71 protein-coding genes, 2 tRNA genes, 1 rRNA gene and 1 pseudogene are annotated in these 89,940 nt (G+C 74.5%); 44 read left to right on the forward strand and 31 right to left on the reverse strand.

What is annotated here, in order from left to right; translation table 11 throughout:
* The first annotated feature begins 287 nt into the window (after positions 1 to 287).
* The 8 genes from ACZ6Y7_RS20525 to ACZ6Y7_RS20560 all read left to right on the forward strand — a co-directional run bounded on the left by ACZ6Y7_RS20525 (position 288) and on the right by ACZ6Y7_RS20560 (position 10,213).
* Positions 288 to 1,478: an ROK family transcriptional regulator gene (locus ACZ6Y7_RS20525; protein WP_465759317.1), complete on the forward strand. Its 1,191-nt coding sequence runs from the start codon at positions 288 to 290 to the stop codon at positions 1,476 to 1,478.
* A 184-nt stretch (positions 1,479 to 1,662) separates the two neighbouring features.
* Positions 1,663 to 3,018, forward strand: coding sequence for an ABC transporter substrate-binding protein (locus ACZ6Y7_RS20530; protein ID WP_465759318.1), 1,356 nt, complete (start codon positions 1,663 to 1,665; stop codon positions 3,016 to 3,018).
* A gap of 27 nt (positions 3,019 to 3,045) precedes the next feature.
* Positions 3,046 to 4,077 (forward strand): carbohydrate ABC transporter permease, encoded by a 1,032-nt coding sequence (locus tag ACZ6Y7_RS20535; protein ID WP_465759319.1) that lies wholly within the window; start codon positions 3,046 to 3,048, stop codon positions 4,075 to 4,077.
* Between the two features lie 21 nt (positions 4,078 to 4,098).
* The gene (locus ACZ6Y7_RS20540; RefSeq protein WP_465759320.1) at positions 4,099 to 5,016 is read left to right on the forward strand and encodes a carbohydrate ABC transporter permease; all 918 of its coding nucleotides are present in this window, start codon (positions 4,099 to 4,101) and stop codon (positions 5,014 to 5,016) included.
* On the forward strand, positions 5,016 to 6,365 hold the full coding sequence (locus ACZ6Y7_RS20545) for a 6-phospho-beta-glucosidase (RefSeq protein WP_465759321.1): 1,350 nt from the start codon (positions 5,016 to 5,018) through the stop codon (positions 6,363 to 6,365). The genes ACZ6Y7_RS20540 and ACZ6Y7_RS20545 overlap by 1 nt, the downstream gene beginning before the upstream one ends.
* Positions 6,366 to 6,516: 151 nt before the next feature.
* A complete protein-coding gene (locus ACZ6Y7_RS20550) occupies positions 6,517 to 7,536 on the forward strand; it encodes an N-acetylglucosamine kinase (RefSeq protein WP_465759322.1) in 1,020 nt (339 codons plus the stop codon).
* Between the two features lie 153 nt (positions 7,537 to 7,689).
* Positions 7,690 to 8,334 carry a hypothetical protein gene (locus ACZ6Y7_RS20555; RefSeq protein WP_465759323.1) on the forward strand — a complete coding sequence of 215 codons (645 nt, stop codon included), beginning with the start codon at positions 7,690 to 7,692 and terminating at the stop codon, positions 8,332 to 8,334.
* A 754-nt stretch (positions 8,335 to 9,088) separates the two neighbouring features.
* The gene (locus ACZ6Y7_RS20560; protein ID WP_465759324.1) at positions 9,089 to 10,213 is read left to right on the forward strand and encodes a hypothetical protein; all 1,125 of its coding nucleotides are present in this window, start codon (positions 9,089 to 9,091) and stop codon (positions 10,211 to 10,213) included.
* A gap of 178 nt (positions 10,214 to 10,391) precedes the next feature.
* On the opposite strand, the gene ACZ6Y7_RS20565 is transcribed toward ACZ6Y7_RS20560, so the two are convergent.
* Both ACZ6Y7_RS20565 and ACZ6Y7_RS20570 read right to left on the reverse strand, forming a co-directional pair.
* A complete protein-coding gene (locus tag ACZ6Y7_RS20565) occupies positions 10,392 to 11,054 on the reverse strand; it encodes a response regulator (protein WP_465759325.1) in 663 nt (220 codons plus the stop codon).
* Complete coding sequence (locus ACZ6Y7_RS20570) at positions 11,051 to 12,229, reverse strand: sensor histidine kinase (protein WP_465759326.1); 1,179 nt, start codon at positions 12,227 to 12,229, stop codon at positions 11,051 to 11,053. The genes ACZ6Y7_RS20565 and ACZ6Y7_RS20570 overlap by 4 nt, the downstream gene beginning before the upstream one ends.
* A gap of 134 nt (positions 12,230 to 12,363) precedes the next feature.
* On the opposite strand from ACZ6Y7_RS20570, the gene ACZ6Y7_RS20575 reads away from it, so the two are divergent.
* Together ACZ6Y7_RS20575 and ACZ6Y7_RS20580 are read left to right on the forward strand one after the other, a co-directional pair.
* Positions 12,364 to 13,275 carry an ABC transporter ATP-binding protein gene (locus tag ACZ6Y7_RS20575; protein ID WP_465759327.1) on the forward strand — a complete coding sequence of 304 codons (912 nt, stop codon included), beginning with the start codon at positions 12,364 to 12,366 and terminating at the stop codon, positions 13,273 to 13,275.
* Complete coding sequence (locus ACZ6Y7_RS20580) at positions 13,272 to 14,117, forward strand: ABC transporter permease (protein WP_465759328.1); 846 nt, start codon at positions 13,272 to 13,274, stop codon at positions 14,115 to 14,117. Before ACZ6Y7_RS20575 ends, ACZ6Y7_RS20580 begins: the two co-directional genes overlap by 4 nt.
* A gap of 27 nt (positions 14,118 to 14,144) precedes the next feature.
* Here ACZ6Y7_RS20580 and ACZ6Y7_RS20585 read toward each other — a convergent pair whose 3' ends face one another.
* On the reverse strand, positions 14,145 to 14,906 hold the full coding sequence (locus tag ACZ6Y7_RS20585; protein ID WP_465759329.1) for a tyrosine-protein phosphatase: 762 nt from the start codon (positions 14,904 to 14,906) through the stop codon (positions 14,145 to 14,147).
* A gap of 181 nt (positions 14,907 to 15,087) precedes the next feature.
* Between ACZ6Y7_RS20585 and ACZ6Y7_RS20590 the strand changes: the two genes are divergently transcribed.
* The 6 genes and pseudogenes from ACZ6Y7_RS20590 to ACZ6Y7_RS20615 all read left to right on the forward strand — a co-directional run bounded on the left by ACZ6Y7_RS20590 (position 15,088) and on the right by ACZ6Y7_RS20615 (position 26,306).
* Complete coding sequence (locus ACZ6Y7_RS20590) at positions 15,088 to 16,035, forward strand: GntR family transcriptional regulator (RefSeq protein ID WP_465759330.1); 948 nt, start codon at positions 15,088 to 15,090, stop codon at positions 16,033 to 16,035.
* A gap of 114 nt (positions 16,036 to 16,149) precedes the next feature.
* Positions 16,150 to 17,295 (forward strand): annotated as a pseudogene (locus ACZ6Y7_RS20595) (PucR family transcriptional regulator); the annotation flags it as partial.
* Positions 17,296 to 17,502: 207 nt separating this feature from the next.
* Positions 17,503 to 18,336 (forward strand): hypothetical protein, encoded by an 834-nt coding sequence (locus ACZ6Y7_RS20600; protein ID WP_465759331.1) that lies wholly within the window; start codon positions 17,503 to 17,505, stop codon positions 18,334 to 18,336.
* A gap of 85 nt (positions 18,337 to 18,421) precedes the next feature.
* Positions 18,422 to 20,440, forward strand: a complete 2,019-nt coding sequence (locus ACZ6Y7_RS20605) for a flotillin family protein (RefSeq protein ID WP_465759332.1) — start codon at positions 18,422 to 18,424, stop codon at positions 20,438 to 20,440.
* 68 nt (positions 20,441 to 20,508) lie between these two features.
* Positions 20,509 to 25,323: a DNA repair ATPase gene (locus tag ACZ6Y7_RS20610; protein WP_465759333.1), complete on the forward strand. Its 4,815-nt coding sequence runs from the start codon at positions 20,509 to 20,511 to the stop codon at positions 25,321 to 25,323.
* Positions 25,324 to 25,511: 188 nt separating this feature from the next.
* Entirely contained in the window at positions 25,512 to 26,306 is a 795-nt protein-coding gene (locus ACZ6Y7_RS20615; protein ID WP_465759334.1) for a class I SAM-dependent methyltransferase, read from the forward strand.
* 630 nt (positions 26,307 to 26,936) lie between these two features.
* On the opposite strand, the gene ACZ6Y7_RS20620 is transcribed toward ACZ6Y7_RS20615, so the two are convergent.
* The 9 genes from ACZ6Y7_RS20620 to ACZ6Y7_RS20660 all read right to left on the reverse strand — a co-directional run bounded on the left by ACZ6Y7_RS20620 (position 26,937) and on the right by ACZ6Y7_RS20660 (position 36,762).
* On the reverse strand, positions 26,937 to 28,646 hold the full coding sequence (locus tag ACZ6Y7_RS20620) for an FAD-dependent oxidoreductase (RefSeq protein WP_465759335.1): 1,710 nt from the start codon (positions 28,644 to 28,646) through the stop codon (positions 26,937 to 26,939).
* 243 nt (positions 28,647 to 28,889) lie between these two features.
* Positions 28,890 to 29,801 carry an AurF N-oxygenase family protein gene (locus tag ACZ6Y7_RS20625; RefSeq protein ID WP_465759336.1) on the reverse strand — a complete coding sequence of 304 codons (912 nt, stop codon included), beginning with the start codon at positions 29,799 to 29,801 and terminating at the stop codon, positions 28,890 to 28,892.
* 289 nt (positions 29,802 to 30,090) lie between these two features.
* Positions 30,091 to 31,143 (reverse strand): alpha/beta hydrolase, encoded by a 1,053-nt coding sequence (locus tag ACZ6Y7_RS20630; RefSeq protein ID WP_465759337.1) that lies wholly within the window; start codon positions 31,141 to 31,143, stop codon positions 30,091 to 30,093.
* Positions 31,144 to 31,299: 156 nt separating this feature from the next.
* Positions 31,300 to 32,562 carry an RNA polymerase sigma factor gene (locus ACZ6Y7_RS20635; RefSeq protein ID WP_465759338.1) on the reverse strand — a complete coding sequence of 421 codons (1,263 nt, stop codon included), beginning with the start codon at positions 32,560 to 32,562 and terminating at the stop codon, positions 31,300 to 31,302.
* Positions 32,559 to 32,936 (reverse strand): YciI family protein, encoded by a 378-nt coding sequence (locus tag ACZ6Y7_RS20640; RefSeq protein WP_465759339.1) that lies wholly within the window; start codon positions 32,934 to 32,936, stop codon positions 32,559 to 32,561. The genes ACZ6Y7_RS20635 and ACZ6Y7_RS20640 overlap by 4 nt, the downstream gene beginning before the upstream one ends.
* A 154-nt stretch (positions 32,937 to 33,090) precedes the next feature.
* Positions 33,091 to 34,119, reverse strand: coding sequence for an RNA ligase family protein (locus ACZ6Y7_RS20645; protein WP_465759340.1), 1,029 nt, complete (start codon positions 34,117 to 34,119; stop codon positions 33,091 to 33,093).
* Between the two features lie 481 nt (positions 34,120 to 34,600).
* The gene (locus ACZ6Y7_RS20650; RefSeq protein ID WP_465759341.1) at positions 34,601 to 35,272 is read right to left on the reverse strand and encodes a response regulator transcription factor; all 672 of its coding nucleotides are present in this window, start codon (positions 35,270 to 35,272) and stop codon (positions 34,601 to 34,603) included.
* On the reverse strand, positions 35,269 to 36,492 hold the full coding sequence (locus ACZ6Y7_RS20655) for a sensor histidine kinase (RefSeq protein ID WP_465759342.1): 1,224 nt from the start codon (positions 36,490 to 36,492) through the stop codon (positions 35,269 to 35,271). Before ACZ6Y7_RS20655 ends, ACZ6Y7_RS20650 begins: the two co-directional genes overlap by 4 nt.
* A gap of 186 nt (positions 36,493 to 36,678) precedes the next feature.
* Positions 36,679 to 36,762 (reverse strand) — tRNA-Leu (locus ACZ6Y7_RS20660).
* A gap of 312 nt (positions 36,763 to 37,074) precedes the next feature.
* Between ACZ6Y7_RS20660 and ACZ6Y7_RS20665 the strand changes: the two genes are divergently transcribed.
* Together ACZ6Y7_RS20665 and ACZ6Y7_RS20670 are read left to right on the forward strand one after the other, a co-directional pair.
* Positions 37,075 to 37,578, forward strand: a complete 504-nt coding sequence (locus ACZ6Y7_RS20665) for an allene oxide cyclase barrel-like domain-containing protein (RefSeq protein ID WP_465759343.1) — start codon at positions 37,075 to 37,077, stop codon at positions 37,576 to 37,578.
* 192 nt (positions 37,579 to 37,770) lie between these two features.
* A complete protein-coding gene (locus ACZ6Y7_RS20670; RefSeq protein WP_465759344.1) occupies positions 37,771 to 39,342 on the forward strand; it encodes an AMP-binding protein in 1,572 nt (523 codons plus the stop codon).
* A 187-nt stretch (positions 39,343 to 39,529) separates the two neighbouring features.
* Here ACZ6Y7_RS20670 and ACZ6Y7_RS20675 read toward each other — a convergent pair whose 3' ends face one another.
* Positions 39,530 to 40,489 carry a GlxA family transcriptional regulator gene (locus tag ACZ6Y7_RS20675; protein ID WP_465759345.1) on the reverse strand — a complete coding sequence of 320 codons (960 nt, stop codon included), beginning with the start codon at positions 40,487 to 40,489 and terminating at the stop codon, positions 39,530 to 39,532.
* Positions 40,490 to 40,573: 84 nt separating this feature from the next.
* Between ACZ6Y7_RS20675 and ACZ6Y7_RS20680 the strand changes: the two genes are divergently transcribed.
* Complete coding sequence (locus tag ACZ6Y7_RS20680) at positions 40,574 to 41,170, forward strand: cysteine hydrolase family protein (RefSeq protein ID WP_465759346.1); 597 nt, start codon at positions 40,574 to 40,576, stop codon at positions 41,168 to 41,170.
* 112 nt (positions 41,171 to 41,282) lie between these two features.
* Here the strand turns inward: ACZ6Y7_RS20680 and ACZ6Y7_RS20685 are convergent, their stop codons facing one another.
* Both ACZ6Y7_RS20685 and ACZ6Y7_RS20690 read right to left on the reverse strand, forming a co-directional pair.
* The gene (locus tag ACZ6Y7_RS20685) at positions 41,283 to 41,807 is read right to left on the reverse strand and encodes a hypothetical protein (protein ID WP_465759347.1); all 525 of its coding nucleotides are present in this window, start codon (positions 41,805 to 41,807) and stop codon (positions 41,283 to 41,285) included.
* A 190-nt stretch (positions 41,808 to 41,997) separates the two neighbouring features.
* Positions 41,998 to 42,765 carry an SDR family oxidoreductase gene (locus tag ACZ6Y7_RS20690; protein WP_465759400.1) on the reverse strand — a complete coding sequence of 256 codons (768 nt, stop codon included), beginning with the start codon at positions 42,763 to 42,765 and terminating at the stop codon, positions 41,998 to 42,000.
* A gap of 118 nt (positions 42,766 to 42,883) precedes the next feature.
* Here ACZ6Y7_RS20690 and ACZ6Y7_RS20695 point away from each other — a divergent pair, with 118 nt between their 5' ends.
* Positions 42,884 to 43,816, forward strand: coding sequence for a sigma-70 family RNA polymerase sigma factor (locus ACZ6Y7_RS20695; protein ID WP_465759348.1), 933 nt, complete (start codon positions 42,884 to 42,886; stop codon positions 43,814 to 43,816).
* Positions 43,817 to 43,918: 102 nt separating this feature from the next.
* On the opposite strand, the gene ACZ6Y7_RS20700 is transcribed toward ACZ6Y7_RS20695, so the two are convergent.
* Both ACZ6Y7_RS20700 and ACZ6Y7_RS20705 read right to left on the reverse strand, forming a co-directional pair.
* The gene (locus ACZ6Y7_RS20700; RefSeq protein ID WP_465759349.1) at positions 43,919 to 44,440 is read right to left on the reverse strand and encodes a DinB family protein; all 522 of its coding nucleotides are present in this window, start codon (positions 44,438 to 44,440) and stop codon (positions 43,919 to 43,921) included.
* A 52-nt stretch (positions 44,441 to 44,492) separates the two neighbouring features.
* Positions 44,493 to 45,068: a nucleosidase gene (locus tag ACZ6Y7_RS20705; RefSeq protein ID WP_465759350.1), complete on the reverse strand. Its 576-nt coding sequence runs from the start codon at positions 45,066 to 45,068 to the stop codon at positions 44,493 to 44,495.
* 317 nt (positions 45,069 to 45,385) lie between these two features.
* Between ACZ6Y7_RS20705 and ACZ6Y7_RS20710 the strand changes: the two genes are divergently transcribed.
* The 10 genes from ACZ6Y7_RS20710 (at position 45,386) to ACZ6Y7_RS20755 (ending at position 59,070) form a co-directional block, all read left to right on the forward strand.
* The gene (locus ACZ6Y7_RS20710) at positions 45,386 to 46,909 is read left to right on the forward strand and encodes a hypothetical protein (protein WP_465759351.1); all 1,524 of its coding nucleotides are present in this window, start codon (positions 45,386 to 45,388) and stop codon (positions 46,907 to 46,909) included.
* A gap of 21 nt (positions 46,910 to 46,930) precedes the next feature.
* Positions 46,931 to 47,884 (forward strand): glutamate ABC transporter substrate-binding protein, encoded by a 954-nt coding sequence (locus ACZ6Y7_RS20715; protein ID WP_465759352.1) that lies wholly within the window; start codon positions 46,931 to 46,933, stop codon positions 47,882 to 47,884.
* Between the two features lie 230 nt (positions 47,885 to 48,114).
* The gene (locus ACZ6Y7_RS20720) at positions 48,115 to 49,482 is read left to right on the forward strand and encodes a hypothetical protein (protein ID WP_465759353.1); all 1,368 of its coding nucleotides are present in this window, start codon (positions 48,115 to 48,117) and stop codon (positions 49,480 to 49,482) included.
* A 5-nt stretch (positions 49,483 to 49,487) separates the two neighbouring features.
* Positions 49,488 to 52,187 carry a serine/threonine-protein kinase gene (locus tag ACZ6Y7_RS20725; protein ID WP_465759354.1) on the forward strand — a complete coding sequence of 900 codons (2,700 nt, stop codon included), beginning with the start codon at positions 49,488 to 49,490 and terminating at the stop codon, positions 52,185 to 52,187.
* 3 nt (positions 52,188 to 52,190) lie between these two features.
* Positions 52,191 to 53,555 (forward strand): PP2C family protein-serine/threonine phosphatase, encoded by a 1,365-nt coding sequence (locus ACZ6Y7_RS20730; protein ID WP_465759355.1) that lies wholly within the window; start codon positions 52,191 to 52,193, stop codon positions 53,553 to 53,555.
* A gap of 105 nt (positions 53,556 to 53,660) precedes the next feature.
* A complete protein-coding gene (locus ACZ6Y7_RS20735) occupies positions 53,661 to 55,016 on the forward strand; it encodes a vWA domain-containing protein (protein WP_465759356.1) in 1,356 nt (451 codons plus the stop codon).
* A 73-nt stretch (positions 55,017 to 55,089) separates the two neighbouring features.
* Positions 55,090 to 56,319: an FHA domain-containing protein gene (locus ACZ6Y7_RS20740; protein ID WP_465759357.1), complete on the forward strand. Its 1,230-nt coding sequence runs from the start codon at positions 55,090 to 55,092 to the stop codon at positions 56,317 to 56,319.
* Between the two features lie 157 nt (positions 56,320 to 56,476).
* Entirely contained in the window at positions 56,477 to 57,394 is a 918-nt protein-coding gene (locus tag ACZ6Y7_RS20745; RefSeq protein WP_402218350.1) for an ABC transporter ATP-binding protein, read from the forward strand.
* Positions 57,391 to 58,536, forward strand: a complete 1,146-nt coding sequence (locus tag ACZ6Y7_RS20750) for an ABC transporter permease (protein WP_465759358.1) — start codon at positions 57,391 to 57,393, stop codon at positions 58,534 to 58,536. Before ACZ6Y7_RS20745 ends, ACZ6Y7_RS20750 begins: the two co-directional genes overlap by 4 nt.
* A 129-nt stretch (positions 58,537 to 58,665) precedes the next feature.
* Positions 58,666 to 59,070 (forward strand): globin, encoded by a 405-nt coding sequence (locus ACZ6Y7_RS20755; RefSeq protein WP_465759359.1) that lies wholly within the window; start codon positions 58,666 to 58,668, stop codon positions 59,068 to 59,070.
* A gap of 18 nt (positions 59,071 to 59,088) precedes the next feature.
* On the opposite strand, the gene ACZ6Y7_RS20760 is transcribed toward ACZ6Y7_RS20755, so the two are convergent.
* The 5 genes from ACZ6Y7_RS20760 to ACZ6Y7_RS20780 form a co-directional block, all read right to left on the reverse strand.
* Entirely contained in the window at positions 59,089 to 59,781 is a 693-nt protein-coding gene (locus tag ACZ6Y7_RS20760; protein WP_465759360.1) for a DUF8185 domain-containing protein, read from the reverse strand.
* 29 nt (positions 59,782 to 59,810) lie between these two features.
* Positions 59,811 to 60,335 (reverse strand): acyl-CoA thioesterase, encoded by a 525-nt coding sequence (locus tag ACZ6Y7_RS20765; RefSeq protein WP_465759361.1) that lies wholly within the window; start codon positions 60,333 to 60,335, stop codon positions 59,811 to 59,813.
* Between the two features lie 136 nt (positions 60,336 to 60,471).
* On the reverse strand, positions 60,472 to 62,136 hold the full coding sequence (gene ettA / locus ACZ6Y7_RS20770) for an energy-dependent translational throttle protein EttA (protein WP_465759362.1): 1,665 nt from the start codon (positions 62,134 to 62,136) through the stop codon (positions 60,472 to 60,474).
* Between the two features lie 250 nt (positions 62,137 to 62,386).
* Entirely contained in the window at positions 62,387 to 63,826 is a 1,440-nt protein-coding gene (locus tag ACZ6Y7_RS20775) for a Cys-Gln thioester bond-forming surface protein (protein WP_465759363.1), read from the reverse strand.
* 355 nt (positions 63,827 to 64,181) lie between these two features.
* Positions 64,182 to 64,766, reverse strand: coding sequence for a single-stranded DNA-binding protein (locus tag ACZ6Y7_RS20780; RefSeq protein ID WP_465759364.1), 585 nt, complete (start codon positions 64,764 to 64,766; stop codon positions 64,182 to 64,184).
* Between the two features lie 634 nt (positions 64,767 to 65,400).
* Here ACZ6Y7_RS20780 and ACZ6Y7_RS20785 point away from each other — a divergent pair.
* Positions 65,401 to 65,476, forward strand: a tRNA-Arg gene (locus ACZ6Y7_RS20785).
* Positions 65,477 to 65,867: 391 nt separating this feature from the next.
* On the opposite strand, the gene ACZ6Y7_RS20790 is transcribed toward ACZ6Y7_RS20785, so the two are convergent.
* On the reverse strand, positions 65,868 to 66,479 hold the full coding sequence (locus tag ACZ6Y7_RS20790; protein ID WP_465759365.1) for a TetR/AcrR family transcriptional regulator: 612 nt from the start codon (positions 66,477 to 66,479) through the stop codon (positions 65,868 to 65,870).
* 76 nt (positions 66,480 to 66,555) lie between these two features.
* Between ACZ6Y7_RS20790 and ACZ6Y7_RS20795 the strand changes: the two genes are divergently transcribed.
* From ACZ6Y7_RS20795 to ACZ6Y7_RS20810, 4 genes are all read left to right on the forward strand, one after another.
* Positions 66,556 to 67,104 (forward strand): GNAT family N-acetyltransferase, encoded by a 549-nt coding sequence (locus ACZ6Y7_RS20795; protein ID WP_465759366.1) that lies wholly within the window; start codon positions 66,556 to 66,558, stop codon positions 67,102 to 67,104.
* 60 nt (positions 67,105 to 67,164) lie between these two features.
* A complete protein-coding gene (locus ACZ6Y7_RS20800) occupies positions 67,165 to 67,458 on the forward strand; it encodes a hypothetical protein (RefSeq protein ID WP_465759367.1) in 294 nt (97 codons plus the stop codon).
* Between the two features lie 35 nt (positions 67,459 to 67,493).
* Entirely contained in the window at positions 67,494 to 68,303 is an 810-nt protein-coding gene (locus ACZ6Y7_RS20805) for an enoyl-CoA hydratase/isomerase family protein (RefSeq protein ID WP_465759368.1), read from the forward strand.
* A gap of 86 nt (positions 68,304 to 68,389) precedes the next feature.
* Positions 68,390 to 68,992 (forward strand): hypothetical protein, encoded by a 603-nt coding sequence (locus tag ACZ6Y7_RS20810; RefSeq protein ID WP_465759369.1) that lies wholly within the window; start codon positions 68,390 to 68,392, stop codon positions 68,990 to 68,992.
* 82 nt (positions 68,993 to 69,074) lie between these two features.
* Here the strand turns inward: ACZ6Y7_RS20810 and ACZ6Y7_RS20815 are convergent, their stop codons facing one another.
* The gene (locus ACZ6Y7_RS20815) at positions 69,075 to 70,301 is read right to left on the reverse strand and encodes an acyl-CoA dehydrogenase family protein (RefSeq protein WP_465759370.1); all 1,227 of its coding nucleotides are present in this window, start codon (positions 70,299 to 70,301) and stop codon (positions 69,075 to 69,077) included.
* Positions 70,302 to 70,484: 183 nt separating this feature from the next.
* On the opposite strand from ACZ6Y7_RS20815, the gene ACZ6Y7_RS20820 reads away from it, so the two are divergent.
* Both ACZ6Y7_RS20820 and ACZ6Y7_RS20825 read left to right on the forward strand, forming a co-directional pair.
* Positions 70,485 to 71,126 (forward strand): TetR family transcriptional regulator, encoded by a 642-nt coding sequence (locus tag ACZ6Y7_RS20820; RefSeq protein ID WP_465759371.1) that lies wholly within the window; start codon positions 70,485 to 70,487, stop codon positions 71,124 to 71,126.
* Between the two features lie 122 nt (positions 71,127 to 71,248).
* On the forward strand, positions 71,249 to 72,754 hold the full coding sequence (locus ACZ6Y7_RS20825; protein WP_465759372.1) for a glycoside hydrolase family 5 protein: 1,506 nt from the start codon (positions 71,249 to 71,251) through the stop codon (positions 72,752 to 72,754).
* Positions 72,755 to 72,786: 32 nt separating this feature from the next.
* Here ACZ6Y7_RS20825 and ACZ6Y7_RS20830 read toward each other — a convergent pair whose 3' ends face one another.
* A complete protein-coding gene (locus ACZ6Y7_RS20830) occupies positions 72,787 to 74,811 on the reverse strand; it encodes a M3 family metallopeptidase (RefSeq protein WP_465759373.1) in 2,025 nt (674 codons plus the stop codon).
* Between the two features lie 168 nt (positions 74,812 to 74,979).
* Here ACZ6Y7_RS20830 and ACZ6Y7_RS20835 point away from each other — a divergent pair, with 168 nt between their 5' ends.
* Positions 74,980 to 76,692 carry a bifunctional 3'-5' exonuclease/DNA polymerase gene (locus tag ACZ6Y7_RS20835; protein ID WP_465759374.1) on the forward strand — a complete coding sequence of 571 codons (1,713 nt, stop codon included), beginning with the start codon at positions 74,980 to 74,982 and terminating at the stop codon, positions 76,690 to 76,692.
* 2 nt (positions 76,693 to 76,694) lie between these two features.
* Here ACZ6Y7_RS20835 and dhaM read toward each other — a convergent pair whose 3' ends face one another.
* Positions 76,695 to 77,087, reverse strand: coding sequence for a dihydroxyacetone kinase phosphoryl donor subunit DhaM (gene dhaM / locus ACZ6Y7_RS20840; protein ID WP_465759375.1), 393 nt, complete (start codon positions 77,085 to 77,087; stop codon positions 76,695 to 76,697).
* Positions 77,088 to 77,222: 135 nt separating this feature from the next.
* Here dhaM and dhaK point away from each other — a divergent pair, with 135 nt between their 5' ends.
* Both dhaK and dhaL read left to right on the forward strand, forming a co-directional pair.
* Positions 77,223 to 78,218 (forward strand): dihydroxyacetone kinase subunit DhaK, encoded by a 996-nt coding sequence (gene dhaK, locus ACZ6Y7_RS20845; RefSeq protein ID WP_465759376.1) that lies wholly within the window; start codon positions 77,223 to 77,225, stop codon positions 78,216 to 78,218.
* Positions 78,219 to 78,222: 4 nt separating this feature from the next.
* Positions 78,223 to 78,849: a dihydroxyacetone kinase subunit DhaL gene (gene dhaL, locus ACZ6Y7_RS20850; protein WP_465759377.1), complete on the forward strand. Its 627-nt coding sequence runs from the start codon at positions 78,223 to 78,225 to the stop codon at positions 78,847 to 78,849.
* A gap of 341 nt (positions 78,850 to 79,190) precedes the next feature.
* On the opposite strand, the gene ACZ6Y7_RS20855 is transcribed toward dhaL, so the two are convergent.
* Entirely contained in the window at positions 79,191 to 80,399 is a 1,209-nt protein-coding gene (locus ACZ6Y7_RS20855) for a PP2C family protein-serine/threonine phosphatase (RefSeq protein WP_465759378.1), read from the reverse strand.
* 115 nt (positions 80,400 to 80,514) lie between these two features.
* On the opposite strand from ACZ6Y7_RS20855, the gene ACZ6Y7_RS20860 reads away from it, so the two are divergent.
* Positions 80,515 to 80,733: a heavy-metal-associated domain-containing protein gene (locus tag ACZ6Y7_RS20860; RefSeq protein ID WP_360503569.1), complete on the forward strand. Its 219-nt coding sequence runs from the start codon at positions 80,515 to 80,517 to the stop codon at positions 80,731 to 80,733.
* A 67-nt stretch (positions 80,734 to 80,800) separates the two neighbouring features.
* Positions 80,801 to 83,128 carry a heavy metal translocating P-type ATPase gene (locus tag ACZ6Y7_RS20865; RefSeq protein ID WP_465759379.1) on the forward strand — a complete coding sequence of 776 codons (2,328 nt, stop codon included), beginning with the start codon at positions 80,801 to 80,803 and terminating at the stop codon, positions 83,126 to 83,128.
* Positions 83,129 to 83,198: 70 nt separating this feature from the next.
* Here ACZ6Y7_RS20865 and ACZ6Y7_RS20870 read toward each other — a convergent pair whose 3' ends face one another.
* From ACZ6Y7_RS20870 to recD2, 3 genes are all read right to left on the reverse strand, one after another.
* On the reverse strand, positions 83,199 to 83,918 hold the full coding sequence (locus tag ACZ6Y7_RS20870) for an SDR family NAD(P)-dependent oxidoreductase (RefSeq protein WP_465759380.1): 720 nt from the start codon (positions 83,916 to 83,918) through the stop codon (positions 83,199 to 83,201).
* A 540-nt stretch (positions 83,919 to 84,458) separates the two neighbouring features.
* Positions 84,459 to 85,748: a citrate synthase gene (locus ACZ6Y7_RS20875; protein WP_465759381.1), complete on the reverse strand. Its 1,290-nt coding sequence runs from the start codon at positions 85,746 to 85,748 to the stop codon at positions 84,459 to 84,461.
* A gap of 225 nt (positions 85,749 to 85,973) precedes the next feature.
* On the reverse strand, positions 85,974 to 88,205 hold the full coding sequence (recD2, locus tag ACZ6Y7_RS20880; RefSeq protein WP_465759382.1) for an SF1B family DNA helicase RecD2: 2,232 nt from the start codon (positions 88,203 to 88,205) through the stop codon (positions 85,974 to 85,976).
* A gap of 231 nt (positions 88,206 to 88,436) precedes the next feature.
* Between recD2 and ACZ6Y7_RS20885 the strand changes: the two genes are divergently transcribed.
* Positions 88,437 to 89,228, forward strand: a complete 792-nt coding sequence (locus ACZ6Y7_RS20885; RefSeq protein WP_465759383.1) for a VOC family protein — start codon at positions 88,437 to 88,439, stop codon at positions 89,226 to 89,228.
* 116 nt (positions 89,229 to 89,344) lie between these two features.
* Positions 89,345 to 89,806 carry a GNAT family N-acetyltransferase gene (locus ACZ6Y7_RS20890; protein WP_465759384.1) on the forward strand — a complete coding sequence of 154 codons (462 nt, stop codon included), beginning with the start codon at positions 89,345 to 89,347 and terminating at the stop codon, positions 89,804 to 89,806.
* Between the two features lie 65 nt (positions 89,807 to 89,871).
* Here ACZ6Y7_RS20890 and rrf read toward each other — a convergent pair.
* Positions 89,872 to 89,940: ribosomal RNA gene (rrf, locus tag ACZ6Y7_RS20895) — 5S ribosomal RNA — on the reverse strand; the annotation flags it as partial.

The raw sequence follows: 89,940 nt of genomic DNA on the forward strand, positions 1-89,940 counted from the left end.
TGGTCCAAGGCCACTGAGCCGATACCGCTCCCGAGGCGGAAGCCGGCCCCGGGGCGGCGGCCTCCCCTAAAGGACGATGTGCGGCCCGGAGGGTGGAAACCGTCCGGGCCGCACGTCGTCCTGCACGCTTCGGCTCACGAACGGGCCGTGGGGGCCGGTAACGCTTCGGCATCCTCCGGGGTGCCGGGCATTGACACTCCGGTGGGGCGGCCCTACGGTCCTTGGCAAGCGACTGGAAAGTTTCCTAACAGTTCGCGGGGAGCAGCCGAGGAGGGAGGATTCCGGGCATGACCAAGAGCACCGCCAAGGCCCACCTCGCCGGCACCCCGAGCCTCCTGCGGGCCATCAACGACCGCGCCGCCCTCGAACTGCTGCTGGCGAACGGGCCGCTGTCCCGCACCCAGATCGGCAGCCTGACCGGGCTGTCCAAGCCCACCGCCTCCCAGCTGCTGGCCCGGCTGGAGGCGGCCGGGCTGGTCCTGCCGGTCGGCACCACGGCGGGCGGGCCGGGGCCCAACGCGCAGCTGTACCAGGTGAATCCGGCGGCCGGGTACGTCGCCGGGCTGGACGTCACCAACAGCGGGATCCGGGTCGCGGTCGCCGACATCACCGGGACCACGCTGGCGGAGCACACCGTCGCCACCAAGGGCGTGCCGGCCGCCGAGACCGTTCCGAAGGTCGCCGCCGCGGTCGCCGGGGCGGTCCGGGCCGCCGGCCTCGCCGAGGGCAGCCTGCGCACCGTCGCGATCGGCGTGGGCGGTGCCCCCGACCCGGTCACCGGCAAGCTGCGGTACGCCTCCCACCTGCCCGGATGGCACTCGCCGCGGCTGGTCGAGGAGCTGTCCGAGGCGATCGGCGCCCCGGTGTCGATCGAGAACGACGTCAACCTGGCCGCCGTCGCCGAGCAGGCCTCCGGTGCGGCGGCGGGCTTCGAGGACTTCGTGCTGCTCTGGGCGGAGGCGGGGGTCGGCGCCGCGATCGTGATCGCCGGGCGGCTGCACCGCGGCTTCACCGGCGGCGCCGGGGAGGTCGGCTACATGCCGGTGCCCGACTCCCCGGTCGAGTGGGACTCCCGCCGCCGCACGTTCGGCGGGTTCCAGGCCCTGGTCGGCGCGCCCGCCGTCCGGGCGCTGGCCCGCGAGCACGGGCTCGGCGCGCCCACCGCGGAGGAGTCGATCGCCCGGGCCCTGGCGACCCCGGGCAGCGGCGACGCCTTCCTCACCGAGCTGGCCGGCCGGCTCGCCGTCGGCCTGACCGTGATCGTCGCCGTCGTCGACCCCCAGCTCGTGGTCCTCTCCGGCGGCGTGGCGAGCGCGGGCGGCGAACGGCTGCGCGCGCTCGTCGAGGAGGAACTGGCCAAGCTCTCCATCGCCCGGCCGGAGGTGAGAAGCAGTGCCCTGCCCGGCTCCCCGGTCCTGCTCGGCGCCCTGCAGCGGGCGCTGGCGGACGCGCGCGAGGCGGTGTTCTCCACCCACTGAACCGCCGGTCCGCTGAACCGCACGTCCGCTGATCCGCCGGTCCGCTGAAGGTCCCGCCCCCGAAGGCCCGTCCACCGACACCCGACCTCCCTGACGCTCCCCCTGCACCCACCTCTCCCCCAACCCCCGAACGCGGGCCCCGAGGCAATGACGCCTGCCCGCGCACCCCCAGGAGGACCCCGAAGTGCACGCCACCACCTCCCGCAGAGGCCGCCGCACGATCGCCGCCGTCGCCGGCAGCGCCGTCCTGGCCTTGCTCGCCACCGCCTGCACCGGTTCCAGCGACGCGGGCGGCGCCGACGACTCGGCCAGCGGCAAGGACGTCACCATCACCTTCTGGCACGGCTGGAGCCAGGACAGCGAGACCAAGGCGATCAACGACAACATCGCCGCGTTCGAGAAGGCCCACCCGAACATCCACGTCAAGGCCGTGGGCAACATCCCGGACGACAAGGTCAACCAGGCCCTGCGGGCCGGCGGCGACGACGCACCGGACGTGGTGTCCTCCTTCACCACCAACAACGTCGGCATGTTCTGTTCGACCAAGGCCTTCGTCGACCTCACGCCGCTGCTCCGCAAGAGCGGCATCGACCCGGTGAAGACCTTCCCGGCGGCGATGCTCAACTACACGCAGTTCCAGGGCAACCAGTGCTCGCTGCCGCTGCTCGGCGACGCGTACGGGCTGTACTACAACAAGAAGGCCTTCGCCGCCGCCGGCATCACCGCCCCGCCGAAGACCTTCAGCGAGTTCGCCGAGGACGCCGCCAAGCTGACCGTCGCCGACGGCGATTCGTACAAGCAGCTCGGGTTCATGCCGCTGTACCACGGCTACGAGTCCACCACCGAGCACTTCCTGGGCCAGTACGGCGCCACCTACTTCGGCGCCGACGGCAAGTCGAACATCGCCACCGACCCGAAGGTCGCCGCGATGCTCACCTGGCAGAAGGGCCTGGTGGACCAGCTCGGCGGCTACGCCAAGCTGGACAAGTTCCGCGCCACCTTCGGCGAGGAGTTCAGCGCCAAGAACCCCTTCCACACCGGCCAGGTCGCGATGGCCATCGACGGGGAGTGGCGCACCGCCTCGCTCGCCGAGAACAAGCCCGACTTCGAGTGGGCCACCGCCGCCTTCCCCGTCCCGGACGACCAGGCCGACACCTACGGCCGCGGCTACCAGACCGGCACCATCGTCGGCATCGCCGGCACCAGCAAGAAGCAGGCCGCCGCCTGGGAGCTCGTCAAGTACCTGACCACCGACACCGACGCGGTCGTCAGCTTCGCCAACGCGATCCACAACGTGCCCAGCACCTTCGAGGCGCTCAACTCGCCGAAGCTGGTCAGCGACGCCAACTTCAAGACCTTCCTGGACGTCGCCAAGAACCCCCACTCCGGCACCACCCCGGCGGCCGTCAACGGCGGCGGCTACATCGTCTCCCTGCAGAACCTGGGCTACGACTACGAGTCCGGCAAGCAGACCGACCTCCGGGCCGGCCTGGCCGCCACGGCCAAGCAGATCGACACCGACATCGCCCAGGCCAAGTAAGCGCCGGGAACGGCCCACGGAGCTCCCATGTCACTCGCGTTCGGCACCCGCAAGGGAAGCACCCGCAAGGGAAGCGGCGGCACGGCCGGCGCCGGACCGACCGACCCGGCGGCGCCCTCCGCGCAGCACCTGCTGCGCCGGAAGCGCCGCCGGGAGGCGGCCCGCACCCTCGCCTTCCTCTCCCCCTGGCTGATCGGGTTCAGCGTCTTCTTCGTCTACCCGCTGGTCTCCACCGCCTACTTCTCCTTCACCTCCTACAACGGCTTCGGCCAGCCGACCTTCAACGGCCTCAAGAACTGGGACTACGTCCTCGACCAGCTGCCGACCTTCTGGCAGGGCCTGCGCAACACCCTGTGGCTGGTCGTCGTCATGGTGAGCCTGCGGGTCGCGTTCGGCCTCGGCGTCGGGATGCTCATCACCAAGGTCAAGACCGGTGCCGGGTTCTTCCGCACCGTCTTCTACCTGCCGTACCTGGCCCCGCCGGTGGCCGCGACCGTGGCCTTCGCCTTCCTGTTCAACCCGGGCACCGGCCCCGTCAACCACCTGCTCGGCGAGCTCGGCCTGCCGCAGCCCGGCTGGTTCGCCTCCCCGGACTGGTCCAAGCCCGCGCTCACCCTGCTCGCCATGTGGGGCGTCGGCGACCTGATGGTCATCTTCATGGCCGCGCTGCTGGACGTCCCCCGGGAGCAATACGAGGCGGCCGAGCTCGACGGCGCCGGCCCGTTCCAGCGGTTCCGGTACGTCACGCTGCCGAACATCTCGCCGATCATCATGTTCGCGGTGGTCACCGGGGTGATCCAGACCATGCAGTACTACACCCAGGCGATCGTCGCCGGGAAGGTCGCCAGCGGCATCGCCGGCAACTCCGGCCAGCAGTTCGAACCGGGCTACCCGAACGGCTCCACCTGGACCCTGCCGCAGATGGTCTACAACCTCGGCTTCCAGCGTTTCAACTACGGCGCGGCCTGCGTCGTCGCCCTGGTGCTGTTCGCCATCTCGATGGCCGTCACCTCGATCCTGCTCCGCCGCCGCTCCGGCTTCCTGGCGAGCGACGACTAGCGGACCAGTGAGGACCTGATCATGACCCTTGGCACCACGCTCACCGAGGCGCCGGCCGCGGCCGGCCCCGCCCGACCCGCCCGCACCGGCGGGCCCGCCGCCCGGGCCGCCCGGCGCCGCGCACTGCTCCACTGGGTGGCCGTGCACGCGCTGGCCGTCGCCGCCGCGCTGTTCTTCCTGCTGCCCTTCGTCTTCGTCCTCCTCACGTCGGTGATGTCCGACCAGCAGGCGCTCACCACCGACTACTGGCCGGCCACCTGGCAGTGGGACAACTTCGGCAAGGTCTGGGACACCCCCGGCTTCCTCACCTGGTGGCGCAACACCCTGCTCTACGCCGGGCTCGGCACCCTGCTGACCATCGTCTCCAGCCTCCCCGTCGCCTACGCGCTCGCCAAGTTCCGCTTCCGCGGCCGGAACCTGGCACTGATGGCGGTCATCGCGATGATGATGCTGCCGCCGCAGGTCACCGTCATCCCGATGTACCTGTTCTGGGCCAAGCAGATGGGCATGAGCGGCTCGCTGTGGCCGCTGATCATCCCGATGGCCTTCGGCGACGCGTTCTCGATCTTCCTGCTGCGCCAGTTCCTGCTGACCATCCCCAGGGAGTACCTGGAGGCCGCCCGGATCGACGGCTGCGGGGACCTGCGCACCCTGCTGCGGGTGGTCCTGCCGATGGCCAGGCCGGCCATCGCGGCGGTCGCGCTGTTCCAGTTCTTCTACTGCTGGAACGACTACTTCGGCCCGCAGATCTACGCCAGCAACAACCGCGAGGCCTGGACGCTCAGTTACGGGCTGGAGTCCTTCAAGGCCGCCCACCACACCAACTGGAACCTCACCATGGCCGCCACCCTGCTGGTGATGGCGCCGGTGATCGTCCTCTTCTTCTTCGCTCAGAAGGCCTTCATCGAAGGCGTGACACTGACAGGGGTCAAGGGCTGATGTCCGCACCGAAGACGTCCGGAACGCCGGGAACGACGCCGTCCGGAGCCGCCTCGCTCAAGCTGGCCGTCGTCGGCGGGGGTTCGACGTACACGCCGGAGCTGATCGACGGCTTCGCCCGGCTGCGCGACACCCTGCCGATCGGCGAACTGGTGCTGATCGACCCGGCCGCCGAACGGCTGGAGCTGATCGGCGGGCTCGCCCGGCGGATCTTCGCCCGGCAGGGGCACGCCGCGCGGGTCACCGTGACCACCGACCTCACGGCGGGAGTCGCGGACGCCGACGCCGTCCTGCTGCAGCTGCGCGTCGGCGGGCAGGCCGCCCGCGACCGGGACGAGACCTGGCCGCTGGAGTGCGGCTGCGTCGGGCAGGAGACCACCGGTGCCGGCGGGCTCGCCAAGGCGCTGCGCACCGTCCCGGTGGTGCTGGACATCGCCGAGCGGGTGCGCCGGGCCAACCCGGACGCCTGGATCGTGGACTTCACCAACCCGGTCGGCATCGTCACCCGGGCGCTGCAGACCGCGGGGCACAAGGCCGTCGGGCTGTGCAACGTCGCGATCGGCTTCCAGCGCAAGTTCGCCGCGCACCTCGGCGTGGACCCGGAGCTGGTCCGGCTCGACCACGTCGGGCTCAACCACCTCACCTGGGAGCGCGGGGTGACCCTGCTCGACGGGCCGGGCGCCCGCGGCGGCCGGGAGGTGCTGCCCGAACTGCTGCGGGACCACGGCAAGGAGATCGCCGAGGACCTGCACCTGCCGCAGGCCGTCATCGAACGGCTCGGCGTCGTACCGTCCTACTACCTGCGGTACTTCTACCAGCACGACGCGGTCGTCGCCGAGCTGAGGGAACAGGGCTCCCGGGCCGCGCAGGTCGCCGAGATCGAGCGGCAGCTGCTGGAGCTGTACGCCGACCCGGCCCTGGACACCAAGCCCGACCTGCTCGGCAAGCGCGGCGGCGCCTTCTACTCCGAAGCCGCCGTCCAGCTGATCGCCGCCCTGCTCGGGACCGGGGGCGGGGCCCGCGGCGAAGCCTCCGTCCAGGTCGTCAACACCCGCAACGACGGCGTGCTGCCCTTCCTCCCCGACGACGCCGTCATCGAGGTGCCGGCCGAGGTCGACGCGACGGGCGTGCGCCCGCTGCCCCAGCTCCCCCTGGAGCCGCTGTACGCCGGCCTCGTCGCCGCCGTCACCGCGTACGAGCACCTCGCCCTCGACGCCGCCCTGCGCGGCGGACGCGACCGGGTCTTCGACGCGCTGCTCGCCCACCCGCTGGTCGGTCAGATCGACCTCGCCGACCAGCTCACGGACCGCCTGCTCGCCCACAACCGCGAGCACCTCGCCTGGGCCTGACCCGGCCCGCCGGGTGCCCGGCCCGCCGCCCCCAGCGGTGCGCGCGCCGGGCACGACGAGGAGAGCGTCCGCACCCGCCCGGGGACCCCCTCGGCGGGGCACCTCCGGCCGCCGCACCGCGACCGGACCACGTACGAGCCGCGGGAACCTGATGACCCACCAGCCCGAACCACTCCTGCCCGGCGTCCTCGCCATCGACGCGGGGAACTCCAAGACCGACGTCGCCCTGATCGGTGCCGACGGCACCGTCCTCGGCACCGCCCGCGGCGGCGGCTTCGCGCCCCAGAGGATCGGCGGCGCCGCAGCCGTCGCCGGCCTCGCCCCGCTGGTCGAACAGGCCGCCGCCGCGGCCGGCCACCCCGCCTGGACCGGCGTGCTCACCAGCCACGTCAGCGCCTGCCTCGCCAACGCCGACCTGCCGGTGGAGGAGGAGGCCCTGCGCAAGGCGCTGGAATCCCACCCCTGGGGCGCCAGCACCACCGTGGCCAACGACACCTTCGGCCTGCTGCGGGCCGGCACCGACGGCCCGCGCGGCGTCGCGGTCGTCTGCGGCGCCGGGATCAACTGCGTCGGCCTCCTGCCCGACGGCCGCACCGCCCGCTTCCCCGCCCTCGGCGAGCTCACCGGCGACTGGGGCGGCGGCTCCGGACTCGCCGTCACCAGCATGTGGCACGCCGTCCGGTCGGAGGACGGCCGCGGCGGACCCACCGCGCTCGCCGCCGCCATCGCCGACCACTTCGGCCTGCCCAGCGCCGGCGCCGTCGCCGAGGCCGTCCACCTCGGGCACCTGCCGAGCGCCCGGCTGCACGAGCTCGTCCGGGTGCTGTTCGCCGTCGCCGGCGACGGGGACGCCGTCGCCCTGGACCTGATCGACCGCCAGGCCGACGAGATCGTCCGGCTCGCGGTCGTCGCGCTCGGCCGGCTGGACCTGCTGGACTCCCCCACCCCGGTGGTGCTCGGCGGCGGCGTCCTCGCCTCCCGGGAGCCCCTGCTGCTCGACAACCTCACGGCCCGCCTCGCCGAGGCCGCGCCGCTGGCCGAACCCCGGGTCGTCGTCGCGCCGCCGGTCCTGGGCGCCGCGCTGCTCGGCCTCGACCACCTGAAGGCGGACGCGGCGGCGCAGTCGCGGCTGCGCGAGGCGTACGAGGGGCCCGGGAGGGTGGCTGCCTGACGCCGCCTCGCCCGACGCTCCCGTCGACCTCCCTGCCCACCGACCTCCCTCCCCCGGCGGATCCGCACGTCCGCCGGGGGAGGGAACCGTGCTCCGGGCCCGTCGGGCCGCCCCGAGTACCGACGAACGCCGCCGCCCGGGGAGACTGGTGCCATGGCCGTGCCCCGCAACCTCCTCGCCGCCGCCCTGCTGGCCTGTGGTGCGGCAGCCGCGCTCAGCGGCTGCACGCCCGCCGAGTCCCACCCGACGGTGGCCGCCGCCTCAGCCGCCGCGGTCGCCGACGAAGCGGCCGACGACGTGCTGGACGAGGACGACGGGTTGCTGGAGGAGGGGGAGGACGAGGCCTACTCCCCTTCCGCCGAACCGTCCGCCACCGAGCCGTCCACCACCGGGCCGTCCACCGCCGGGGCTTCGACCGCGGGCGCGGCGACCGCCGGGCCGGAGTGCACGGCCCCCGCCGAGCGCCCCGGCCACGAGGTGCTCGTCGTGGTCGCGGCCGGCCCCGCCGAGATCACCGCCCAACCCGCCCGCTACACCTGCGACCCCGCCCGCTACGCCCCCACCGGCAGCCCCGTCCACTACGGCTTCGCGGCGGCCGGCGTGACCGCCACCGTGGTCGACCGGCCGCACGGGGACCCGGCCAAGGCCGTCCCGTTGCCGGAGCTGATCACCCACCTCGACGACTGCCTGGCGGAACGGGACCCGGCGGACCCGTTCGGTTGCCACGGGAACGCCTACGACGTGGTGCTGGACTCCCACGGCCGGATCCTGCGGATCGGCGAGCTCGCGGAGCCGTGAGGGGAACGGGCCGACGGGCGACGAAGCCGACGGCGGACGAGACCCCGACGGACGCGGCCCGGACGCGCGGGACGTCGTCACGGACGCGGCCGGGGCGGACGAGGCCGTGAACCCACGCGCCGCGACCCACGCACCGTGACCCACGCACCGCGACGGGCGTGGCTGCGACGGCGGCCCGGCGGCGGACCGGCACGGGTCGCGGGGCGTGGCCACGGGCGCGGGCCGGGGCGGACCAGGCCCTGACGCGCGGGGCCGGCGGGGGGCGGTGCGGTACGGGCGGGGCGTTCGCGGTGGCGGCGGCGTTCCCGCTGGTCGGCGGTGGGGGTGGCGCCGAGGGCGCTGCCCGGGTGCCGTCCCGGCGGGCGTCGGGCCGTTCCCCCGGCCGGACCGCCGGCGTGGCGGGCGCCCGGGGGCCGGCACGGTGCATACGGTGTAGAACCTCCCCGCAACTGTTGACACTCGGCTGAGCTACGCGCGTCAGCCACCCCCCAGCTGCGGAGTTTTGACGTTCTATACCTCCGCCGGAGCCTCCCTTGGGGCTGGTCTTACTCGCGGCCTCGTTGACCCGGTTTCAGCGGCAATGCTTTGCTTCCGGCCGTCGACGACGAACCGGCCCCCCCAACCCCGGTGCGGCGACCGTCCCTGACCGGCCGTCCGCCGCTCCGGCCTGCCGTCGTCGCGTCCCCTTCGTCCCCCACGGTGTCACCGCGCCCCCACCGGTGTGCGGTCGGCGCCCGAGAGAGGAACCCTCACGATGGGCATCTCCCCCACCTACCGCTCCTCCCGCTCCTCCCGCCGGACGCGGGCCCGGGCGCTGACCGGGCTCGGCGCGCTGGCGCTCGCGACCGCCGGTTTCGCCGCCGCCCCGGCCGCCCAGGCGGACCAGCCGGTGCGCGAGACCGCCGGGCACACCCACCCCTACCGGCACGGCGCCGTCCCCACCAAGGAGGCCGCCGCCTCGGCCGCCGGGAAGCGCACCGCGAACCTCAAGTACGGCGGCGGCGTGGACGGCATCGGCGTCACCACCGGCGCGCCGAAGGTCTACCTGGTCTTCTGGGGCACCCAGTGGGGCACCCCGGGCACCGACGCCAACGGCTACACCACCCTGAGCGGCGACCCGATGGGCGAGGCCGTCCGCGCCCAGCAGCTGTTCAAGGGCCTGGGCACGAACGGTGAGACCTGGTCCGGCGTCATGACCCAGTACTGCGAGGGCGTCGCCTCCGGCGCGACCAGCTGCCCGGTCACCGCCGCCCATGTCGGCTACCCGACCGGCGGCGCGCTGGCCGGCGTCTGGTTGGACTCCTCGGCCGCCGCTCCGGGCCAGGCCACCGGCAACCAGCTGGCCGCCGAGGCGGTCAAGGCCGCCGGGCACTTCGGCAACACCACGGCCGCGTCCAACCGCAACGTGCAGTACGTCGTGCTGTCGCCGACCGGCACCCACCCGGACGGCTTCAACACCGCGTCGGGCAACTTCTGCGCCTGGCACGACTGGAACGGCGACACCACGCTGAGCGGCGGCGCGGCCGCCTCCCCGTACGGGGACGTGGCGTTCACCAACGACCCGTACGTGACCGACATGGGCACCTCCTGCGGGCAGAACTACGTCAACAGCGGCAACGCGGGCCTGCTGGACGGCGTGACGATCGTGTACGGCCACGAGTACGCGGAGACCGTCACCGACCAGAACCCGGCCGGCGGCTGGACCGACTCGACCGGCTACGAGAACGCCGACAAGTGCGCCTGGAAGGGCACCGGCGGGGTCGGCGGCGCGCAGAACGTGGCGATGGCGACCGGGTCCTTCGCCATGCAGGGCACCTGGGCGAACGACTACAACAACGGCGCGGGCGGCTGCGAGATCTCGCACCCGGTCGTGCACTGACGCCCGGCGACCAGTGACGGTCGGGCGGGGACGGCTCGACTGACGGCGGTCGGCCGAGCGGAAGCGCCGGGGCGGGCTGTGCGGGCCCGCCCCGGCTTTCGCGCGCCCGTGGTACCGGGTGCCCGTGTACCCGGGCCCGGTGCCCGGGCGTCCGCGTTCCGGGGGCCGGGGCCGGGCGCTACGGGGTGACCAGGCCGAACTCGTAGGCCTGGATGACCAGGTGGACGCGGTCGCGGGCGTCGAGCTTGGTGAAGAGCCGGGCGACGTGCGCCTTGGCGGTGGCCACGCTGATGGTGAGCTCCGCGGCGATCTCGGCGTTGGACAGGCCGCGGCCGACCAGGGTGAGCACCTCGCGCTCGCGCTCGGTGACGCCTCCGGCGACGGCCCGCCGGGGGCGGTCGGCCGCACCGGCGGCCGGGCGGGCGGCGAACTCGCCGATCAGCCGGCGGGTGATGCCGGGGGCGATCAGGGCGTCCCCGGCGGCGACGACCCGGATGCCGTCCAGGATGGTCTCCAGGGCGAGGTCCTTGACCAGGAAGCCGCTGGCGCCGGCCCGCAGCGCGCCGTACACGTAGTCGTCGTCGTCGAAGGTGGTGAGGACGAGGACGTGGGTGGGCAGGTCCGGGTCGGCGGTGATCCGGCGGGTGGCCTCGATGCCGTCCATGCCCGGCATCCGGATGTCCATCACGGCGACGTCGGGGCGCAGCCGGGCGACCAGCTCGACGGCCTCGGCGCCGTCGCCGGCCTCGCCGACCACGTCCAGGTCCGGAGCGTCGGCGATGAGCACGCGCATCCCGGTGCGGATGAGCGGCTGGTCGTCCACCAGAACGACGCGGATCACGGTCCCACCTCCAGGGGGATCGGCAGTCGGGCGGTGACCAGGAAGCCACCGCCGGGGCGCGGGCCGGCGCTGAACTCGCCGCGCAGCAGGGCGACCCGCTCGCGCATGCCGGCGATGCCGTAGCCGGTGCCGGGGTCGGCACCGTGCGGGCCGGCGCCCAGGTCGGCGACGGTGACGGCGAGTTCGCCGGGCCGGTGGTCGACGGTGACGTGGCAGTCGCGGGTGCCGGAGTGCTTGACCACGTTGGTCACCGCCTCCTGGACGATCCGGAACGCGGCGAGGTCGACGTCGGCCGGCACCGGGCGCGGTTCGCCGCTGCGGGTCACCGCGACCCGGACGCCGGCGCCCGCGCTGCGCTCCACCAGGCGGTCCAACTCGGCGAGGCCCGGAGCGACTTCGAGCGGGGCGGACTCCGGTTCGCCGGCCCGCAATGCGCCGAGCATCCGGCGCAGCCCGGCCAGGGTCTCCCGGCTGGTGGCCTCGATGGCGGTCAGCGCGGCCCGGGTCTCGGCGGGCTGGGTGTCCATGACCCGGCTGCCCATGCCGGCCTGGATCGCGATGATGCCGATGGCGTGCGCGACCATGTCGTGCAACTCCCGGGCGATCCGCAGCCGTTCGGCGGTCACGGCCTGCTCGGTGGCGCGGCCGCGCAGGGCCTCGGCGTGGGCGCGGCCCTGGTGGATCGTGTTGCCGATCAGCCAGGCGATCAGGGCGGTCGCGGCGAGGCCCGCGAAGGCGAACGGGTTGACGGAGAAGCCGGCGGCGACACCGCGGAGGTACAGCCCGGTGAGCGTGGCGAGCGGGAGTGCGAGGGCCGTCAACGAGACGCGGCGGGAGCGGGTGGCCGCGCAGTAGCCGACCACGCCGTCGGCGATCAGGAACTGGAGCACGGGGACCTCCGGGAGCCGCCACATCCCGAGCGCGTACACCCCGCCCGCCAGCGCCACCGCGACGGCGACCCGCGGCAGGCGGACCAGCAGCGTCGCGACCAGGGTGGTGACGAGCGCGGTGACCACCAGGGGCATGTCCTCCGGGTTGCCCTGGTAGGTGAGGAGGTGGCGCAGCTCGTCCTCGCGGGTGAAGAACCGGAACACCACGAGGAACGTCCAGAAGGCCCCCACCCACACGCCGGCGGGCAGGCGCCTGAGCAGCGGCGGGCGGGCTTGGTCGATCATGACGCGATGGTAGCCGCGGCCCGTCGGGCGGGGCATCGGCCCGCGGGCGTACGCCCCGGGGCCCGTACGGCGGTCGCCGGTTGTGGCCCGCCGCCCGATGCCGGGACGGGGCGGCGGGCGGCAGCGTTCTCCCCGTGATCGAGATCGAGCGACTGACCAAACGGTACGGCGCCACCACGGCCGTCGACCGCCTGACCTTCACCGTCCGGCCCGGCGCCGTGACCGGCTTCCTCGGCCCCAACGGCGCGGGCAAGTCCACCACGCTGCGGATGATCCTGGGGCTCCACGCCCCGAGCGAGGGCGCTGTCACCGTCGACGGCGTGCCCTTCGCGAACCGGCCGCGCGGACTGCGGCACGTCGGCGCGCTGCTGGACGCCGGAGACGTGCACGGCGGTCGCAGCGCCAGGGCGCACCTGTCGGCGCTGGCCCGGAGCAACCGCATCCCGCCGGGGCGGGTGGACGAGGTGCTGGCGGAGGTCGGGCTCGCCAAGGCCGCCGGGCGGCGGATCGGCGGCTACTCGCTGGGCATGAAGCAGCGCCTCGGGATCGCGGGCGCGCTGCTCGGCGATCCGCCGGTGCTGCTGTTCGACGAGCCGCTGAACGGGCTGGACCCGGAGGGCGTGCTCTGGGTGCGCGGACTGTTCCGCCGGCTGGCCGCCGAGGGGCGGACGGTGTTCGTCTCCAGCCACATGATGGCCGAGATGGAGCACACCGCCGACCGGCTGGTGGTGATCGGCCGCGGCCGGCTGATCGCGGACGAGGGCCTGTCGGAGTTCTCGGCCCGCCACGCGGCGACGTCGGTGGCGGTGCGCACGCCGGAACTCGCGCTGCTGGCGGAGGTGTTGCGTGCCGAAGGGGCCGAGGTACGGGAAGCGGAGGCCGGGTTCGGGACGGTGACCGGCATGCCGGTCGAGCGGGTCGGCGAGCTCGCCCTGCGGCACGGCGTGGTGCTGCACGAACTCGCCGCCCGGGCGTCGTCGTTGGAGTCGGCGTTCATGTCCCTGACCGCCGACAGCGTCGAGTACCTGGCGGGTGAGGCCCGATGAGCACGACCCTCGCCCCCCGCGCCGCCGAGCCGGCGCCCCGGTTCACCGACCTGCTCGCCGCCGAGTGGATCAAGCTCCGCTCGTTGCGCTCCACGTACTGGGTGCTGGCGCTCGCCTCACTGGCGGCGATCGCGGTGAACCTGAACGCCGTCCACTCCGACCTGACGTACATCGACCACCCGCCCCCTCCGGTGCCCGGCTTGCCGCCGTACCGCTACGACCCGCTCTTCCACGGGCTCGGCAGCATCGCGGGCGACCTGATGGCGATCGCGGCGGGCAGCCTCGGCGCGATCACCGTGTTCGGCGAGTACACCACCGGCCTGATCCGCACCACCTTCGCCGCGGTGCCGGACCGGCGGGGCGTGATCGCGGCCAAGGTGGTGCTGATCGGCGGGGTCACCGCGCTCGCCGGGGCGGTGGTGTCGGCCGGGTCCTTCTTCGCCACCAACGCGATGCTCGCCTCCCGGCACCTCGGGCTCTCCCTCGCCGACGAGGGCTGCCTGCGGGCCGTCCTCGGCTATGCGGCGATCGTGCCGGTCTGCGCGCTGATCGGGATGGCGCTGGGCGCGCTGCTGCGGCACGCCACCGCCTCGATCGTGTCCCTGGTGATGCTGATGTTCGTCCTGCCGCTGATGTTCGGCGGGGACCGCTACCGGTGGCTGAAGGAGATCGGCACCCATCTGCCGCTCAGCACCGTCAGCCGCCTCACGGTCCGGCCCGATTCCTTGACCACGCTGGGGAAGTACGCGCCCGGGGTGACGGAGGCGTGGATCACCATGGGGCTGTGGGCGGTGGTCGCGGTGGCGGTGACGGTGGTGCCGGTGCGGCGGCGGGACGTGTGAGCGGGCCCGTCGCCCGGGGCGGGCCGCTCAGAGCGCGACCGCGCCGGCCTTGCTGCGGAAGGCGCTGAGGGTGGCCGCCGGGACGCCGCAGGCGGGCAGGAAGGCGGCGGCGCCGCCGTGGTGGGTGCGGACGCGGTCCAGGAAGACGGACATCGCCTCGGCCGGGGCCTCCAGGAGCGGGGCCGGGATGGTGAGGTTGCGGCCCTGGGAGTCGGTGACGCGCGAGGCGGTGCGGTCGTTGAGGGCGGTGCGGTGGCGCTCGGCGAGGCCGGCGAAGATCTCCGGGAGGGCGTCGGCGGTGCGGGCGTAGTCGGCGACGATGCGCTCGGTGGGGACGTCCAGGAGGTCGAGGAGCAGCGCGGTCAGCAGACCGGTGCGGTCCTTGCCGGCGGCGCAGTGCAGCAGGACGGCGCCGGGGCGGACGGTGGCCTCCACGGCGGCGGCGACCGCCTCGGGGGCGGACTCGGCCAGCAGCACGTAGAAGTCGCCGAGGTCGGCCGCGGTGGCCATGGTGGCCATCCGCGCGGTGAGGGCGTCGGTGGCGGGGTTCACCGGGGCCGCGACGACGGCTATGCCGGCCGCCTCGGCGGCGGCCCAGTCGGCGGGGTGGGTCTCGCGGGGGTCGCGCAGGTCGACGATGGTGCGGATGTCGCAGGCGCGCAGCTGGGCGACGGTCTCCTCGTCGGCGGCCGGGAACGGCTGGGCGGAGCGGTAGAGCACACCCGGGCGGAGCCGACGGCCCTCGGGGTCGCCGAGGACGGCGGCGTCGCGGAAGTTGACCAGGGACATGCGGGAGGCCTTTCGGTGGAGCCGCACCCGAAGGAGCAGGACATCTAGATGTCTGGATGTCTAACCCGTCCCGGGGGTGCCGGGCAAGCCTCGGTACCGGCGCATCCCTCCATCCCACTCCTGTCGGCGGTCGGCGGCGACCGGGAGCGGTCGCGCGCCGCGGGCTTCGTAGGATCGGTGCGTGGCCACCAACCAGCCGAGCGACGAGCAGCGGGGCGACGGGCGGCGCGGCGCCGAGCAGCAGGGCGGCCGGCGTCCGGGCGCCGAGGCGGGCGGGCGGCCGAGGACCCCGCTGTACCGGAGCCTGGCCCGCCGGCTCCAGGAGCGGATCGACACGGGGGCCTACCCGGCCGGCACCCGGCTGCCGAGCGAGCCGGAGCTCAGCGCCGAGTTCGGCGTCAACCGGCTCACCGTGCGGCAGGCGGTGGCGGAGCTGGAGCGGGCGGCGGTGGTGGAGATCCGCCGGGGCGTGGGCACCTTCGTCCGCCCGCCCGCCGTCCGCGTGTCGATCACCGTGGACCCGCGCAGCCAGCGCTTCGACCTCGGCAGCGTGCACGCCGCCCTGCCCGACGTCGACAAGGGCGACGACGGGGACGGCGCGGGCGAGGGCGGGATTGGCGGGGGCGAGGGCGAGGGCGACGACGCGGGCGGCGCGGGCGGGGGCGGGACCGGTCTCACCGGGGAGCGGGACGGCGAGTTCGTCGTCGCCGCGCCCCCGGTGAGCGGCACGGCCGAGGACGCGGAGGCGGCCCGGCAGCTGGGCCGCGCACCGCAGGAGCTGTCCCGGGTGGACTCGGTGATCCGGCTCGGCGGGCGGCCCCGGGCGGCCTGCAGCTACTGGGTGCCGTTCGGACCGTTGCCCGCCGACCTGCTCCGGCCGGGCCGCCCCGGGAACCTGGTGCTGGACCTCGCGCGGGCGGCCGGGGTGGAGCTGGAGTACGACTGGCGGGCCTTCGGCGCGGTCGGCGCGGACCTCGCGGACGCCGAACTGCTGGGCGTCCCGCCGGGCACCGCGCTGCTGGTCCGCGAGGGCGTCAGCTGCACCCCGGACGGCACTCCGGCGCTGTATGTACGGCGGCGGATCGACGGCAGCAGCGCGCGGTTCGTCCTGCACTTCCGCGACCGGTAGGCCCGGGCGTCCGCTCCGCGCCGGCACCCGGCGGGCGCCGGTGCGGAGCGGCTTTCCGGGGCGGCGGCGACGGCCTCCGGCCGTACCGGTCCTGCTAGTGTTCAGCGCCGAGTTACCAGGTCGTACGGGGGATGGCAGGACACGGTGACCGAGGAGATCGAACACGACATACCCGCCGAACTGGCCGAGGCCTACCTCGTCCTGCTCGCCGACGTCTCGCGCACCGGCCGGCTGCTGCGCCGCGACGAGCTGGAGGCGCTGCGCAGGCTCGGCGAGCACTGCGCGGAGGCCGGGTACGGACTGCGCGAGGTGGTGGCGCACTGCCTCGCGGCGGCGCGCCGGGCCTGGCAGACCCTGCCCGGGGCGGCCACCGCGACCCACGTCAACGAGCTGCGCCGGACGGGCGACGCCGTGCTCGCCGCCACCGACGCCGCCCTGGCCGCCCTCGGCGAGGGCCACGAGCGCGCGCAGCGCCTGGCCGTCCGCCAGGAAGAGGCGGCGCGAAGGGAGTTCATCGACGACCTGCTGTTCGGCCGCAGTGACCTCGGCCTGCTCGCCGAGCGCGCCGAACGCTTCGGGCTGCGGCTGGCGAGCGCGTACACGGTGGCGGTCGCGGTGGGCGACGAGCCGTTCGCGGACGTGCACCCGCTGGTGCACCGGGTGGAACGCGAACTGGCCGGACGGTTCGGCGAGCGGGACGTCCTGCTGGCCAGCAAGGACGGCCGGCTGGTCTGCATCGCCCCGGACAGCGAACGGGCCGTGCTGGAGGCGTTCGCCGACCTGACGCTGCGCCCCGGCCCCGGCTACCGCCCGGTGCTGCGGGTGGCCACCGGCCGCCGGCACTCGGGCCCGAGCGGGGTGCTGCGCAGCTACGAGGAGGCGCTGGACGCCCTGGACTACGCCCGGCGCCTCGACCTGCCCGCCCAGCAGCTGAAGGCCGAGGAACTGCTGGTCTTCCCGGTGCTGATGCGCGACCGGGCGGCCATGGCGGACCTCGTGCGCAGCGTCCTCGGCCCGCTGACCGAGGCGCGCGGCGGCGCCCGCCCGCTGCTGGACACCATCGCGGTGCAGGCGGAGGCGGCATACGTGAACGCGGAGGCGGCCCGCCGGCTCGGGCTGAGCGTGCGCACCCTGGGCTACCGGCTGGAGCGGATCAAGGCGCTCACGGGGTACGACCCCGCCGACGCGCTGCAGCGCTTCACCCTGGAGACGGCGGCGATGGGCGCGCGGCTGCTGAACTGGCCGGAGCAGCCACTCTGACCCCACGGGCGCAAACCCGCGCGGAGGAGCTGCGACAGCCCGGCGACCGACCTGTTGCCGGGCTGTCGCAGTGTCACGGAGGTCGTTCGGACCAGGCTGTCAAAAGGCCGTAAAGATTGCCGGATCCTGGCAATGTGCGGCCGGCTTCCGGCCTGCCATGATCTCCCCGGCGCCGAAGCGCGGTGCCGGGGGGAAGGGCAGGCGAGCGTGGCCGGGACGGGGGGATTCTTCGCGGCCGCGCTGGCCTTTCCGACCGCGCTGTTCAGCTTCGCGCTGGTGGTGGTCGTCGGGTACTGGCTGGTGATGCTGCTCGGGGGACTGGGGTTCGGCGCCGTGCACGGGGGACACGGCGGCGGACACCACCCGGGGGCCGATCACGTCGGGCACGGCGGACACCTCGGCCGGGTCGGCCCCGTGGGTCACGTTGGGCACGGTGTCGGGGGGCACGGTGCCGGGGGGCACGTGACCCACGGGACGCCCGGCGGTCACGGCGCGGGCGGTCACGGCACCGGCGGTCACGGCGCGGGCGGTCACGGCTCCGGCGCGGGCAAGGACGCCCCCGCGGAGGCCGGCCGCCACCACGGGGGCGTCCTGGACGCGCTGGGGCTGGGCGGGGTGCCCGTGACGGTGGCGGTGTCGCTGCTGGTCGCCCTCGCCTGGTTCGTCAGCCTGGCCGGCACGGTGCTCACCTCGGGGGCGCCGGCGCGCGGCGGTGTCTTCGCCGTCGCGCTGGTCGCCTCCTGGGCGGGCACCCGGGTGCTCGTCACGCCGCTGCGGCGGCTGTTCCCGCAGGACCGGCCGACCACCCGGGAGGACTTCGTCGGCCGGGTCTGCGTGATCCGGACCGGCCGGGTGACGGCGGGCTTCGGGCAGGCCGAGGTCACCGCCGAGGACGGCTCCACCGCGACCGTCCAGGTCCGTACGCCCTCCCCGGAGCCCGGACTGACCGTCGGGCGGACCGCCCTGATCTACGACTACGACGCCGAGGGCGAGCACTTCCTGGTGGCCCCCTTCGACCCGTCGCCGCCGGGCCTCGGCTGACGCCGGCCCACTAGTTGACGCTCCGCCACATTCCCTCCTCCACTCCACTCTTCGCACCATCCCGTCATCGTCAAAGGACTCCGTGATGGACACCATCGCCGTGGGTTTCGGCGTACTCGTCGCCGTCGTGCTGCTCATCCTGCTCGCCCTGCTGCTGTTCGTGGGCCGCCTGTTCCAGAAGGTCGAGCAGGGCAAGGCCCTGATCGTCTCCCGGACGAAGAAGGTGGACGTCACCTTCACCGGCACGATCGTCCTGCCGATCCTGCACAAGGCCGAGCTGATGGACATCACCGCCAAGACGGTGGAGATCCACCGGGCCGGCCGGGACGGCCTGATCTGCCGGGACAACATCCGCGCGGACATCCGGATCTCCTTCTTCGTCCGGGTGAACAAGACCGTCGAGGACGTCGTCAAGGTCGCGCAGTCGATCGGCACCGCCCGGGCCAGCGACCCGCAGGCGATCCAGGACTTCTTCGCCGCGAAGTTCGCCGAGGCGCTGAAGACCGTCGGCAAGCAGCTGGACTTCACCGACCTGTACACCCACCGGCACGAGTTCCGGGACCAGATCATCGCGGTCATCGGCACCGACCTCAACGGCTACACGCTGGAGGACGCGGCCATCGACCACCTGGAACAGACCCCGATGAGCCAGCTGGACGCCGACAACATCCTGGACGCCCAGGGCATCCGCAAGATCACCGAGCTCACCGCGATCGAGCACGTGCGCACCAACGAGTACCAGCGCACCGAGGAGAAGGAGATCACCCGGCAGAACGTCGACGCCCGGGAGACCGTCCTGGAGCTCGAACGGCGCCAGGCCGACGCCGAGATCCGCCAGCGCCGCGAGATCGAGACCCTGCGGGCCAAGGAGGACGCGGTGATCGCCCGGGTGCAGGAGGAGGAGCGGCTCAACGCGCAGACCGCCTTCCTGCGCACCGAGGAACTGCTCGGGGTGCAGCGGGAGAACCAGGCCCGCGAGGTCGCGGTGGCGCAGAAGAACCGCGAGCGGGTGATCGCGGTGGAGAACGAGCGGATCGAGAAGGACCGCCTGCTGGAGGTCGTCGGCCGCGAGCGGGAGACCGAACTCGCCGCGATCGCCAAGGAGAAGGAGGTCGAGTCGGCCAGGCGGGACGTCGCCGACGTGGTCCGCGAGCGGGTCGCGGTGGACCGGACCGTCGCCGAGCAGGAGGAGGCCGTCAAGACGCTGCGCGCCACCGAGGAGGCCGAGCGGGTCCGCAAGGCCGTCGTCATCCAGGCCGAGGCGGAGGCGCAGGAGCGCCTCGTCAAGGACATCAAGGCCGCCGAGGCCGCCGAGCAGGCCGCCGCGCACAAGGCCCGCGAGGCGCTGGTGCTGGCCGAGGCCCGGCAGCGGGCGGCCGAGCTGGACGCGGCCGCCAAGATCCGGATGGCCGAGGGCGTCCGGGCGGAGGCCGCCGCCGAGGGTCTGGCCCGCGTCCAGGTGCGGGAGCAGGAGGCCGCGGCCGTGGAGAAGGTCGGTCTCGCCGAGGCCGCCGTCCAGGCCGAGAAGGCCAAGGCCGCCGCACTGGAGGTCGGCGCCAAGCTGAAGGCCGAGGCCGAGGGCCTCACCGAGAAGGCCGCGGCGATGGCCAAGCTGGACGAGGCCTCGCGCGGGCACGAGGAGTACCGGCTGCGGCTGGCCGCCGAGAAGGACGTCCGGCTGGCGGGGCTGGACGCCCAGCGGCAGATCGCCGAGGCGCAGGCCGCGCTGGTCGCGGCCGGGCTGGAGAAGGCCAAGATCGACATCGTCGGCGGGGACTCGGTGTTCTTCGACAGGCTGGTGCAGTCCGTGACGGCCGGCAAGAGCGTGGACGCCTTCGTCGGCCACTCGCAGACCGCGCAGACCCTGGCCGCGCCCTGGCTGGACGGGCGGGCGAGCTTCACCGAGGACCTCACCCGCGTGCTGTCCTCGGTCTCCACGGCGGACGTGCAGAACCTGACGGTCTCCGCGCTGCTGATGAAGCTGATCGGCCCGGGCACCGGCGAGCAGTCCGGACAGCTGCGCCAACTCCTGGAGTCGGCCCGGACGCTGGGCGTCGCCGAGACCCCGATCGGGGCGCTGGCCGCGATGAACGGCTCCAAGTAGCCGCCCGCGCCCTTCCGCGCCCCGTGACGTCACCCGAGTTCACCCCCTGAGCACCCGAGGATCTGACCGTGGACGCCCTCGACGCCCGGCTCGACGCCGGCACCTACGAGGTCCTGCGCGACCGGCTCGCCCGGGCCGCCGCCGAACTCGCCGACCGCGCAACGGCGTTGAACGCCCGCCGGGTCGAGGAGTTCGGCGGCGGGGAGCTGCGGCTCACCGGCACCGGGCGGCTCACCACCGCCCGGGCCTGCCTCCCGCAGGACCTCACCGCCGCCGGCGGCCTGCTGCTGCTCGGCACCCGCCCCGCCGAGGTCGCGGCCGGCGCCGAGGACGTCACCGACGTCCTCGGCCTGCACCACCCCGACCTCTCCCCCGCCCCCGCCGAGGGCAGCCTGCTGGACGACCCCCGGCTGCGCCAGGACCTGGCCGACCTGCGGCGCTACTTCCGCGACGCCCGGCTGGAGCGGCTGCGCCCGGCCGGGGGACGGCTGCTCGCCGTCTTCCGCACCGGCCCCACCGCCGCCGACGTCCGGGTGCTGCGCTGGCGCCTCGACGACGGCGCCGACGACGCCCGGCCCGCCTACCTGGACGGGCGCGGCGAACGCGACCACACCCCCGCCGACGGACAGCAGCTCGCCTGGACCGCCGTCACCCGCGACGACCAGCTGCCGGCCGACCCCGGCCGCCCGCCCCGGGCCGACCTGGCCGGCGAGCTCCACCTCGGCGTCGACGGCGGCCGGTTGACCCTCGCCGCCCCGGACGGCCGCGAGCTGCACCGCGAACCGCTCGCCGAGGCTCTGCAGACCCTCGCCGACGCGCAGATCGCCCACGCCCGGCTCGGCACCCTGCTGCTGGTGCGGGTGCGCCCGTACCAGGAGGAGACCGTCCGGCACCTCGTGGTGCACCTGCCCAGCGGCACCGTCACCCGGATCGACCCGCTCGGCCAGGCCTGCCTGCGGCTGCCCGCCGACCAGGGCGTGGCCTTCCCCGGCGGCTGCCACCTGGTGGACGGCACCGTGCGCACCTTCGACCAGCCGGTGGACGGCCTGGCGTACGAGCGCACGATCGTCTCGCCCGACGGCGAGGACGTGCTGTACGAGTTCCGCGCCCCCGACGGCCGTGCCCTGCTGCAGCCGTACAACAGCGTCCGCCAGGAGGCCGCCGCCCCGCTGCCCTGCCAGGGCTACGCGCTGCTCGCCGACGGCACCCTGATCGCCCTGCGCCAGGCCGAGGACGGGCCCACCCGGCTGCACCCCGTCCAGCTCTGGCGCACCCCGTTCACCAGCGAGCGCTTCGCCGCCGAACAACCGCCCGGCACCGGCCCGTTGGCCCGGATCGGGAACGCCGACCTGGTCCGCGGCCTGGCCGACTGCCTCGCCCTCGCCCGGCTCGCCGCGGCCGGCGCCGACACCCCGGCCGGCCACCGCGCCGTCCTCGCCGCCTGCACCCGCACCGCCGACCGGCACCACTGGCTCGGCCAGAGCGGCCTCGGCGACCTCGCCGCCCCGCTCGCCGAGATCCGCGACACCGCCCGGCAGGTCATCGCCGAGTACGAGGCGATCGCGCAGCTCACCGCGCACGCCGCCGGGCGGACCGACGAGGCGGCCGAGCACGTCGAGGGCCTGCTGCGCACCGCCCGCGGCGAGACCCTCGCCGACGCCGCCGAGTGGGTCGACCGGCTGGACGGGCTGCGCCGCGCCCAGGGCCGGGTCGAGGCGCTGCGCGACCTGCCGCGCGCCGACCCGGAACGGATCGACGCACTCGCCGCCCACCTCGCCGAGGGCCTGGCCGAGGCCGCCGTCCGGGCCGTGGACCGGCTCGCCGAACCGTCGGCCTTCGAGCCGCACCGCGCCCGGGCCACCGCCCTCGCCGAGCGCTGCGCCGCCCTCGCGACCGCCGCCGAGGCCGAGCCGCTCGGCCTCGAACTGGACGCCCAGAGCGAGGCCCTGCAGACCGTCTCGGAACTGGTCGGCACCCTCGACCTGGCCGACGCCACCACCCGCACCGCCATCCTGGACCGGCTGGCCGACGTCCTCGGGCTGCTCAACCGGGCCCGGGCCGCGCTCACCGTGCGCCGCCGGGAGCTGCGCACCCGGGAGGCCGCCGCCGAGTTCGCCGCCGAGACGGCCCTGCTCGCCCAGGCCACCACCGCCGCGCTCGCCGCCGCCGACACACCCGACGCCTGCGACGACCGGCTCGGCCGGCTCCTGCTGCGGATCGAGCAGCTGGAGACCCGCTTCGCCGACGCCGACCCGGCCCTCGGCGAGCAGCTCGCCGACCGGCGCACCGAGATCCACGACGCGCTCACCGCCCGCCGCCAGTACCTACTGGAGGAGCGGGCCCGCCGGGCCGACCGACTGGCCGCCTCCGCCGAGCGCGTCCTCGCCACCCTGCACCGGCGGCTGGCCGCCCTGGACACCGCCGCCGAGATCGACGCCGCGCTCGCCGCCGACCCGACGGCCGTCAAACTCCGCGAGCTGGCGGACCAGTTGACCGCGCTCGGCGACCGGGTCCGGGCCGAGGAGCTGACCGGACGGCTGCGCGCCGCCCGCGGCCGCGCCCACCGCGCGCTGCGCGACCGGGCCGAACTCGCCGGGGACGGCCCCGGCACCCTGCGACTCGGCCGGCACCTGTTCGCCGTCACCACCCAGCGGCCCGAACTCGCCCTCGTGCCCTGGCGCGGGCGCCCCGCCTTCACCCTCACCGGCACCGACTACCGCTCCCCCGTCACCGACCCGGCCTTCGCCGCCACCGCGCGCTACTGGGACCGGCCGCTGCCCTCGGAGACCCCGCAGCTCTACCGCGCCGAGTACCTCGCCGCGAGCCTGCTGCTGGCGGCGGAGTCGCGCTCGGCCGGCCACGGCCCCGTCGACGGCCCTCTCGGCGACACGTTCGCCGACACGCTCTCCGACGCACCCTCCGGCTCGCTCGGCGACGCGCTCGGCGACGCGCTCGCCACCGAGGCGGGCCTGCTGGAATACGTCCGGCGGGCCGCCGAGCAGCGGCCGGACGAGGGCTACCAGCGCGGCGTGCACGACCACGACGCGGCGCTGCTGCTCCGCGCCCTGGTCGACCTCAGTGCCGAGGCCGGCCTGTTGCGGCACCCGGCAACCGTCCGGGCGGCCGCGCAGCTGTACTGGGCGCACGGCGCCGACCAGCGCCAGCGGCTGCTCTGGCGCACCCGGGCCCGCTCGCTCGGCCTCGCCCGGCAGGCCTTCGGCGGCGCCCCGGTGCGGGACGCGCTGGCCGAGCTGGCCGCCGAACTCTCCGCCGCCGTCGCCGGGTTCGTCCCCGGAGCGGACGCCGCCGGGCCGTACCTGGTGGCCGAGCTCGCCACCGAGGAGCCCGCGTTCTCCTACTCGACCGGAGCCGCCGCACTGCTCGACACGTTCCGCGCCACACCCGAGTCGGCCGGCCTCACCGAGGCACTGGCCGCCCTGCCCGACGAGCCCGGGCTGCTGCCGGTCCGCCACCGGCTCGCCACCGCCTGGCTGGCGGCGAGCGCCGCCGACGCCGACCCGGCCGACCTCGCCGAGGCCGCCGCCGTTCTGCTCTGCCCGTCCCTGCCGCGCCGGCCGGTGAAGGGGGCGGTGGGCACCCGGCTGACCGGGCTGCTCGGCGACCACCCCCGGCTGGTCGGCGGCGCGCTCGACCTCCGTCTGGACGAACTACTGGCGAGGGTGCGGACGTTCGAGGAGGTCGAGGTGCCCGGCCACCGGGCGTACCAGAAGCTGCGCGGCGAGCTGCTCGCCGCCGAGCACGCCCGGCTGCGGCTCGACCAGTACCGGCCCGCCCCGCTGAACGGCTTCGTCCGCAACCGGCTGATCGACCAGGTGTACCTGCCGCTGATCGGCGACAACCTGGCCAAGCAGCTCGGCACCGCGGAGTCCGGCGGGCCGGTGGACCGCAGCGGCCTGCTGCTCCTGGTCTCCCCGCCCGGCTACGGCAAGACCACCCTGATCGAGTACCTCGCCGAACGGCTCGGCCTGCTGCTGGTCTCCGTCAGCGGCCCGGCGCTCGGCCACCGCGTCACCTCGCTGGACCCGGCCGAGGCCCCCGACGCCACCTCCCGGCGCGAGATCGAGAAGCTCAACTTCGCCCTGCACGCCGGCGACAACGTGCTGCTCCACCTGGACGACGTCCAGCACACCTCGCCCGAGTTCCTGCAGCGCTTCATCCCGCTGTGCGACGCGCAGCGCCGGATCGACGGCGTCTGGAACGGCGAGGCCCGCGAGTGGGACCTGCGCGGCAAGCGCTTCGCCGTCGTGATGGCCGCCAACCCGTACACCGAGTCCGGCCGGCTCTTCCGACTGCCCGACATGCTCGCCAACCGTGCCGACGTGTGGAACCTCGGCGACGCCGTCGCCGGGCGCGAGGACCTCTTCGCGCTCAGCTTCGTCGAGAACGCGCTGCCCGCCAACGCCCACCTGGCCCCGCTCGCCACCGCCGAGCGCGCCGACCTGGACACCCTGCTCGCCCGGGCCTCGGGCGTCCCCGGCGGCACCCTGGCCGGTGCCTGGCCCACCGCCGAGGTGGAACGGATGACCGCCGTACTGGCCGGCCTGCTGCACCTGCGCTCCACCGTGCTGGCCGTCAACCGCGCCTACCTGGACTCGGCCGCCCAGGACGACCGCCACCGCACCGAGCCCCCGTTCCTGCTCCAGGGCTCGTACCGCAACATGGCCAAGCTCGCCCAGCGCCTCGACCCCGCGCTCACCCGGCCCGAGCTCGACGCCCTCCTCACCGACCACTACCGCGCCGAGGCCCAGCCGCTGGGCGCCGACGCGGAGGCGCAGCTGCTGAAGCTGGCACAGCTGCGGGGCACGCTGACGCCCGAGCAGGCGGAACGCTGGGCGGAGCTCAAGCGCGCCTGGCGGAGCTGAGCCGCGCCCGAGGGGGCTGGGCGCCGTCGCGGACGTGCGCGTCGGCCTGGCGGGGCTGAGCGCCGGGCCAGGGGGTCGCGGTCGGTCCGACAGTCACTCAAGTCGGACGACCGTACGATCCCTCCCGGCGGAGCAACCGCCGTGGCGCCGAGCGGAGTCGGCCCCCGCCCGCGGTTAGCGTGTCCGGCATGGGCGCGCAGCAACTCGATCTGGCCGGACTGCGCCGGGTGTACGGGCGGACCGGCAGCCGGTGGTTCTACACCCGAGTGGCGCGCAACGCCCGGCACTGGGGGTGGACCGAACCGGGGCAGTCCAAGTGGCGGCTGTGGCGGGCCCAGCGCCAGCTGGAGGACGTGCTGGGGCGCAAGCTGGCGCTGCCGCCCGGGGCCCGGGTGCTCGACGCCGGGTGCGGGGCGGGGGTGGTGGCCCGCGCGATGGCGGCCCGGTTCGGGCTGGTGGTGGCCGGGGTCGACGTCCTGGACTTCCACCTGGCCGAGGCCCGTCGCCTCAGCGCCCGCGCCGCGCTGGACGGGCGGACCGCCTTCTCCTGGGCCGACTTCCACCAGCTGCCCTTCGCCGACGAGGAGTTCGACGGCGCCTACTCGATGGAGACGCTGGTCCACTCCTACGACCCGCCCCGCGCCCTGGCCGAGTTCCACCGGGTGCTGCGCCCGGACGCCAGGGCGTTGCTCGAACCGTACCTCGACGCGATGACCATGACGGGCGCCAAGCTCTACCACGCCCGCAACCTGCCGCAGCTGCTCACCGCGGCCGGGTTCGAGGTCGAGGAGGCCTTGGACGCCACGCCGTACTACACGCCCACCTCCGAGGCGGTGTACGCGTACTTCCGGCTGCCGTGGGAGGTGCTGCGGCGGGTCGGCGATCCGGCGAAGTGGCTCAACCTCCGCTCCACGGTGGAGATGTACGCCGTGCGTGAGTACGTCGCCTGGTACGTCCACACCGCCGTGAAGCCGTCGGGGTGAGCACCGGCGTGGAGGCGGTCCGCGCCCCGGGGTCCGGCTGACGGCCGGACTGCCGGAACCCCGCGCCATCGTGCGCGCCCGGGTGCCGCCGAGACGGCACGGCCGGGTGCTGCCGGGTGCTGCCGAGGCGGGGGCGCGGCGGTCCTACCCGGAGGCGAACCCCGTCGGGCCGACGGCGAACGACCCGGCGGGGAACCCCGTCGGCCCGGCCGGGAACCCCGACGGTCCGGTCGGGACCCCCGTCGGCTCGGCGACGGCTCCCGGGGAGTGCGCCCCGCCGCCCGGGGCGGACAGCCGCTCCCACACCGGGTCGGGCAGCCCGGGGACCGTCCGTCCCTCCGCCTGCCACAACCGGGCCAGCTCCGCATAGATGGGGGCCTCCGGGTCGGGTTCCGGAGGGTGCCCCGCTCCTTGCAGGATCGTTTCTTCGCCCGGCCGCCACGGTGACGCCGGCATCGCCCCAAAACTACTCACATCCGCCCAACGCGCCCTCCGCACCCCGGGTCACGGCCGCGTCAACGGACGGCCCGCGCATCAACCCCCCGCAGGCCACCGCCGTTCGTACCGCTCCCACCGCCGCCCACCGCCGCCCACCGCCGCCCACCGCCGCCCGGCGCCGCCGGGCAGGGCCTACCGCCGACGGCCCGCCGCCAGCAGGTCGGACACGGTGGCGAGCTTCACCCGGGGCCGCCCCTCGGCCGCTCCCCGCTCGCGCTCGGCGCGGTCCACCGCCCGCAGCTCCTTCAACCCGACCGCGTCCGGCCGCCGACGCCGCACCAGCCGGTCGAAGTCCTTGCGGGACGCCGCCGGTACGGGCAGTGCGCGGGCCGCCGCGTCGTCCAGCAGCGCGTCCACGGTCTCCCGCGCACAGGCCCGGTTGGCGCCGATCCCGCCGGACGGGCCGCGCTTGGCCCACCCCACCACGTACGTGCCGGGCAGCGGCTGCCCGGTCGCCGGGTCGACGACCCGCCCGCCCCGGTGCGCGACCGTGCCGCTCCGCTCGTCGAACGGGAGCCCCGGCACCGGCACGCCGCGGTGCCCGATCGAGCGCACCACCAGCCCGGCCCGCAGCACGTCCTTCTCCCCGGTGGGCACGACCCGCTCCCCGTCCACCGGTGCGGTCCGCTCGACGGTCAGGGCCTCGACCCTGCCGTCCCCGGACAGCTCGACCGGCGCGGAGAAGAACCGCAGCACGATCCGCCGCCCCGCACCCGGCTTCGCCGCCCCGTCGTAGCGGACCAGCGGCAGACCGGCGAGCAACGCGGCCCGCGAACCCGGCGCGGCCGACGGCGCCCCGGCGGCGGACGGCGCCCCGGCGGCGGACGGCGCGCCCGCGGCCGCCTCGATGGCGGCGCGTACCTCCGGGTGGTCCTCGACCACCAGCTCGACGCCCGGCAGCTGCCGCAGCGCCAGGAACTCCGCCCTGGTCCACGCCGCCTGCTCCGGGCCCCGGCGGGCGAGCAGCACGACCTCCCGCACCCGGCCGCGGCGCAGTGCGGCGAGGGCGTGGTCGGCGATGTCGGTGGCGGCGAGCCGGTCGGGGTCGGTGAGCAGGATGCGGGCGATGTCCACGGCGACGTTGCCGTTGCCGACCACCACCACGCGCTCGGCCGAGAGCTCCACCGCGTCGGCCGGCACGGTCGGATCGGCGTTGTACCAGCCGACGAAGGCGGTCGCGGGCAGGCTGCCGGGCAGGTCCTCGCCGGGGATGCCGAGCCGGCGGTCGGCCGCCGCGCCGACCGCGTACACCACCGCGTGGTGGTGGGCGGCGAGTTCCCGGTGGGTGAGGTCGGTGCCGATCTCCACGTTCAGGTGCACCCGCAGCCGCGGGTCGTGGAAGACGCTCGCGAAGCTCTCCGCGATCCGCTTGGTGGACTGGTGGTCGGGGGCGACGCCGTACCGCAGCAGTCCGCCGGTGACCGGCAGCCGGTCGATCATCGTGATCTCGGCGCTGGTGCTGCGCAGCAGTTCCTGCGCCGTGTAGCCGGCGGACGGCCCGGTGCCGACCACCGCGATCCGCAGCGCGCCGAGCTCGCCCGGCAGGCTGCGCGGGAACGCGGGCCGGCCCCAGGCGTGGTCGCTGGGGTGCTCGCGGAACCAGTCCCGGTTGAGGTCGCCGAACACGGTGTCCGCGCCGCGCAGCCGGTCGACCGGGTACACCGCGTCCACCGGGCAGGCGTCCGCGCAGGCCCCGCAGTCGATGCACGCCCGCGGATCGATGTACAGCATGTCGGTGGTGCCGAACTCCGGCTCGTCCGGGGTCGGGTGGATGCAGTTGACCGGGCAGACGGACACGCACGAGGCGTCGTTGCAGCAGGTCTGGGTGATCGCGTAGGCCATGGCCGGAGTGGGGTCCTCGCTGCGCGTGGGGGATCGGTCTCGGGGGTCTCTCGGTCGTGGTGGATCTCGGTCGTGGTGGGTCTCGGTCGTGGTGGGTCTCGGTCGTGGTGGGGCTCGGTCGCGCGGTCTCTCGGTCGCGGTGGGTCTCGGTCGCGCGGTCTCTCGGTCGTCGGGGGCTCGGTCGTGGTGGATCTCGGTCGCGCGGGCCTCGGTCGTCGGGTCTCCCGTTCGCGGGATCGCCTGTCAGAGCATGTGCACCCGGCGGTAGACGGCCGCCGCGCGGCCGGTGAGCAGGCCGGTCTCGGCGAGGAAGGCCATCAGGTGCCGGGAGCTGGTGCGCATCATGGCCTTGCGGTGCTCGTTGGCCCGCACCTCGGCGAGCGCCCGCCCCACGTCGAGCCCGGCGGCCTTGTACACGCCGGGGTGGACCATGCTGGTGACGATGACGTACGCGCCCACGGCGATGCCGGTGGCCGAGGTGCGCCGGCGGGCCGGGCTCGCGTACCGCATCCGCTCGCGGATCTCCTGCCGGGCGAACTTCATGTGCCGCGACTCCTCGACCACGTGGATCCGGGAGGTGCCGCGGACGATCTCCAGGACGTTCTCGCCGCGCATCCAGTCGCGCTGCATGACGTCGAGCACCTCTTCGGCCACCAGGATGCCGCCGTAGGCCAGTTCGCCCTTGGCGAGGGCCTTGAAGGCGCGCCCCGCCTGGGCGATCACCTTGTTCGGGCGGTAGGCGGGGACGCCCATCTTCTCGCAGGCCCGGGCGAACATGATCGAGTGACGGCACTCGTCGGCGATCTCGGTGAGCGCGAAGCGGAACTCGGCACTGGCGGGGTCCTTGAGGTACTGGTCGCGCAGCACCATCTGCTGGAGGATCATCTCGAACCAGATGCCGGTGTTCATGATCGAGCAGACCTCGTGCCGGGTCAGGGTGACCCGCTGGCGTTCGGTCATCTCGTCCCACAGCCGGGTGCCGTAGAGCGTGCTCCACTCGGGGTTGAGGCCGTAGTGCTCCTCCGGGAGGGGGGCGTCCCAGTCGATCTCGGTCGACGGGTCGTAGGAGAGGGTGGCGGCCGACTCCAGCAGCCGCTTCGAGACGTCGTCGTCGGCGGTGGTGTGGCCGTGCTCCGTCGGCCGGGCGAGAGCCATGGCTGCCTCCAGGTGCCTGCTCCGGCGGGTTCCCGCTCACCCGCTTATTAGACGGACGGTACAATAAGAGCCCGCCACCGAGAACCCCCCGCGCAGCGGTGAACCGGGGCGCGACCGGCGCGCGACCCGGCTCCGGACACCGCGCCCCGCGCCCCGCGCCCCGCGCCCGTGCGGGCACGACGGAGGGCGGAGCCCCGTCGAGGCCCCGCCCTGGTGCGTTCCACCGCCCTCCCGCCTCCGCCGCGCGGTGGCCGTCCCGCCTCCGCCGCGCGGTGGCCGTCCCGCTCCGCTACGCGGCTTCCAGCGCCTTCCGCAGCGCCGCGGCCGCCTCGGCCGTCGCCTCCCGGAAGCGGCGGCCGATGCCGATGTAGTTGGCGTACCCGTGGATGAGGTCCGGCTGCCGGCTCAGCCGCACGGCCACCCCGGCCTCCTCCAGCGCCCGCGCGTACGCCTCGCCCTCGTCGCGCAGCGGGTCGAAGCCCGCGGTGCCGATGTACGCGGGCGGCAGGCCGGTCAGGTCCTCGGCGAGCAGCGGCGACAGCCGCGGGTCGGTGCGGTCGGCGGGCTCGGGCGCGTACCGGTCGGCGAACCAGTCCATGTCGGCGCTGGTCAGGAAGAACCCCTCGGCGAACAGGTCGCGCGAGGGGCGCCGGACGGACGCGTCCGTCGCCGGGTAGAGCAGCAGCTGGAACACCGGCGCCGGGCCGCCCCGCCGCACCGCCTGCTGCGCCGCGACGGCGGCCAGGTTGCCGCCCGCGCTGTCCCCGCCGATCGCGATCCGCTCCGGGTCCGCGCCCAGGTCGGCGGCCTTGGCGTGCGCGTAGTCGAAGGCGGCCAGCGCGTCCTCGGCCGCCGCCGGGAACACGTGCTCGGGCGCCAGCCGGTACTCCACCGACAGCACCCGGACGCCCGCCCGCTGCGCCAGGAACCGGGCGACGTGGTCGTGGCTGGCCCGGCTGCCGACCACCCAGCCCCCGCCGTGCAGGTAGACCAGCAGGCCGGACCCCTCCGCCAGACCGCCCGGGGTGTACAGCGTGGCGGCCGACTCGCCCCGCTCCTGCGGGATCCCGACCGCCCGCGCGGCCACCTCGTCCAGCGTGCGCCCGCCCACCAGGTACCGCGCGTGCTCCATCGCGACGCGCGAGGGCTCCACCCCGCCCGGCATCACCAGGGCCGCCCCGGACTGCCGCTGCAGCTTGAGTATCAACTGCGCGTCCAACGCCAGGGTCTGCCCGTCCCGCACCACCGGCTTGCCCGCGATCGCGCGCCGCAGCCCCTCCGGCAGGGCGTACAAGCCCCGGATGACGGCGGCCTGGATCCGGACGGGAAGGGGGATCGTCATCTCTTCTGCCTCCTGGGGCGGTACGGCCTGGTCGGGAGCCCGTGATTCGGGAGCCCATGATGGGTGCCGTCCCGGCCCGGCCGGAAGCCCTCTCGACGCGCCCTGAACCCGCCCTCGACCCGCCCCGGTGCGGCGATGCCGCGCGTTCCCGCCCGTTCAGACCGTCCTCGCCCCGTCCTCGGCCCGCCGTGCCCGGGCGGTCAGGTGGCGGCGTTCCGGGGCGCTGGCGGTACGGGCGGCGGCCTCCCGGTAGGCGCGGGCGGCGGCGGCCGGATCGGCGCCCAGGCGGTCCAGCAGGTGGGCGCGGACCGCCGGGAGGCGGTGGTGGCGGGCGAGGCGCCGGTCGGCGGCGAGGGCGTCGAGCAGGGCGAGCCCGGCCGCCGGCCCGTGCACCATCGCCACCGCCACCGCCCGGTTGAGGGCGACCACCGGGTTGTCGTCGAGGCGCAGCAGCAGGTCGTACAGCGCCAGGATCTGCGGCCAGTCGGTGTCCCCGGCGGTCTCCGCCTCGCCGTGCACCGCGGCGATCGCCGCCTGCAGCTGGTACGGCCCGGGCCGTCCGGACGGCAGCGTGGCGGCGATCAACTCCTGTCCTTCGCCGAGCGGTTCGCGGTCCCAGCGGCCGCGGTCCTGCTCGTCCAGCGGCACCAGCGCGCCGTCCGGTCCGGTGCGGGCCGGCCGGCGGGCGTCGGTGAGCAGCATCAGGGCGAGCAGGCCCGCCGTCTCGGCCTCGCCCGGGGCCAGGCGCAGCAGCAGCCTGGTCAGCCGGATCGCCTCGGCGGCGAGCCGCGGCACGGTCAACTCCTCGCCGCCACTGGCCGTGTAGCCCTCGTTGAAGACGAGGTACAGCACGTGCCGGACCTCGCCCAGCCGCTCGGCACCGCCCTCCCCCGCGGGCGCCACCAGCCGTCCGCCGGCCGCCTTCAGCGTCTGCTTGGCCCGGCTGATCCGCTGCGCCATGGTCGCCTCGGGCACCAGGAAGGCGGCGGCGATCTGGGCGGTGGTCAGGCCGCCGACGGCCCGCAGCGTCAGCGCGATCCGGCTCGGCACGGACAGCGCCGGGTGGCAGCAGAGGAACAGCAGCGCGAGCGAGTCGTCCGCCGCCGGGTCGGGGGCGTCGGCCGCCGGGGCGAGCAGCTCCGACTGCGGGGTGGCCAGCGCCAGTGCCTGCTCCCGTCGGCGCCGCGCCGCCTCGCTGCGCACCCGGTCCACCAGCCGCCGGTCGGCGACGGCCGCCAGCCAGCCGCGCGGACTCACCGGCACGCCCTCCCGCGGCCACTGCAGCGCGGCGGCCAGCAGCGCGTCCTGCACCGCGTCCTCGCACGCGTCGAACGCCCCGCCGTGCCGCCGCACCAGCGTGCCGAGGACCTGCGGCGCCAGTTCGCGCAGCAGGCCCTCGACCTCCCTCGGCTCGCTCACGCGCCGGCCGACGGCTCGTTGGCCGGCGACTCGTGCAGGATCGGCCACAGCTCCACCGGCTCCACGTCCGCGAACGGCATGTCGGCCGCGATCCGCTGGGCGCGCTCCAGGCTCTCGCAGTCCAGCAGGTAGAAGCTCGCCAGGTACTCCTTGGTCTCCAGGTACGGCCCGTCGGTGACCACCGGCACGCCCTCGGCCCGCCGCACCAGCTGCGCGGCGGCCGCGTCCGCCAGCCCGTACGCGCCGATCAGCTCGCCGGTCTCCCGGTACCTGGTGTTGAACGCCTCCTGCCGGGCGATCGCCGCCGGCCACTCCTCGGCCGGGAAGGCGTCCCACGTGGCCTGGTTGCCGTAGATCATCGCGACGTACTTCATCTCGGTGTCCCTCCGGTCCCGCGCGCCCCTCCGGCGCGCCGTCACCTCTCAGTCGGAGCCGCGGAGCGGCGCCTCGACACCGGCCGGGAGATTTCTCCGGGGAATTCCCCCGGAGGTCCTGCGGCGGCCTTTCCGGAGAACCGGCGGGCGGGGATCAGGAGCCGCGCCGGTCCTCGGCGTCGAAGGCCGCCAGCGCCCGCGCCCCCGGCTCCAGCGAGCGCCGCAGCGCCGTCAGCACGGACGCCTCCAACCCGCCCAGGGCCTCGGCGAGTTCCTCCGCCGCGTCCTGCGCGATCTCCGCCGCCACCGCCTCCGCCGCCGTGCGCGGCCCCAGCTTGCCGACCGCGGCCGCCGCCCGGGCGGGCGTGAGCAGCTCCGCCGCCCGTACCAGCAGCCAGGCCGGCACCCCGGCCGCGCCCTCCGGCGGGGGCAGGTACGGGCGGGCGCCGCCGTAGCGCGCGTCCTCGGCGAAGGCCCGCTGCTTCACCTTCACCAGCGGACGCGCCCGCGCCCCCGGCGCACCGTCCTCCTGCCACTGCCCCGCGGGCTTGAGGACGTACCCTTCCGCGAGGTTGTCCGCGAGCTCGGGCAGCCCGAACAGCGCCGGCACCCGGCTGGGGAACCGCACCGGCAGGTCCTGCAGGGCGTTCGGCGCACCGGTGCCGAGCAGCGGTACGCAGGTCAGCCCGGCGGTGCCGGCGGTCGCGCGCAGGGCGCGGTCGGCGATCCACCACCGGCCCCCGGGCGTCTCCACGGTGGCGTCGAACGGCAGCCAGCGCAGGCCGGGGTGGTACCAGACGCCGGTCTGCACCGGGTCGACGCCGGGGGCGGCGGGCACCCCGGGGTGCGGGTAGCGTCCGCCGGCGAGTTCGCCGTAGACCGTCACCGTGGCGTCGGGGCCCCAGGCCGCGCGCAGCGCGGCGGCGAACCGGGCCGCGGCGACGGCCAGCCCCGGCCAGATCCGGCTGGCCCCGAAGAAGCCGTCCAGTCCCTCGTCGTCCAGCAGTTCGCGCCGTTTCGCGGGCCGCACCGAGCGGCCCTCGCAGACCACCGCGAAGTGCGCGCCGTGCACCTTCTCCGTCGCGGTCCACTCGCGGCCGCCGGGCCCGCCGGTGCGGCCGCGCGCGGGGATCTTGGGGTAGGGCCGCAGCGCGGCCCCGTCGAACGCCGTCGTCTCGGACACGCACAGGATCCTCGCGGCCGGGCCCGCCGAGCGGCAACCGGTTTCCCCGGCGGCCCGACCGCCTGCCGTCACGCGGCCGGCGCGCTCGGAGCCGCCACCGCCGGTGCAGGGTGGTCACGCCGTCGGCGGCGGCCGGGAACAGCGCCCGGGCGGTGACGGACTCGGGCCCCGGGGTCTCGACGGCAGTCACGGCAGGCGCTCCCACCCAGGTACTCGGGCGCGTCGGACGGCGTCGCCGGACGGCGCCGGCCCCGGTCCGGCCCGACCCGGCCGCGCCGCGCTCGCCGACCGTCCGCCGACCACCCGCGGACCCTCCGCGGACCGTCCGCGCTCGCCGACCACCCGCCGACCACCCGCGGACCGTCCGCCGACCCTCCCGCCGACCCTCCGCCGACCGGACGGGAGGTGGCCTCGCCGGCGGCGGCGCGGGCTCGCGCGGCCTCACGCTCCCGGCCGCCGGCGCGGTCCTCGGGCGGTGCGGTCACCCGCCCTGCAGGCCCGGCACCACCAGCCCGGACTCGTACGCGATCACCACCGCGTGGGTCCGGTTCTGCGCGCCGAGCTTGGTCAGCACGTTCCCGACGTGCGTCTTCACCGTCTCCAGGCTCACCGCGAGCGACTCGGCGATCTCCGGGTTCGACGCCCCGGTCGCCATCAGCCGCAGCACCTCCTCCTCCCGACCGGTCAGCGCCGCCCGGGGCAGCGCCTCGGCTTGGCCCAGCGGACGGGCGGCCACCATCCGGCGCAGCGCGGCGGGGAACAGGATCGCCTCCCCCGCGGCCGCCACCCGCACCGCCTCGGCGATCTGCGGAACCGGTCGCCGCTTCAGCACGAAACCGCTGGCCCCGGCGCTGAGGGCGGCGGTGACGTAGTCGTCGTTCTCGAAGGTGGTGATCACGACGACCTTCGGCGGGTCGGCTTCGTCGAGCAGCGCGCGGGTCGCCTCGATCCCGTTGCGACGCGGCATCCGTACGTCCATCAGCACCACGTCCGGCCGCAGCCGCCGGACCCGCTCGACCACCTCGACCCCGTCCGCCGCGTGTCCGACCACCTCCAGGCCCGGTTGGGCGCCCAGCAGGGTACCCAGGCCGCTGCGGGTCACGGGGTCGTCGTCGGCGATCAGGACGGTGACGGGGGCTTCCGGGCTGCTCACGCCACCGACCGTACCGGCAGCCGGACGGCCAGCCTCCAGCGCTTCGGGCCGCTGCCCTCGCCGTGGAGGCCGGCCTCGAACTCGCCGTGCAGCAGGCGCACCCGCTCGGCGAGGCCGGGCAGGCCGTGGCCGGAGGTCGGGAAACCGCTCGGCCCCGGCTTCGCCTCGTTCTCGACGCCGAGCTCCAGCCCCTCCGCCGCCACCGCCACCCGCAGCCGGATCGGACCGCCCGCCCCGTGCCGCAGCGCGTTGGTCAGGCCCTCCTGCAGGATCCGGTACGCCGCGCGGGAGGCCGCCCCGTGGACCCGCTCCGGGTCACCGAGGACCTCCGGCTCCACCACCGCGCCCGCGTGGCGCAGCCGTTCCAGCAGTTCGGGCAGGTCCGCGAGGGTCCGGGCCGGCGCGGTGGCCGCGTCCTCCTCCCGCAACACGCCCAGCACGTAGTCCAGGTCCTCCAGTGCGGCCCGGGCCGACTCCTCGATGCTGCGCATGGCCGCCCGCGCCGCCACCGGATCGGCGGCCAGCACCTCGCCCGCGACGGCCGCCTGGATGGTCGCCGCGGTGAGCGTGTGTCCGATCGAGTCGTGCAACTCGTGCGCCAGCCGGTTCCGTTCGGCCAGCGCCCGCTCCCGCTCGGCCGCCTTCGCCAGCCGCTCCGCCGAGGACGGACCCAGTAGCCGGGGCGCCAGCCATCGCAGACCGCCCGACACCGCCACGAGCAGCGCCGCCGCGCCCACCAGGCAGAGCGCCGACACCAGCCAACTCCAGCCGCCCGTCAGGTCCGTGGACCAACCGAAGAGACTGACCCGGGCATCGCCCGAGGCCCAACCGCCCGGCAGCGCCACCGCCATCGTCAGCAGGACGCTCCCGCCGAACAGCAGCACCCACCCCGACAGCACCTGCACCACCAGGAACACCGGAGTGCGCCACCGCTCGCCCGCGACCCCCTGGACCGGATCCGGCACGGCCACCCGCAGCAGCAGCCGCGTGCCCCGCACCAGCGCCCGGCGCGTCACGCCGGGCAGGCCCGCCGCCCCGATCAGCACCACCCACAGGGCGAGGGACAGCACCGCCGGCAGCAGGTACGGGTCCGCCCGCATCCCGGCCACCGGTACCAGCGCGACCAGCGCCGACGGCAACGCCGCCAGGGCCCCGAGAGCAGCGAACAACGCACCCGTGTAGGTGGAACCGCGCAGCAGCGGCCGAAGAAGCTTGATCATGGATATCAGTATCGCCAGCCCGTTCGTGGCCGACCTCCCCCGATCGAGGGAGCATCCGGACCGGCGCGGACCGGGCCGGACCGGGCCCGATCGGCACGGACCGGCGCCGGCGCTCAACCACCGTTCCGACCGGCACCGACACGACAGAACGGCCGGTCGATCCGAAGATCGACCGGCCGTTCGCTGTGCGCGAGGGGGGAGTTGAACCCCCACGCCCTTTCGGGCACTGGAACCTGAATCCAGCGCGTCTGCCTATTCCGCCACCCGCGCATCTGGGTGATGGGTTAACTATAGACCACCCGGAGGGGTGCCTCCGACCAATTCCCCCCGACCCCGTCCCCGTCCCGGTGCGTCCCACGCCGGACGCACCGGGACGCGCCCCTGGACGCGTTCCGGACCCGGCCCACCGCGGCTCACCCCGCCCCCGCCGGACCGGACGGCCTCCCGGCGGCCGCGACGGTCATGCCCGCGGGGTCATGACGTCATAGCGGGATTGGTCTTGGAAAGGAGCGGTCCACCGGTCGTAGCGTCGAGGAAGTCCGCACAGGAGATGCGGGAGACGCAGAACGAGGGGGATCCACCATGGTCACCGACGGACGCCGCACCGGGTACGTGACGGCCAGGAGGCTCGTCGCCGCCGCCCTGGCCACCGCCGCGATCGGGTTCGCCGCGGCGGGCACCGCGGACGCCGACGGCCCGCGAAGGGGTCACGTCGAGGTCCTCGAACTCACGGTGCGCAACGACCAGTACCAGGCCGTGGACCTCGGCCCGGCCGGCCCGAGCCTGGGCGACCTGGACGTCTACTCCGGCACCGCCGTCATGGACGGCCGCAGCGTCGGACGCGGGGGCGGGTCGTGCCAGGTCGTCCAGATCCACGGCGGCGACGTCATGGCACAGTGCGTGCTCACCCTGGAGGTCGGAGGCGGCTCCCTGACGGTGCAGTCGCTCTGGACGAAGGGGGCGACCGCGCCGCTCGACATGGCCGTCACCGGCGGCACGGGCACCTACGCCGGCGCGCGCGGCACCATCCGCTTCTGGGACATCGGCACGCCCGACGAGAGGGCGCGGGCCGAGATCCAGCGCTGACGTCCGCGGCCCCGGGCGCCACCGCCCCACCCGCGCGCGGGACGTCGGCCCCACCGACTTCCCGCGCGCCACCACCCGGACCACCCGCACCGGCCGCACCGGCAGGCCGGCCGACCGACCACGAGCGGCCCGTCGTCCGGCGCGATTCCATGACGTCCCGATCGATCCGAAGCACGAGGTTAGGCTGTGCCCATGGTTGCGAACGAAACCCGCCAAGTAGCCACCGGAGAAACGGAGTTCACCAGCGCTCCGGCCCTCATCCTGCGCTCGCTCGCCGCCGACCCGGCCAGACGGGCCGTCACCACCGCCGACGGCCGGGTGGTCACCGCCGGCGACTTCGCCGCCGCCACCTACCGCCTCGCCCGTGAACTCGCCGCCCGGGGCGCGGCCCGCGGCACCACCGTGACCCTGCTGACGGGCAACACCGCCGAGGCGCTGAGCGCCCGGTACGCCGCCGGACTGGCGGGTGCGCGGGTGGTGAACCTGTACGACGGCATGAGCGCGCCGACCCTCGCCGAGATCACCACGAGCGTCGACACCGCCCTCCTGCTCGTGGACGCCGAACGGTACGCGACGGCCGCCGAGTTGCTCCCGCTCGTCGACGTGCCGACCGTCCTCACCCTCGGCCCGGGCCCCGGCGCGCAGCCGTTCGGCGAGGACGCCCTCGCCGCCTCCGCCCGCCACCCCGCCGAACCGCCCGCCGTCCGGATCCGCCCGGAGGACGACCTCGGCATCCGCCACACCGGCGGCACCACCGGCATCCCGAAGGGCATCCTCAGCCTGCACGGCCCCTACCGGAGCGTCTTCGACCTCCAGTACGGCGGCGCGGACGCCGGCCCGCCCCGCTTCCTCGCCGCCACCTCCCTCGCCCACCTCGCCGGCCTGTTCTGCGACCTGACCCTGCACAGCGGTGGATCGGTGGTCCTCCAGCGCCGCTTCGACCCCGGCGAGGTCCTGGCGGCGGTCGAGCGCGAACGCATCACCGACCTCTGGGTCCTGCCGCCGCTGCTCCACGAGCTGCTGGACCACCCGGCGATCGGCCGCACCGACCTGTCCAGCCTGCGCCGGGTCTCCTACGGGGGCTGCGCCGCCTCGCCGGCCCGGATCCGCGAGGCGATCGAGGTGTTCGGACCGATCCTGATCAGCGGCTACGGCCAGTCGGAGGCGCAGAACATCGCCATGCTCGCCCCGCACGAGCACGACCGGACCGGGCACGACGGCCGGTTCCCGGTCGGCAGGCCGCTGCCCGGCGTGCAGGTGGCGATCCGCGCCGCCGACGGCACCGACCTGCCGACGGGCGCGCAGGGCGAGATCCACGTCCGCTCGGCCACCGTCATGGCCGGGTACTGGAAGCGGCCCGACCTCACCGCCGAGGTGCTGCGCGACGGCTGGCTGGACACCGGCGACATCGGCTACCTCGACGAGGACGGCTACCTCTACCTGGCCGACCGCGTCAAGGACACGATCATCGTGGTCGGCGGGCACGTCTACCCCAGCGAGGTGGAGGAGTTGCTCCTCACCCACCCGGCGATCGCCCGGTGCGCGGTCTACGGCGTGCGCGACGCCCAGGACACGGAGCACGTCCACGTCGCCGTCGTCCCCGCCCCGGGACAGCGGCCCGACCTGGCCGACATCCGCGCCTTCGTCACCGCCCGCAAGGGGCGGATGTACGCCCCGGAGGCCCTGCGCGTCCTGGACGAGATCCCGCTGACGGCCGTGGGCAAGCCGGACAAGAAGCTCCTGCGCGACTCCCCCGCGGCCTGAACCCCCACCCGACCGACGACCGCCCCGCCCCGACCCCTATCCCCAGGACCCCCGCCGAACCCCCGGAGGATCCCCACCGGACTTCACCCCACCGAGCGGTTTGGCTCAACGAACCACCACCCCACTGCCGAGAAGCCAGAAGGGGTGGCGGCGCTGAGGGCCGCCACCCCTTTCCAGCCCTCCCTCCCTAGCCCTCCTCCCGGCCGCGGAAGGAGCGGCGGTACTCCCGGGGGGCCACGCCCACCCGGGCGGTGAAGACCGGGCGGAGGGAGACGGCCGAGGTGAAGCCGCAGCGGGTGGCGATGGTGTCGACGGGGAGGTCGGTCTCCTCCAGGAGGCGTTGGGCGGTCAGGACGCGCTGATCGAGGAGCCAGCGGGTCGGGGTGGTGCCGGTGGTGGCGGCGAAGCGGCGGGCGAAGGTGCGCTCGGACATCAGGGCGGCGGCGGCCATCCGGGGGACGGTCCAGGGGGAGTCGAGGGAGGCGAGGATCTCGGCGCGGACCCGGGCGAGCGGGTCGTCGGCGGCGGGGGCCGGGACCGGGGTGGGGATGAACTGGGCCTGGCCGCCGGCCCGGAAGGGGGCGGTGACCATGGCGCGGGCGATGGTGGCGGCGGCCCGCTGGCCGTGGGCGCTGCGGACGAGGTGCAGGCAGAGGTCGATGCCGGCCGCGACGCCCGCCGAGGTCCACAGGCCGTCCCCGCCGGTGAAGAGGACTTCGGGCCGGACCGTCACCGCCGGGAAGCGGCGGGCGAGTTCGGGGGCGAGCGCCCAGTGGGTGGTGGCCTCGCGGCCGTCGAGCAGGCCGGCCTCGGCGAGGACGAAGGCGCCCGCGCACAGGGAGGCGATCGGGATGCCGCGGGCGCGGACGGCCCGCAGGGCGGAGAGGACGGCGGGGTCGCGGTCGGCGCCCGGGTCCTCGACACCGGGGACGACGACCAGGTCGCAGTCGGCGAGCGCGGCCGTCCCGTGGTCGGGAACGCGTTCCAGCCCGCCGCCGAGCCGTACCCGGGCGCCGTCCGGTCCGCAGATCCGCAGGTCGAAGGCGGGCAGCCCGGGCCGGGAGCTCCGGTTCTCCCACACCTCGCCGATCACGGCGTAGTCGAAGGCCCGGACCCCGTCGAAGATCAGACACCCCACGGTTCGCATGGCGGAAACCTATGGCAGGAACCTATCGATGGGTGTCGTCTCCGCCCCTCACGTCCAAGGGCCGCGGGCCAGCACGATGGACGCATGACGAACACCGACGCCTTCGACGCCCCGCTCACCCTCGACCCCGACGCCGTGCTGGTCCTGATCGACGTCCAGAAGGGCTTCGACGACCACGACTTCTGGGGCCCCCGCGACAACCCGCGGGCCGAGCAGCGGATGGCCGAGCTGGCCGACGCCTGGCAGGCCACCGGCCGCCCGATCGTCACCGTGCAGCACGCCTCCACGGCCGGGCCGCTGGCCAAGGGCACCCCGGGGTACGAGCTGAAGGACTTCGTCGCCGCGCTCACCCCGGCGCTGCACATCACCAAGACCGTCAACAGCGCCTTCTACGGCACCCCCGACCTGCACGCCTGGCTGCAGCGGCGCGGCGCCCGCCAGGTCGTGGTCACCGGGATCATCACCAACGTGTGCAACGAGACCACCGCCCGGATGGCCGGCAACCTCGGCTACGACGCGGTCTTCCCCACCGACGCCATGCACTCCTTCGACATGACCGGCCCCGACGGCACCACCGTCCCGGCCGCCGAACTGGCCCGCGCCACCGCGACCACGCTGCACGCGATGCGCTTCGCCAAGGTGGTGACGACGGCGGACGTCCTGGCGGCCGCCAAGGCCTGAACGGCCACGGCACGGGCGGCGAAGTCCGGACGCGGCGGACCCGGGCCGCCCCGGACTGGCCCGGCCGAACCCGACCGACCTGACCGACGCCGGCCGGCCGGGACCGGGCCCGCTACGCCGTGAGCAGCGGCCGGTACGCGTTCCCCTCCTTGGCGTTGAGCAGCGCGTACGACCCCCCAAGGCCGAGCGCGACCTCCCGCAGCCGCCCCAACGCCTGCTCCGCGGTGGGGACTTCCAGCCCGAGCGCGGCCGCGGCCGGGCCCCGGTCGGCGAGCAGTTCCGGGTCGTCCTCCAGGTAATCGGCGACGGCCTCGGCGTGCTCCCGCGCCGTCAGCCCCCGGCAGTCCCGCCAGAACGGCGCGGCCAGCAGCAGCCGGACCAGTTCGGGCAGCCCGACGGCCAGCAGGGCGGCGCCGCCCTCGGAGTCGGCGTACAGCACGGGCCGCTCCTCGCCGCCCTCGCCGCAGAGGAAGTAGGTGCCGCCGGCGCCGTCCTTGGCCACCACCTCCAGGGCCTCCCCGGAGGCGAGCACCACCTCCTCGACGTGCTCGTAGGTGCGGGAGGTGTCGAACTCGCCGGGCCAGGCGAGGTAGGCGCCGGCGACGGGGGTGGCGCGGATCGCGTCGAGGAGGGACATGGCGGCCACCCTACGGCGCACCGCCGACAGGACTACGGCCGATGGGAATCGCCGGGCACCGGCAGCGGTTCAGGCGGGCCGGGTTTCAGGCCTGCGGTTCGGGCCTGCGGTCCGGGCCGGCGGTCCAGGCCCGCGGTCCGGACAAGGCGGTCCAGGCCGACGGTTCGGGCCGGCGGTCCGGGCCGACGGTTCAGGCCGGCAGCCGTTCGGCCAGGTACTCCTCCCAGGTCCGCCGCCCGTGCTCGGCCCCGGCCAGGGTCAGGTTGTCGCCGGCCCGGTAGGCCCGCCCGACCTTGCCCGGGACCCGTACGGGCAGCTGCCGTCGGCGGCGGCCCCGCGCCGCCAGGTAGCGCCTGGTCAGCTCGCCCATCTCGTACACCGCGGGCCCGGCCAGGTCGGGCACCCGCCCGGCCGGCCCGGCCAGGGCCGACTCGACGAGCCGGGCGGCGACGTCACGCACGTCCACGGGTTGCCAGCGGACCCCGCCGGGGGCCGGGACGACCGGCAGCTTCGCCATCTTCTCGACCACCGTGAACGCCAGGTCGTGGAACTGCGCGGCCCGCAGGACCGTGTGCGGCAGTCCCGAGCCGGCCACCGCCTCCTCGGCCGCGTGCTTGGCCCGGAAGTAGCCGAGCGGGATCCGGTCCGCGCCGATCACCGAGATGTACACCAGGTGCCGCACTCCGGCCCGCCGGGCGGCGTCGACCAGCAGCCGGGTGGCGATGTCGTCGCCCTTCGGGCCGCCCGCGAGGTGCAGCACGGTGTCCACGCCCGCCAGCGCCGCGTCCAGCCGTGCGGCCGCCTCGGCCGGGTCGCCGAGCAGGTCCCCGCGGACGTACGTCACGCCGCCGGCGGCGGCCCGCTCCCGCCGGCTGAGGACGCGCACCGGGTGTCCGCCCGCGCGCAGCAGCGGCACCACCTGCGTACCGAGGGTGCCGGTCCCGCCGGTGACCAGCATCAGGTCGTTCGTCACGATCGTCTCCGATTCGCCCCGGGCGGGGAGTTGATCTCCCTGCCGCAGCCGTTGTTGGGTTGCTCCTGCTGCCCTGACCCCCGGCGACGAAGGAATGTGACACGTGGACGACACGGTGGACGCGAAATCCGCCCGGGCCGCGCGGTTCGAGGAGCACCGCCCGCACCTGAAGGCCGTCGCCTACCGGATGCTCGGCTCGATCAGCGAGGCCGAGGACGCCCTGCAGGAGGCCTGGCTGCGGTACGACCGCACCGACACCGCCGGGGTGGAGAACCTCGGCGGCTGGCTGACCACGGTGGTCTCGCGGGTGTGCCTCAACCTGTTGCGCGCCCGCGCCCAGCGGCGGGAGGAGCCGCTGGAGCCCGCCGGGCCGGACGGCGAGCCGGGGCCGCCGCGCATCCCGGATCCGCTGCTGCGGCGCGAGGGCGTGGCGGACCCCGAGCAGGAGGTGGTGCTCGCGGACTCGGTCGGGCTGGCCCTGATGGTGGTGATGGAGTCGCTGTCGCCGGCCGAGCGGGTCGCCTTCGTGCTGCACGACCTGTTCGCCGTGCCGTTCGACGAGATCGCCCCGCTGATCGAGAAGACGGCGGCCGCGACCCGGCAGCTGGCCGCCCGGGCCCGGCGCAAGGTGCGGGGGCAGGCGCCCGCGCCGGATCCGGACCTCGGCCGGCAGCGGGTGGTGGTGGACGCCTTCTTCGCCGCCGCCCGCAACGGGGACCTGGACGCGCTGCTGGCCGTGCTCCACCCGGACGTGGTGCTGCGCTCGGACGGCGGGGCGGTCATGGCCCGGCACACGGTGGTGCTCTCGGGCGCCGCCACGGTGGCCGGACAGGCCGTGCTGTGGGGCACGCTGTCGCCGTTCGCCCGCCCGGCACTGGTCAACGGCACCGCGGGGGCCGTGGTCATCGGCGACAACGGCCGGGCCCTGTCGATCATGGCGTTCACCGTCGTGGACGGCGCGGTCGTCGGGATCGACGTGCTCGCCGACCCGCAGCGGCTGGCCGCACTGGACCTCTCGGACTTCCGGGGCCAGTAGGACGGCGGAGAGGGGTGGGAGGCCGATCGGCCTCCCACCCCTCCGGCGGTCCTCGGCACCCTCAGCGCCCTCGACCCGCCCTCAGCGCGCCCCGAGTGGTGTTCAGCGCCCGACCGTGCCGTCCAGCTGCTCGCGGATGATGTCCGCGTGCCCGGCGTGCCGCCCGGTCTCCTCGATCATGTGGACCAGCACCCAGCGCATCGACGGCGCCTCGGCGTTCGGCCGCAGCGAACGGACGCCCGGGCGGTCGAGGTCCGCGCCGACGGCGGCGGCCACCGCGTTGGACCGGGCGATCGCGTCCCGGTAGGCGGCGATCTCCTCGGCCACCGTGGCGCCGTCCAGCGGGATGTCGTCGGACTCCCGGGGTTCCTCTCCCACTCCCTGGTAGGCCCACTCGAACCAGTTGAGTTCGACGACCGTCAGGTGCCGCACCAGCCACAGCAGGCTGGTGCCGGAGGCGACGCCAGGACGCCTGGCGTCCTCTTCGGAGAGCCCGGCAAGCTTGCCGATGACGGCCTCGCGCAGGTAGTCGAGGAAGCCCAGCAGGGTGGTCGGCTCGTCGGCGTTGAGGCCGGGCGGACGGTTGTCGGAGCGCTTGCGCGCGGGTGCGGTGTTCTCGGTCACCGCGCCACCCTAACGATCGGCCGGCCGCCGCCGCACCGGGTTTGAGGCGCCGTCACCACCCCTGCGCGGTGACCCAGGCGGCGAGGTGCCGGGCGCAGTCGTCGACCGACTCCCGCCAGGTCTGCGCGGCGCCCTCCCCGGCCTCGTCGCTGACGTGCTTGACCAGCCGCACCGGCACCCCGGCCCGGTGCGCGACGGTGGCCAGGGCGTAGCCCTCCATGTCGACGAGGTCGGCGTGCTCGGCGAGCCGGTCGCGGGCGGCCGGGTCGGAGACGAACAGGTCGCCGGTGGCCAGCACCGGTCCGTCACCCTTGCCGATCACCAGCGGGGGGCCGTACTGGTGCCCGGTGAGCTCCTGCAGGGTCTCGCTGTCGAGGTCGTGTTGGATCACCTGGACGATGTGGTGGGTGCCCTCCCAGCCGGGACTCAGCGCACCGGCCGTGCCGAGGTTGATCACCTCGGAGGGCTTCTCGCCCTGGGCGAGGACGGTGGCCAGCGCGGCGGCGGCGTTGACCTTCCCCATCCCGGTGAGCAGCACGGGCAGCCGGTCGTCCAGGTGGGCCGCCTCCTCGCTGACGGCGAGGACGAGCAGCGGACGGTCGGGCGTGATCGTTCCAAGCAGGCGCATGGCCCCATCGTACGGAGCGCGGGGGTGCCGCACCCGGGGGCGCGCGCCCACGACCGGGGGCCGCGCTCCGCCCGGTCGGCGGGAACCGCGCGGGGTGCGGGCCGCGTCGGACGGTTCGCCACCTCTCCGTACGGGCTCCGGCGGCGCCGGGCAGCGCCGGGCCACGGCGTGCGACGACGTGCGGAGGCGTGCGGGAACCGTGCACGACATGCTCAAGATCGGCGCAAGTCGGGTGTGGCCGGCGGGAGTCGCGGCCATACTGCTGCCATCGGCCGGGCCCCGGGGAACGGGCCCGGCTCCAGGGGAGGATGAGGCGGGTGGCGACACCAGTAGGCAACGGCGCACCGGGCAGCGGCGCACCGGGCGTCGGCGTCCCGGCGCGGCCGGAGCGACCGCCGGGCACGGTGGCCGTGACGGGCACCCCGGCGCCCGCGAAGCCCGGCGGCCCGCCGGTGCCCGGACGGGGTGGAGCGCCCGGACGGGGCGGGGCGCTCGCCCGGCGCCCGCGGGCGGCCGTCGTGACCGGCGTCCGCGCCCGGCTGGCGCAGGCCACCCGGACCGCGCCGGGCCGGCTGCGGCTGGCCGGGGCGGTGCTCGCGGTGCTGACCGTGGCCTTCGGGGCGCTCACCGCCTGGCAGCTGGAGACCAGGGCCCAGGCCGCGGACCGGGTGGTCTCGTACAGCCAGCCGCTCAGCCGGGACGCCGCCGAGATCCACCGCAACCTGGCCGACGCCGCCACCACCGCGGCGAGCGGCTTCCTGCTGGCCGGCGCCGAACCGGCGGACGTCCGCTCCCGCTACGAGCAGGACCTGGCCACGGCCGCCAAGCTGGTCGCCGAGGCCGCCGCCCGGACCACCGCGACCTCCCCCGCGCAGGGCTCACTCGCCCGGCTGAACCAGCAACTCCCGGTGTACGCCGGTCTGGTGGAAACCGCCCGGGCGGACAACCGGCAGGGCATCCCGCTCGGCGGCGCCTACCTGCGGTACGCCTCCGAGCAGATGCAGACCGTCCTGCTGCCGGCCGCCGCCGAGCTGGCCGCCGCCGAGGACGAGGAGCTGGCCCGCGACTACGCCGCGGCCAAGTCGGTCCCGTGGGGCGCGTACGGCCTGGCGCTGGTCACCCTGGCGGCGCTGGCCTGGGTGCAGCTGACGCTGTTCCGCCGCACCAACCGGGTGTTCAACATCGGGCTGCTGGGCGCCACCGCGGCGGTGCTGGCCGGCGCGCTCTGGCTCACCGTCACCGGGCTGGTCACCAGTGCGGCGCTCAAGCGCAGCGACACCGAGGGCGCGACACCGCTGCGGGCGCTCAACTCCGCCCGGGTCGACGTGCTGACCGCCCGTCTGGCGGAGAACCTGCACCTGGTCGCCCGCGGCTCCACCGCCAAGTACGCCGACCAGTGGACCAAGGCCACCGGGCACCTGGAGGGGGCCGCGGCGGAGGACCAGCCGCTGGAGCGGCGCTCCGGCTCGCTGCCGGAGGCCGTCCGGCTCGCGCCCGCGGCCGCCGGGCCGAGCGTCCGCGACGCCGCGGCCCGGTTCGACGAGTGGCGCGCGAAGCACGACGCGGCCCGGAAGCTGGAGGTCGACAACGCCGACTACCAGGGCGCGCTGGACGCGACCGTGTCGGCCGCCGCCGACGCGCCCACCGCCGACGCGGCGTTCAACGCCACCGACCGGGCGCTGGCCCGGGCCGCCGACGTCGAGCAGCAGCAGTTCACCCGGTCCGCCGAAGGCACCGGCGGGGACCTGCGCGTCGCCGCCGTCGCGGCCGCGCTGCTCGGCCTGGCGGCCGCGGCCGCCGCGCTGCGCGGCCTGGGCCGTCGACTGGCCGAGTACCGGTAACGGCAAGGGGGAAGGGGAAAGATGCGCAAGGGAACCGTACGCACCAGGGCCGCCGCCGCGGCGGCGCTGCTCGCGGCCGGCGCCGCGGTGCTCACCGGGGGCGGCCCGGTCGGCGCCGCACCGGCCGGGTCGGCCACCGCACCGGCGGCCGCGCAGCGCACGCAGGGGGAGCAGCGGGACCAGGCCGACTGCGACGTCTACCGGAGCGTCCCGCCGAGCACCGAGGACGGCCCCGCCGTGAAGGCCATCAAGGCCAAGCGGAGCCTGGTGATCGGCGTCGACCAGAACAGCTTCCGCTGGGGCGCCCGCAACCCGAACACCGGCCAGATCGAGGGCTTCGACATCGACCTCGCCCGGGCCATCGGCGCCGCCCTCATGGGCGACCCGGAGAAGGTGGTGCTCAAGCCGGTGGCGACCGCCGACCGGGTCGACGCCATCAAGAAGGGCCGGGTCGACCTGATCGTCCGCACCATGACGATCAACTGCCAGCGCATGCAGGACGTCGCCTTCTCCAAGCCGTACTTCAACATCAGCCAGCGCGTCCTGGTGCCCAAGGCCTCGCCCGCGAAGGACATCGACGAGGCGGTCAAGGGCAAGCGGGTCTGCGCCGCCGACGGCTCCACCGCCCTGAACGTGGTCAAGGACAAGAAGACCGCCGGACAGATCGTGACCGTGGAGAACCAGCTGGACTGCCTGGTGCAGATGCAGCTCGGCAAGGTCGACGCCACGGTGACCGACAACGGCCTGGCGGCCGGTCAGGCCGCCCAGGACCAGACCGTGCGGATCGTGGACGGCGAGGCGCAGCCGGAGGTGATCGGCGTCGCCATGCTGAAGGAGAGCCCCGACCTGACCGCCCGGGTCAACCAGGTGCTGGCCGACTACTACGCCCGCGGCGACTGGGCCCGTTCGTACGAGCACTGGCTCAAGCCGTACATGCTCAACGAGGCCGACCGCTACTGGCCGGGCACGCACTGAGGCATCCGGGGCGAGGATCCGGGGCAGGGGACGGAGGCGGAGGGAGCGCACGGGCCGGGGCGTTGACGCGGTCTTGACGCCCCGCGCCCGTTCCGCCCGAACGGTCACCGGCTAGGGTTCGGGACGATCACCGCGGGGAGACCGGTGGTGGGCACGGGGGTTGTCGTGGGATCACCCGGCTCGCGCGTCAGGCGCGCCGGGCTCGCACGCGAGGAAGGAAGGACACCGCGGTGGCGGCATCGGCTGGCCCGGTACTGAGCCGGGAGGAGGTGGACCGCGCGCTCGCGCGCCTCGGCGCGGAGCGGGACGCGGTCGAGTCGGCCCTGCTCTCGCTGCAGGACCACCCCGGCCTGCGGCTGCTGGACGGCGCCGAGTTGACCGGTCGCACCCTGGAGCGCTGGGCGGTCGCCGGGAAGGGCCTGCCGCTGCTCTGGGCGCTGTTCGACCGCTACTCCGAGGCGCTGGCCTCGGCGCGCGCCGTACGGGCCCGCAAGGCCAAGCCCGGCGCGCCCGAACTCGCCGAGCTGAGCGAGCTGTTGACCGGGGACGCGGTGACCGTCCCGGGCGGCGCGGTGCCGGACGGGCCCCAACTGCTGGGCGCGCCCGCCAAGCTGGTCGAACGGATCAGCCTGGACGCGCTGATGGCCCGGATGAACTCCTGGTACGCCACGGTGCTGGAGGTGGTCAGCGCCGCCGACGCGGTCTGGTCGGCGCTGCCGGCCCGGATCGACCTGCTGCTGGCCGAGCTGCACCGGGTGCGGACGCTGGCCGGGTCGCTCGGCGTGCGGGCGGGCGGCCACCCGCTGGCCGACGACCTGGCGGGGCTGGAGCGGGACCTCACCGAGCTGCGCACCGAGGTGCACGGGGACCCGCTGGCGCTGTGGCGCCCGGCCCGGGTGCCCGCCCAGCGCGGCACGGTCCCGGAGGGGTCGGCCTTCGCCGGCCCGGCCGGGGTGGTGGACACCGAGCGGTTCGACCGGGCCGGGCGGGCGCTGGACGGCGTCCGGGTGGAGCTGGAGGACCTGCTGCGGCTGCGCGACGAGGCCGAGGAGCGGCTGCAGGGCGTCGGCGACCTGCTGCAGCGGGCCGACGCCACGCTGGCCGAGGCCCGCCGGGCGCGCGGCGAGGTGCTGGCGAAGATAGCGTCCAGCGACGTCCCGGCGGTGCCCGGCCCGGCCTCGGCGCTGCGCGAGCGGATCGTCGCGGCCCTGGAGTTGCGCCAGGCCGGGCAGTGGGGCCGGCTGGCGCCGCTGCTGGACGCGCTGGAGGACGCCGCCGCCAAGGAGCTGGCCCGGGCCCGGCAGTCGCTCACCGAGGTGACCCAGCCGCTGGCCGTCCGGGCCGAGCTGCGCGGCCGGCTGGACGCCTACAAGGCGATGGCCGCGCGGCTGCGGGTCGCGGAGGACCCGGAGGTGGTCGAACGGTACGAGAAGGCGCGCTGGCTGCTGTGGAGCGCGCCGTGCGACCTGCGGGCGGCCGCCGCCGCGGTGGCCCGGTTCCAGCAGTCGCTGCGGCCGGCCCGGGCCGAGGCGGAGGCCTCGCAGGGTCAGGAAGCGGCCGGCCAGGCGCCGGTCGACGGACAGGTTCAGGGGGGCTGAGGTTGATGGGCGAGACGTGCGTACGGCCGGAGTGCTCCGGCAGCGGCAGCATCGACGCCGACGGTTACTGCGACGAGTGCGGCCTGGCCCCGGCGAGGACCTCCCCGGGCGCCCCGGCGGTCGCCCCGGCGGGCCCCACGCCCGGCTCCACACACGGCTCCACGCCGGGCCCCCGGACAGCAGGGGCCCCGGCGGCCGCCGGTCCCGGCTCGGCCTGCCCGCGCGCGTGCAGCGGCACCATCGACGCGGACGGTTACTGCGACGAGTGCGGCCTGACCCCGCCCGGCGCGGACACCGGCGTGACCCAGCCGCACGTCCCCTCCGCCCGGGTCTCCCCGGACTCCGGCCGCAGCGGTTCGGTCCGCTCGATGTCGGCCCGCACCGGCTCGGCCCGCTCGATGTCCGGCCGCTCCCGCTCGCACCGCTCGACCCGCACCGGCAGCAGCCGCTCGGTCTCGGTGCGCTCCACCCGGGGCAGCGCCAGTGCGGGCACCCGCAACCGGCTGGGCGCCGGCCTGGTCACCGTGCCGACCGTGGAGAGCGCCGACCCGTCCCAGGCGGTGCTGGCCGACCCGCAGGTGCCGGAGCGCAAGCGGTTCTGCTCCAAGTGCGAGGCCCCGGTCGGGCGGGAGAAGAACGGCCGCCCGGGCCGCCCGGACGGCTTCTGCACCAAGTGCGGCACGCCCTACTCCTTCACGCCCAAGCTGCGCCGGGGGGACCTGGTCGGCGGGCAGTACGAGGTGGTGGGCTGCCTCGCGCACGGCGGGCTCGGCTGGATCTACCTGGCGGTGGACCGGCGGCTCGACGACAAGTGGGTGGTGCTCAAGGGCCTGTTGGACACCGGGGACGAGGACGCGCTGGCCGCGGCCGTCGCCGAACGGCGCTTCCTGGCCGAGGTGGACCACCCGAACATCGTCCGGATCATCAACTTCGCCGAGCACCCGGACCTGCGCACCGGCTCGACCGACGGCTACATCGTGATGGAGTACGTCGGCGGCAAGTCGCTCAAGGACATCGCCAACGACCGCCGCACCCCCGACGGCCGGCGCGAACCGCTGCCGGTGGAGCAGGCGATCGCGTACGCGCTGGAGGCCCTGCCGGCCCTGGGCTACCTGCACGGCCGGGGTCTGGTGTACTGCGACTTCAAGATCGACAACGCCATCCAGAGCGGTGACACGCTCAAGATCATCGACATGGGCGCCGTCCGCCGCCTCGACGACGACGGCCCGATCTACGGCACCATCGGCTACCAGGCGCCGGAGATCGCCACCGACGGCCCCTCCCCGGCCTCCGACCTCTACACCGTGGCCCGCACCCTCGCGGTGCTCACCTTCGACTTCCAGGGCTACAGCACCACCTACCGGGACTCGCTGCCCGGCCCGGAGGACGTCGAGGTCTTCGCCCGGTACGAGTCGTACTACCGCCTGCTGGTCCGCGCCACCGACCCGGACCCGGCCCGCCGCTTCGCCTCCGCCGAGGAGATGACCGACCAGCTGACCGGCGTGCTGCGGGAGATCCTCGCCCTGCAGAACGACCGGCCCTATCCAGCGCTCTCCACCCTCTTCGGCCCCGAACTGCGCGTCGTGGACACCGAGTTGGTGCTGCCCACCGAGCAGGCCGGCCAGCTGCGGGTGGCCGCCCTGGACCCGGCCGCCGCCGCCCTCGCCCTGCCGATCCCCCGGGTGGACCCGGGCGACCCCAACGCCGGCTTCCTCGCCACCCTGCTCTCCCCCGACCCGGAGGAGGCGCTCGTCGCCCTGGCCGGCGCCCCCGCCGTCTCGGTGGAGAGCCGGCTGCGCGAACTGCGCGCCCTGCTCGAACTCGGCCGCCACCGCGAGGCCGAGGCCCGCCTCGACGCGCTGGAGCAGGACCACCCGGACGACTGGCGGGTGGTCTGGTACCGCGGACTGACCGCCCTGGTCGGGGCCGCCTCCGACGACCCGCCGAGCGGGCGAGCCACGCCCCGAGCCGAAGGGCGCGCCGGTGTCGAAAGGGAGAAGCGCGGGAGCGACGAAGGAGCGACGGAGCGCCGACCGTCGGCACCGGGTCAGGAGCGCCCGGAGGCGAGCGGGCGAGCCACAGCCTCCCTCAGGGCCGCCGCCGAGGCCTTCGACGCCGTGTACGACGCCTTCCCCGGCGAGGCCGCGCCCAAGCTGGCCCTCGCCGTCTGCGCCGAACTGCTCGGCGACGGCGGCGACGCGGCCGAGTTCTACCGGCTGGTGTGGGCCACCGACCAGGCCTACCTGAGCGCCGCCTTCGGGCTGGCCCGGGTCCGGCTGGCCGAGGGCGACCGGGCCGGTGCGGTCCTCGTCCTGGAGTCCGTCCCGGCCACCTCCAGCCAGTACACCGCCGCCCGGATCGCCGCCGTCCGGGCCCGGCTGCGCGAACGGGCCGCCACCGACGAGCTGGCCGCCGACCTCGACGCCTCCTCCGCGCAGCTGACCGCGCTGCGGCTGGACGACCGCCGCCGCGAGGAGCTCTCCGTCGAGGTGCTGGGCGCCGCCCTCGGCTGGCTCGGCGCCGGTTCGCCCGGCGCCCGCCGGGGCACCGAGCCGGTGGTGCTGGGACGTCCCGCGCAGGAGCGGGAACTGCGCTTCGCCCTGGAGCAGTCCTACCGGGTACTCGCCCGGTTGGCCGACCGGGCGGAGACCAGGATCGAGATGGTGGAACGGGCCAACCGTGCCCGTCCCAGGACGTGGGTGTAGCCGATGCCGCAGCAGACCGAGTGCCCGAGCTGTTCCGAGCCGATGGACCCGGAGGACGCCTACTGCGGCTCCTGCGGGGCCGGTCGGGACGGCCGGACGGCCCCGGGCGCGATGCCCGCCGGCTGGGCCGCCGCCCGCAGCGGGGCCGTACCGCAGCAACGGGGGCCGGTCTGCGTGCACTGCGGGCAGCCGCAGGTCACCGCGGACGGCTACTGCGAGGGCTGCGGCGGCGCCCAGCCGCGCCCGCGCGACCACATGGAGAAGGCGCTCGGCGGCGTCGCCGGGGTCAGTGACCGCGGCGTGCGCCACCACCGCAACGAGGACAGCTTCACCGTGGCGGCGACCTCGCTGCCCGGCGGCGAGCCGGTCGTGGTCGCCGTGGTGTGCGACGGCGTCTCCTCCTCCGACCGCCCGGACGAGGCCTCGGCGACGGCCGTCGACGCCGCCTCCGAGTCGCTGCTGACCTCGCTGGAGGCCGGCCAGGACCCGACTGGGGCGATGCGGGCGGCCATCGCCGACGCCGCCAAGGCCGTCGCCGACCTGGCGACCGACGGCGCCGGCCCGGCCCGGCCCGACCTCAACGCGCCCGCCTGCACCTACGTCAGCGCGATCGCCGCGGGCGGCCGGGTGACCATCGGCTGGGTCGGCGACACCCGGGCGTACTGGATCCCGGACGACCGCGCCGCCGCCGAACCCTTCCGGCTCACCCAGGACGACTCCTGGGCGGCCCGGATGGTCGAGGCGGGGCTGATGGGCGAGGCCGAGGCGTACGCCGATCCCCGCGCGCACGCCATCACCGGCTGGCTCGGCGCCGACGCCGAGGAGGTCGTGCCGCACACGCTCGACTTCACCCCGCACGTCCCCGGGGTGGTGCTGATCTGCACCGACGGGCTGTGGAACTACGCCGAGGCGGCCACCGACCTGGCGTACTACGTCCGGCCGGACGCCCGCACCGAGCCGCTCGCGACGGCGCAGACCCTGGTGAAGTTCGCGGTCGCCGCCGGCGGCCACGACAACATCACCGTCGCCGTGCTGCCGATCGATCCGCCGGCCGTCCCGGTCGAGGAGGCCGACCCGACCCCGACCGCGCTGGACCTGCCGGTCATCGCGGCCGCCCGGCCCGGCCCGGAGGACGACGAGGACCACGACCCGACCCTGCCGGACCTCCCGGTGATCGGCTCCCCCGCCGCCCCGCTGCCGCCGGCCCCGCCCGCACCTCCGGCGGCGCCCCCGGCCGTTCCGCCCACGCCGCCGACCGCGCCGCCGGCCGCGCCGGGCGGCCCGTCCACCGCACCGCCGACCGCGCCGCCGGCCGCACCGCCCGTCCCGCCGCAGCCGCCTCAGCCGCCGCACCCGCCGACGGCCTGACCGGCCGTCCGCGCGACGTCGCGGCAGCACGGTCCGCCGGCCCCGGCCGGCGGGCCCACCGTCCTGATCGCATCCACCCCTCATCCGACGGGAGCCGACCGCCCCATGGCAACACTGGCGAAGCCGAACCTGCCCAGGTTCGACGTGGAGATCTTCCAGAACGAGTACCTGGCCGACGGCGCCCGCGAGGTCAACGCCATCGTCACCGTCACCTCGACCGGCGGCGGCACCTCCGGCGGCCGCCCGCTCGGGATCACCGACGCCGGCCCGGCGGGCGCCGACTCGGCCGCGGCCGTGGTGCTCCTGGTGGACTGCTCGGGATCGATGGACTACCCCAAGACCAAGATCAACGGCGCCCGGGAGGCCACCGCCGCCGCCATCGACGCGCTGCGCGACGGCACCGCCTTCGCCGTGGTCGCCGGCACCCACGAGGCCCGCGACATCTACCCCGGCGACGGCACCCTCGCCACCTCCTCCCCCGCCACCCGCGAGCAGGCCAAGGCGGCGCTGCGCCGTCTCACCGCCGCCGGCGGCACCGCGATGGGCACCTGGCTGGCCAAGGCCGACCAGCTGTTCCTGACCCGGCGCGACATCGCCATCCGGCACGCCGTCCTGCTGACCGACGGCAACAACGAGCACGAGTCGGCGGAGGACCTCGCCCGCACCGTCGAGCGGGTCACCGGCCACTTCACCGCCGACTGCCGGGGCGTCGGCACCGACTGGCGGATCGACGAGCTGCGCACGATCTCCTCCGCGCTGCTGGGCACCGTCGACATCGTCGCCGAGCCGTCCGGCCTGGCCGAGGACTTCCGCTCGATGATGGCCGGCGCGATGGGCAAGCAGGTCGCCGACGTCGCCCTGCGGATCTGGACCCCGGCCAACGCCACCGTGAAGTTCGTCAAGCAGGTCGCCCCGGCGGTCGAGGACCTGACCGGCCGGCGCACCGAGGCCGGTCCCCGCGCGGGCGACTACCCCACCGGGTCCTGGGGCGACGAGAGCCGCGACTACCACGTCTGCGTCGAGGTCCCGGCGGCCTCGATCGGCAACGAGATGCTCGCCGCCCGAATCAGCCTGGTGCTGCCCCCGCAGGTCGGCGGCGGCACCCCCGAGGTGCTCGGCCAGGGCCTGGTCAAGGCGGTCTGGACGGACGACCTGGCCTCCTCCACCCGGATCAGCCCCCAGGTCGCGCACTACACCGGGCAGGCCGAGCTCGCCTCCTCCATCCAGGAGGGCCTGGAGGCCCACCGCGCCGGTGACGTCGACCGGGCCACCGCGAAGCTGGGCGCCGCCGTCCGGATCGCGCACGCGACCGGGAACGACGGCACCTACAAGCTGCTGCAGAAGGTGGTGGACGTGGTGGACCCGAAGGAGGGTACGGTTCGGTTCCGTAAGAACGTGAGCGAGGCCGACTCGATGACCCTTGAGACCCGGTCGACCAAGACGGTACGTGTGAAGAAGTGACCGCTGAAGACGTGACCGGGCCGGCACCCCGGCGCGACGCCGCACGGAGCCGGCCCGAAACGAGGGGGACCTGATGCCGATCTGCCCGAGGGGCCACGAGTCGCAGGCCGAGGACTGGTGCGACTTCTGCGGCTTCCCGATGACCCCGCCGGCCCCGACCCCCGGCGCCCACGGCGGCGCACCGGCCGGGTACGGGCCCGGGGCCGACCCGGGGCCCGGCGCGCCCGCCGGGTACCCGCAGCACGGCGGGGCGTCCTTCGGCGCGCCGCCGCCCCCTCCGCCGATGCCGCCGGGCGCCGTCCCGCCGCCCGGGGCACCCCAGCCGCCGCCCGGCACGGTGCCCCCGCCGGGCGCCTACCCGCCGCCGGGGGCGTACCCGCCGCCCGGCGCCGTCCCGCCGCCGGGGGCCTTCCCGCCCCCCGGGGCGCAGCAGGGCCTCACCGAGGGGCTGACCCTCTGCCCGATCTGCCGCAGCCCGCAGACCGGCCGGTTCTGCGAGGAGTGCGGCTACGACTACGAGCTCTCCACGCCCTCGCGCCGCCAGGCCCCGGCCGCTGGCCCGGCCCAGTCCGGTCCTGCCCAGTCCGGTCCCGCGCAGCCGCCGCCGCTGAACATCCCGGCGTCGTACGGCGGTGCCCCTCAGCAGCCGCAGGCCCCGGCGCAGCCGCACACCTACGGCTACCCGCCCTCCTCGCCCGCCGGGGGGCCGGAGGGGCCCACGTCGGAGGGCGCCTTCCCGGAGGCCGCGCCGCGCGAGGACTCCGGCCCGGTGTACGCCCGGCCGGCCGGTCCCGGTCCGAACAACCGCGGCGGTGACTTCGGCACGTCCTTCCACCTCGCGCCGCCGCAGTCGCAGCAGCCCCCGCAGGAGGCCCCCCCGGCCGAGCCGGTGCGGACCACCTGGATCGCCGTGGTCGCGGCCGACCGGGACTACTTCACCGACATGATGGCCCGCAGCGGCCCGGAGGCGGCCGGCCTGTTCTTCCCGCCGTACTGCCCCGAGCGCCGGATCCCGCTGACCGGCCGCGGCCAGCTGCGGATCGGGCGGCGCAGCCAGCACCGCGGCACCGTGCCGGAGATCGACCTGTCCGTCCCGCCGGAGGACCCGGGCGCCTCGCACCAGCACGCGCTGCTCGCCGAACAGGCGGACGGCAGCTGGGTGCTGGTGGACCAGGACTCGACCAACGGCACCACCGTCAACGGCGGCGCGGAGCCGATCGCCCCGCACACCGCGGTGCCGCTGAACGACGGCGACCGGATCCACATCGGCGCGTGGACGACCATCACGGTGCACCGGGCCTGACCGGTTCGTCGGGGGTCGGTCGGCGGCGACTGCGGCCGGGCCGGGCGGAGCTTCGACCTTCCGTCCGGCCCGGCTCCGCCGCGGTTTCCTCAGGAGATCCCCAAATCCACGCTCGGGGTGTGCATCTGAGGGCCCGGAAGCCCTACCCTCAGGGCACATGACTGCAGCGATATCCGCCGACGGCATCCGTCAGCGGTACGGGGATGTGCAGGCCGTCGACGGGGTGTCCCTCACCGTCGAGGCCGGCGAGTTCTACGGGATCCTGGGCCCCAACGGCGCCGGGAAGACCACCACCATGGAGATCCTGGAAGGCGTCCGGAAACCGGACGAGGGCCGGATCGAGCTGCTGGGGATGGCTCCCTGGCCGCGCAATCCGAAACTGCTGCCGCGCATCGGCGTGCAGTTCCAGGCCTCCGCCTTCTTCCGGAAACTGACCGCCCGGGAGACGATCCGCACCTTCGCGTCGTTCTACGGGGTCGGCCCCAAGCGGGCCGATGCGATGCTGGAGCGGGTCGGTCTGGCCGACAAGGCCGAGACCCTGACCGAGAAGATGTCCGGCGGCCAGGCCCAGCGCCTGTCGATCGCCTGCGCGCTGGCCCACGACCCGGAGCTGGTCTTCCTGGACGAGCCGACCACCGGCCTCGACCCGCAGGCCCGGCGCAACCTCTGGGACCTGCTGCGCGACATCAACGCCGAGGGCCGCACGGTCGTGCTCACCACGCACTACCTGGACGAGGCCGAGGTGCTCTGCGACCGCGTCTCGATCATGGACCACGGGAAGGTCCTGCACACCGGTGCCCCGGCGGCGCTGATCCGCGAGATCGACGACACCGTGCGGATCAGCGTGGCCTCCGGCCAACTGCCGCTCGAACGGGCCCGCGAGCTGCTGACCGCGGCCGGCGCCGACCTCGCCACCCTGGAGGACGACACCGTCTCGCTCTCCGTCTCCACCCGCCTTCCGGCCCCGGTGCTCAGCGTCCTGGCCGAGCAGAACGCGCTGCGCGGCCTCGAAGTGCGCGGCGCCACCCTGGAGGACGTCTTCCTCCAGCTGACCGGACGGGAGTTCCGCGCATGACCTCCACGACCTCCACCGAGCCGAAGGTGCCCGCCCAGCGGGGCGGTCCGGCCGGCGCCGCCGGCGGGCGGGAGCGGGTCAGCGCGTTCTGGAGCCTGTCCCGCGCGATGCTGCTCGGCATGAAGCGCGACCGCACCGCGACCTTCTTCATCCTGCTCTTCCCGCTGGTCTTCCTGGTGTTCTTCGGTGCCGTGACCAAGGGATCCGGCAGCCCGCACGCCAAGGTGGCGCAGGTCGGCGCGGTGAAGCTGTTCGACTCGATGCAGGGCGGCGAACGGACCGGGCTGAACGAGGTCCTCACGATCACCAGGACGGACGACGAGGCGGCCACGCTGGAGAAGGTCCGCAAGGGCGACTTCGACGCGATGATCAAGCAGGGCCCGGACGGCAGGGTCGAGCTGCGCTTCACCGCCGCCGACACCGTCCGCGCCGGCGCCGTCCAGGGCATCCTCAACTCGGTGGTCCAGAGCGCCAACCAGGAGGCCAGCGGGCAGAAGCCGGCCTACGTGCTGGACGCCCAGCAGGTCGAGGACAAGTCGCTCAAGCCGATCCAGTTCCTCACCCCCGGCCTGCTCGGCTGGGCCATCGCCACCGGCGCCGTGTTCGGCGCCGCGCTGACGCTGGTCAACTGGCGCAAGACCAAGGTGCTGCGCCGGCTGCGGCTGGCCCCGATCAGCGCGGGCACGGTCGTCAGCTCCCGGATCGTGGTGTCGCTGCTGACCGCGCTGCTGCAGACCGCCGTCTTCCTGGTCGTCGCCACGAGCTTCTTCGGGCTGAAGCTCACCGGCGACTGGTGGCTGGTCATCCCGCTGGTGATCTGCGCGACGCTCGCCTTCATGTCGATCGGCCTGCTGGCCGGTTCGGTCGCCAAGACCGAGGAGGCGGCCAACGGCATCTCGCAGATCATCGTGCTGCCGATGTCCTTCCTGTCCGGCTCGTTCTTCCCGCTGGACGGCGCCCCGGACTGGCTGAAGACCGTCTCCGAGGTCATGCCGCTGCACTACCTGGTGACCTCCGCGCAGTCGGTGCTCACCCGCGGCGGCGGCGTGATGGACGCGCTGCCGACCATGGGCGGCCTGCTGCTCTTCGCGGCCGTGCTCACCGGCGTCTCGTGGAGGCTGTTCAAGTGGGAGGACGCCTGACCGTCCTGCGCTGACCGCCCTGCGCTGACGGTTCCGCGCTGACCGTCCTGAGCTGACGGTCGGCCCCGACGGGGTCGTACGCCTTTGGTCCCGGTGTACGACCCCGTCGGCGTCTGCGACCATGGTCGGGTGAGAGAGATCCGGCGAGGCACGTTGAGCGAGGAGACCTTCTACGACCAGGTCGGCGGTGAGCCGACCTTCCGGCGTCTGGCGCACCGGTTCTACGAGGGCATCGCCGAGGACGAACTGCTGCGGCCGATGTACCCCGAGGGCGACCTCGGCCCGGCCGAGGAGCGCATGGCGCTGTTCCTGATGCAGTACTGGGGCGGCCCGCGCACCTACAGCGACCGGCGCGGCCACCCGCGGCTGCGGATGCGGCACGCGCCGTTCAAGGTCGACCGCGCCGCCCACGACGCCTGGCTGACGCACATGCGGGCGGCGGTCGCGAGCCTGGAGCTGGAAGCCGACCACGAGCGGCAGTTGCTGGACTACCTGACGTACGCCGCCGCCTCGATGATCAACACCGAGGGCTGAGCCCGGCCCGCGACCGGGCTACCGGAGCGGGCTGAGCCCGAGCCCCGCGCCCGGCGCGGCCGCGGTGCGCACCGCCACCGAGCCCGCCGGGGCGCTCAGCCGCAGCCAGCCGCCCGCCCGGTGCACGGACAGCGGGGCGCCCGGCTTCAGGAAGCCCATCACGTACGCGGCGTGCACCGCCCGCAGCGGCAGCTCCGGCAGCGCGGACACCGGCCGGGACCAGATCTCGTCGGCCAGCGCGTCCAGCACCGTACGGGTCCGGTGGTGGGCCGGCACGGCCTCGCTGCGCTCGCGGAACTCCCGCACCCCGGCCATGAGTTCGGGGTACACCTCGGCCACCGGCGGGGTCCCGGTCGGCCGCCAGCCGGTGCGCGGCGGCAGCAGTCCGGCCCAGGCCGGGCCGGTCACCGGCGCGGGCAGGGCGACGGTGCCCTCCGCCACGTCCACGCCGTCCAGCAGTTGACCGGCCGAGACGGTCAGGTCCACCGCCTCGTCGAGGCCGCCCAGCCGCGCGGTGCGGATCGCCAGCGCGCCCGAACCGCCCAGCGGCAGCCGCCCGAAGACGGCCAGCACGCCGTCCTCGGCGCCCGGCCCCACCGCCTGCAGGCGGACGGCCGCCGCCCTGTCGAAGCGCAGCAGGCGCAGCAGGAAGGCGGAGAGGTCGGCGGCCTCCCCGGTGTCGGTCAGGGCGAGACGGGCGGTGACGGTCAACGCAGCTCAGCTCGAATCATCGGGTGCGGTCAGACGGCGGCGGGCACGCCGGCCCGGTCGGCCTGCTCGGCGCGACCGGCCTGCTCGGCGCGGCGGGTGTCATCGGCATCGTCGGTGTCGCGGGCGTCGTCGGCGTCGTCCATGAAGCGCGAGAGGAAGGCGCGCTCCACCGGCGAGATCCGGCGCGGCCGGCCCTCGGCCAGGTCGTAGGGGACGACGACGGTGGACGCCCGGACGTACACGGTCTCGGTGCCGTCCTCGGCGACGTCCTTGATCTCGTACGAGACCGTCAGCGAGGCGCCGCCGATCTTCGTGACCCGGGTCTCGATGGTGACCGGCTCCGGCCGGTGCACCAACGGGCGCTTGTAGTCGATCTCGTGGCGCGCCACCACCGAACCGCCGGCGAACTCCCCGGCGCCGGCCTCGGCGGCCTGGGTGAACATGAAGTCGATCCGGGCCTCCTCCAGGTAGCGCAGGAAGACCACGTTGTTGACGTGCCCGAAGGCGTCCATGTCGGACCAGCGCAGCGGGCAGGCGTAGATGTGGCGGGCCACGGGTGTTCTCCTCGGTGTGCGGTCGCCCGCCGCCGCTCCCCCGGCGCCGACGGGCGGCGACGGACGGTGGCGGCGGGCCGCGGCCCGGCAGGCCGCCTGGGAGGGCAGTCTGCCGGGCCGTCGTGACAGCTGGATGTCAGCCTCGGGTCAGCTTCTTGTACGTGGCCCGGTGCGGACGGGCGGCGTCGGCGCCGAGCCGCTCGATCTTGTTCTTCTCGTAGGACTCGAAGTTGCCCTCGAACCAGAACCACTTGCTCTCGCCCTCGTAGGCGAGGATGTGGGTGGCCACTCGGTCCAGGAACCAGCGGTCGTGGGAGATGACCACGGCGCAGCCGGGGAACTCCAGCAGGGCGTTCTCCAGCGAGGAGAGCGTCTCGACGTCGAGGTCGTTGGTGGGCTCGTCGAGGAGCAGCAGGTTGCCGCCCTGCTTGAGGGTCAGCGCCAGGTTCAGGCGGTTGCGCTCACCGCCGGAGAGCACGCCGGCCGGCTTCTGCTGGTCCGGGCCCTTGAAGCCGAAGGCCGACACGTAGGCGCGGGACGGCATCTCGACCTGGCCGACGTTGATCCAGTCCAGACCGTCGGAGACGACCTCCCAGAGGGTCTTCTTCGGGTCGATGTTGGCGCGGCTCTGGTCGACGTAGCTGATCTTGACCGTCTCGCCGACCTTGACCGTGCCGCTGTCCGGGGTCTCCAGGTCCTGGAGCATCTTGAACAGGGTGGTCTTGCCGGCGCCGTTCGGGCCGATGACGCCGACGATGCCGTTGCGCGGCAGGGTGAAGCTCAGGTCGTCGATCAGGACCTTCTCGCCGAAGGCCTTGTTGAGGTTCTCGACCTCGATGACGACGTTGCCCAGGCGCGGGCCCGGCGGGATCTGGATCTCCTCGAAGTCCAGCTTCCGCATCTTGTCCGCCTCGGCCGCCATCTCCTCGTAGCGGGCCAGGCGGGCCTTGGACTTCGCCTGGCGGCCCTTGGCGTTGGAGCGGACCCACTCCAGCTCTTCCTTGAGGCGCTTGGCGCGCTTCGCGTCCTTCTGGCCCTCGACCTTCAGACGCGACTGCTTGGTCTCCAGGTAGGTGGAGTAGTTGCCCTCGTACGGGTAGGCGCGGCCGCGGTCGAGCTCCAGGATCCACTCGGCCACGTTGTCCAGGAAGTACCGGTCGTGGGTGACGGCCACGACGGTGCCCTTGTACTTCTCCAGGTGCTGCTCCAGCCAGTTCACCGACTCGGCGTCCAGGTGGTTGGTGGGCTCGTCGAGCAGCAGCAGGTCGGGCGCCTCCAGCAGCAGCTTGCAGAGCGCGACGCGACGGCGCTCACCACCGGAGAGCTTGGTGACCGGCCAGTCGCCGGGCGGGCAGCCCAGGGCGTCCATGGCCTGCTCCAGCTGGGCGTCCAGGTCCCAGGCCTCGGCGTGGTCCAGGTCCTCCTGAAGCTTGCCCATCTCCTCCAGCAGGGCGTCCGAGTAGTCGGTCGCCATCAGCTCGGCGATCTCGTTGAAGCGGTTGAGCTTCCCCTTGATCTCCTTGACACCGTCCTCGACGTTCTCCAGCACCGTCTTGGACTCGTCCAGCGGCGGCTCCTGGAGCAGCATGCCGACGGTGAAGCCGGGCGAGAGGAAGGCGTCGCCGTTGGAGGGCTGCTCCAGGCCGGCCATCATCTTCAGCACGGTGGACTTACCGGCACCGTTGGGGCCCACGACGCCGATCTTCGCTCCGGGGAGGAAGCTGAGCGTCACGTCGTCAAGGATGACCTTGTCTCCGTGAGCCTTGCGCACCTTGCGCATCGTGTAGATGTATTCCGCCACGTGAGATCGCTCCGGCGTCGTCGGGAGTAATTCGGCTTGCAGCCTTCCATTGTGCCGCACCCGGCCGGGAGCCCCGAACCGCCGGGGTGCCCCTCGGGGGTATCCCGGGCCGGCCCGCGCACCGCGGGCGCCCGGCCCGGCACTCGCCGCCCGCGACGCGAAGAGCCCGGCCCCCCGCAGTGGTTGCGGGGGGCCGGGCTGCGCTCAGGGCCTCAGGAGGTCAGCGCCTCTCCGACGCCCGGGGAGCGGATCAGGCGGTGGTGCGGCCGTGGCGGCCGCGACGGCGCAGGACGAAGACCGCGGCGCCACCGGCCACGACCAGGCCACCGGCGACGGCGGCGAGGATCGGGGTGGAGTCACTGGCACCGGTCTGGGCCAGGCCGCCGGTGCCCGGGGCGGTGCTGGTCGGCGCCGGGGTCGGCTGGCCGGCGCCGGTGCTCGGGGTGCCGGACGGGGTGCCCGACGGAGTACCGGTCGGGGCCGGGGTGGACGGGCCGGGGGTCGGCGTGGTGCCGGTGCCGGTCTTGCAGTCCAGGACGCCCTTGAACTCGCGGCTGTAGCCGTTCGGACCGGAGACGGTGATGTCGTACGCGGTCTTCTCGTCGACCTTGACCAGCACGCTCTCGGTCTTGCCCGGCTGGACGGTCAGCGACTGCTTGCCCACCGTGACGGTGCCGGCCTCGTCACCACCGTTGGTGACGGAGACGCGCACGCCGCCGCTGGCGCACTCGACCTTGGCGGTGCTGTCGATCAGCGCGCCCTTGCCCTGCTTCCAGGTGGCCTTGGCGGTGTCGGCGACGTTCAGCTTGGTGGAGCCGGCCAGGATCATGGTCTGGCTGTGCTCCTCGCGGGTGTAGCCCTTGCTGAGGAAGACACGGCCGCTGGGGACCACGGTGGAGGCGCTGGCGGTCACCGTGACCGAGCCGTCCGGGGTGCCGGCCGGCACGTCCAGGAACAGCTGGGTGTCCTTCGCGATCGGGCCGGCCACCGAGCCGCCGACCGGCTTGTTGTCCGCGCCCAGCAGCTTGACCTTGTCGACGGCGTCGCCGGTGACGGCCAGCTTCACCTCGGAGGCGCTGGAGTTGAGGGTGAACGGGCCGAGCTTGCCGCCGGACTTGCCGGAGACCGAGTCCGGGCTGAGGGTCAGCGAGGGCTTGGGCTCCGCGGCGATGCCCTTGTTGGCGGCACCGGTCAGGTAGTCGCGGAGCTTCTTGGCGTTCTCGTCGCGCGGGACGGCGTTCTTGTTGTCCGAGTACTTCCAGATCGCGGCCTGGGTACCGGCGGCGGCGGCCTCGGGGCTCAGGCTGCCCGCACCGGCGGCCTTGGCGAGCGCGGTCAGGTCCTTGACCTGGGGGTACGAGTTCTCCAGGATCCAGCGGATCTTGGCGGCGGCCTCGACCTTGTTCTTGTCGCCGAGGGAGCTGGAAGCCCAGTCCGACTCCTGGTACTGGATCTTCTTCCGGATGTCCACCGGGAAGCCGAAGTCGATGCAGTACGTCTGCAGCTCACCGTCGGCGGTCTTGAGCGTGAACAGGCCGCCGTCGACGGTGCCCTCGCCCTCGACGTCGATCTTCTCGCTGATCATCGTGGGCTGCACCACGGCGGTCACGCCCGCACCCGGGGTGTCGGCGGCGACCGCCGCACCGGCCGCGAACAGCCCTCCGCCCAGCGTCAAGCCGGTCGTGAGCATGACAGTGGTTATCCGGGACAGACTCCGCCCCTGCCTCTGGAACATCTGGGATCCCTCCGGGCCGGGCCGCCGCCGATGGGGCGGCCCGCCGACTTGCCGTGCCGCGCGTGCCCCCTGTGGCACTGCTGCGGGTTTGAACCAGATGAATCCTATTGACCCCCACAGGCCCCGAAACCCCCATGCGAAATCAGGACAGTTCCGTATCTGGATCGTTATCAACCCCCTCAAGTTCCACACAAGCTGACGGAAGGCCAGAAACTCTCCGCCACTTTCTGTTATCCGGTCAGGATTGCGCGGGCGGGCACAACGACGTTCTCGATCAACATATTTGTCGACAGAGCGGGTCACCGACCGGTCAGTTCAGCGCGGCCTGTTCGCCACCTCCCCGTCCACTCCCGGACACCTCCTCCCGACCGCCCGGCCCGGCCGAGCCCTCCGCCGGGGCCACCGCGGAGCCCGCCACCGAGCCCGCCGCGGCGGCCTTGCGCGCCTCCAGTGCGCTCACGATCCACTCCGGCACCGCCTCGCCCCCGGACTCCGCGACCGCCTGGGCGGCGGCGCCCGTCGGCTGCCCGCGCACCCCTGCGGCCCAACGGAACGCCGAGGTACCGCGGGTGAGGTCGTGACCGACCGATCGGGCGTCGACCTCCACCCGAGCCCGCTTCACCTCGCCGTCCGTCCACTCCCGCACCCGCAGCCGGCCGCTCACCAGCACCGGATCGCCCTTCGCCAGCGAGCCGATCAGGTTCACCGCCAACGCCCGCCAGGCCGTCACCGTCACCCACTGCGTCTCGCCGTCCACCCAGCACGCGCGCTGCCGGTCGTACCGCCGCTCGGTGCAGCCGAGCCGGAAGCGGGCCATCGGCACCCCGCCGGCGGTTTCCCCGTAGCTGACCTCGGTCGCGACATTGCCGAGCACCGTCACCTGCGTCTCGCTCACGGCACACTCTCCGTTCTCGCCGATGCACCGTACGGAATCGACCGGTGCGCATTGAGCGTGCACTTCAGGGGAAATCCGGGCCGGCGACTTCCGAAATCCTGTGGATAACCCGACCCGACGGGAATCAGTTGTCACTCGCAGGGGTGAATTTCGGCCTTCGGGGCGCGCTCCACCCCCGCCTCTTCGCGGCCATGACAACAAACCCGCTGATCGACGCCCCGCAGGACGCCCGCCGGAACGCCCGCCGGGAGCCGTCCGCGCACGTCATCCGACCGGCACAACCGCGATTACCGCCCCCCACCCACGCCATCCGCGGCACATTCTCCGTGTCGAATCCATAACGGCTGAGGAGGCAGCCCCGTAACGACTGCACAACGTCCGGCACGGAAGACTCCCAGACCGCTGCACGCACGGCGTTCACCTGCGATTATCGGACCGCTCCACCGAACCGACACACCAACGACGGTGTCGTCACACCCGACCGAGGAACTGGACACCCTTATCCTGTCCCCGACAGGGCGAGGGCCCACCAACCCCCACCCCCCACCCCAGGTACGGGGCCGGACCACGCGCGCCCCGGCGCTCGTCGCCCGATCCCGGCAACGGTCACGCCCTCCGGGGCGCCGCCCGTCCCGCCCCCATAGCTCAGCGGATAGAGCACCCGCCTTCTAAGCGGTAGGTCGCAGGTTCGAATCCTGCTGGGGGCGCCACCCTGCAATTCCCGCAGGCCACCGCCGCCATCGCGACCATGCGTGACGGCGCGGGTCCGCCCAGTAATGTCAAACACCCAGCGCGCATAACCCGTGACAATGCGTGTCATGCCCGCCGCGAAAAACCGCCGTCGGCCTTTGCGCCGGGTCCGCCTTTGCCGCCGGCCGCGGAATGACGCGATTCGAACCATCGCCCGCACCCCTCGAACGACGGAAGTCCCGGGCGAATCCCCCACCCCGGAGCATTCCGACGTCCAGGCGAAGAGCCGCCGGCCGGCCGCTCCCCCGCCCGACCGACACAACCGGCCCGACGGACACCACCGGCCCGACAGACCCGGCCGGCCCGACAGACCCGGTCGGCCCGGCTGATTCCGCCGCCCCGAGGGGTCCGTCAGCCCGCCAGCCCGGCCAGGTGCGCGTCCAGCAGGGCGATCTGCCGCTCCGCCGGGAACTCCTCCGGGGCGAACAGCGCCTGCACCACCAGCCCGAGCACGAAGGCCTGGGCGCCGGCGGCGATTTCGGCCGGATCGGCGTGCGCCGGGAGCTGCCCCAGGCGCTGGGCGTCCGCGACCAGCGCGGTGAGCGCCACCCGCGAGCGGGCGTAGCGGCCCGCGTGCGCGGCCGCCAGCTCCGGATCGGCCAGGGCGTGGTCCCAGGAGCCCACCCAGATCCGGTTGCCGGCGGCGGCGTCCCGGTCCAGCGGCAGCACGTCGAGCAGCGCCGCCCGCAGCCGGGGCAGCCCGGCGGGCGGCGGCGGGCTGCCGTCGGCGGGCGCGGTGCGCCGGGGGCGGGCGGTCGAGCGCCGGTCCAGCTCCTCCAGGGCGTGGCTGAGCAGCGCCCGCTTGTTCGGGAAGTAGTGCGTCAACATCCCGGTGGAAGCACCCAGTTCGGCCGCGACGGCGCGCAGGGTCAGCCCCTCGAAGCCGCGGCTGGAGAGCACCCGCCACACCCCCTCGGACACGTCCGAGCGGCGGGCGTCATGGTCTCCACGGGCCGGTGTCATGGGGGCTATCGTACATACCAAACGTTTGTTATGAATGATTCCGTCCCGTCGTGCCCCACCCGCGAAAGGCCCGCCCGTGTTTGCCGTCCCGCTCACCGACCACGCCGAACTGCGCCCGCTGGAGCCGTGGCAGGCCCCCGAGTTCCTGGCCCACATCGACCGGGCCCGCGCCCACACCGACCCCTGGATCCCCTGGGCCACCTTCTCCACCGACCTCGACTCCGCCCGCGCCACCCTGCAGCGCTACGCCGACGGCCAGGCCGCGGACCAGAAGCGGATCTACGGCATCTGGCGGGACGGCACGCTGGTCGGCGGCGTGATGTTCGTGAGCTTCGACACCAGGTCCGGCGTCTGCGAGATCGGCGCCTGGACGGAGCCGGCCGGCGAGGGCGGCGGGCTGATCACCGCCGCCGTGCGGCAGCTGCTCGACTACGCCTTCGTCACCCGCGGCCTGCACCGGGCGGAGTGGTGGTGCACCTCCGTCAACAGCCGCAGCCGCGCCGTCGCCGAGCGGGTCGGCATGACGCGGGACGGCGTGCTGCGCGAGTGGTACCTGCACAACGGGGTCCGCCTCGACAAGGAGATCTGGGCGATCCTGGCCTCGGAGTGGGCCGCCCGGGGCTGAGACGCCGAACGGGCGGGTCCCGGTGGACACGACGAGCCGGTCGTCCTCGACGTGGTCCGGGTGGTCCACCGGACCCCGGCCCTGCTGATGCGCGCCACCGCCGGCTTCGGCCAGAAGGCACAGACCCTGCCGGCCGCCGAACCGCACGCACAGGACCGTGCCCAGGACGAGCTCACCGCCGGGGTCGCCGTCGCCCAACTGCTGGCCGTCCGACTGACCCTGACCGGAGAGAACCAGCGCCGGATGCCGGCCGGCGAGAGCGCCGCGGACTCCCTCGGCGCCGCCCTCGACGCGAGCCGCCGCGCCTTCGCCCCGGAACGGGGACTCGGGGACCGCTGCGCCGACCCGCCCTGAGAAGGTGGGCGTACCACGATCATCCGGAGGTACGCATGGACCAGCCCTTGCTCACCCGGGGACGCACCCCGCTGCCCACCGGCGTGGACGGCCTGCGCGCCCACCTCGGCGAGGACGGCGTCGCCGTGCTGGAGTTCGCCCGCCCGCGGCGCCGCAACGCCATCACGCTGGCCATGTGGCGGGCACTGCCCGAGCTGCTGCGCCGGATCGCGGAGCGGCCGGGCGTACGCGTCCTGCTGGTCACCGGCGCCGGCGGCACCTTCAGCGCGGGCGCGGACATCGACGAACTCGCCGAGGTCTACGCCGATCCGGACAGCGCGGACGCCTACCACGCGGTCAACGTCGCCGCCGAGGAGGCGCTGGCGGCCTTCCCGCACCCGACGATCGCCGTGGTGCACGGCGCCTGCGTCGGGGGCGGCTGCCAGTTGGCCGTCGCCTGCGACCTGCGGTTCGTGGCGGACGACGCGCGGATGGGCATCACCCCGGCCAAGCTCGGCGTGGTCTACCCGGCGGTGCCGACCCTGCGGCTGGCCCGGCTGGTGGGACCGTCCCGGGCCAAGTTCCTGCTGTTCTCGGGGGAGTTGCTGCAGGGGCCGCGGACCACCGCGGTCGGCCTGGCCGACCGGGTCGTGCCCGCCGCGGAACTGGACGCGGACGCACTGGAGTTCGCCCGGCTGCTGACGCGACGCTCGCCGCAGACCATCGGCGCGGTGAAGGCCGCCCTCGCCGTCCCGCCGGAGCGGGCGGCCGAGGCGCTGGCCCCGTGGGAGCGCCGCTCCCGGGAGGCCTCGGACGTCCACGAGGGCCTCGCCGCCTTCCTGGAAGGCCGCCCCCCGCGCTTCTGAGCCCTTCCCGTCGGGGCCGTACCGAGCGGCGTCGAGCCGGACCGCCCCTTTCCCTTCCCCCTCCACACCTCACCCCGGAGCACCCGATGACCACCGAGCCCGCGACCGCCCCCACCGGCCGGACGACCTGGGCCCGCCGGATCACCGACGGCGTCGAGCCGAAGAACGTGATCATCGCGGTGCTGCCGCTGATGGGCGTCCTGCGCTACGGCTGGGCGGGTCTCGGCTGGGCGGCCTTCGCGGCCCTGTTCGCGGCCGTCATCCCGACCCTGTTCATCCGGCGCGGCATGCGCAAGGGCACCGTGGCGGACCGCCACGTCGGTCACCGGCAGCGGCGGCTGACCGTCCTCCCGTTCATCATGGGCTCGGTGCTGACCAGTTTCGCGGTGATGATCCTGCTGGACGCCCCGGCCGACATGACCGCCATGGTGCTGGCGATGTTCGCCTCGCTGATCCCGATCCTGGCGATCACCGCCTGGTGGAAGGTCTCCGTGCACACCGCCGTCGCCGCGGGCGCGGTGGTCTGCCTCGGCGTCGCGCTCGGCCCGCTCTGGCTGCTACTCGGCCCGGTGGTCGCGGTGATCGGCTGGTCCCGGGTGGTGCTGCGGGACCACACCGCCGCGCAGACCGTCGTGGGCGCGGCGGTGGGCGCCGTGACCGCCGGACTCACCTTCTGGCTCGCCCGCTAGCCCGCTAGCCCGGGGGCCGCTCCCGCCACCGGGCACCGCCCCCACCGCCGGGCACCGCGTCCCAGCGGGCGCCCCCGCCCGCTCAGCGGATCGGCATCCCCGAGATCGCCCGGGCGATCACCAGCCGCTGGATCTCGCTGGTGCCCTCGAAGATCGAGTAGATCGCGCTGTCCCGGTGCATCCGCTCCACCGGGTACTCCCGGGTGAAGCCGTTGCCGCCGAGGATCTGCATCGCCTGCGCGGTGACGTACTTGGCCGTCTCGCCCGCGTACAGCTTGGACATCGAGCCCTCGGCCGCGGTGAACGGCTGGTTGGTGGCCGCCATCCAGGACGCCCGCCACACCAGCAGCCGGGCCGCGTCGATCCGGGTCTTCATGTCGGCGAGCTGGAAGGCCACGCCCTGGTTGTCGATGATCGGACGGCCGAACTGCTCACGGGTCTTGGCGTAGTCCAGCGCGACCTCGTACGCGGCCCGGGCGATGCCGATCGCCTGCGCGCCGACGGCGGGACGGGAGGCCTCGAAGGTGGCCATCGCCGCGTTGCCCTTGCCGCCCGGGCGCTTGACGCCCTCGCGGGCCCGGGCCAGCCGCTCGTCCAGCTTCTCCTTGCCGCCGAGCAGGCAGCTGCCGGGCACCCGGACGCCGTCCAGCACGACCTCGGCGGTGTGCGAGGCCCGGATGCCGTGCTTCTTGAACTTCTGGCCCTGGCTCAGCCCGGGGGTGCCCGGCGGGACGACGAAGGAGGCCTGGCCCTTGGCGCCGAGCGCCGGGTCGACGGTGGCGACCACGACGTGGACGGCGGCGATCCCGCCGTTGGTGGCCCAGGTCTTGGTGCCGTTGAGCACCCACTCGTCCTTGGCCTCGTCGTACACGGCCCGGGTGCGCAGCGCGGAGACGTCGGAGCCGGCGTCCGGCTCGGAGGAGCAGAAGGCGGCCACCTTGAGGTCGTCGGGGGTGCCGAACATCTGCGGGGTCCAGGTGCCGATCTGCTCGTCGGTGCCGTTGGCCAGCACGGCGACGGCGGCCAGCGTGGTGCCGACGATGGACAGCCCGAGGCCCGCGTCGCCCCAGAACAGCTCTTCCATGGCGATCGGGATGCCGACGCCGGAGGGGTCGAAGTACTGCTGGGCGTAGAAGTCCAGCGAGTAGATGCCCAGCTTGGCGGCCTCCTGGATGATCGGCCAGGGGGTCTCCTCGCGCTCGTCCCACTCGGCCGCGGCCGGGCGCATCACGTCGGCGGCGAAGCCGTGCAGCCAGTCGCGTACGGCGAGCTGGTCCGCGCCCGGGTCCATCGAGAACGTGCTGCTCATGGTGCTTGCCTCCGAAGACGTGTGCGGCCGACCGGGGTGTTACCTCGGGTAACATCGTCGGAGTCTGCTACTGATTGGTAACCGGTGTCAACGCCCCCCGCCGGGGCGCCGGCCCCCCGGTCGCCTGCCGGCCCCGACCCCGACCCCGAGCCCCAGCCCCAGCCCCAGCCCGAGGAGCAGCGCATGTCCCGAGAGCCCCGCCGCGAGCAACTCCTCAACGCCGCCGACCGGGTCATCCAGCGCGAGGGGCCGACCGCCAGCATGAACGCCATCGCGGCCGAGGCCGGCATCACCAAACCGATCCTCTACCGGCACTTCGGCGACCGGACCGGCCTGATCAGAGCCCTGACCGAGCGTCACACCGGCGGCCTGCTGGCCGCCGTCCGGGCCGCCCTCGCCGAACCCCTGGAACGCCGCGACCGGGTCGAGCACGTCCTGGACACCTACCTCGCCGGCATCGAGGCCCGCCCCCAGGTCTACCGGCTGCTCACCCACCCCGAACCGGGCGACCCGAGCGGCGTCGGCAACGCGCTCGCCCCCGCGCTCCAGCAGATCGCCGAGGAGATCACCCGGGCCGTGCAGAGCCAGGTCGACCTCGGCGCCGACCGCGACCTGCTCGCCGAGGCCTGGGGCCGGGGCATCACCGGCATGGTGCTGGCCGCCGGGGACTGGTGGCTGGAGACGAGGCCCTGCTCCCGCACCCGGATGGTGCAGGCGCTGGCCGACCTGCTCTGGGGCCGCCTGGCCGCCGCCGCGGACCTGCCGACCGCCGCCCTTCCGGCCGCCCCCGCCGAACCCGCATCCACCGAACCCGCCGCCGGCTGAGCGCCTCCCCGCACCCCGCCGAACGGCCGCCGCGCGCAAGCGTCTTGTCCGCACGACCCTTGTGCGGCGCACGACAGCACGGGCATCATCGGGCCCCCACCCCCCGCCGTGCGAGGTCCCCGATGCGCCTGCGCCGCACCGCCGTCGCCCTGCTGCTCGCCGCCACCGCCACCCTCACCGCCGCCCCGGCGCACGGCGCCCCCGCCCCGGACACTCCCGCCCCGTACGCCACGAGCACCGCGCTCCCGGCCCACGGCGCCCCGGCAGCGCGCTTCCCGACCGGCACCGCCACCGACCCGGACGGCCGCACCTCCCTCACCGACGCCCGCGGCCGCCGACTGCAGCTGCGCGGCTTCAACCTCGACAAGTACGCCGAGGCCACCGAGGCCGACCTCACGTCCATCGCCGCCCAGGGCTTCACGCTCGTCCGGCTGCCGATCTCCTGGACCAGGCTGGAGCCGGCCCGCGGCCACCTCGACCAGGCCGAGCTGCACCGGTTGCGGCAGCTCCTCGACCGGGCCGACCGCCTGGGCCTGCTCGTCCTGATCGACTTCCACCAGGACGTCTACGGGCCGCAGTTCGGCGGCGGCACCAACGGCATCCCGCCATGGGCCACCCGGGACGACGGCCTGCCCTTCACCCCGGACCCGGACGACTGGTTCGCCGGCTACTTCCAGCCCGCCGTCCAGGCCGCCTTCCGCCACCTCTACGACGACCCCGACCTGCGGGCCTGGCAGGCCGACTTCTACACCCGGCTCGCCCGCGAACTGCGCGGCCACCGCTCGCTGTTGGGCTACGACCTGTTCAACGAGCCGTTCGGCCCGGTGGACGGCGACCCGACCGACCCGGCGGTGCTGGCCGCCGCCTCCGCCGCCCTGGAACAGGGCCGGCTCGCCGACATGTACCGCCGGCTGATCACCGCCGTCCGCCGGGCCGACTCCCGCGCCTGGCTGTTCGTCGAGCCGACCGTCCTGGTCGGCCAGGGCGTGCCCACCCGGCTGCCCGGCTTCACCGACCCGCGCCCCGGCGCGCCCCGGCTCGGCTACGCCCCGCACTTCTACGACACCGCCGTCGAGAACGGCGCCGACTGGGACCCGGCCGACGGCTTCGTCGAGCGGTACGCCGCCGCGGTCACCGCCTACCCCGCCGCCCACCGCCTGCCCGTCCTGGTCGGCGAATGGGGCCCGCCGAACTCCCGTACGCCGGGCAACACCCTGCTGGTCCGCCGGCAGGTCGCCGCGATGGACGGCTTCGCCGGGGGCTGGACGATGTGGTACTGGTGCCGGGGCGGCGGCGGCTACTGCGCGCTCGACCCGGCCGGGCGCCCCGCGCCCGGCGACGAGCCCGCCTTCGGCCCCTACCCGGCCGCCGTGCCCGGCGGCGACGTGCGCACCGAGCCGCGCGCCGACGGCGGGACCGTCCGCTGGACCGACGACGGCACCGGGCACGCCGCCGAACTCGTCCTCCCCCCGGCCGCGTTCCCGCACGGCGCCCTCGTCGCCGTCTCCCCGGCCGCCGCCCGGGTCGAGGTCGAGCAGCCCGCGGACGGACACGCGGGCGCCGTACGGATCCGGCTCCCGCACGCCCGCCCCGGCGCCGCCGTGACGGTCACGCTCGCCGCGCGGTGAGCGCGACCGTCACGCCGGAACGGCACCGCCCCCTAGAGCAGCCCCCGGCGCGCCAGCAGCGGCCCCGTCTCCGGCGCCCGGCCGACCACCGCGCGGAAGGACTCCAGCGGGTCCCGGCTGAACCCGCGCGCCAGCAGCTCGCGCCGGAACAGCTCACCGCTCTCCCGCACCGAACGCCCGTTGCCCTCGAACCACTGCACGGTGTCGGCGTCCAGCACCTCCGACCAGATGTACGCGTAGTACGCCGCGCTGTAGCCGTTGGCGAAGACGTGCTGGAAGTAGGTCGTCCGGTAGCGCGGCGGGATCGCGTCCACCGCGACCCCGGCCGCCTCGAGCGCCCGCGCCTCGAACTCCTCGGCGTCCGCGATCTCCTCGCCCACCGGCACGGTGTGCCAGGCCCAGTCCAGCAGCGTGGCCGCCAGGTACTCCACCGTGCGGAAGCCCTGGCCGAAGCCCTCGGCCGCCGTCATCCGCTCGACCAGCTCGGCCGGCAGCGGCTCCCCGGTCTCGTGGTGGCGGGCGTAGTTGGCCAGCACCTCCGGCCGGACCATCCACATCTCGTTGACCTGCGAGGGGAACTCCACGAAGTCCCGCGGCACCGCGGTGCCCGAGAACAGCGGGTACCGCACGTCCGAGAAGAGCCCGTGCAGCGCGTGCCCGAACTCGTGGAAGAGCGTGCGCACCTCGTCCCAGGACATCAGCACCGGCTCGCCCGGCGCCGGTCGCGGGATGTTGAGGTTGTTCAGCACCACCGACCGCTGCCCGGTCAGCCGGGACTGCTCGACCAGCGAGTCCATCCAGGCGCCGCCGCGCTTGGAGGCCCGGGCGTGGAAGTCGCCGATGAACAGGCCCAGCGGGGTGCCGTCCTCCTCGAACACCTCGAAGACCCGCGCGTCCGGGTGGTGGGCCGTGAGGTCCGTCCGCTCGGTGAAGCCGAGCCCGTACGCCAGGTTCGCGGCGAAGAACACGCCGTCGCGCAGCACCCGCTCCAGCTCGAAGTACGGGCGCAGCACCGCCGCGTCCACCTGGAAGGACTCCTGCCGGACCTTCTCCGAGTAGTACGCCCAGTCGTGCGCGGCGATCTCCTCGATCCCGTCCGCGGCGGCCGCCCGGGCCAGCTCGGCGGCCTCCCGGCGGGCGTTGGCCACGGCCGGCCCGACCAGACGGGCCAGCAGGCCGGAGACGGCCTCCACCGTCCCGGCCGTCTCGTCCGCCACCACGTACGCGGCGTGGCTGGGGTGCCCCAGCAGCGCGGCGCGCTCGGCGCGCAGCGCGGCCATCCGGATCGCGATCGGGCCGTTGACGTCGACGGCCCGGCCGAGCGAGGCGTCGAGCAGCCGGCGGCGCACCGAGCGGTCGGTGAGCTGGGCGAGCTCGGGCTGGCCTGAGGTGTTCTTCAGGCTCAGCACGTACTTTCCCTCGTGGCCGAGCACCCGGGCGTTCTCGGCGGCGCCGGCGATCGCGTCCTCGGACAGCCCCGCCAGCTCCTCGGCGGAGTCCAGGACCAGCGCGGAGGCCCGGGTCGCGGCGTTCACGTTCTGCTGGAACGTGGTGCCCAGCACGGCGAGTTCGGCGTTCAGCTCGCGCAGCCGGGCCTGCTCGGCCTCGCCCAGCAGCGCGCCGGAGCGCTCGAAGCGGGCGTACCGGCGCTCCAGCAGCCGCAGCGACTCCGGGTCCAGGCCGAGCTCGGCACGGGTCCGGTACAGCGCCTCGATCCGGGCGAACAGCGCCCGGTCCAGGTGGATCGCGTCGTGGTGGGCGGCGAGCAGCGGGCTCACCTTGGCGTCCACCTCGTCCAGCAGGTCGGTGGTGTCGGAGGCGGACTGGTTGCGGAACACCGCGTCCACCCGGCGCAGCACGTCGCCGGAACGCTCCAGGGCCACCAGCGTGTTCTCGAAGGTCGGCTCGTTCGGGTCGGCGGTGATCGCCGCGATCTCGGCCAGCTGATCGGCCATCCCGCGCTCGTAGGCGGGCAGGTAGTGCTCCTCCCGGATCTCCGCGAAGGGGGGCAGTTCGTAGTCCAGCGTGCTGGGCCGGAAGAACGGGTTCTCGGTCATTTCGCCGACCCTACGCGGTGTCACCCGCCCTGCCTATGCGCCCCTCGTCCCGTTGTCGTACCCACCGGCTACCGTCAGCGCAGGAGGCCCGTGACCAGTGGGCCGCAAGCCCGCGCACCCGTGCCCGCACCCGCACGTCCGACCGCGCGCCGGAGAGGAGCAGCCCCCGTGGCACCCAGGACCGCCCTCGCGCCCGACCCGCACGGCCCCGGCGGCCGGCTCCAGCCGCTGGACGACGCGGGCGCCCCGCTCGGGCCGCCCGAGCCGGTCCGCGACCTGGCCGCCGCGGTCGCGGCCCGGGAGGCCGCGGAGCACCCGCGCTGGGTCTGGGCCGCCGCCGACTCCGGGTACGCCCCGCTGCTGCCGCGGCTGCCCGACCGGCTCGCCCGCTGCCACGACCTGCGGCTGGTCGAGGCCCTGCTGCTGGGCCACGAGGGCCGGTTCGGCGCGCCGCGCTCGCTCGGCGCCGCCTGGTCCCGGCTGCGCGGCCTGCCCGTCCCGGCGGACCTGCCCGAGCCCGGCCTGGCCGAGGCGGACGGCGGCCAGGACACCCTCTTCGCCCCCGACCGGCTGCAACTTCCGCCCGGCACCGACCCCTTGGCCGCCGTGGTCGCCGTCCACGCCGAACAGCAGCGCCGGATCGCCGCCATCGCCGACCCGGCCGCCCGGCAGCGCTTCCGGCTGCTGGCCGCCGCCGAGTCGGCCGGGGCCCTGGTGGCCGCCGAGATCGCGCACGACGGCCTGCCCTGGCGCGTCGACGTCCACGACCGGCTGCTCACCGAACTGCTCGGCCCCCGCCCGACCGTCCCCGGCACCCAGCCCCGGCTGCTCGCCGACCTCGCCGTCGAACTCCAACAGGCCCTCGGCGGCAAGCCGTTCAACCCCGACTCGCACACCCAGGTGCTGCGCGCCTTCGCCGACGCCGGCATCCAGCTCGGCTCCACCCGCTCCTGGGAGCTCAAGGGCGTCGACCACCCGGCGGCCCGGCTGCTGGTCCGCTACAAGGAACTCTCCCGGATCCACGTCGCGCACGGCTGGGCCTGGCAGGACGCCTGGGCCCGCGGCGGCCGCTTCCGGCCCGAGTACGTGGTCGGCGGCGTGGTCTCCGGCCGCTGGGCCAGCCGCGGCGGCGGCGCCCTCCAGATCCCGCGCATCCTGCGCCGGGCGGTGGTCGCCGACCCGGGCTGGCTGCTGGTGGTCGCCGACGCCGCCCAGCTGGAGCCCCGGGTGCTCGCCGCGCTCTCCCAGGACACCGGACTGGCCCGCACCGCGGCCGGCGGCGACCTGTACGAGGCGCTCGCCGCCACCGCCTTCCAGGGCGACCGGGAGAAGGCCAAGCTCGGCCTGCTCGGCGCCATGTACGGACAGACCAGCGGCGACATCGGGCCGCTGCTGAACACCCTGCGCCGCCGCTACCCGGCCGCGATGGGCTACGTCGAGGCGGCCGCCCGCACCGGCGAGGACGGCGGGGTGGTCGCCTCCCGGCTCGGCCGGGTCTGCCCGCCGGCCTCCGCCGACTTCCTCGACCTCACCGAGGCCGACACCGCGGGCGAGGCCGGCGGCCGCACCGCCCGCACCCGCGGCCGCTTCACCCGGAACTTCGTCATCCAGGCCAGCGCCGCCGACTGGGCCCTCGCCCTGCTCGCCGCGCTGCGCCGACGCCTCGGCGAGCTGCCGACGGCCGGGCCGGCCGACCGCCCCCACCTGGTGTTCTTCCAGCACGACGAGGTGATGGTGCACACCCCGGCCAACCACGCCGACGAGGTGGTCGCCGCCGTCACCGAGGCCGCCGACGAGGCCCGCCGGCTGGTCTTCGGCGACACCCCGGTGCGCTTCCCGCTCACCACGGCGGTGGTGGACTGCTACGCCGACGCCAAGTGACCTCAGAGCTTCCGGAAGCCCCGCGCGTCCTCGGCCGCCGCGACCACCTCGTCCAGCCCCGCGCCGGTCGAGGCGGTGACGGCGGCGGCCACCGCGCCTTCCACGAACGGCGCGTCGACCAGCCGCACACCCGGGCGCGGCTCGTCCTCCAGCACCGTGACGGCGGTGAGCACCGAACTGCCGAGGTCCGGCAGCACCGCCACGCCCGCCCCGCCGTCCGCCCGTGCGATCGCCCCCGCGATCAGCTCGTAACTGGTGCCGAGCCCGCCGTCCTCCGTCCCACCCGCGACCACCACCCGCACCCCGTCCGCGGCGAGTTCGCCGAGCAGCTCACGCAACCCCTCCGCGAGCCGGGCGCTGTGCGAGACCAGGACGATGCCCACGTTTCCGCTCATGCCCCGACCCTACGGCCCGGTCCCGTTACTCCGGGAGAGTGACCGGAAACGCGCGTGTCGCCCCCCGTGCCCACCACCCCCGTCTGGCGTAGCGTCGCCTTGACGGCCGTAGGTCACCCGAGGGAGCGAAGAGCATTGAAGAAGCTGATCAACACCCCGGAAGGCGTCCTGGAGGACGCCCTGGCCGGAGTCGCCGCCGCCCACCCGGAGCTGACGGTGGACATCCCCAACCGGGTGATCACCCGGGCCACCCGTCCGGCCCGGCCCAAGGTCGCGCTGATCTCCGGCGGCGGTTCCGGCCACGAGCCGCTGCACGGCGGCTTCGTCGGCCCCGGCATGCTCGACGCCGCCTGTCCAGGCGAGGTGTTCACCTCCCCCGTCCCGGACCAGATGCTGGCCGCCGCCAAGGCCGTGGAGAACGGCGCCGGCGTCGTCTTCGTCGTGAAGAACTACACCGGCGACGTGATGAACTTCGAGCTCGCCGCCGAACTCGCCGCCGAGGAGGGCCTGGAGGTCCGCACGGTCCTCGTCAACGACGACGTCGCGGTCGAGGACTCCACCTGGACGGCCGGCCGCCGCGGCACCGGTGCGACCGTCCTGGTGGAGAAGACCGCGGGCGCCCTGGCCGAGCGCGGCGCTCCACTGGACGAGGTGGCCGCCCTCGGCGAGCGGGTCAACGCCGCCTCCCGCTCCTTCGCGATCGCGCTCACCCCCGCCACCGTCCCGGCCGCCGGCAAGCCCGGCTTCGACCTGCCGGAGGACGAGATCGAGGTCGGCGTGGGCATCCACGGCGAGCCAGGCCGCCGCCGCGAGAAGCTCCGCCCGGCCCGCGACCTGGCCGCCGAGGTCGTCGAGACCATCCTCACCGACCACCACCTGACCCCGGGCGACGAGGTGATCGCCCTGCTGAACGGCCTGGGCGCCACCCCATTGCTGGAGCTGTACGTGGTCTACGGCGAGGTCGCCGCCCGGCTCGCCGAACGCGGCATCACGGTGGCCCGCAGCCTGGTCGGCAACTACGTCACCAGCCTCGACATGGCGGGCTTCTCGCTCACCCTCACCAAGGCCGACCCCCAACTGCTGGAACTCTGGGACGCCCCGGTCGACACCCCCGCCCTCAAGCGAACCTGACACCATGGACTTCGACACCCCGCAGGCCGAGGCCTGGATCCGCGCGATCGCCGCCGCCGTCGAGCAGGACCGGTCCCGGCTCACCGAGCTGGACTCCGCCATCGGCGACGGCGACCACGGCAGCAACCTCCAGCGCGGCTTCGCCGCCGCCCTCACCACCCTCGACGGCCTCCGGCCGGACAGCCCCGGCGCCGTCCTCACCAAAACCGGCACCACCCTCATCTCCAAGGTCGGCGGCGCCTCCGGCCCCCTCTACGGCAAGGCCTTCCGCGCCATCGGCGCCGCCCTGCCCGAACCCGCCGACCCGGCCACCCTCGCCGAAGCCCTCTCCGCCGGCCTGGACGCCATCCGCCTCCTCGGCAAAGCCGACCCCGGCGACAAGACCATCGTCGACGCCTGGACCCCCGCCGTCGCCGCCTTCCGCGCCGCAGCCGCCACCGGAGCCCCCCTCCCCGAAGCCGCCACCGCAGCCGCCGACGCCGCCGAACAGGGCGCCCGCGCCACCACCCCCCTCCAAGCCCGCAAAGGCCGCGCCTCCTACCTCGGCGAACGCAGCATCGGCCACCAAGACCCCGGCGCCACCTCCACCGCCCTCATCTTCCGCACCCTCGCCACCACCCTCACCCCCTGACCCCACCCCCAACACCCCACGTCCCAACCCCACCCCCAACACCCCCACCCACCCACATCCCACCCCCTCACCCTCCCCTCCCCCACCGCTTCCCACCACTTCCCACCACCCCTTCTCCCGACCCCGCGAGAGGGACGCGCTGCGGAAGGGGCGGCGCAGGGGGTGGCCCGGAGAGGGGCGTTGCGGGTGATTTTCAGACTGCCAACGACGCCCAACCCCCGCCGCACAGAGGGGGCAGTCTGAAAATCATCCAGCCCCTCGGAGCGGCCACCCCCGGAGCCGCCCCGCCCCCACCCTCCCGAGAGCACCCACCCACACACCACCCCCGCGCCAGCGGCCCCTCATCCCTCCCCCACCCGAGCAATCAACAAAAGCAGAGCGTCATCCCGCAACCCCCCACCCGTATGCGCCAACAGATCCCCGTACACCCGCCCCACCGCCGCCTCCAGCTCCCCCGCCGAGCGCGCAGCTCCCCGCACCAGCTCCCCCACCCGTTCCGCGAGCGGGTAGAACTCCCCGCTCGTCCGGTGCCGCGCCTCGACCACCCCGTCCGTGCAGAGCACCAGCACGTCCTCCGGCCCGAACGGCTGCCCCCAGGTGGTCGGCTCCCCCGCCGCGAGCCGTCCGAGGCCCAGCGGCACCCACGGGTCCGGCGCGTCCAGGACGTGCACCCGCCCTTCGCCGTCCACCCGGATCGGCGGCACGTGCCCGCACTGCAGCAGTTCCATCTCCCCCGGCGTGCGGAACTCCGCGAACAGCGCCGTGGTGAACTCCCCGTCCGGTACGTGCCGTTCGACGCTGGCCTCGATCCGCGCCGCGACGCCCCGCAGCCCGGGTTCGTCGTACGCGGCTTCGCGGAACGCGCCCAGCACCACGGCCGCCGTCTGCACCGCGGCGAGCCCCTTGCCCCGGACGTCGCCGACCGCGACCCGGGTCCCGTGCGGTGTCTCCAGGACGGAGTAGAGGTCCCCGCCGATCCGTGAGGCGTCCGCCGCCGACACGTACCGCACGGCGAGCCGCAGCGGCCCGACCACCGGCCCGGGCAGCCGCAGCAGGGCCCGTTGGGCGGCCTCGGCGACGGAGCTGACGGCCGCGAAGGCCGCCGCCCGCCGCATCCGGAGCCCGGCGACCCAGGCGGAGAAGACGGTGACCACCACGTAGCTGACCATCGCGCCGTAGAGGAAGCGCGCGTCGTTGATGTTGTCGACCTCGTCGTAGTGGCTGAGCCCGAACACCGCGACCAGCCCGAGCGCGCAGACCGCGAGGAGTTCGCGGGGCCTCAGGGTCAGCGCCGCGATCGTCGGCACGACGGTCATCAGCGGGGCGAGGTAGCGGTCCTTGCCGGAGAGGAAGTCCGCGAGCGCGACCAGCAGCATGGCCAGCAACGCCGGGGCGGCACGCCGCCAGAACGGCACGTCCTGCAGGTCGGCGGCCAGCAGGGCGTCGCGCTGCCGGTCCGGTGGCAGTCCGGCTGCCGTGGGAGCCGAAGGCGACTGGGCGCGGCGGATCGGGAACACATATCGAACATAAGGGACGATCACGACACCCACCCACCCGCTCCGTCGCCTACGATTCGAGGCACCTCCCCCCACCCCGCCGGGAATACCCCACAGGGGTACGGTGTCATCGAAAGAGGAACGCCGCACCAATCCCCAGGAGGCCCCGATGTCCAGCACCATCACCTACACCGTGTCCGGCATGAGCTGCGGCCACTGCGAGAAGGCGATCAGCGAGGAGCTGTCGGCGCTGGCGGGTGTCACCGAGGTCGCCGCCGACGCCAAGGCCGGGACCGTGACGGTCTCCTCCGCCGCACCGTTGGAGGACGAGCAGGTCCGCGCCGCCGTCGACGAGGCCGGCTACGAGCTGGTCGGCCGCAGCGCCTGAACCGCCGAGGTGCGACGGGGCCGGACCTGCGGCCCCGCCGCACGCCCCCGACAAGGAGCTGATCCGCATGAGCACGTCCGCCCCGGACGTCGAGGCCCGGGACCGGGTCGAGCTGTCCATCGGCGGGATGACCTGCGCCTCCTGCGCGGCCCGGATCGAGAAGAAGCTCAACCGGATGGACGGCGTCGAGGCCAGCGTCAACTACGCCACCGAGAAGGCCCGGGTCGACTACGGCCCCGGGGTCACCGTGGCGGACCTGATCGCCACCGTCGAGCGCACCGGCTACACCGCCGAGCTCCCGCCGTCTCCGTCCCCGGCCACCCCCGCTCCCTCGACCCCCGCCCCCTCGACCCCCACCCCGGGCCCCACCGCCACCTCCTCCGGGGCGTCGGCCACCGAGGAGCCGGCCCCCGCCTCCGGACCGGAGTACCCCCACCACGACCGCCTGCGCATCAGCGCGCTGCTCAGCCTCCCGGTGGTCCTGCTGTCGATGGCCCCGGCCCTGCAGTTCACCAACTGGCAGTGGCTGGCCTTCGCGCTGACCGGCCCGGTCGTGGTGTACGGCGGCCTCCCGTTCCACCGTGCCGCCTGGACCAACCTCAAGCACGGCGCGGCCACCATGGACACCCTGGTCTCGCTCGGCACCCTGGCCGCCTTCGGCTGGTCCTGCTGGGCGCTCTTCTGGGGCCACGCGGGCATGCCCGGGATGCACCACGGCTCCTCGCTCACCGTCGGCGCCACCGACGCCTCCTCCACGCTCTACCTGGAGACCGCCGCCGCCGTCACCGTGCTGATCCTCCTCGGCCGCCACCTGGAGTCCCGCTCCAAGCGCCGGGCCGGCGCCGCCCTGCGCGCCCTGCTCGACCTCGGCGCCAAGGACGTCGCCGTCCTGCGGGACGGCCGGGAGACGCGCCTGCCGCTGGACCGGCTGGCCGTCGGGGACCGCTTCGCGGTCCGGCCCGGGGAGACGATCGCCACCGACGGCGTGGTGGTCGAGGGCACCTCCGCGGTGGACGCCTCGATGCTCACCGGCGAGTCCGTCCCGGTCGAGGTCGCCGTCGGCGACGGTGTCACCGGCGCCACCGTCAACGCAGGCGGCCGCCTGGTGGTCGAGGCCACCCGGATCGGCGCGGACACCCAACTGTCCCGGATGGCCGAACTGGTCGAGCGGGCGCAGAGCGGCAAGGCCGCCGCGCAGCGCCTCGCCGACCGGATCTCCGCCGTCTTCGTCCCGGTGGTCATCCTGATCGCGCTGGCCACCCTGGTCACCTGGCTGCTGGCCTCCGACAGTCCCACCGAGGCCTTCACCGCCGCTGTGGCCGTGCTGATCATCGCCTGCCCGTGCGCCCTGGGCCTGGCCACCCCGACCGCCCTCCTGGTCGGCACCGGCCGCGGCGCCCAGCTCGGCATCCTGATCAAGGGCCCCGAGGTGCTGGAGTCCACCCGCAAGGTCGACACCGTCGTGCTGGACAAGACCGGCACCGTCACCACCGGCCGGATGACCCTGCTCGCCGTCCACACCACGGCCGGCACCACCGAGGCCGAGGCCCTGCGCCTGGCCGGAGCCCTGGAGCACGCCTCCGAGCACCCGATCGCCCGGGCGATCGCCGACGCCGCCGCCCAGGCCGGCGAACTGCCCGCCGTCGAGGACTTCCGCAGCCTCCCCGGCCGGGGCGTGGCGGGTGTCGTCGCGGGCCGCACGGTGGTCGCCGGCCGCGAGGCCCTGCTCGCCGACCGGGCACTGCACCTGCCGCCCGCCCTGGCCGAGGCCAAGGCCGCCGCCGAGGCCGCGGGCCGTACGGCGGTCGCGGTCGGCTGGGACGGCGAGGCCCGGGCCGTCCTGGAGGTCGCCGACGCGGTCAAGCCCACCAGCGCCGAGGCGATCACCCGGCTGCGCGCGCTGGGCCTGACCCCGGTGCTGCTGACCGGGGACAACCGGCCGGTCGCCCAGGCCGTGGCCGCCGAGGTCGGCATCGCACCGCAGCACGTGATCGCCGAGGTCATGCCGCAGGACAAGGTCGACACCGTCAAGCGCCTCCAGGCCGAGGGCCGGGTCGTGGCGATGGTCGGCGACGGCGTCAACGACGCCGCCGCCCTCGCCCAGGCCGACCTGGGCCTGGCCATGGGCACCGGCACCGACGCCGCCATCGAGGCCGGCGACCTCACCCTGGTCCGCGGCGACCTGCGCTCCGCCGCCGACGCCATCCGCCTCTCCCGCAAGACCCTCGCCACCATCAAGGGCAACCTCTTCTGGGCCTTCGGCTACAACGTCGCCGCGATCCCGCTGGCCGCCGCCGGGATGCTCAACCCGATGATCGCCGGAGCCGCCATGGCCTCCTCCTCGCTCTTCGTGCTCACCAACAGCCTCCGGCTGCGCCGCTTCCGACCGGCCTGAACCCCGACGGCAGCACACGGCGAGGGGCCCGGACCGCCACCGGTCCGGACCCCTCGCCGTGTTTCGGGCCTCAACGCCCCAGCAGCTCGCCGCCGTTGCAGTGCAGGATCTCGCCGGTGATGAATCCGGCCTCGGCCGAGGCGAGGAAGTGCACCGCCGCCGCGACCTCACCGGTCTCGCCGATCCGGCCGAGCAGGGTGCGGGCGGCCCGCCGGGCGACCTCGGCCTCGTCCAGTCGCGGCCCGAAGAACTCCGTGCCGCTGACCGTCCCCGGCGCGACGATGTTGGCGGTGATGCCCGAGGTGCCCAACTGGGCGGCCAGGAAATGGTTCCAGGCGTGCAGGGAGGCCTTCGCCGCGCCGTAGGAGCCGGCCCCGCGCAGGGCGGCGATGGAGCTGATGGTGATCACCCGGCCGGAGCCCGGGGTGAGCCGGTCGCGGATCGACTCGGTGAGCAGCACCACGGTCAGCACGTTGCGCTCGAAGTCGCCGCGCCAGCGGGCCAGCAGGGCGTGCGGGCCGCCGCCGACCACGGTCTCCCGGCTGCCGGCGTTGTTGACCAGCACGTCGATCCGCTCGGGCAGTTGGCGCACCGCCGCCTCGACGTCGTCCGGGTCCGCGAGGTCGCACACCAGTGGGGTGACGTTCGGGCCGAGATCGGCCGCGGCCTTCTCCAGGACCGCCCGGCGGCGGCCCACGATCACCACGCGGTCGTCCAGCTCGGCGAACCGCCGCGCGACTTCGTACCCGATTCCCGTGCCACCGCCGGTGACGACGACGTTCCTGGCCATCTGCGCACTCCCTCCCCAGTTCCGCCGCCGCGCTGCGAGTGTGCGCGACGGTCCGTACCGGAATGCCACGATTCCTATCACGCTCGGTTGCCGTGACTGCGGGGAGGGTGACGTCCCGCGCGGGAGGCGGTGTGGTATGGGCCGGGTACGACCCGCACACGGAGCGTGGCGAGAGGCAGCTCACACCCCCCGGGCGTAACTTCTCGCACCCTGATACGTCTTAGGTTGGTAGTGCGGCAGTTTTTTCCGACGGGCGAGGACGCGATGAACGGCAACGCGTCCCCGCGCTCGCGTCGGCTGCCGCCGACGGGGCTCCGGCGGGCCCCGGGAACGGTCGTCGTCCTCGACGGCCTTCGCGCACGGCGCCGGGGTTGTGGCGGGCTGGGGACGCTTTGAGCGGCCGTCCCCGGTCGCGGCCGGCCCCGGAGTCGTGCGCCGTACGGTTCCGTCCCCGCACGACCCCTCCGCGGGCCGCGCGGGGACACGAAGGGGCCCGGCCGCTCTGGCAGCGGCCGGGCCCCTTGTCGGCTTCCGCCCGGGTCAGCGCCCGTCGAGCGGCACGTAGTCGCGGATCGCGGTGCCGGTGTAGATCTGGCGCGGACGGCCGATCCGGCTGGTCGGGTCGTTGATCATCTCGTGCCAGTGGGCGATCCAGCCCGGCAGCCGGCCGAGCGCGAACAGCACGGTGAACATGCTGGTCGGGAAGCCCATGGCGCGGTAGATCAGGCCGGTGTAGAAGTCCACGTTCGGGTACAGCTTGCGCGAGATGAAGAAGTCGTCCTTGAGGGCGTGCTCCTCCAGCTTGAGCGCGATCTCCAGCAGCTCGTCGCTCTTGCCGAGCTGGCCGAGCACCTCGTGCGCGAGCTGCTTGACCTGGGCGGCACGCGGGTCGAACGCCTTGTAGACCCGGTGGCCGAAGCCCATCAGCTTGACGCCGGCTTCCTTGTTCTTGACCTTCGTGATGAAGGCGTCGACGTCGCCGCCGTCCTTCTGGATGCTCTCCAGCATCTCCAGCACGGCCTGGTTGGCGCCGCCGTGCAGCGGGCCCCACAGGGCCGAGATGCCGGCCGAGATCGAGGCGAACAGGTTGGCGTGGCTGGAGCCGACCAGGCGCACGGTGGAGGTCGAGCAGTTCTGCTCGTGGTCCGCGTGCAGGATGAGCAGCTTGTCCAGGGCGTTGACCACGACCGGGTTGAGCTCGTAGTCCTCGGCGGGGACCGCGAAGGTCATCCGCAGGAAGTTCTCGACGTAGCTCAGGTCGTTGCGCGGGTAGACGAAGGGCTGGCCCATCGCCTTCTTGTACGCGTACGCGGCGATGGTCGGCAGCTTGGCGAGCAGGCGGACCGTCGACAGGTGGCGCTGGGCCGCGTCGAAGGGGTTGTGGCTCTCCGGGTAGAACGTGGACAGCGCGCCGACGACCGAGGACAGCATGGCCATCGGGTGGGCGTCCCGCGGGAAGCCCTGGAAGAAGCGCTTGACGTCCTCGTGCAGCAGGGTGTGCTGGGTGATCTCGCGGTTGAACTCCGCCAGCTGGTCCGCGTTCGGCAGCTCACCGTTGATCAGGAGGTACGCGGTCTCGATGAACCCGCCCTGCGAGGCGAGCTGCTCGATCGGGTAGCCGCGGTACCGCAGGATGCCGTTGTCGCCGTCCACGAAGGTGATCGCGGACTTGTACGCGGCGGTGTTACCGAAGCCGTTGTCCAGGGTGACCAGGCCGGTCTGCGGGAGCAGCTTCGAGATGTCGAAGCCGGCGTTGCCCGCAGTGCTCTCGACGACGGGGTACTCGTACTCGCCGTCCTGGTACCGCAGTACTACCGAGTTGTCGCTCACGTCTTCCTCACCGACGAAATGAATCCTCTTCCAAGGTGCCCTGACTGTCTCTACCATCCCCCATCCGGAGGACAGCCGCGCACCCGGGGTGGCCCGAAAGGGCCCGCCCCTACAAAACCTGCAGCCGCAGCCGGTACGAACCGGACAAGATCGGCACCACCCTAGGCTCTGCCGTAAATCTCTTCACGTCAAGAGAACATTAGAGGCAACCATCCTGTTGGATAATCATCCAGTAGTCAGCCGATGAGCGAGCGCGGTATGCCTCCGACCTGCGCTGACGGCCCGCACGGCCTGCGCGATCGCCTTGCGTGACCCGACCAGCACCACGAGTTTCCGTGCCCTGGTCACAGCGGTGTAGAGCAGGTTCCGCTGGAGCATCGTCCAAGCGGACATGGTGACCGGAATCACCACCACCGGGTACTCGCTGCCCTGCGAGCGGTGGATGGTCACCGCGTACGCGTGCGACAGCTCGTCCAGTTCGTCGAAGTCGTACCCCACCTCCTCGTCCTCGTCGGTGAGCACCGTCAACCGCTGGTCGTCCGCACTGAGGGCGGTCACCACTCCCACTGTGCCGTTGAAGACCCCGTTGCGCCCCTTGTCGTAGTTGTTGCGGATCTGCGTGACCTTGTCCCCCACCCGGAAGGTGCGGCCGCCGAACCGCCGCTCGGCCAGCCCCTCCCGGGCCGGCGTGACCGCCGCCTGCAGCAGCGTGTTCAGGTTCCCCGCGCCCGCCGGACCGCGGTGCATCGGCGCCAGCACCTGGACGTCCCGGCGCGGGTCGAAACCGAATTTCCGCGGGATCCGCCGCGCCACCACGTCCACCGTCAGCCCGGCCGCCAGCTCCGCGTCGTCCTCCGCGAACAGGAAGAAGTCCGCCAGACCCTCCGTCAACGGCGGCTTGCCCTCGTTGATCCGGTGCGCGTTGGTCACCACCCCGGACTGCTGCGCCTGCCGGAAGATCCGGGTCAGCCGCACCGACGGGATCGGGCCGCCCGGCGCCAGCAGGTCCCGCAGCACCTCCCCGGCCCCCACCGACGGCAGCTGGTCCACGTCCCCGACGAACAGCAGGTGAGCACCCATCGGAACGGCCTTGACCAGCTTGTTCGCCAGGATCAGGTCCAGCATCGAGGCCTCGTCGACCACCACCAGGTCCGCGTCCAGCGGCCGGTCCCGGTCGTACGCGGCGTCCCCGCCCGGCTTCAGCTCCAGCAGCCGGTGCACCGTCGAGGCCTCCACCCCGGTCAGCTCCGACAACCGCTTCGCCGCCCGCCCGGTCGGCGCCGCCAGCACCACCTTGGCCCGCTTCGCCAGGGCCAGCGTCACGATCGACTTCACCGTGAACGACTTGCCGCACCCCGGACCGCCCGTCAGCACCGCGACCCGCTCGGTCAACGCCAGCCGCACCGACTGTTCCTGCTCCGGCGCCAGCTCCGCCCCGGTCCGCTTCGCCAGCCAGTCCAGCGCCACCGGCCAGTCCACGTCGGTGAACCAGGGCATCCGGTCGGTGTCCGCACGCAGCAGCCGCAGCAGCTGGTTGGCCAGCGAGATCTCCGCCCGGTGGAACGGCACCAGGTACACCGCGGTGATCGGCTCACCGCCCTCCCCCGGCACCGGCTCCCGCACCACCCCCTCGGTCGCCACCAGCTCCGCCAGGCAGTCGATCACCAGCCCGACGTCCACCTGCAGCAGCTTCACGCCGTCCGCGATCAGCCGCTCCTCCGGCAGGAAGCAGTGCCCCTGGTCGCTGCTCTGCGACAGCGCGTACTGCAGCCCGGCCTTGACCCGCTCCGGGCTGTCGTGCGGGATCCCCACCGCCTGGGCGATCCGGTCCGCCGTCAGGAAGCCGATGCCCCACACGTCCGAGGCCAGCCGGTACGGCTCGTTCTTCACCACGCCGATCGAACCGTCGCCGTACTGCTTGTAGATTCGCACAGCCAACGAGGTCGACACCCCGACGCCCTGCAGGAAGACCATCACCTCCTTGATGGCCTTCTGCTCCTCCCAGGCCGCCGCGATCTTCTTCGTCCGCTTCGGCCCCAGCCCCGGCACCTCGATCAGCCGGCCCGGCTCGTTCTCGATCACCTCCAGGGTGTCCACCCCGAACCGCTCCACGATCCGCTCGGCGAACCGCGGCCCGATCCCCTTGATCAACCCCGAGCCCAGGTACCGCTGGATCCCCTGGACGGTGGCCGGCAGCACCGTCGTGTAGTTCTCCACCGTGAACTGCCGCCCGTACTGCGGGTGCGAGCCCCACCGTCCGTGCAGCCGCAGCGACTCCCCGACCTGCGCCCCCAGCAGCGCGCCCACCACGGTCAGCAGGTCGTTCCCGCCGCGGCCGGTGTCCACCCGGGCCACCGTGTAGCCGGTCTCCTCATTGGCGTAGGTGATCCGCTCCAGCACGCCCTCGACCTGCGCGAGCTGGCGCGGCTGCTGCCCCGACGGCGCCTGCTTGCTCACCGGGCCCCCTTCGACCGGTACGGGTGGATGATTCCGCTACGCACCGTACCGTCCTGCCCTGACAAGCCCACAGCCCCGGGGCCCGGCTCCGGCGTCGCGGAGCCGCCCCGGCACGGGGCCGGGGCCTGCCGCGCGGCGTCCGCGCCGAAGTGCCAGGCTGTGAGGGAGGGAAAGGGGGGCCGCCGATCGCGCCCGGCCGGGGCCGACCGCCGTCCGAGGAGCAGTGCCGACATGCTCACCACCGCCTTCCGCCCCGGCTCCCCGGACTGGCTCGACCTGAGCAGCCCCGACACCCAGGCCTCCGTCGACTTCTACACCGCGCTCTTCGGCTGGACCTACGACTCGGCCGGCCCCGCGTCCGGCGGCTACGGCTTCTTCACGCTCGACGGCCGGACGGTCGCCGCCCTCGGCCCGCTCCCCGAGAGGGGCTCCGCGCCCTGCTGGACGCTGTACTTCGCCACCGTCGACGCCGACCGCACCACCGAACGGGTCGAGCAGGCCGGCGGCCGCGTCCGGTTCGCCCCCTTCGACGTCTTCACGGCGGGCCGGATGGCCGGCTACACCGACCCCACCGGCGCCGACTTCGCCGTCTGGCAACCGCACGACACCCGCGGCCTCGACCTCGTCGCCGCGGAGGGCAGCCTCTCCTGGGCCGAGTGCCACAGCATCGACGCCGAAGCCGCCAAGTCCTTCTACCGCACGGTCTTCGACTGGCAGGAACAGGACGTCCCGTTCGAGGGCTCGGTCTACACCGTCCTCACCCCGGCGGGCGGTAGCACCGACGACGCTCACGGCGGCATCGTGCAGCTCGACCCCGGACCGACCGCCGTCGGCACCGGCTCGCACTGGCTCCCGTACTTCGAGGTCCCCGACCCCGACGCCGGCGTCGCCATCGCCGCCACCCTCGGCGCGACCGTACGGCTCCCGGCCACGGACGTCCACGGTGTCGGGCGCCTCGCCCGGCTGTCCGACCCGCACGGCGCCGTCTTCGCCGTCATCACCAGGACGAAGCCCGGGGAGTGACACCGGCTCACCTCCCGGCCGTCGGCCTCCCCACAGGCCCTCAGAAGGGACGTGAGGGGGTGCTACGGGCGTAGACAGGTGGGGGCCGGCCTCCCGATGGCTCCTATTCTCTGATCATGAGCGACAGGACCGATCTGACCATCCGCCGAGCCATCGAGGCGGACCTCCCCGCGATCGTGGCGATGCTCGCGGACGACCCACTGGGCGCGACCCGCGAAAGCCCCGACGACCTCACCCCCTACCGGGCCGCCTTCGCCCGCATCGACAGCGACCCGCACCAGCACCTCGTCGTCGCCGAGCGCGCCGGCCGGACCATCGGCACCCTCCAACTCACCGTCGTCCCCTGCCTCGCCCGCAAGGGCTCCACCCGCACGATCATCGAGGCCGTCCGCATCCATGCCGACGAACGCGGCACCGGGCTCGGCACCCTCCTGATCCAGTGGGCCGTCGAACGCTCCCGCGAACTCGGCGCCGACCTCGTGCAGCTCACCTCCGACGCCACCCGCACCGACGCGCACCGCTTCTACGAACGGCTCGGGTTCGTGCAGTCGCACCTCGGCTTCAAGCTGAAGCTCTGAACGCGCGGCAACGCAGACAGCAAAAAGCCCCTTCCCGGACCGGGAAGGGGCTTTTTGGAATGATTGTTCGGCGGCGTCCTACTCTCCCACAGGGTCCCCCCTGCAGTACCATCGGCGCTGTGAGGCTTAGCTTC

The sequence above is a fragment of the Kitasatospora sp. NPDC053308 genome, assembly GCF_055585785.1.

What these genes read in the sequence shown, in the direction of transcription:
- ACZ6Y7_RS20535 (WP_465759319.1), top strand. Translation starts at nt 3,046, where the DNA reads ATGTCACTCGCGTTCGGCACCCGCAAGGGAAGCACCCGCAAGGGAAGC.
- ACZ6Y7_RS20860 (WP_360503569.1), top strand. Translation starts at nt 80,515, where the DNA reads ATGTCCAGCACCATCACCTACACCGTGTCCGGCATGAGCTGCGGCCAC.
- ACZ6Y7_RS20665 (WP_465759343.1), top strand. Translation starts at nt 37,075, where the DNA reads ATGGTCACCGACGGACGCCGCACCGGGTACGTGACGGCCAGGAGGCTC.
- dhaL (WP_465759377.1), top strand. Translation starts at nt 78,223, where the DNA reads ATGGACTTCGACACCCCGCAGGCCGAGGCCTGGATCCGCGCGATCGCC.
- ACZ6Y7_RS20675 (WP_465759345.1), bottom strand. Translation starts at nt 40,489, where the DNA reads ATGCGAACCGTGGGGTGTCTGATCTTCGACGGGGTCCGGGCCTTCGAC.
- ACZ6Y7_RS20670 (WP_465759344.1), top strand. Translation starts at nt 37,771, where the DNA reads ATGGTTGCGAACGAAACCCGCCAAGTAGCCACCGGAGAAACGGAGTTC.
- ACZ6Y7_RS20775 (WP_465759363.1), bottom strand. Translation starts at nt 63,826, where the DNA reads ATGCTCACGACCGGCTTGACGCTGGGCGGAGGGCTGTTCGCGGCCGGT.
- ACZ6Y7_RS20640 (WP_465759339.1), bottom strand. Translation starts at nt 32,936, where the DNA reads ATGAAGTACGTCGCGATGATCTACGGCAACCAGGCCACGTGGGACGCC.
- ACZ6Y7_RS20620 (WP_465759335.1), bottom strand. Translation starts at nt 28,646, where the DNA reads ATGGCCTACGCGATCACCCAGACCTGCTGCAACGACGCCTCGTGCGTG.
- ACZ6Y7_RS20705 (WP_465759350.1), bottom strand. Translation starts at nt 45,068, where the DNA reads ATGCGCCTGCTTGGAACGATCACGCCCGACCGTCCGCTGCTCGTCCTC.
- ACZ6Y7_RS20725 (WP_465759354.1), top strand. Translation starts at nt 49,488, where the DNA reads ATGGGCGAGACGTGCGTACGGCCGGAGTGCTCCGGCAGCGGCAGCATC.
- ACZ6Y7_RS20825 (WP_465759372.1), top strand. Translation starts at nt 71,249, where the DNA reads ATGCGCCTGCGCCGCACCGCCGTCGCCCTGCTGCTCGCCGCCACCGCC.
- ACZ6Y7_RS20560 (WP_465759324.1), top strand. Translation starts at nt 9,089, where the DNA reads ATGGGCATCTCCCCCACCTACCGCTCCTCCCGCTCCTCCCGCCGGACG.
- ACZ6Y7_RS20805 (WP_465759368.1), top strand. Translation starts at nt 67,494, where the DNA reads ATGGACCAGCCCTTGCTCACCCGGGGACGCACCCCGCTGCCCACCGGC.
- ACZ6Y7_RS20615 (WP_465759334.1), top strand. Translation starts at nt 25,512, where the DNA reads ATGGGCGCGCAGCAACTCGATCTGGCCGGACTGCGCCGGGTGTACGGG.
- ACZ6Y7_RS20690 (WP_465759400.1), bottom strand. Translation starts at nt 42,765, where the DNA reads ATGCTGGTCACCGGCGGGACCGGCACCCTCGGTACGCAGGTGGTGCCG.
- ACZ6Y7_RS20890 (WP_465759384.1), top strand. Translation starts at nt 89,345, where the DNA reads ATGAGCGACAGGACCGATCTGACCATCCGCCGAGCCATCGAGGCGGAC.
- ACZ6Y7_RS20525 (WP_465759317.1), top strand. Translation starts at nt 288, where the DNA reads ATGACCAAGAGCACCGCCAAGGCCCACCTCGCCGGCACCCCGAGCCTC.
- ACZ6Y7_RS20580 (WP_465759328.1), top strand. Translation starts at nt 13,272, where the DNA reads ATGAGCACGACCCTCGCCCCCCGCGCCGCCGAGCCGGCGCCCCGGTTC.
- ACZ6Y7_RS20865 (WP_465759379.1), top strand. Translation starts at nt 80,801, where the DNA reads ATGAGCACGTCCGCCCCGGACGTCGAGGCCCGGGACCGGGTCGAGCTG.
- ACZ6Y7_RS20745 (WP_402218350.1), top strand. Translation starts at nt 56,477, where the DNA reads ATGACTGCAGCGATATCCGCCGACGGCATCCGTCAGCGGTACGGGGAT.
- ACZ6Y7_RS20830 (WP_465759373.1), bottom strand. Translation starts at nt 74,811, where the DNA reads ATGACCGAGAACCCGTTCTTCCGGCCCAGCACGCTGGACTACGAACTG.
- ACZ6Y7_RS20685 (WP_465759347.1), bottom strand. Translation starts at nt 41,807, where the DNA reads ATGTCCCTCCTCGACGCGATCCGCGCCACCCCCGTCGCCGGCGCCTAC.
- ACZ6Y7_RS20885 (WP_465759383.1), top strand. Translation starts at nt 88,437, where the DNA reads ATGCTCACCACCGCCTTCCGCCCCGGCTCCCCGGACTGGCTCGACCTG.
- ACZ6Y7_RS20545 (WP_465759321.1), top strand. Translation starts at nt 5,016, where the DNA reads ATGTCCGCACCGAAGACGTCCGGAACGCCGGGAACGACGCCGTCCGGA.
- ACZ6Y7_RS20630 (WP_465759337.1), bottom strand. Translation starts at nt 31,143, where the DNA reads ATGACGATCCCCCTTCCCGTCCGGATCCAGGCCGCCGTCATCCGGGGC.
- ACZ6Y7_RS20815 (WP_465759370.1), bottom strand. Translation starts at nt 70,301, where the DNA reads ATGAGCAGCACGTTCTCGATGGACCCGGGCGCGGACCAGCTCGCCGTA.
- ACZ6Y7_RS20730 (WP_465759355.1), top strand. Translation starts at nt 52,191, where the DNA reads ATGCCGCAGCAGACCGAGTGCCCGAGCTGTTCCGAGCCGATGGACCCG.
- ACZ6Y7_RS20550 (WP_465759322.1), top strand. Translation starts at nt 6,517, where the DNA reads ATGACCCACCAGCCCGAACCACTCCTGCCCGGCGTCCTCGCCATCGAC.
- ACZ6Y7_RS20870 (WP_465759380.1), bottom strand. Translation starts at nt 83,918, where the DNA reads ATGGCCAGGAACGTCGTCGTCACCGGCGGTGGCACGGGAATCGGGTAC.
- ACZ6Y7_RS20820 (WP_465759371.1), top strand. Translation starts at nt 70,485, where the DNA reads ATGTCCCGAGAGCCCCGCCGCGAGCAACTCCTCAACGCCGCCGACCGG.
- ACZ6Y7_RS20625 (WP_465759336.1), bottom strand. Translation starts at nt 29,801, where the DNA reads ATGGCTCTCGCCCGGCCGACGGAGCACGGCCACACCACCGCCGACGAC.
- ACZ6Y7_RS20605 (WP_465759332.1), top strand. Translation starts at nt 18,422, where the DNA reads ATGGACACCATCGCCGTGGGTTTCGGCGTACTCGTCGCCGTCGTGCTG.
- ACZ6Y7_RS20735 (WP_465759356.1), top strand. Translation starts at nt 53,661, where the DNA reads ATGGCAACACTGGCGAAGCCGAACCTGCCCAGGTTCGACGTGGAGATC.
- ACZ6Y7_RS20540 (WP_465759320.1), top strand. Translation starts at nt 4,099, where the DNA reads ATGACCCTTGGCACCACGCTCACCGAGGCGCCGGCCGCGGCCGGCCCC.
- ACZ6Y7_RS20715 (WP_465759352.1), top strand. Translation starts at nt 46,931, where the DNA reads ATGCGCAAGGGAACCGTACGCACCAGGGCCGCCGCCGCGGCGGCGCTG.
- ACZ6Y7_RS20555 (WP_465759323.1), top strand. Translation starts at nt 7,690, where the DNA reads ATGGCCGTGCCCCGCAACCTCCTCGCCGCCGCCCTGCTGGCCTGTGGT.
- dhaM (WP_465759375.1), bottom strand. Translation starts at nt 77,087, where the DNA reads ATGAGCGGAAACGTGGGCATCGTCCTGGTCTCGCACAGCGCCCGGCTC.
- ACZ6Y7_RS20655 (WP_465759342.1), bottom strand. Translation starts at nt 36,492, where the DNA reads ATGATCAAGCTTCTTCGGCCGCTGCTGCGCGGTTCCACCTACACGGGT.
- ACZ6Y7_RS20585 (WP_465759329.1), bottom strand. Translation starts at nt 14,906, where the DNA reads ATGTCCCTGGTCAACTTCCGCGACGCCGCCGTCCTCGGCGACCCCGAG.
- ACZ6Y7_RS20750 (WP_465759358.1), top strand. Translation starts at nt 57,391, where the DNA reads ATGACCTCCACGACCTCCACCGAGCCGAAGGTGCCCGCCCAGCGGGGC.
- ACZ6Y7_RS20680 (WP_465759346.1), top strand. Translation starts at nt 40,574, where the DNA reads ATGACGAACACCGACGCCTTCGACGCCCCGCTCACCCTCGACCCCGAC.
- ACZ6Y7_RS20740 (WP_465759357.1), top strand. Translation starts at nt 55,090, where the DNA reads ATGCCGATCTGCCCGAGGGGCCACGAGTCGCAGGCCGAGGACTGGTGC.
- ACZ6Y7_RS20570 (WP_465759326.1), bottom strand. Translation starts at nt 12,229, where the DNA reads ATGATCGACCAAGCCCGCCCGCCGCTGCTCAGGCGCCTGCCCGCCGGC.
- ACZ6Y7_RS20790 (WP_465759365.1), bottom strand. Translation starts at nt 66,479, where the DNA reads ATGACACCGGCCCGTGGAGACCATGACGCCCGCCGCTCGGACGTGTCC.
- ACZ6Y7_RS20810 (WP_465759369.1), top strand. Translation starts at nt 68,390, where the DNA reads ATGACCACCGAGCCCGCGACCGCCCCCACCGGCCGGACGACCTGGGCC.